The sequence below is a fragment of the Streptomyces sp. NPDC019443 genome (genome assembly GCF_044389785.1).
GTDB lineage: Bacteria > Actinomycetota > Actinomycetes > Streptomycetales > Streptomycetaceae > Streptomyces.
This window is the reverse complement of the sequence record NZ_JBIRYJ010000005.1, coordinates 508,781-610,145: the sequence shown is the minus strand read 5'-3', so window position 1 is coordinate 610,145 and position 101,365 is coordinate 508,781. Positions and strand designations below refer to the sequence as shown.

Here is a 101,365-nt window from a genome sequence, read left to right as displayed (position 1 = left end):
CTTTTGGCACGCTGTTGAGTTCTCAAGGAACGGACGCTTCCTTCAGACCCTTTTCACGGGGCCCTCCGGGCGCTTCCCTTCGGTCTTGCGTTTCCAACCTTACCAGAATCTCTTTCCGTTCCGTTTCCGGTGAGGAATTCGAATCCAGTGACCGTTGGAGAGGCCTTCGCCTTGCGGCGTGTTCACCACTTTAGCCGATTCCCTGGGCGACTCATAATCGAGTCATTAAGGCCTGAATTTCGGCATGCCGAAATCGCACCCGGTTGGGTTCGTCGTAAGTAGTGGATGGCCACTTCGGGTTGCCGAACGGCAGTGCCCGTTTCAAGCGGCTCGGGCTACGTTAGGCGTCTGGTCAACCCGAGTCAAGTTGCCCTACGGCGCGGGACATGGGCCCGGTACCGACTGACTGTGGGGTCGCCGTCGATCCAGAATCGCCAGGGGTGGTGGGCCCCCGCGCCTCCCACTCCCGTACGAGGGCCATTGCGCACCTGGTCAGGAGCGGGCGGGGTACCGGGGAGTAGGGACAGTGGGGCGTCGCCGCCGGCGCAGAGGTCGGCGCCGTTCAGGGCGCGGCCTACGTTGAGGGCCGTGGCCAGGCGGGCGGGGCCTTTGGCCAGTTCCTTGTCATGACGGGCCGAGAACCGACGTTTGCGAGCCAGATCGGCGCCTACCCGGATCTCGCCGGCACGCAGCAGGATCCCGCTCGCCCTGCCCTCCGGGCCGCACACCACGTTCAGGCAGTGCCACATGCCGTAGGTGAAGTAGACGTACGCGTAACCGGGCGGGCCGAACATCACGTCGTTGCGTGCGGTGCGGCCGCGGTAGGCGTGGGAGCCCGGGTCGAGTTCTCCCGCGTACGCCTCTACTTCGGTAAGGCGCAACTCGATGGGTCCGTCGTCGGTCAGGCGTGCCAGGGTGCAGCCAAGGAGTTCGGGGGCGACCTCCAGTACAGGGCGGTCGAAGAACTCCCGGGGCAGCGGCGTACGGTCGGGGCTCTCGATCATGGCGTACGAGGGTACCGGGGAACCGACTACGGTCGTCGCGCGTATGTAGAGGTCAGGATCTAGGAGGAGTGGACATGGGCTTCAAGAGGCTGCTTGCGAGCATGGGTGCCGGCGGTGCTTCCGTGGAGACGGAGCTGACCGAGGCGAACGTCGTGCCGGGTGGTGTCGTCCAGGGCGAGGTGCGCATCCAGGGCGGCTCGGTGGATCAGCAGATCGAGGGGCTCTCCGTCGGCCTGCAGGCGCGGGTCGAGGTCGAGGGCGGTGACCAGGAGGTCAAGCAGGACATCGAGTTCACCAAGCAGCGGCTCGGCGGCGCGTTCACGGTGACGGCCGGGGCGGTGCACGTGGTGCCGTTCGGGCTGGACATTCCGTGGGAGACCCCGGTCACGAGCATTGCCGGGCAGCAGCTGCGCGGGATGAACATCGGGGTGACGACGGAGCTGGAGATCGCGCGGGCCGTGGACTCGGGCGACCTGGACGCGATCAGTGTGCACCCGCTGCCGGCGCAGCAGGCGATCCTGGACGCCTTCATCCAGCTGGGCTTCCGCTTCAAGAGCGCGGACATGGAGCGCGGGCACATCCGTGGGACGCGGCAGCGGCTGCCGTTCTACCAGGAGATCGAGTTCTTCCCGCCGCAGCAGTACCGCGGGCTGAATCAGATCGAGTTGACGTTCGTCGCGGACGACCGTGAGATGGACGTCATCCTCGAGATGGACAAGAAGCCGGGGCTGTTCAGCGAGGGCAGCGACTCGTACAAGGCCTTCAAGGTGGGGCACCACGACTTCCAGTCGACCGACTGGGCGGCGTACCTCAACCAGTGGCTCGCGGACGTCGGTGGGCGTCGTAACTGGCTCTAGGCTCGGATCCGGCAGGCAGACGGACAGACAGAACAGCCGAATCGGAGGTTCAGACGTGACCGAGCTCAAGAGGGCGCCGCTTCCGCACGACTTTCATCCGGCGGTGCCGTCGTTCACGGTGGTGAGTGATGACATCGCGCCGGGGTCGGTGCTGAAGGACGCCCAGGTCTACGCGGCGGGCAACACCTCGCCGCACCTGCGGTGGGAGGGTTTCCCGGCCGAGACCAGGAGCTTCGCCGTGACGTGCTTCGATCCGGACGCCCCCACGGGCAGCGGGTTCTGGCACTGGGTGCTCTTCGACATCCCGGCGTCGGTCACGGAGCTGCCTGCGGGTGCGGGCAGCGGGAAGTTCGAGGGGCTGCCCGAGGGCGCGGTTCAGGTCCGCAACGACTACGGGTCGAAGGACTTCGGCGGCGCCGCTCCGCCGGCCGGTGAGAACCACCGCTATGTGTTCACGGTGTACGCGGTGGACAGCGAGAAGCTCGGCCCGGACGCGGATGTCTCGCCCGCGGCCGTGGGATTCAATCTGCGGTTCCACACGCTTGCCCGTGCGCAGCTGATCGCCGAGTACGAGGGTCCCTCATAGAGCTCAGCGTTCGTTTCTTGTTTGCCCTGCCCTGGTCTTGGAGAGATCAGGGCAGGGCATCTTTTATTGCGTTGTCCATCTCGGCGCGCCCGGCCAGAGTTGATCCAAGCCCAAGGCCCGCAACGGGCTGGGCCGGCGAACGGGAGGTGGGCGAGATGCGTGACACGCTGGTGCTGAATGCGAGCTTCGAGCCGCTGTCGACGGTGACACTCAACCGTGCTGTGGTTCTGGTGCTGCAGGACAAGGCCGTGGTCGAGCAGGCCCACCCCGGACTCCGTGTGCGCGCCGCCGCCGTCGATCTTCCGGTGCCCCGGGTGATCAGGCTGTGCCGCTATGTCCGGGTGCCGTTCCGAAGACAGGCGCCATGGTCGAGGCGGGGTGTGCTGGTACGGGACCAGCACCGGTGCGCGTACTGCGGTAGACGCGCCACGACCGTGGACCACGTGGTGCCGCGGTCGCGCGGTGGTGCGGACAGCTGGCTGAACACGGTGGCGTCCTGCGCCGAGGACAATCACCGCAAAGCGGACCGTACGCCGGAGCAGGCGGGGATGCCGCTGCTGCGCCAGCCCTTCGTACCGTCTCCGGCGGACGCGATGCTGCTCGGGATGCGGGCCGGTGAGCGGTCGGAGCTGCCGGGGTGGCTTGCGGCCCAGCCCGCCGCGTAACGCGAAGACGAGTCGTTGAAGGCCTGCTCTCGGACGAGGGCGGGCCTTCGTGCGTCAGCGGGCCTTCGTGCGTCATGCGTCAGCGGAGAAGTAGCTGGACGATGGCGACGGTGCCGACCGCCACGATCAGCGCGCGCAGCGCGGTGGGCGGGAGGCGGCGGCCGATCTTCGCGCCGAGCTGGCCGCCGATGGCGGAGCCGACCGCGATCAGCAGGACGGCTGTCCAGTCGAAGTCCGCGACGAAGAGGAAGAAGAGCGCGGCGATGCTGTTGACGACGGCGGCGAGGACGTTCTTGGCGGCGTTGAGGCGCTGCATGGTGTCGTCGAGCAGCATGCCCATGAGGGAGATGTAGATGATCCCCTGGGCCGCGGTGAAGTAGCCGCCGTAGACGCTGGCTAGCAGCAGTCCGGTGAACAGGAGCGGGCCGCCGTCGGGGTGGGTGTGGGTGCCGTTGCGGTCGCGGCGGCGCTGGACGGCTTTGGCGATGCGCGGCTGGAGGATCACCAGGATGAGGGCGAGCGCGACCAGTACCGGCACGATCGTCTCGAAGGCCGTGGGGGGAAGCATCAGCAGGAGTACGGCTCCGCTGATGCCGCCGATCGCGGCGGCGATGCTCAGGCGCAGGAGGCGGCTGCGCTGGCCGGTGAGTTCGGCGCGGTAGCCGATGGCTCCGCTGACCGAGCCGGGGATCAGGCCGAGGGCGTTGGAGACGGTGGCGGTGACCGGGGGGAGGCCGGTGGCAAGGAGCACCGGGAAGGTGATCAGCGTTCCCGAGCCGACGATGGTGTTGATCGTGCCGGCGCTGATACCCGCGGCGAAGACGGCGAGCATCTCCCAGATGGTCATGTGCCCCTCGATGATCGGTGCCGGATGCACCGATCATGCCTGAGGGTCTGCCTGGTCAGTCGATGGGGGGCTGTTCGCGGCGCTCCGTGCCGTTGCCGCCGCCGGACTTGCCGGATCCGGATCCTGAGCCGCCGCCCATGCCTGCCATCGGGTTGAAGTTGCCCATGGCGCCGCTGAGGCCCTTGAGCGCGTCGCCGATCTCGCTGGGCACGATCCAGAGCTTGTTGGCGTCGCCCTCGGCGATCTTCGGGAGCATCTGGAGGTACTGGTAGGCGAGGAGCTTCTGGTCGGCGTCTCCGGCGTGGATGGACTCGAAGACCGTACGGATGGCCTGGGCCTCGCCCTCGGCGCGCAGCGCGGCCGCCTTTGCCTCACCTTCGGCGCGCAGGATCGCGGACTGCTTCTCACCTTCGGCGGTGAGGATCTGTGACTGGCGGATGCCCTCGGCGGTGAGGATCGCGGCGCGCTTGTCACGGTCGGCGCGCATCTGCTTCTCCATCGAGTCCTGGATGGAGGTGGGCGGCTCGATCGCCTTGAGCTCGACACGGTTGACGCGGATGCCCCACTTGCCGGTGGCTTCGTCGAGGACGCCGCGCAGGGCCGCGTTGATCTCCTCGCGGGAGGTGAGGGTCCGCTCCAGGTCCATGCCGCCGATGATGTTGCGGAGGGTGGTGACGGTGAGTTGCTCGATCGCCTGGATGTAGCTGGCGACCTCGTACGTCGCGGCCCGGGCGTCGGTCACCTGGTAATAGATGACCGTGTCGATGTTGACCACCAGGTTGTCCTGGGTGATCACCGGCTGGGGCGGGAAGGGGACGACCTGTTCACGCAGGTCGATGCGGTTGCGGATCGAGTCGATGAACGGGACGACGATGTTCAGGCCCGCATTGAGGGTGCGGGTGTAGCGCCCGAAGCGCTCGACGATGGCGGCACTGGCCTGCGGGATGACCTGGATCGTCTTGATGAGGGCGATGAAGACCAGCACCACCAGAATGATCAGGACGATGATGATCGGTTGCATCGTGTTCCCTGTGCCCTTCGCTGCCGGATGATTCTGATGATCGAGTTTCCCAGAACACGGGCTGGTGTGGGGGGCGTTCGGCTTCTCTCGGTCACATGACCACGGCGGTGGCTCCGTCGATCTCCACGACGTCGACCTGCTGGCCCGCCTCGTAGGACATGTCCGCGTCGAGTGCGCGTGCGGACCATACCTCACCGGCGAGTTTGATCCGGCCGCCGCTGCCGTCGACCCGCTCCAGGACGACGGCCTGACGGCCCTTCAGCGCGTCGATGCCGCTGGCGAACTGGGGGCTCTGGGATCTGTGACGGGTCGCGATGGGGCGTACGACCGCGATGAGTGCGACGGACACCGCGGCGAAGACGAGCACCTGGGCCACCGTGCCGCCGCCGAGCGCCGCGACCACGGCCGCGGCCACTGCTCCGGCGGAGAACATTCCGAATTCGGGCATCGCCGTCAGGACGAGCGGAATGCCCAGTCCGACCGCACCGATCAGCCACCACACCCATGCGTCGATTTCCACATGGTCATGGTAGGTCCGCCGGTCGTGGCAGGGACAGTGGGCGACGGCAGGGTCCGGATCAGGTCAGTCGCTCCGGCCCGGGACCGTTGGTCAGCCGAGCGGGAGGCCCTGGGCGGTCCAGCGCTCGCCGTTGCTCTCTACGAGGAGCGGGAGGCCGAAGCAGAGCGAGAGATTGCGCGAGGTCAGCTCGGTCTCCATGGGGCCGGCGGCCAGCACCTTGCCCTGACGGATCATCAAGACGTGGGTGAATCCCGGAGCGATCTCCTCGACATGGTGCGTGACCATCACCATGGAGGGGGCGTACGGGTCGCGGGCGAGGCGGCCGAGGCGGCGGACCAGGTCCTCGCGGCCGCCGAGGTCGAGACCGGCGGCCGGCTCGTCGAGGAGCAGCAGCTCGGGGTCGGTCATCATCGCGCGGGCGATCATGGTGCGCTTGCGCTCGCCCTCGGAGAGCGTGCCGAACTTGCGGTCCAGGAAGTCGGTCATGCCGAGCCGGTCGAGGAAGGCGCGGGCGCGCTCCTCGTCGACGGCGTCGTAGTCCTCGTGCCAGGTGGCGGTCATGCCGTACGCGGCGGTGAGGACTGTCTGCAGCACCGTCTGGCGCTTGGGCAGCTTCTCGGCCATGGCGATGCCGGCCATGCCGATGCGGGGGCGGAGCTCGAATACATCGACGCCGCCGAGGCGCTCGCCCAGGATCTTCGCCGTGCCGGTGGTCGGGAAGAGGTAGCTTGACGCGATGTTGAGGAGGGTGGTCTTGCCGGCGCCATTGGGGCCGAGGATGACCCAGCGCTCACCCTCCTTGACCGACCAGGAGACGTCGTCCACCAGAGCGCGTCCGTCGCGGACCACGGATACGTCCACCAGCTCCAGTACATCGCTCATGAGCGCGTTGTCTCCCCATGCAATCGTCTTGAGGTAGTTGGGGGGCATTTGTGCACCTGTGGGCGCGGCTCCCAGGGGAAAACCTACGCCACCGGTCGGGTGCCCCGGCCCCCCGGTCCGGTCCCTAGGCTGGGTCCATGCTTTCCGAACCACGCTCAGGACGGCTGGCCGCATGGGGAAATGCCCTGTTGGCCGGATTTGTATCACCGGATGACGCGGCGCTCGCGATCGTCGGCGACGACGCGGTGCACCGGGTGGAGGGTCTGCCGGGCGAGGCGGACCCGGTCGGGCTCACGCTGGCGCTGGGGCGGCTGCGGGCGCTCGGGGTGACCGGGTACCGGGTCGCGCTGCCTGCGCCGGGGCATCCGCTGGGGCTCAGCGGGCCACCCGAATTCAACGCGCGGGCGCTCGACGCGGAGGAGGCGGTGGTCGCCTCGGGCGCGGCGTACGGGCTGGTGCCCGAGGTGTACGAGGCAGGGCCCGCGGGTGATCAGCATGTGGAGGTCGTCTGGCACTGCCTGCCGGTACGGGAGGCGCCGCCCGCGGACGTGCCCTCGCTCGGGGAGGCGGAGCGGGAGCTCGCCGAGGCGCTGCGGGACGCGACGGAGGTGCTGTCGCGGCTCGATGTGGCGGCGTCGGGTCCGGTGGCGGAGGCGGCGATCGACGCGTACCGGGCGCGGGCCGAGCGGGGCCGCGAGGCGCTGGCGCCCGGGTATCCGCCGCGGGCGGTACGAGTGTTGGAGCTGGCTCAGCGGGTCGGGCTGCTGATCTCGGTGGCGTACGAGAACGGCCACGGCGGGGCGGTGAGCGCGTCGGAGATGTCGGCGCGGGTGGAGGCGCTGCGCCCGGTGGAACGGGTGGCGAGACGGGCACAGGTGGCGGCGTACAACGCGTACGTGGAGGAGCGCGAACGCGGCACCCACTGACGCGGGCGTCCGGAGCGCGGGCGTCCGGTCCGCTGCTCCGGGGCGCCCGGGGTGCCGGATGCCGTGGAGTGCGGATTCCGGGGGCCCTTCGAGCCCTCCGCGGTGTCTGGGTGGGCCCGCGAAACCACCCACCGGGCAGCAACCACCAGCGCCCCCTGGCCCACGGCAACCACGACCCCTGGAAACCGCGAAACCACCCACCGGGCAGCAACCACCAGCGCCCCCTGGCCCAGGTCAACCACGCCCCCTGAAAACTCCACCAACGTCCCCTGGCCCACGGCGACCCCGAACCCCGGAGACCGCGAAACCACCCACCGACAGCAACACCAACGCCCCCGGCCCACGGCAACCACGACCCCTGGAAACAGAGCCGGTGGTTGCCGTGGGGTGTGAACCGTCAGCCGTTGTAGCCGTAGTTCCCGAACGCCGGGTTGAGGGCGCCGATCACGTTCACGGTGTTGCCGACGACGTTCACCGGGACGTGGACCGGGACCTGAACCACATTGCCGGAGGCAACGCCCGGGGAGCCCACGGCCGTGCCGTCCGCGTGCGCACCGGTGGTGGCGGACGCGACACCCGCGCCGGCGGCGACGAGGCTCCCGGCGACCATGGTGAGGGCAGCGGCCTTCTTCAGGTTCTTCACTTCGAAATCCTCCTGAGCGTTCGCTGCGGCCGGCCGCCGCAGCACGCCATGGACAACGGCGCCGAGTCGATCAGGATGCGCCGGACAGGTGACATACACCCGACGGTATGAATCTCAGACCGGAGCGAGTCAGTCCGATTAGCCCGTCAGGCCATGCCGGACGGCCCACAGTGCCGCTTGGGTGCGATCCGCCAGGTCCAGCTTCATCAGAATGTTCGAGACATGCGTCTTGACGGTTTTCTCGGACAGGACGAGCGCCCGGGCGATCTCACGGTTGGAGCGGCCGTCCGCGATCAGGCCCAGGACCTCCTTCTCGCGTTCGGTAAGGGTGCTGCCGCGCCCCGTGCCGTTGCCCGGGGCGTCCTGCGCCAGGAGCGCGTCCGCGACCTCCGGCTGGAGCAGCACATGGCCCGCGTGTACGGAGCGAATCGCCCCGGCCAGCGCCTCCGGGTCCACGTCCTTGTAGACGTACCCCGACGCGCCCGCGCGCAGGGCGGGCACGACCGTACGCTGTTCGGTGAAGCTGGTGACGATCAACACCTTGGCGGGGTTGGCGAGTTCGCGGAGTTTGCGGAGCGCCTCGATGCCGTCGGTGCCGGGCATCTTGACGTCCATCAGGACCACGTCCGGCTTCAACTCCTCGGCGCGGGCGACCCCTTCGGCCCCGTCCGCGGCCTCGCCGACGACCTCGATGTCGTCCTGGATCTCGAGGAAGGTACGCAGGCCCCGGCGGACCACCTGGTGATCGTCGACCAGCAGCACACGGATCATCCCGGTCTTCGGAATCCCGGTCTTCGAATTGGGCAGAGCGTCAGCCACCGGGGACCTCCATCTCGATCGTGGTGCCCATTCCGGGCGCCGATTCCACGGTGAGGCTTCCGCCGACGCCGCTCGCCCGGTCGCGCATCGAGACCAGTCCCAGATGGCGGCCGGCCCGGCGGACCGTCCTCGGCTCGAAGCCCTTGCCGTTGTCCGTGACGCTGAGGACCGCGCCCTGGCCGCGGCGGAACAGGACCACGTCGACCTCGCCGGCGCCCGAGTGCCGCAGTGCGTTGTGCAGGGCCTCCTGGGCGACCCGGAGCAGGGCCTCCTCCTGCGCGGCGGGCAGCGCACGGATGCCGCGGGTGTCGAAGGTGACTCGCGCGGTGTGCGCCCGGTCCAGGACCTGGATCTGCGTACGGAGGGTGTTGACCAGGCCGTCCTCGTCGAGGGCGGCGGGGCGCAACTCGACGACAGCGGCGCGCAGTTCGTCCGCGGCCTCGGCGGCGAGCTCCGCGATCTGCTGCAACTCGCCCTTGGCGCGGGCAGGGTCGCGGTCCACGAGCGCGGCCGCGGCCTGCGCGGTCAGCCTGAGCGAGAACAGCTTCTGGCTGACCGCGTCATGCAACTCGTGGGCCAGGCGGGATCGTTCCTCCGCGATCGTGAGCTCGCGGCTGCGCTCGTACAGCCGGGCGTTGGTGAGCGCTATCGCGGCGTGCTGGGCGAGGATCGAGAGAAGCTCCTCGTCCTCGGCGGTGAAGCCGCAACCGCCGTCCGGCTTCGGGCACCTCTTGTTGGCGAGGAAGAGGGCGCCGATCGTCTCGTCGCCGTCCTTGACGGGCAGGCCCAGGAAGTCGGACATGTCCGGGTGGGCGGACGGCCAGCCCTCGAAGCGGGGGTCCTTGCGCACATCCGCGAGGCGCTCCGTCTTCGCGTCCCGGAGCATCGCGGCGAGGATGCCGTGCTGCCGCGGGAGCGGGCCGATCGCCTTCCACTGCGCGTCGCTCACGCCGTCGACCACGAACTGGGCGAAGCCGCCGTGGTCGTCGGGGACGCCCAGCGCCGCGTACTCGGCGTCGAGGAGCTCGCGCGCCGAGGCGACGATCGTCTTCAGCACGTCACGCACCTCGAGATGCCTGCTCATCGCGAGAAGCGCGGTGCTCACGGCGGCAAGGCCGGAGCCGGGTCGGTGACTCATGACCTCACCGTACCGGCGGGCTGTGACAGTCCGTATCGGGCGGGGGACGGCAGCCGCATGGGGCTGTGGACGTAGGTCGAAGTTCCTTGGCGGGTGGGGTCCAGGGCATGAGGCGGCGGGCGTGGCCGCGTTCCAAGGTTGGGGCCAAAGACGCGGACAGACGGGGACAAGGGGATGGACATCATGCGGGTAGCAGTGATCACCGGGGCTTCGAAGGGGCTGGGGCGCGCTCTCGCTACGGCTCTCGCCCGGCGCGGCTGGGACCTGGTGCTGGGCGCCAGGACCGCGGACGTACTTCAGGAGAGCGCGCGAGGCATCGGCGCGCACAGGACGCGGGTCGTGGCGGTGGCGGGCGACGTCACCGACGCCGGGCATCGCGGGGAGCTGCTGGCCGCGGCCCGCGGGCTCGGCGGGCTCGACCTGCTGGTGAGCAATGCGAGCGCGCTCGGCGCCGAGCCGCTGGTGCGGCTGGAGGCGTTGCCGCTGGAGGGGCTGCGGGCGGCGCTGGAGACCAATGTGGTCGCGGCGCTCGGTCTCGTACAGGAGGCACTGCCGCTGCTGCGGGCGGCGGACGCGGGCACGGTGATCGCGGTCAGCTCGGACGCGGGGGCCGAGGCGTACGAGACATGGGGTGGCTACGGAGCCTCGAAGGCCGCGCTCGACCACCTCGCCGCGGTCCTCGCGGTCGAGGAGCCGGAACTGCGGGTGTGGACGGTCGACCCGGGCGACATGCAGACGGATCTGTACGCGGCCGCCGTCCCGGACGACGAGGACCCGCGCCCGGCGCCGGAGTCGGTGGTGCCGGGCTTCCTGCGGCTGCTCGACGAGCGGCCGGTGAGCGGGCGGTATGCGGCCCCCGCGCTCGCGGAGCCGGCCCGATGACAACAGTGTCAGGAGGAACAGCCGTGCTGGATGCGCTGCGGGTGCCCGAGGAGCTCTCGGCCCGGGTGCCGGCGGAGGTGCGCGGCTCCGGGCGGGACGACGTACGGCTCATGGTCTCGCGCGGGACCGAGGTCTCCCACCACGCCTTCCGGGACCTTCCCGGGCAACTGCGCGCCGGTGACGTCCTGGTGGTCAACACGTCCACCACACTGCCCGCCGCCGTGGGTGGGCGGGTCGGCGGCGTGGTCGTCGTCGTGCACTTCTCGACGTGCGGGGACGACGGGCGCTGGGCGGTGGAGCTGCGCCGCCCCGACGGATCGGGCAGCACCCTGCCGCGCGCCGGCGGTCCGACAGGGGCCGTCGTACGGCTTCCGGGGGGCGAGCACCTCGTACTGGATGAGCCCCTTTCCCCCGGCGCGGACCGGCTGTGGTGGGCGTCGGCCTCGGTGGACGTACCGGGGCTGCTGCGCCGGTACGGACGGCCGATCCGGTACGGGTACACGGCCCAGGACCAGCCTCTGTCCGCGTATCAGACGGTCTTCGCGCTCCCCTCCCCCGGCGGCGCGGGCTCCGCGGAGATGCCGAGTGCCGCGCGGCCCTTCACGACGCGGCTGGTGGCACAACTGGTGAGCCGGGGCGTGCAGTTCGCACCGATCACTCTGCATACCGGGGTGGCTTCGGCCGAGGCGCACGAGCCGCCGTACCCGGAGCGCTTCTCGGTGCCCCGGACGACGGCGTGGCTGGTGAATACCGCTCGGGTGGGCGGAGGCCGCATTGTCGCGGTCGGCACGACGGCGGTACGCGCTCTGGAGTCGGCGGCGGGCCCCGACGGCGTGGTGCATACGGCATCGGGCTTGACGGACCTGGTCATCACGCCGAGGCGCGGGGTGCGCGCCGTGGACGGGCTGCTGACCGGGCTGCACGAGCCGGAGGCATCGCATCTGCTGATGCTGGAGGCCATCGCCGGGCGGGAGGCGCTGGGCCGCTCGTACGGGGAGGCGCTGCGGCATCTCTACCTATGGCACGAGTTTGGCGACAGCCACCTCATACTTCCGAACGAAAGCCCTCACACTTTGCATTGCTGACGCAACGCACGGTGAGATTGACACTCGCCCAATGTGAGCCCGCACATAGGACGCACGTCACTTACGAACCACTCTAGTGGACACAAAAAGGACGTGTGAGCGGGGACTGAATGGGCAAATGGGGCCTTCGCGACACCCATATCCACTACCGCGGGTCGTACGTCACACCTTTGCCACAGCTTTTTGCTGCCGCTAAGAATTGCAGCCGTCGCCGCCGAGGAGCGCAGCGCCTCCCCCGGCCTGATGCGACATCCGCTATTCGAACGAGGTATCTGTATGTCCGCGTCCAGCACCCGTATGACCAAGACCCACAAGGTCTCGATCGCCGGTATCGCCGCCGCCGGCGTCGCAGCCCTCACGTTCTCCCTCGTCCCCGGCAACGCTTCCGCCGAGACCGAGACTGTCAACGCCGCGCAGGCGGCCGCTGCACAGGCGGACATCGCCGAGCAGAAGGCGGCTGCTGCCAAGCAGAAGGCCGCCGCCGCGAAGAAGCAGGCCGCCGCGAAGAGGCAGGCCGCTGCCGCGGCGAAGGCCCACGCCCAGACCGTGGCTCACGCCAAGGCTGTGGCCCACGCCCAGACCGTGACCCACGCCAAGGCCAAGGCGAACGCCGAGGCCAAGAAGAAGGCTGCCGCCGCTGCCGCCAAGGCCGCCGCGAAGAAGCGCGCCGCCGAGCAGGCCGCCAGCCGGGCCGCCGCCCGCAAGCCGATCTACGCCAACAACCTTGACGGCTGGATCAAGGAGTCGCTGGCCATCATGAAGAAGCACGGCATCCCCGGCACGTACGACGGGCTGCACCGCAACATCATGCGCGAGTCCAGCGGCAACCCGAACGCCATCAACAACTGGGACATCAACGCCATCAACGGCGTCCCGTCGATCGGCCTGCTGCAGGTCATCAAGCCGACGTTCGACGCGTACCACGTCGCCGGTACGCCCAACAGCCAGTACGACCCGGTCGCCAACATCACGGCCGCGGCCAACTACGCCGCCGACCGCTACGGCTCGATCGACAACGTGAACAGCGCCTACTGAGTCTCAGCAGAGCAGCCGCAGGACATACGCCGAAGAGCGGCACCCCACACGGGGGTGCCGCTCTTCGGCGCACTGCGGACGGCCCTTACTTGCGCATGACCTCGGGCTCGTGGCGGCGCAGCAGTCGTGCGACCGCGACGCCGCAGATGACGCCGATCACAAGCAGGATCGTGATGTTCAGGCCCCACTGGCCCGCCGAGTGCCCCCACAGCGGGTCCAGGTCCCCGGGCTTGTTCGGGTCCCACGGCGGCATCAGATGCGACAGGTCGAGCGTCGCACCCGCGCCGGCGATGGCCCAGCGGGACGGCATCAGCCAGGCGAACTGCTCCAGGCCGGGCGAACCGTAGACCTGGAAGAGAATGCCGGTGAAGACGACCTGGACGATCGCGAACATGACCAGCAGCGGCATGGTCTTCTCGGCGGTCTTCACCAGCGAGGAGATGACCAGGCCGAACATCATCGAGGTGAAGCCCAGAGCGATGACGACCAGGCAGATCTCGACGGCCGGCGGCATGATCAGGCCCTCTTCGGGCAGGTCGCGGGTGGCGAAGCCGATGCCGCAGATGATGACGCCCTGGATGGCCGTGATGACTCCGAGGACGATCACCTTGGACATCAGATACGCCGAGCGGGCCAGGCCGGTGGCCCGTTCCCGTTCGTAGATGACCCGTTCCTTGATCAGTTCTCGTACGGAGTTGGCCGCGCCCGAGAAGCACATGCCGACCGCGAGGATCAGCATGATCGTACCGGCGTCGCCGTTGAACTTGTTCGGCGGCGTGGGCGGCCCGAGGCCGAACTTCGCCGGGATGACCACGCTGACCAGACCGAGGACCGCGGGCAGGATCACCATCAGGCCCAGGAAGCCCTTGTCGGACGCGATGACCGAGGAGTACCTGCGGATCAGCGTCCACAGCTGGGAGCCCCAGCTCTGCGGCTTCGGCGGGCGCATCTGCTGCGCGGGCGGCATGTGTACCTGCTGCGCGGCAACGGCGTCGATGTCCGCGGCGTACATCTGGTAGTGCTGCGAGCCGCGCCAGCGGCCCGCCCAGTCGTAGTCGCGGTAGTTCTCGAACGCCGAGAAGACGTCGGCCCAGGTGCTGTAGCCGAAGAAGTTGAGCGCTTCCTCCGGCGGGCCGAAGTACGCGACCGAGCCGCCCGGGGCCATGACGAGGAGCTTGTCGCAGAGCGCCAGCTCGGCCACGGAGTGGGTGACCACCAGGACGGTGCGGCCGTCGTCGGCAAGGCCGCGCAGCAGCTGCATGACGTCGCGGTCCATACCCGGGTCGAGGCCGGATGTCGGCTCGTCAAGGAATATCAGCGACGGCTTGGTCAGCAGCTCGAGCGCGACGGAGACGCGCTTGCGCTGGCCGCCGGAGAGCGAGGTGACCTTCTTTTCCTTGTGGATGTCGAGCTTGAGCTCGCGCAGCACCTCGTCGATACGGGCCTCGCGCTCGGCCTCGGCGGTGTCGCCGGGGAAGCGGAGCTTGGCGGCGTATTTGAGTGCCTTACGGACGGTCAGCTCCTTGTGCAGGATGTCGTCCTGCGGGACCAGTCCGATGCGCTGGCGCAGCTCGGCGAACTGCTTGTAGAGGCTGCGGTTGTCGTAGAGCACGTCGCCCTGGTTGGCGGGCCGGTAGCCGGTGAGCGCCTTGAGCAGGGTGGACTTGCCGGAACCCGAAGGGCCGATGACGCCGATGAGCGACTTCTCCGGTACGCCGAAGGAGACGTCCCGCAGGATCTGCTTGCCGCCGTCGACCGTCACCGTGAGGTGGCGGGCGGAGAAGGAGACCTCACCGGTGTCGACGAACTCCTCGAGCCGGTCGCCGACGAGGCGGAAGGTCGAGTGGCCGACGCCGACGATGTCGTTCGGGCCGATGAGCGCCGTGCCGGACTTGGCGATCGGCTGGCCGTTGACGTACGTGCCGTTGTGGGATCCGAGGTCGCGGATCTCGAAGCGGCCGTCGGGCGTGGCCACGAACTCGGCGTGGTTGCGCGAGACCTGGAGGTCGGAGACGACCAGTTCGTTCTCGAGCGCACGACCGATGCGCATCACCCGGCCGAGGGCCAGCTGATGGAAGGTGGTCGGGCTGCGGTCCCCGTACACCGGCGGAGCCCCCGCGACACCGCCGGCGCCACCCGCGCCACCCGGTCCCTGCTGGTGCGGGACCTGTGCCTGCGGCGGCTGTTGCTGCCAGGCCTGCTGGGGCTGTTGAGCCGGCGCCTGCTGAGCCGCCGCCCAGCCGGGAGCGCCCTGCTGCTGCGGCTGCTGGGCCGGGGCCTGCTGCTTGACCGCCTGCTGCTGAGGGGCCGCGCCCTGCGCGCTGTAGGCGCCGGCTGCCGCACCCGAGAGGTTCAGCCGCGGACCGTCGGTGGCGTTGCCCAAGTGCACTGCCGAGCCGGGGCCGATCTCCATCTGATGGATCCGCTGGCCCTGCACGTATGTGCCGTTGGTGCTGCCGTGGTCCTCGATCACCCAACTGCGGCCGCCCCAGCTGATGCTGGCATGCCGCCACGAGACCCTGGCGTCGTCGACCACCAGGTCGCCCTGCGGATCACGTCCCAGGGTGTACGACCTGGACGGATCGAGAGTCCAGGTCCTTCCGTTCAATTCCAGTACGAGTTCCGGCACTCCATGCCCCACTACTTGTCCCCCGAGTTACCCCCATCACAGGGAGTCTAGGGATGGCGAACATCGTGAGGAACTATTTCAGGCCCGGTCCCGCATCCGAAAGTCGGGCCTTGCGAATACCGCGTTCGGGCTGCCCGTTGACGGAGGAGAAACACGCCCGGAGAGTGGTAAGCGCCCACCAGTGCGTACGGATCATGCGTGAGTGGGGGTAACTGGGTCAAACCCAGCAGGGATCGGGGGGTCCGATGGACGCGAGCGGCAGTGGCGACAAGGTGCCGTGGGGCGATGTGGTGCTGGCGTCCATAGCGGCGGTGAGCTGGGCGCTGGTCGGGATGGCGGGTGCGGCGGCGCTCGGTCTGCATCTGCTGGGCGCGGATTCGGCGGGGTCGCTGGGGCCGATGACAGCGGCGGCTGTGGTGCTCGCGGTGGGCGGATCGGTCACTCCGGCAGGTGATGTGTCCGCGTTCGGGCTGGAAGGTGCACAGGCTCGGACGGCCGTCGACATCACGCCACTTGGGGTGGGTCTGGTCGGGGCACTGTTTCTTGCGTACTTCTTTCTACGTTCGCTGCGCCGCGCGGGACCGTACATCTCGGGGACCGAACTCGCCGCTCGGGCGGGCGGGGTGGCGACTCTGTTCGTCGCGATGGTCGGCGGGTTGGCGTGGGCAGGTCACGACGTCATCACGATCGACGGGGCGAAGCTCGGGCTGGACCTCGACAAGGTGCCGGGGCTCGGCGGGGACGGGGGCGGCATCGAGGTGCCGGGCCTCGGCGACATCGGTGGCCTGCTGCCGGACCGGCTCGGTGACCTGGTGGACGCGCAGGCGTCGGTGGGGTTCAGCGTGAACACCGCGGATTCGCTGGCGGGCGCGCTGTTCTGGGTGCTCGGGGTGCTGGTGATCTCGCTTCTCGCCTCGCGGCGTGCGCCACTGCCGCGCGGGGCGGTGTGGCAGGCGCTGCGACGGGTCGTACGGCCTGCGGCGTCCGCGGTCGTGACGGTGCTGCTGGTCGCGGTCCTCGCGGGGTACGCGGCGGCGGCGTACGCGGCGATCGGTGACGACCACCCGAAGAGGATCGCGGGTGCGGCGCTGCTCGGGGCGCCGAACGGAGTGTGGCTGGGCGTGCCGTTGGGCCTGTTCGTGCCGTGGGACGGCGAGGCGAACGGCGAGCTGGCGAAGCTGCTGCCGGATCCGCTGGACGAACTGCTGCGGGTCTCGGCGGACGAGCCGGTGACGGTGGGCAGGCTGGCCGAACTGGACGGTCGCGTATGGCTGCTGGCCGTCGCGACCGCGGTGATGATGCTGTACGCCGGGGTACTGGCGGCGGCGCGTACGCCCGCGGGCGGGCTGACAGCGGCCGGGTTCGCGGGGCGGTGCGCGGTGCGGCTGGGTGTGGTGACGGCACTGGCGCTGCCGCTGCTGGTGTGGCTGACGGACGTCTCGGCGGACGCGTCGCTGTCGGTACTGGGCTTCGACGCGTTCGGCGCGGGCATCGAGCTGCACGGTCAGGTGGGCATGGCCCTGCTGCTGGGGGCGGCGTGGGGTGCGGCTGCGGGCGGGGTGGGGGCGCTGCTGGTGTACGGGACGCGGGGTGGCGGCCGGGGCGCGGCGGCGGGGCCCACGGCGGAGTGGGCGGCGGAGGCGGCGGCGCCCACGGCGGCGGAGCTGCCGGGTCCGTACCGCCCGGTGCCGCCGTACCGCCCGTCGAACGACGCCACGAACCCGTATCTGCGCCCGCCCCCGGAGATCCACGGTGCCCCCACGGTCGCGGGCCCGATGCCGCCGATGCCCCCGCCGCCACCATCGCCGTACCGCGCGTCGCCTCCGCCGCCTGAGGAGGGCACGCCCCCGCCGCCGGGGACGCCCGGGGGCCGCCGGTGAGGGGCGCGCGGGCACGCGGCCGGGGGCGGAGGCCGAGGGGCGGGCGCCAGTGCGGGGGCGGGGGCCCCGGGGGGCCGGAACGTCCGGCAGGCGGGACGCCCCGTCTCATCCCGCGCGCGCCCGATACGGTGGATACACCATGAGCGCATCGCAGACCTCCGACGTACCCACCCTTCTCGTCAAGATCTTCGGGAAGGACCGTCCCGGGATCACCGCCGGGCTCTTCGACACCCTCGCCGCCTACTCCCTCGACGTCGTCGACATCGAGCAGGTCGTCACACGGGGCCGCATCGTGCTGTGCGTCCTCGTCACCGCTCCGGCCCCCGGCGGCACCGCCGAGGGCGAGCTCCGGGCCACCGTCCACAAGTGGGCCGAGTCGCTGAAGCTGCAGGCCGAGATCATCTCGGGCACCGGCGACAACCGGCCACGCGGAAGTGGCCGTTCGCATGTCACCGTGCTCGGGCACCCGCTCACCGCCGAGTCGACCGCCGCCATAGCGGCCAGGATCACCGCAACCGGCGGGAACATCGACCGTATCTTCCGGCTCGCCAAGTACCCCGTCACCGCCGTGGAATTCGCCGTGTCCGGTACGGAGACCGAGGCGCTGCGCACCGTACTGGCCACCGAGGCCGCCGAGATCGGCGTCGATGTGGCGGTCGTGTCGGCCGGGCTGCACCGCCGCGCCCAGCGCCTGGTCGTCATGGATGTGGACTCGACGCTCATCCAGGACGAGGTCATCGAGCTGTTCGCGGCACACGCGGGCTGTGAGGACAAGGTCGCCGAGGTCACGGCCGCGGCGATGCGCGGTGATCTGGACTTCGAGCAGTCCCTCCACGCGCGCGTGGCGCTGCTCGAAGGGCTCGACGCCTCGGTCGTGGACAAGGTGCGCACGGAGGTCCGGCTGACCCCCGGCGCCCGCACCCTGATCCGTACGCTCAAGCGGCTCGGCTACCAAGTGGGCGTCGTGTCGGGCGGATTCACGCAGGTCACCGATGACCTCAAGACGCGGCTCGGGCTCGACTTCGCCTCGGCGAACACGCTGGAGATCGTGGACGGGAAGCTCACCGGCCGCGTCGTCGGCGAGATCGTGGACCGTGCGGGCAAGGCCCGGCTGCTGCGCCGGTTCGCGGCCGAGGCGGGCGTGCCGCTGGCGCAGACCGTCGCGATCGGCGACGGCGCGAATGATCTGGACATGCTCAACGCGGCCGGTCTGGGCGTCGCCTTCAACGCCAAGCCCGTCGTCCGCCGGGCCGCCCACACCGCGGTCAATGTCCCCTTCCTGGACACTGTCCTCTATCTGCTGGGCATCACCCGCGAAGAGGTCGAGTCCGCGGACGGCGAAGGCGAGGAGCACTAGTCCCCAGGCAGAGACCCCAGGCAGAGACCCCATGCAAAGGCCCCGGCGCGCGGTGACCGCGCGCCGGGGCCGATTCATGTACCGGACAGGGGGGTTACGTGTGTGGCGCCCAGAATTCGAGCAGCGTGCCCACGCCGTGCTCGACCGACTTCCAGGAGCCGGTGAAGCCGACGACCGCGAGCGCCGCGGTCGGGAAACCGCTCTGCGTCATCCGGGCCAGCGCTTCACCCTCGGCCTTGCCCGCGAGGGCGTCGGCGAGCGCGTGCACCCCGGGGTTGTGGCCGATGACGAGCAGGTCGTTCACCTCGTCCGGGATCTCGTTGAGCAGCGCGATAAGTTCGCCGAGGGAGGCGTCGTACAGCCGCTCCTCGTACACCGTCTTGGGGCGGTGCGGCAGCTCGTGCACCGCCAGCTTCCAGGTCTCGCGGGTTCTGCTCGCGGTGGAGCACAGAGCCAGGTCGAGGGCGATACCGGTGTCGGCCAGCCTGCGGCCGGCTGTCGACGCGTCCAAACGGCCGCGCTCGGCGAGCGGCCGCTCATGGTCGGACACCTGCGGCCAGTCGGCCTTCGCATGCCGGAGGAGGACGATCCTGCGGGACTCGGGGGATCCGGGGGCTGTCCCCCCGGAAGACACGGCGTCGCTCATGCACCCCAGCTTCGCATGAAATGAGCCAGCGGGCGCAGGGTGTTGACGGGCTCCCCCGCGAAGGGTGAATCCGACAGTGGGACAGTCACCGGGACAGGCTGTGCTGAATGCGCTCGAGGAACTGGCCGACCGCCGGCTCGCCGCCTGTGGTCTGCGCATGGGCGGGGTCCGCGATCAGCAGGAGCAGGACGAAGGCGAGCATGGGCAGGGCGAGTGCCCACCACGGCAGCCGGATGTCGACGCCGCCCGTGGCCTTGGGGTGGGACCGCGTGTGCGTGTGGGCCGACATGGCCGCCTCCGTAGGTCTGCGGTTTGTTGCTTCAAACCTACGGATCATGGGCGCGGGGGCCCATCCGGTGACCCACCCACTTCCCCCTGAGCCTGACCCCCTAGGGGATGGTGGTGCTAGCCCCCCATTCTTTCGGCGGGGCAACTTTTTCGGCGAGGCAACGACCGTGTCAGGGTGAGGCGATGGACGCGATCACCGCGATCACGACCGTGATGGCGATCATCGCGCCGAAGACGAGCAGGAGCTTCTTCTGGCCGTTCGAGGGGTTCGGGTCGAGCACAGGCATGGAGTCAGTCTCGCATCTCAGCATTCGTCCTCGATCGTCCGGTCCCGGCCGGCCAGGATGCCGACAGCGATCTGCGGCACGATCAGGCCTGCCATCAGCGTGATCGGCAGCCCCCAGCCGCCGCTGTGCTGGTAGAGCACGCCCACCAGCAGCGGGCCGGGGATGGAGATCAGATACCCGGTGGACTGGGCGAAGGCCGAGAGGCGTACGACCCCCGCCCCGGTCCTCGACCGCATGCCGATCATGGTGAGGGCGAGCGGGAAGGCGCAGTTGGAGACGCCCAGCAGCAGCGCCCAGGCCCAGGCTCCGGCGGACGGCGCGAAGAACAGGCCCGCATAGCCGGTCAGCCCGCACAGCCCGAGGGCGACGACGATCGGGCCCTGGGTCTTCAACCGGGTGGCGAGCCGCGGGATGACGAAGGCGAGCGGCACGCCCATCACCATGGTCACGGCGAGCAGCACCCCGGCCGTGCCCGCGGAGACTCCCGCGTCGCGGAAGATCTGCGGCATCCAGCCCATGGTGATGTACGCGCCGGTGGCCTGGAGGCCGAAGAAGCAGCCGAGCGACCAGGCGGTGGGGCTGCGGGTGATCCTTGGGGCCGGGGAATCCTGGGCCTGTGCGGCCACGGTGCTCCACGCGGCCGCGCCGCGGTCGATGTGGCCGCCGCGGAGGCGGCGAGCTATCCGTTCATGTGCCTGCGGAGTCCCTCAGGGGCTGGTGACTGACCCACACCGCGCGTATCTCCTTCCAGCAGCGGTCGGTGAGCTCGGCATAGCCGGCCGGGCCTATCTCGACGGGTGCGCTGTCCACGTCGATGTCCCACCAGCGCTCGCACTCGATGTGCAGCCGGACGCGGTCGGTCTCGGGGTAGGGGTTGTGGCAGAAGCCGGTGGCCCAGGAGCCTTCGACGACGGTGCGGCAGTCAGCCTCGTACGTACGGGACCGGGGCTGGGAAAGGGCCGTCGACGACGTCCACAGCAGGAGCGCCACTGAGGCCAGTACGGAGGCGGAGCGGCGGTTCGTACGCACAGGCAGGACCTCCTCGGCCGTACTGCGGCCCGCTCGCCGCGGCTGCACCTCAAGGGGGATTTGCCTCTCCAGCCTCGCTGTCCACACGACGTGCCGCGCGCTCCGGGGGGCCGAATGGGCGACGCCCCGTTCCCCGCACTGAGCGGGGAACGGGGCGTCGTTCTCGTACGAGAGGGGTCAGGCGCCCATCATGTGCACGCCGCCGTCCACGTGGACGATCTCGCCGGTCGTCCGCGGGAAGAAGTCCGAGAGCAGACCGACGACACCGCGGCCGGCCGGGTCGGGGTCGGCCAGGTCCCAGCCGATCGGGGCGCGGTGGTTCCAGACGTCCGCGAGCTCCTCGAAGCCCGGGATGGACTTCGCGGCCATCGACTTGATCGGCCCGGCCGCGACCAGGTTGCAGCGGATGCCCTTGGGACCCAGGTCACGGGCCAGGTAGCGGTTGGTGGACTCCAGGGCCGCCTTGGCCACGCCCATCCAGTCGTACTTCGGCCACGCGATCGTCGCGTCGAAGGTGAGACCGACGACCGAGCCGCCCCGCTCCATCAGCGGCAGGCAGGCCATGGTCAGCGACTTGTAGGAGTACGCCGAGACCTGCACCGCGGTGGAGACGTCCTCCCAGCCGGCCTCGAGGAAGTTGAACGCGGCCTGCGGGCCGAAGGCGATCGAGTGCACGATGCCGTCGAGGCCCGAGTCGTCGCTGGAGTGCTCACGGAGCTTGTCCGCGAGGCCGTCCAGGTGCTCCTGGTTGGTGACGTCCAGCTCGATGACCGGGACGGGCTTGGGCAGACGCTTGGCGATGCGCTCGACGAGGGTGAGCCGGCCGAAGCCGGTCAGGATGACCTCCGCACCCTCCTCCTGCGCCACCTTGGCGGCATGGAAGGCGATGGACCCCTCGGTGAGGACGCCCGTGACGAGAATGCGCTTGCCGGCGAGGATTCCACTCATGTGATCAGTGACCCATGCCCAATCCGCCGTCAACGGGGATGACGGCTCCAGTGATGTACGAGGCGTCGTCGGAGGCGAGGAAGCGCACCGTGGCGGCGATCTCCTCCGGCTGCGCATAGCGGCCGAGCGGCACCTGCGAGACGATGCCCGCGCGCTGCTCGTCCGTGAGCGCCTGAGTCATGTCGGTGTCGACAAAGCCGGGTGCGACGACGTTGAACGTGATGTTCCGCGAGCCCAGCTCGCGGGCGAGGGAGCGGGCGAAGCCCACGAGACCGGCCTTGGAGGCGGCGTAGTTGGCCTGCCCCGCCGAGCCCAGCAGCCCGACCACGGAGGAGATCAGCACGACACGGCCCTTCTTGGCGCGAAGCATGCCGCGGTTGGCGCGCTTGACGACCCGGAAGGTGCCGGTGAGGTTGGTGTCGAGTACGGACGTGAAGTCCTCCTCGGACATCCGCATCAGCAACTGGTCCTTGGTGACACCGGCGTTGGCCACCAGCACCTCCACCGGACCGTGCTTCTCCTCGATCTCCTTGTAGGCCTGCTCCACCTGCTCGGCGTCGGTGATGTCGCACTTGACGGCCAGGAAGCCGGCCGGCGGCTCGCCGGACCGGTAGGTGATCGCGACCTTGTCGCCGGCTTCGGCGAACGCGCGGGCGATGGCGAGGCCGATGCCCCGGTTTCCTCCGGTGACGAGAACCGAGCGGCTCAACGGATCACCCTTTCGATAGCGGTCTGGTACTCACGCAAACTATCGGTCCTGCCCCTCTCACGGAGAATCGGGCCCTGACAGCGCCTTCATCCAGTCACTGTCGGGTCCCTACAGAATGGCGCTGGGCAACGCCCCCTCCGGCGCGACATGATCGGGCGACCGGTCTCAACGACACAGGAGACATCCGTGCCTCATTCCATCGACGAAGCCTTCACAGCGCTGCCGCTGCGGGCCCTCGCCGACGCGGCACTCGCCCGGGCGCGTGCGCTCGGCGCCGAGCACGCCGACTTCCGCTTCGAGCGCGTACGCAGCGCCGCCTGGCGGCTGCGCGACGCCAAGCTCGCCGGCTCATCGGACACCACGGACCTGGGGTACGCGGTACGGGTGGTGCACGGCGGCGCCTGGGGGTTCGCCTCCGGGGTCGACATGACCATGGACGCGGCCGCCAGGGTCGCAGGCCAGGCGATCGCGATGGCCAAGCTGTCGGCGAAGGTGATTGCGGCGGCGGGCTCCGACGAGAGGGTGGAGCTGGCGGACGAGCCGGTGCACACGGAGCGGACATGGGTCTCCTCGTACGAGATCAACCCGTTCGAGGTACCCGACGAGGAGAAGACGGCGCTGCTGGCGCAGTGGAGCGAGCGGCTGCTGGGCGCGGAGGGCGTTGCGCATGTGGACGCCTCGCTGATCACCGTCCACGAGAACAAGTTCTACGCCGACACCGCGGGCACCGTCACCACGCAGCAGCGAGTGCGGTTGCATCCGCAGCTGACCGCGGTCGCAGTCGATGCGAGCAGCGGCGAGTTCGACTCGATGCGCACGGTCGCGCCGCCGGTCGGCCGTGGCTGGGAGTTTCTGACCGGCACGGGCTGGGACTGGGATTCCGAGCTGGAGCAGATCCCCGAGCTGCTCGCGGAGAAGATGCGCGCGCCGAGCGTCGAGGCCGGGCGGTACGACCTGGTGGTCGACCCGTCGAATCTCTGGCTGACCATCCATGAGTCGATCGGCCACGCCACGGAGCTGGACCGGGCGCTGGGGTACGAGGCGGCGTACGCCGGTACGTCCTTCGCCACTTTCGACAAGCTGGGGAAGCTTGCGTACGGCTCCTCGGTGATGAATGTGAGGGGCGACCGGACCGCGGAGCACGGGCTGGCCACGATCGGGTACGACGACGAGGGCGTCGAGGCGCAGTCGTGGGACCTGGTGAAGGACGGCACGCTGGTGGGCTACCAGCTGGACCGGCGGATCGCGAAGCTGACGGGGCTCGGCCGGTCCAACGGCTGCGCGTACGCGGACTCGCCCAGCCATGTGCCGGTGCAGCGGATGGCGAACGTCTCGCTTCAGCCGGATCCGGGCGGTCTGTCGACGGAGGATCTGATCGGCGGGGTGGAGCGGGGCATCTATGTGGTCGGCGACCGGTCGTGGTCGATCGACATGCAGCGCTACAACTTCCAGTTCACCGGGCAGCGCTTCTTCCGCATCGAGAACGGCAAGCTGGCGGGTCAGCTGCGGGATGTCGCGTACCAGGCGACGACGACGGACTTCTGGGGCTCGATGGAGAAGGTGGGCGGCCCGCAGACGTATGTGCTGGGCGGCGCGTTCAACTGCGGAAAGGCCCAGCCGGGCCAGGTCGCGGCGGTCTCGCACGGCTGCCCGTCCGCCTTGTTCAGGGGCGTGAACATCCTCAACACCACGCAGGAGGCCGGTCGATGAGCGGTCACCACGGAATTTGCCGGGGGTCCGGCCCGCGGCGATGCCGCAATCGGATGCAGTGTCCCCCGGGCAAGCACAGTCTCAACACCACGCAGGAGGCCGGTCGATGAGCCGTATCAGCAAGCCGTACGAGATCGTCGAGCGTGCCCTTGAGCTGTCCACTGCTGACGGTTGTGTCGTCATCGCCGACGAGGAATCGTCGGCCAATCTGCGCTGGGCCGGAAACGCCCTGACGACGAACGGCGTCACCCGCGGCCGCACCCTCACCGTCATCGCGACCGTCGACGGCTCCCAGGGCACCGCGTCCGGTGTCGTGTCGCGGACCGCCGTCACCGCCGACGACCTCGAGCCGCTCGTACGGGCCGCGGAGGCCGCCGCGCGTGGGGCCGGGCCCGCCGAGGACGCCCAGCCGCTCGTCGACTCGGTCCCCTCCTCCCCCGACTTCACCGACCCGCCCGCCGAGACCTCCTCCGCCGTCTTCGCGGACTTCGCGCCCGCGCTGGGCGAGGCATTCGCCCGCGCCCGAGCCGGTGAGCGGGAGCTGTACGGCTTCGCCAACCACGAGCTGACCTCCACCTACCTCGGTACGTCGACGGGGCTGCGGCTCCGCCATGACCAGCCCAACGGGACGCTGGAGCTCAACGCCAAGTCCCCGGACCGCTCGCGGTCCGCCTGGGCCGGCCGCTCCACGCGGGACTTCAAGGACGTGGATCCGGCGCTGCTCGACGCGGAGCTCGCGCAGCGGCTCGGCTGGGCCGAGCGCCGTATCGACCTGCCCGCGGGCCGGTACGAGACGCTGCTGCCGCCCACCGCGGTGGCCGATCTGCTGATCTACCAGATGTGGTCGTCGACGGCCCGGGACGCGGCGGAGGGCCGTACGGTCTTCTCCAAGCCCGGCGGCGGCACCCGCGTCGGCGAGACGCTGTCGCCGCTGCCGCTGAGCCTGCGCAGCGACCCGAACGAGCCGGGGCTCGAGTCCGCGCCGTTCGTGATCGCGCACGCGTCCGGCGACGACGCCTCGGTCTTCGACAACGGCCTGCCGCTGTCGGCGACGGACTGGGTACGCGGCGGAAAGCTGGAGCACCTGATCACCACCCGGCACAGCGCCGGTCTGACCGGGCTGCCGGTCGCCCCCGGGATCGACAATCTGATCCTGGACGGCGGCGGTGAGCGCTCGCTGGACGAGATGGTGGCGGCGACAGACCATCGCGGGCCCAGCCTGCTGCTGACCTGCCTCTGGTACATCCGCGAGGTCGATCCGGCGACGCTGCTGCTGACCGGCCTGACCCGGGACGGCGTCTACCTCGTGGAGAACGGCGAGGTGGTCGGCGAGGTGAACAACTTCCGGTTCAACGAGTCGCCCGTCGACCTGCTGTCCAGGGCCACCGAGGCCGGCCGCACCGAGAAGACGCTGCCGCGCGAATGGGGCGACTGGTTCACCCGGGCCGCGATGCCCGCGCTCCGCATCCCGGACTTCAATATGAGTTCGGTCAGCCAGGGCGTATAACCTCGGAGACGTCTGCAAGCACATCGAAGGAGACGCGAGAGAAGTGACGGACATCGTCGACGAACTGCAGTGGCGCGGGCTGATCGCCCTCTCCACTGACGAGGACGCATTGCGCAAGGCGTTCGCGGACGGTCCCGTCACGTTCTATTGCGGCTTCGACCCGACCGCGCCGAGCCTGCACCTCGGCAATCTGGTCCAGATCCTCACCATGCGCCGGATCCAGCAGGCGGGCAACCGCCCGCTGGGTCTGGTCGGCGGGGCGACCGGTCTGATCGGCGACCCGAAGCCGAACTCCGAGCGCACACTGAACGCGCCGGAGGTCGTCGCGGGCTGGGTGGAGCGGCTACGAGGGCAGATCGAGCGGTTCCTCGACTTCGAAGGACCGCACGCCGCGACCATGGTCAACAACCTGGACTGGACGTCGGGTCTGTCGGCGATCGACTTCCTGCGCGACGTCGGCAAGTACTTCCGGGTCAACAAGATGATCGCGAAGGAGGCGGTCGCGCGGCGGCTGAACTCCGACGCGGGGATCAGCTACACCGAGTTCAGTTACCAGATCCTGCAGGGCATGGACTACCTGGAGCTGTACCGGCGGTACGGCTGCGTCCTGCAGACCGGCGGCAGCGACCAGTGGGGCAACCTCACCGCGGGCACCGACCTGATCCACCGGGTCGAGCCGGAGGCCGACGTGCACGCGCTGGCCACCCCGCTGATCACGAAGGCCGACGGCACGAAGTTCGGCAAGACGGAGTCCGGCACGGTCTGGCTGGACCCGGAGCGGACCACGCCGTACGCCTTCTACCAGTTCTGGCTGAACGCGGACGACCGGGACGTCTCGAAGTTCCTGCGGATCTTCAGCTTCAAGTCCCGCGAGGAGATCGAGGAGCTGGAGAAGCTGACCGAGGAGCGCCCGCAGGCGCGTGCGGCCCAGCGGGCGCTGGCGGAGGAGCTGACGACGCTGGTCCACGGCGCCGGCCAGTGCGCGGCGGTTGTGGACGCGTCGAAGGCGCTGTTCGGTCAGGGCGAGCTGGCCGAGCTCGACGAGGCGACGCTGCGTGCGGCGCTCTCCGAGCTGCCGCACGCCCAGGTGGCCGAGCTGGCTCCGGTGGTGGACCTGCTCGCGGAGGTCGGCCTGGTCCCCAGCAAGTCGGCCGCCCGCCGCACGGTCAAGGAGGGCGGCGCCTACGTGAACAACGTCAAGGTCGCCGCGGAGGACGCCGTACCGGCGCGGGACGATCTGCTCCACGGTCGCTGGCTCGTACTGCGCCGCGGCAAGAAGAACCTCGCTGCGGTCGAGGTCACGGCGGTCTGATCCGGCGCACAACTCCTCACGGCGGCGGCCGGACGGGCATCGCGCCCGGCCGGCCGTCGCCGTTCCTGGATCAGGCTCTCTGCCTGCTGCCCCGTCCGGCGTTGTATGCCATCTCGCCCAGGAAGACGAGCACAACGGCAGCCGCGATCTGAAGCAAATGGCGGCCCCAGTCGATGCCACTGGTCTCGGCGATCCCGAGCCCCATCGCAATCCAGTTGCCGAGCGCAGCGCCGCCGATGCCCAGGATGGTGGTCAGCCAGAGGGGCATGTGCTGCTTGCCCGGCAGGATCGCCTTGGCGATCAAGCCCAGCACGAATCCCACGATGATCGCCCACAACCAGCCCATGGCTGCCTCCTCGTACGGCTCTACGTGAGCAGTGATGCCGCCAGTGTCGGCCGATCGGCCATACAGCGCATGTCGGGCGACGCCATACGCGCTATGGCGCAGCTGGGGACAGGCAGCCGGGCCAAGACCCACTCTCGTAGGTGTCGAGGCTGCGGCGTACGGTGGAACACGTCAGGACCGGGGAGCGTCCGACGCGGAATCCAGGTGGTGGAACGTGATGCGGAAGCATGGCGATACGGAGGTCTTCCGGATCACGGGAGCCCGGCAGGGGCTCGCCGACGATGTGCGCGGCCGGCAGCGTCGCTATGTGATCTCCATGTCGGTGCGGACGGTGGCGGTGATCCTCGCCGCAGTCCTGTGGAATGTGGAACGCCACGTGGCTGTCGTGGCGCTGGTGCTCGGTGGGGTGCTCCCGTACATCGCCGTGGTGATCGCCAACGCGGGCCGCGAGAACCCCCCTTCGCTGCCCTCGACGTTCGTCCCCACCCCGTCGCGGCCAATGATCGCGCCCGTCCCCACGCCTGCCGACGCGGAACCCACCGCGGAAGCCGAGGCGGAAGGCGACGGCTACGAACGGGACCGTCAGAGACCGGAACAGAGCTGATTCCACGGGGCTGCAAAGCTCAATAAAAGCTCAGATCAATCGTGAAGTTCCAGTGCACTTCCCCCCGTTCCCCGTGACATACTTCGAAGCGCGCTCCGCATCCCCCGTCGGAGCGACGGACCGACGCCGGGCAGCTCCCCCCGTGGCTGCTCGGCGTCGCCTTGTTTGGGATGAATATCAATGAGTGACGAAACACCCATCTGCTCCGCCAAGGGCTGCCGCGCCGAGGCGGTCTGGGTGCTCGCGTGGAACAACCCGAAGCTGCACACTCCGGAGCGCCGCAAGACCTGGCTCGCCTGTGAGGAGCACCGTGAGCATCTCTCCCAATTCCTGGGTGTGCGTGGCTTCTTGAAGGATGTCGTGACGCTCCCGGAGTGGGAGTCCTCAGCCGCCGATCGCTGACATCGGACGGTCGGGCTGCAGGAACGCCGGGTCGTCGAGGCCCGAGCCCGCCTTCTTGCCCCACATCGCCAGCTTCCATATACGGGCGATCTCCTCGTCGGGAGCCTCCGAGCGCAGCGCCGCGCGCAGATCCGTCTCCTCGCGGGCGAACAGGCAGTTGCGCACCTGGCCGTCGGCGGTGAGCCTGGTCCGGTCGCAGGCCTGGCAGAAGGGGCGGGTCACGGAGGCGATGACTCCGACCCGGTGTGGTCCGCCGTCCACGACCCAGCGCTCGGCGGGCGCGGAGCCGCGCTCCTCCTCGCCCTCGGCGGTGAGCGTGAAGCGCGTACGCAGCGACTCGAGGATGTCACCCGCGGTGATCATGCCGTCGCGCTTCCAGCCGTGCTGTGCGTCGAGCGGCATCTGCTCGATGAAACGCAGCTCGTAGTCGTTCTCCACGGCCCAGGCGAGCAGCTCGGGGGCCTCGTCGTCATTGAGGCCCGGCATCAGGACCGTATTGACCTTGACCGGTGCGAGGCCGGCGGCGCGGGCGGCCTCCAGGCCGTCCATCACGTCGTGGTGGCGGTCGCGGCGGGTGAGGGTCTTGAAGACGTCGGGCCGCAGGGTGTCCAGCGAGACATTGACCCGGTCCAGACCGGCGGCCTTGAGGGCGGTGGCCGTGCGCTTGAGCCCGATGCCGTTGGTGGTCAGCGACATCTCGGGGCGGGGCTGCAGAGCGGCGCAGCGCTCGACGATCCCGACCAGCCCGGGCCGCAGCAGCGGCTCCCCGCCGGTGAAGCGGACCTCGGTGATGCCGAGGTCGGTGACGGCGATGCGAATCAGCCGGACGATCTCGTCGTCACTGAGCAGATTCGGCTTGGCGAGCCACTGCAGACCTTCCTCCGGCATACAGTACGCACACCGCAGATTGCACCGGTCCGTGAGCGAAACGCGCAGGTCAGTGGCCACACGGCCATAGGTGTCGATGAGCACTGTGGGCCCCCTCCCCCATTCGCGGATCTGATGGATTCGAGCCTACGCCAGAGCTCTGACAATGGTGGGGCCCGATTGTCACGAGGTACGGCGCGGCCGCGTCGTAGGACTCTACGACACGGCCGCGACCCGTGACTCGTACAACGGTCCTGCTCAGTGGGCTCCGGTGCCGGTGAGGGACTTGACCTCGAGCTCCGCGTACTTGCCCTTGTCGGGCTCCTCCTTGGACAGGAGAGAGCCGAGCCAGCCGAGTAGGAAGCCCAGCGGGATCGAGACGATGCCCGGGTTCTCCAGCGGGAACCAGTAGAAGTCCGCCTCCTTGAACATGGAGGTGGGCTTGCCGGAGACGACCGGCGAGAACAGCACCAGCACCACGGCCGAGGTCAGACCGCCGTAGATGGACCACAGCGCACCCTGCGTGGTGAACCTCTTCCAGAACAGGCTGTAGAGGATCGTCGGCAGGTTCGCGGACGCGGCGACCGCGAAGGCGAGAGCGACGAGGCCGGCGACGTTCAGATCGCGGGCCATTGCGCCGAGCCCGATGGAGACGACGCCGATGGCGACCGTCGCCCAGCGGGCCGCGCGGACCTCTTCCTTCTCGGTGGCCTTGCCCTTGCGGATGACGTTCGCGTAGATGTCGTGCGCGAAGGAGGACGAGGACGCCAGGGTCAGGCCCGCGACCACCGCGAGGATGGTGGCGAAGGCGACCGCGGAGATCACCGCGAGCAGTATGGCGCCACCGGTGGATCCCGAGCCGCCGCCGATCTCCAGGGCCGCCAGCGGCGCCGCCGTGTTGCCCGCCTTGTTGGAGGCGATGATGTCGGCGGGCTTGAGCAGCGCCGCGGCGCCGAAGCCGAGCACGATCGTCATCAGATAGAACGCGCCGATGATGCCGATCGCCCAGTTGACGGACTTACGGGCAGCCTTGGCGGTGGGCACGGTGTAGAAGCGGATCAGGATGTGCGGCAGACCCGCGGTGCCGAGCACCAGGGCGATACCGAGCGAGATGAAGTCCAGCTTCGAGGTGCTGGTGGCGCCGTACTTGAGGCCCGGCTCCAGGAAGGCCGACCCCTTGCCACTGTTCGAGGCCGCCGTGCCGAGCAGGTCGGAGAGGTTGAAGTTGAACTTCAGCAGGATCAGGAAGGTGATGAGCAAGGTGCCCGCGATGAGCAGGACGGCCTTGACCATCTGCACCCAGGTGGTGCCCTTCATGCCGCCGATGGTGACGTACACGATCATCAGTACGCCGACCAGGGCGACGATCGCGATTTTGCCGGCGTCGCTGGTGATGCCGAGCAGCAGCGAGACCAGCACGCCCGCGCCCGCCATCTGCGCCAGCAGATAGAAGATCGAGACGACGATGGTGGAGGTTCCGGCGGCAGTTCGGACCGGGCGCTGGCGCATGCGGTAGGCGAGGACGTCGCCCATCGTGTAGCGGCCGGAATTACGCAGCGGTTCGGCCACGAGCAGCAGCGCGACCAGCCAGGCGACCAGGAAGCCGATCGAGTAGAGGAAGCCGTCGTAACCGAACAGGGCGATGGCGCCCGCGATGCCGAGGAAGGACGCGGCGGACATGTAGTCGCCGGAGACCGCAAGGCCGTTCTGGAAGCCGGTGAACTGGCGGCCGCCCGCATAGAAGTCGGCGGCGTTCTTCGTCTGGCGTCCTGCCCACACGGTGATGAACAGGGTCGCGACGACGAAGCACGCGAAGAGCGTGATGATCAGCGGCCGGTGTTCGCTCGCGCCCTCGGCGGCCAGCTGGACGGTGGGATACACGGCGTACGCGGAGCTCATGCGTCGGCCTCCATGCGGGACTTGATCGCTTCGGCCTTCGGGTCGAGCTTCGCGGCGGCATGACGCGAATAGAGCCAGGCGATGAGGAAGGTGGTGGCGAACTGGGCGAGACCGAAGACGAGGGCGACGTTGATGTTGCCGAAGAGCTTGGTGCCCATAAAGCCGCCGGCGTAGTTGGACAGCAGCACGTAGAGCAGGTACCAGGCGATGAATGCGACGGTCAGGGGGAAGGCGAAGGAGCGGTATGTGCGGCGCAGTTCGCCGAATTCAGCACTCTCCTGCACCTCGACGAACGACTCTGTCGTGGGCTGAGCGGGGCTGGTGTCCGTACCGCCGGGGGGCGGGAGTGCATCGGTAGCCACGGAATCTCCTCGCGACGCGGGTGCGGTGGGGATGGACAAGGGGACCTCACAGTCGGGGGCGGTTTGATGTTGCTCCACCCCCTGACAACGGCACGGAGAGCGCACCGAACCGGTTCAACATCGGCCTTTTTCTTCCGGACACTCGCCGGACTTTCTCCGGCCTATCTGCCGATTTCTTCCCCAACTCATTGATGGCGGCCCATGATCGGCGATAGCTTCGCTCGTCATGTACCCGACCAGTCGCACTGTGCGTCTGGCCGGTTTGTCACGGATGATGTGGAGAACCCATGGCTCATCTGGGATCCAGACGGCGGCGCGTGCTTGCCCTGCCCGCCGGTCTGGCGCTCACGGCCTCGCTCGGCTTCCTCCCCGCGGGAGCCGCCTCGGCAGCTCCGGCGGACGAAGTACCCGCCGCGGTGGTTACCGACGGCCCGAAGCTGTCGTACGTCGTGAACGTCAAGGGCGGGCACGGCACCGCCAAATCGGTCAAGAAGGCAATAGCCAAGGCCGGCGGCTCGGTGGTGATCGCCTACGACCAGATAGGCGTCATCGTCGTCCACTCGCAGAACCCGGACTTCGCCAAGACGATCCGTACGGTCAAGGGCGTCCAGTCGGCCGGTGTCACTCGCACGGCCCCGCTGACCGCCGCGGCCGACACGGCGATCGATTCGGAGCGTCCGCTCACCGCCGCCGAGGCCAAGACCGCGGCCGCCCAGGCGGACGCGGACCAGGACCCGCTCGAGCCCCTGCAGTGGGACCTGCCCGCCATCAAGGCGGACAAGGCCCACGAGAAGACGCTGGGCAGCAAGAAGGTCACGGTCGCGGTCATCGACACGGGTGTCGACGACACGCACCCGGACCTCGCGCCGAACTTCGACCGCGCAGCGTCGGTCAGCTGCGTGGGCGGCGCGCCCAACACCGCGGACGGCGCCTGGCGTCCCGGCCCGGGCGAGAGCGACCACGGCACACATGTCGCGGGCACGATAGCCGCGGCGAAGAACGGCATCGGCGTCACCGGCGTCGCGCCGGGCGTGAAGGTCTCCGGCATCAAGGTGTCGCAGCCGGACGGCTTCTTCTACACCGAGGCGGTCGTCTGCGGCTTCGTCTGGGCGGCCGAGCACGGCGTCGATGTGACCAACAACAGCTACTACACCGACCCGTGGCTGTTCAACTGCAAGAACGACGCCGACCAGGCGGCTCTGGTCGAGGCACACGCCCGGGCCATCCGGTACGCGGAGCGCAAGGGCGCGGTGAACGTCGCCGCGGCCGGCAACTCCCGGATGGACCTCGCCGCCGACGAGCTCACCGACACGACGAGCCCGAACGACACCACTCCGGTCGAGCGGGTCATCAACCCGCGGGAGTGCCTGGACATTCCGACCCAGATCCCCGGTGTCGTCACCGTCTCCGCTCTGGGCGCGAAGAACCTGAAGTCCTCGTACTCCAACTACGGCCTCGGCGTGATCGACATCTCCGCCCCGGGCGGCGATTCGACCCTCTTCCAGAAGCCGGACGCGCCGGCCGTCGACGGCCGGATCCTGTCCACGCTGCCTGGCGGCGGGTACGGCTACAAGGCCGGTACGTCCATGGCCTCGCCGCATGTCGCGGGCGTCGTCGCGCTGATCAAGTCGACGCACCCGCACGCTTCGGCGCCGGGCGTGAAGGCGCTGCTGTACGCGCAGGCCGACGACACCGAGTGCACCAACCCATATGACATCAACGGCGACGGCACGGTCGACGCGGTGTGCGAGGGCGGCAAGCGTGAAAACGGCTTCTACGGGACGGGCGTCGCGGACGCGCTGGACGCGGTTCGCCGGTAGAAGTGCTTGACCCGGGGGCCGGGCGCGGGGTTCCGCGTCCGGCCCCTCTCTGTGGCACCGAGTGCCATAGTGGCTGCATGGTCCACGCAACGCTCAGTGGTACGGCCCAGGCCTGGGCGGCGCTCGGCGGCGATCCCGCCCTCCTCGACCGCGTCCGGTACGAAGGCACGGGCGGACTGCCCGCCGAACTGCCCGTCATGGAGCTGGCACGCTCCACCGTGGCGGTCTGCGCACTGGCCGCGGCCGAACTCGCCGCACGCCGCACCGGCGGCCCCGTCCCGTCCGTCCGCGTCGACGACGGAGCGGTGACCGCGGCGTTCCTCAGCGACCGGCTGGTACGGGTCGACGGCGAGACGCCGACGACCTTCGCTCCCCTGTCCCGCTTCTGGCAGGCGGCCGACGGGTGGGTCCGTACGCACGCCAACTACCCGCACCACCGTGCCAGGCTGCTGGCCTGTCTCGGGCTGCCGGCCGACGCCGGCGTGGAGGCCGTCGCGGACGTGATCGGCCGGCGCGGAGCCGCGGAGGTCGAGGAGACGGTGTACGCGGCGGGCGGTCTTGCGGTCGCCGCCCGTACGCCCGAGGAGTGGGCGGCACACGAGCAGGGAGCGCTGGCTGCCGCCGCGCCGCTGCTGACACGCACGCCGCTCTACGACTTGGGAGAGCAACCACCGCGTCGGCTCCCCGAGTTGACCGGAGAGGTGACTCTGCCGGCCGCCGGGCTGCGGGTCCTCGACCTCACCCGCGTGCTCGCCGGGCCGGTCGCCACCCGCACGCTCGCGCTGCTCGGCGCGGATGTGCTGCGCATCGATGCTCCCCAACTGCCGGAGAGCCAGGAGGCGCACAACGACACCGGCATGGGGAAGTGCTCGACGCGGCTCGATCTCGGCGACCGGGGCGACCGGGGCGACCGGGGCGACCGGGGCGACCGGGGCGACCGGGGCGACCGGCGGATCTTCGAGGAGCTGCTGGAGAGCGCCGATGTGGTGGTGCTGGGCTACCGGCCGGGCGCCCTGGACCGCTTCCCGGGGCTGACGCCCGAGGCGCTGGCCGTCCGCCGGCCCGGGCTGGTCGTCGCCCAGCTCTCCGCCTGGGGGCGGTACGGGCCCTGGCGCGAGCGGCGCGGCTTCGACAGCCTGGTGCAAGTGGCCACGGGCATCGCCGCGATCGAGGGCGATCAGGGACAGCCCGGCGCACTGCCCGCCCAGGCCCTGGACCACGGCACCGGATATCTGCTGGCGGCAGGCGTCCTGCGCGCCCTCACCGACCAGCACGACGAGGGCGGAGCCAGGCTGGTGCGGCTCGCCCTCTCCCAGACGGCGGCCTGGCTGGTGAACGGCCTCGAGAGAGGTAAGCCCGAGGAAGCGGCGTACGACCCCGAGCCCTGGCTCACCGAGACGGACAGCCCCATGGGGCGGCTACGGCACGCCCTGCCGCCGGTCTCCTTCGCGGGCGGTCCGGCCAACTGGGCGCGTCCGCCCGGCATTTGGGGCACGGACGCGCCCGAGTGGCGCTGAGTACGGTCGCGTGAGGGCTGCACCGCGTCGGCCTCGTTACGACGTGATCGCGTTACGGCGTGATCGCGTTACGGCGTGATCGCGTTACGGCGTGATGATGCGAGCACGCCAGTGGCCAGCAGCAACTGCGCCGCGCAGTAGGTGAGCATGATCCAGAAGTCGGGTACGGGCAGCTGCGGCCATTCGGCGACACCGGTGGCGATGAGCATGTCGGAGAGCAGGAACAGCGCCCCGCCCGCGCCCGCGACGAGGCCGAGCCCGCTCGCCCGGCAGGCCATGGCGGTGAGCAGCACGGAGTACCCGGCGACCGGGATGCGCAGATCGGCGGGGAGGTCGGGCCACAGGAGCGCGACGGCGCCGACGAGAGCGATGCCGTAGACGCCCGCGAGGAGCGGTGAGGTGCGCGTATGCCGGAACAGCAGCAGATAGCAGACGTGTCCGGCGGCGAAGGACCCCATCCCGACGAGGAAGGCCCAGTCCGCGCCGGAGAGCAGGAAGACATCGCCGCCCCAGCCGAAGAGGAGCGCGGCGAGGAGCATGCGGGGTGCGCCGCGGGTGGCGGCGTACGCCGTGAGCAGCGGCATGAGCAGGGGCTTGGCGGCGGTGTGCCCGGCGTCGATACCGAGGGCGAGCGAGGCGAGGTCGCAGCCGACGGCGAGGAAGAACGCGCCGAGGAGTATTCGGCCGAGCCGCTCGCGCGAGACGGAGCTGCCCCAGATCACGCGACCCGCTCCGGCTCGGCAGCGGCCATCTGGACGGCCGGCTGCCAGCCGGGCCCGCGGAAGACCCGCCCGGCCCGCTCGCGCCAGGTGCGGGCGGCCCGTACGTCCCGGGCGATCGCCGCGTACTCGTGCGTGGCCACCCGCAGCGGGTTGTACGTCTCGATGTTCTTGGTGAGCCCGAAGACGGGCCGCTCGGTCTCCGGCGCGAAGGACCCGAAGAGCCGGTCCCACACGATCAGGATCCCGCCGAAGTTCCGGTCCAGATAGCCGCCTTGGGACGCGTGGTGCACCCGGTGGTGGGAGGGCGTGTTCAGTACGTACTCGAAGGGCCGCGGCAGCTTGTCGATCCGCTCGGTGTGCACCCAGAACTGGTACACGAGGTTTGCGGACGAACAGAAGGCGAGCGCGGCCGGATGCACGCCGCAGGCGATGAGCGGCAGATAGAACGGCCAGACGGTCAGACTCGTCCAGGGCTGACGCAGCGCGGTGGAGAGATTGAACTTCCGGCTGGAGTGATGGACGACATGGCAGGCCCACAGGATCCGGATGACGTGGTGGCCGCGGTGGGACCAGTAGTAGAAGAAGTCCTGCGCGAGCAGCATCAGCAGGATGGTCCACCACAGGACGGGGACGCGGGCGGGGGTGAGTTCGTAGACCGCGGTGTAGATCGCGACGATGGGGATCTTCCACAGGACGTCGAAGACGAGACTGCCGAGCCCCATCCCGATGCTGGTGGCGGCGTCTTTCGTCTCGTAGCCGGCGGCGTCCTCGTCCGGATGGAACCGGTAGCTCACTATCTCCAGGACGGTGAGCAGCACAAAGGCGGGTATCGACCACAGCACGACATCGGGCAGGTTCGGCATGCGAGCACCGTAGAGGCGGGGGCCGGACCACGGCTAGACGTTGTTACCCACAAGTATGCGAGACGTCTTGTCAGCTACTTTTGGTGACTTCTGCCAACTCGGGCGTCGGACTGTCCGGCCCTCAGACCCCCACCGCGCCGAGCAGTGACCCCGCGCCGTACGTCACGGCCATCGCCAGCGCTCCCCCGCCGACGTTGCGAAGCACCGCCGGACCCACCGCCGCCGCGCCCAGGCGGGCGCTCCACCAGCCCGTCAGACACAGGGCCGCGAGCACCGAGAGGACCGTGACCGGCAGGCGCAGGGACGAGTGCGGCAGGACGATCGCCAGCAGCGGGAGCAGCGCGCCCACCGTGAACGCAAGGAAGCTCGCGCCCGCCGCGTGCCACGGGTTGGCCAGCTCGTCCGGGTTGATGCCGAGCTCCATGCGCGCGTGGGCGCGCAGGGCGTCGCGTTCGGTGAGCTGGACGGCGGCCTCGCGGGCCACCTCCGGCGAGAGGCCGCGGTCCGCCAACATGCCGGTCAGCTCCTCCAGTTCCTCCTCCGGCTGTTCGCGCAGCTCGCGCCGCTCCACTGCCAGTGCCGCCTTCTCGGAGTCGCGCTGGGTGGATACGGAGACGTACTCACCGGCCGCCATGGACATCGAGCCGGCCAGCAGTCCGGCGAGACCCGCCGTGAGCAGAGTGGCGCGCGAGCCGGTGGCGCCCGCGACGCCGACGACGAGGCCCGCGGTGGAGACGATGCCGTCGTTGGCGCCGAGGACCGCGGCGCGGAGCCAGTTGAGGCGCACGCCGAGGGCCTCGCCGTGAGCTTCGTCGTGGGGTGCGCCCCGGGATGCGTCAGTCACCCGGGGAGGGTCTCACCCCGGGGTTCACCACACGCGCAACGACCCGCCCCGGGCTCACCACACCCGCACCGACCCGCCCCGGGCGAAAGCGGGGCTCGTCGCGTCCGCCGGGATCTCGGCCAGCGGCTCGGCGATCTCCTCGACCGTGGGGCCCACCTCCGCCGCGATCGGGGCGAGGAGGCCGAGGTCGAAGCCGTAGACGCGGGCGGCGTTGCCGCCGGCCATCGCCGCGACCTCGTCCCTCGGCAGACCCGCGTAGGCGATGCGGAGGCCTTCGCGGGAGTACGGGGTGGTGCCTTCGTCGTGCGGATAGTCGCTGCCCCACATGATCTTGTCCAGGCCGATCCGGTGGCGCAGCGGCACCTCGTGCGGGCGCATGAAGCTCGCGCCGACGAAGCAGTTGTCGCGCCATACCTCGCTCGGGCCCTTGCCCATCGAAGCGGCAAGCCCGGCACCGAACTTGGACTCCGCCGTGGAGGCTCGCGAAGCCGCCGCGACCAGCCGCCCGTGGTAGTAGTCCAACATGTCGAGCACGCCCGGGATCCAGCCCGAGCCCTGCTCGGTGAGGACCAGCTTCAGGTCCGGGTGGCGGCGGAAGGCACCGCCGAAGATCAGATGCCACAGGGCCCGGTGCGAGAACCAGGTGGTCTCCACCATGAACACCGCGCGGGCGGCCGGTTCTTCGCCGAGCGGCGGCGACGCCGAACCGCCGTGGTGGTTGACCGGTACGCCGAGCTCGTCGCAGACGGCCCAGATCGGGTCGTACGTCTGCGAGTACAACTCCGGCAGGCCCGAGCCCGGTGGCGTACCTGGCAGCAGGATCCCGCCGGTGAGACCCGCCTCCTTGGAGCGGCGGACCTCGCGGACCGCCTCGTCGACGTCGCCCAGCAGGATCTGCGCGACGCCCGCCCGCCGTCCGGGGGCCGCCGCGCAGAAGTCGGCGAGCCAGCGGTTGTGGGCACGCAGACCCGCCCAGCGCTGCTCGTGCTCCTCCCGCGACGGTGCCGGGGCCATCAGTGAGGCGCTGGGGAAGAAGGGCGGGATGGTGTTGGGGAAGACGACCTCGGCGACGATGCCGTCGGCCTCCAGCTCGGCCACCCTGCGGTCCGAGTTCCAGTTGCGGTCGGCGGTGTCGGCGAGGAGGTCCTCGTACGGGTTGACGTACGCATCCGCCCAGGCGTCGAAGTCGTCGTGGTGGCTCTTCTCCAAGTACGGCTTGTAGTCGAGGAGATCGGCCCCCGCGTGACAGTCTGCGGAGATGACTGTGTAGCGGTCCATCAGCCGGCTCCCATCACCGGGAAGTCGTGGTCGGTCAGCCAGTGCCGGCCGACCTCCCGCGACCTCGCCCAGGACGCCTCGACCGCCGACTGGTCCTCGGGCTGGCCCAGTTCGGCCGGGGTGGGGCCGATGCGGCGGGCGATCGGGGCCAGCCTGCCGGTGTCGAAGCCGAAGACCTCCGCCGCGGCCAGGCCCAGCATCCGGCGGGTCTCGGCGACCGGGACGTCGTGGAAGGTGTTCCTCAGCCACTCCCTCGTCTTCGGCCAGGTGCCCTCGGGGTGCGGGAAGTCGCTTCCCCAGAGGATGTTGTCGACGCCGATCTCGTACCGCTGCGCGAGCTCGCGCCGCTTGGTGTTGGTGGCGCAGATGAAGATCTGCCGGTCGAGATACTCGCTCGGTGGTCGCTTCAGCTCGGCGAACGGCGACAGCTTCTTGCCGCCGTGCGCGCCGAGGTAGAGCCGGTCCATGAACCAGAGGAGGTTCGGCAGCCACCAGCAGCCCGACTCGGCGACGCCGAACTTCAGGCCCGGATGGCGCTCGAAGACGCCGGACCAGAGAAGGAACCACAGCGGGCGGGCCGGCCACCAGGTGACCTCGGAGACATAGATGCCGAGGTGGTCACCGTACTCATGGCGCGGGGCGGCGCCGGAGTGGGTGACCATGGGCATGCCGGTCTCGGCCGCGGCCGCCCAGATCGGGTCGTAACGCCGGTCGTGGTACGGCTCCTTGTCCACCCACATCGAGGGGATCATCAGCGCCCCGAGGCCGGACTCCCTGGCCAGGTGGATCTCGGCGACGACCCGCTCCACCTCGCCGGTGACGGGCAGCAGGGCGACCCCGCAGTGCCGTTCGGGACTGGCGGAGACGAATTCGGCGAGCCAGCGATTGTGCGCCTGCGCGCCCGCCATGCCGAGGTCGGGGTCCTGGTCGCCGGAGAGCCCGAGGCCCACCCCGAAGGGCGCGGCGGTCCGGCTGTCGACGGCGTCCGCGTCCGGGAAGACGACCTCGGCCGCCACCCCGTCGCCGTCGAGCTCCTTGAGCCGCTGGGCGTTGTCCCAACCGCCCTTCAGTCCTTCCTCGTTGTCGCTGAACCATTTGCTCGCGAAGGCCTCGTTGCGTACGCCGAGGCGGGTCATCTCCTCGCGGCGGCGGTCGCGGCCCGCGAGAAATGCGTCGAAGTCCCGGTGGAACCGGGAGTCCAGATAGGGCCGGTACCGCTCGGTCGGCAGCCCGGCGTGGCAGTCGGAGGAGACGATCAGGTACGGGTCGTTCGTATCGGTCATCGCACGCCCCTCAGTCCAGGATGAAGCTCTCGAGATACGACGGGTCGGCCCGGTCGAGCATCGACTGCGACCTGGCGCGGATCTGCCGGTCGCTGTGCTCACTCGCCGGGAGCATCCAGAAGCGGTCCGCGCGGATCCCGTCCACGACGAACGCGGCGACCTCCTCGACCTGTGTGAACGTCACCTCGTGCCCGGCGTCCTTCATCGCCGACTCCCACTGGCCGAGGCTGCGGTACGGAGTTCTGCGCGGCCGCTCCTTGGCGTACCGCTGCGGCCTGTTGCGGTGCGACTCCCACAGTCCGGTGCGCAGCATGTGCGGTCCGGGGAAGAGCACGGAGGCGCCCACGCGCGCGTGCTCCGCCCTGAGGTGCGCGTACAGCGACTCGGTCATCGTCACGACGGCCGCCTTGGTGACGGCGTACACGGAGGCGGTGGGCAGCGGCGCGATCCCGCCGTCGCCCGACGAGGTGTTGACGACATGGCCGGGCTCTGCGCTCGCGATCATGCGCGGTACGAAGGCCTGGATGCCGTGGAAGACGCCCCAGACATTGACGGCGAAGGCCCACTTCCAGTCGTTCGGCTCGTGCTCCCACATCCGGCCCTCGGCGCCGGAGCCGACACCCGCGTTGTTGCACAGCACATGGACGGCGCCGAAGGTCTCGAACGCGGCGTCCGCCAGGGCGTGTACGGATTCCCGCTCGCCGACGTCGACGGTGCGGGCGAGCACCTGCGCACCGTCCTCCGCGAGCTCGTCCGCGGCCTTGTGCAGCGCCGCCTCCTCGACGTCCGCGAGGACGACCTTCAGCCCTTCGGCGGCGAAGCGGCGGGCCATGGCGAGCCCGATGCCGCTCGCGGCGCCGGTGACGACGGCGACCTGCCCTGCTGTCAGCTCCATCAGACACTTCCCGCCGCGGGGCCGTCGAGGATCTGCTGCGGGTCGTCGTAGCGCTGGTGGATGTAGGGCAGCAGCGCCTGCGCGCTCACGCGTTCCGCGACCCGGCCCTTCTGGTCGGTGGTCTTCTCGCCGATGGTGAGCTCGACGACGCGGCGTACGGGGAGGTCCGCGACGGGGTCGTACATCGACTCGCGCAGCACCACATCGCCGGTGAGCTTCTCCAGCTTGCGGAACTTCTCGTTGCGGGTGCAGTGGACGAGTACGGGGTCGGCGTCGAAGCCCTGGCCGTCGACCGCGGGCAGGAACTTGAAGTAGAAGTCGAGCTTCTCGGCCGGCTCGGGCAGCGGAAGCGGTCCGTCCACCGCGCCCCGCACCTCGACGAAGGCGATGCCGTGCCGGGCGAGCACGGCCCGTACGACCAGGCCGTCGCGCTCGACCGTGACTTCGCCCAGCTTCTTCGGCTCGCCGAACACCTCACGTCCGCCGATCAGCGCGCGCTCGTGGGTCATCGGCATGACGAGCGGATACCAGCCCTCGCGCCCGTCGTGCAGCGCGGCAACCGCCACCGAGCCGGCACCTGGGGGTACCTCCCGCGCCGAAGGCTGCGGGGGAGGACAGCCGGGCAGGTCGACCTTGCTGATGTTGGCCCGTACGAGGGGCCGTTCGGTGGGCTTGAGCGGCGGCGGCAGCACAGCCGCCACCGCGTCCGGGTCGCTCTCCCACACCGCCACCACGCCGGTGGACCAGATGTCGGGGAGCTTGGAACTGGATGCGCGGGCCGCGGCGATCTCCGCCTCCGTGCGCGCGCCGTACCGTACGCGTGCCATGTCTGCCGCCCTTCGTGGGGTGTTCCTTTCCGGGGGTCTGTAACACAGTTACACCGCTGCCGATGAAGGGTAAAGAGCCCCGCACGCCCGAGAATTGGGGGCACCATGCGCACCGCCCTGACCCGCGACGAGGTCCTCGACGCGGCGGCCGCCCTCGTCAAGCAGCACGGCCCACAGGCCCTGACGATGCGGGGGCTCGCCGCCGACCTCGGCACGGCGGTCACCTCGATCTACTGGCATGTCGGCAACCGCGAGTCGCTGCTGGACGCACTGGTCGAGCGCACGGTCCAGGAGATGGGCGCGATCCGGCCCGTCGGCCGCACGCCCGCCCAGCGTGTCGTCTCGGTCGCCCGCAGGCTCCGCCGCGAGCTGCGCGAGCGGCCCCATCTGATCGCGATGGTCCACGAACGGGGGCTCACAGAACGGATGTTCCTGCCCGCGCAACAGGCGCTCGTCCACGAGGTGCACGCCGCGGGGCTGCGCGGGGCGCGCGCCGCGGAGGCGGTGCGCGCGGTGCAGTTCCAGGTCGTCGGCTTCGTACTCGTCGAGCGCAACCGCGAACGCTCACCGGTCCAGTCGCCCGGCGAGGGCGAGCTGTGGGACGCGAGGACGGCGGAACACGACCCGGCCCTGGCGCGGGCGCTGGCCCGGCCGGCGGATCCTGAGAGGCTTTTCACCTCGTCCGTACGGGCGTTGGTGAGCGCGTTGCTCGAGCCGTGACACCCGGCTCGGGCGGGCCGCGCGGCGACCGGGCCGATCCGGAGTTGTCAGTGCGGGCCCGTATTCTCTGTGACCATGCTCGACGACCGTACAACCGCAGCAACGGCGTGGCCGGCCGCGTATCCCCAGGGGTACGCGGTCGTCGACGTGGAGACCACCGGACTCGCTCGCGAGGACCGGATAATCTCCGCTGCCGTGTACCGCCTCGACGCCCAGGGCAATGTCGAGGACCACTGGTACACCCTCGTCAACCCGGAGCGGGATCCGGGTCCGGTGTGGATCCACGGTCTGACGAGCGATGTGCTGGAGGGCGCGCCGCTGTTCGACGAGATCGCCGTTGAGTTCTCCGAGCGGCTGGACGGCAGGGTCCTTGTCGCGCACAACGCCATGTTCGACTGGTCGATGATCGCCCGGGAGTACGCGCGGGCGCAGCGCACCGCGCCCACCCGGCAGCGGCTGTGCACCATCGCCCTCTCCAAGGAGCTGCGGCTGCCGCTGCCCAACCACAAGCTGGAGTCGCTCGCCGCGCACTTCGGGGTCGTGCAGCAGCGGGCGCACCACGCGCTGGACGATGCGCGGGTGCTCGCCGAGGCGTTCCGGCCGAGTCTGCACAGCGCGGCACGCGACGGGGTGCGGCTGCCGCTGCTCGAGTGCCGTCCGCTCACCGAGTGGTCGGACTCCCCCGCGGCCCCGCGGATCGGCTACCAGGCTTCGTACGGACAGAGCAGCTGGCGGCCCTCGCGCAAGCGCCCGGCCTGTCCCTACCCCAACCCCGGGCGGTACGAAGTGGGCGGGCTGCTGATGCAGGGGATGCGGGTGGCGTTCTCCGGCGACACCTCCGTCGACCGGGAGCTGCTGGAGGACCGGGCGATCGAGGCGGGGCTGCATGTCGCGACCAGCGTGTCCCGGCTGACCAGTCTGCTGGTGACCAACGATCCGGAGGCGTCGACCTCGAAGACGCTCAAGGCGAAGTCGTACGGCACGCCGGTCGTCGACGAGGCTGCCTTCACACAGCTGTTGCGTGACGTGGCACCAGCATCATCCGCACCGGTGCCGACACCGACACCGGCGCCCGCACCCGCACCCGCACCCGCGCCCGCATCGGAGTGAACCCGGCGCGACTCGCCCGCCGCCCGCTCGCCGAGCGGCGGTCTCGCGTCCCACCCTGTGGCGCATGGCACGTTGCGAGGTATGCGGAAACGACTACGGGATGTCCTTCGAGGTGCACGCGCAGGGCGCGGTGCACGTCTTCGACTGCTTCTCCTGCGCCATTCACCGCATGGCGCCCATCTGTGAGCACTGCCGGGTCCAGATCATCGGCCAGGGCGTCGAGGTCGATGGCCACTGGTACTGCGGCGGGCACTGCGCCCGCGCGGAGGGGAGGGCGGGCATCGTCGACAAGGTGTGACCGGGCACCCGGACGTGGACCCCACGTCCGGGCCGCAGGCCGCGGCAGGTACGGTCGAAGCCGTGTACCGCTTCCTGTTGTCCCGCCAGTGGGTGATCCTCACCCTCATCGGTCTCGTGCTCATCCCCACGATGATCGAGCTGGGCTTCTGGCAGTTCCACCGGCATCAGCACCGGGTCGCGCAGAACACCCTGATCGCCAAGAACCTCGAGGCGAAGCCCCTCCCCGTGACCGGGCTCACCTCCCCCGGACACACCGTCCCGCGCGCCGACTACTGGCGGCAGGCCACCGCCACCGGCACCTACGACACCTCGCACGAAGTCGTCGTACGCCGCCGCACCTCCGCCGACGACCGGGTCGGCTTCCATGTACTGACCCCGCTGATCCTGGCTGACGGCCGGGCGGTCCTGATCAACCGCGGCTGGATCCCGGCCGCCGCCGACCAGCGAGCCTTCCCCTCCGTGCCGCCCGCGCCCAAGGGCACCGTGACCGTCACCGGCCGGCTCAAGGCCGACGAGACGACGAAGGCCAGCGGCATCAAGGACCTGGCCGGTCTGCCGTCCCGCCAGGTCATGCTGATCAGCAGCGCGCAACAGGCCAAGGCCCTGGGCCGGACCGTGCTCGGCGGCTATCTGGAGCAGACCGCGCCCGAGCCCGCCGGCAGCAGCCCCGAACTGATCCCGGACCCCGACCACGACTCCATCGGCGCGCACATGGCGTACGCCGTCCAGTGGTGGCTCTTCACGGCGGCGGTACCCGTCGGCTGGGTGATTCTCGTACGGCGTGAGAAGCGCGACCGCGCGGCCGCGGCGGCGCAGGACGCCCCGGAGCCCGCCCCCGCGACGGTCTGACAGCCGCCCGTGGCACGGGACACGGCTGCTTAACCCCCGCGCCCAGCGGGAACACGCGACAGCGTGACGTTACGCATTGAGGACTACGCCCTCATCGGCGATCTGCAGTCCGCCGCGCTGGTCGGCAAGGACGGCTCCATCGACTGGCTGTGCCTGCCCCGCTTCGACTCGGCGGCCTGCTTCGCCGCGCTGGTCGGCGACGAGGACAACGGCCACTGGCGGATCGCCCCGAAGGACGCGGGCCTTTGCACCAGCCGCCGTTACATCGGCGACTCGCTCGTCCTGGAGTCGGTGTGGGAGACGCGCACCGGCACGGTCAAGGTCATCGACTTCATGCCACAGCGCGACACGACCCCCGATGTCATGCGGATCGTGGAGGGCGTCAGCGGCACGGTCGATATGAGCGCCGTCCTGCGGATTCGCTTCGACCACGGCTCCATCGTGCCGTGGATGCGGCGCGCGGACGGCCACCGGGTGGCGGTCGCCGGCCCCGACTCCGTATGGCTGCGCAGCGAGCCGAACGTCAAGACGTGGGGTCAGCAGTTCAGCACCCGCTCGTCGTTCACGGTCGGCCCGGGCGAGAAGGTCGCGTTCGTCCTGACCTGGTATCCCTCGCACATGCCGCGGCCGGAGCTCATCGACCCCCACGAAGCGCTGGAGAACAGCCTGGCGGACTGGGCCGCGTGGTCCTCGGGCTGCGCGAGCGAGGGCCCGTACCGCGAGGCGATCATCCGCTCGCTGATCACCCTCAAGGCGCTCACCTACGCCCCGACCGGCGGGATCGTCGCCGCGCCCACCACCTCTCTGCCGGAAGAGCTCGGCGGCGTACGCAACTGGGACTACCGCTACTGCTGGCTGCGCGACTCCACTCTCACGCTCGGCGCACTGCTGACAGCCGGCTATCTGGACGAGGCGAAGGCCTGGCGTGACTGGCTGCTGCGCGCGGTCGCCGGCGACCCGGCGGACCTGCAGATCATGTACGGGGTGGCGGGCGAGCGCCGACTCCCCGAGACCGAGCTGCCGTGGCTGAGAGGCTACGCGGGCTCCGCGCCGGTCCGCGTCGGCAATCGTGCCGTGGAGCAGCTGCAGCTCGATGTGTACGGAGAGGTCATCGACTCCCTCTTTGTGGCCCGGGAGGCGGGTCTGGCTGCGGAGAAGCACGCCTGGAATCTGCAGCTCAGCCTGCTCGGCTTCCTGGAGTCCAAGTGGCGCGAGCCGGACGAGGGGCTGTGGGAAGTGCGGAGCCCCCGCCGTCACTTCGTGCACTCCAAAGTGATGGCGTGGGTGGCGGCGGACCGCGCCGTGCGCACCCTGGAGGCCAATCCCTCGATACGCGGCGAAGCGGACCGGTGGCGGGCGATGCGGGACGAGGTACACCAGGAGGTGTGCAAGAAGGGGTACGACCCGCAGCGGAACGCCTTCATGCAGTCCTACGGCTCCGACGAACTCGACGCGGCGGCGCTGCTCATTCCGCGGGTCGGATTTCTGCCGCCGGACGATCCGCGGGTGATCGGGACGGTGGACGCGGTACGGGACGAGCTGGGGGCCAACGGCGCTCTCGTACGCCGCTACAGCACCGAGGGCAAGGCGGTCGACGGGCTGCCCGGAGGTGAAGGAGCCTTTCTGGCCTGCTCGTTCTGGCTGGTGGACGCGCTGCGGATGACGGGGCGGGTGAAGGAGGCGCGGGAGCTCTTCGAGCGGCTGCTCCTCCTGCGCAACGATGTCGGGCTGCTCGCCGAGGAGTACGACCCGGTGGCCCGTTGCCAGCTCGGCAACTTCCCGCAGGCGTTCAGCCATATCGCGCTGGCGAACTCGGCCCTCGCGCTGTCCCGGGAGGAGGCGGCAGGATAGGGCCATGGATCTTGGACTGAAGGACCGCGTCTACGTCGTCACGGGTGCGTCGCGGGGGCTGGGAAATGCCGGTGCGCGGGCGCTGGTCGCGGACGGCGCGAAGGTCGTCATCACCGGGCGCGACGCGAAGTCCGTCGCGGACGCCGCCGCCGAGCTCGGCCCGAACGCGATGGGCATCGCCTCGGACAATGGCGACCCGGCGGGGGCGGAGCGCCTTGTCGCCGCGGCGCGGGCGCACTTCGGCCGCTTCGACGGCATTCTGATCAGCGTGGGTGGCCCGCCGCCGGGGTTTGCCGCGGACAACACGGACGAGCAGTGGCGCTCCGCGTTCGAGACGGTGTTCCTCGGCGCCGTACGGCTGGCCCGCACGGCGGCCGCGGCGCTCGGCGAGGGCGGTGTCATCGGCTTCGTCCTGTCCGGCTCGGTCCATGAGCCGATCCCGGGCCTGACGATCTCCAACGGCCTGCGCCCGGGCCTGGCCGGCTTCGCGAAGTCCCTCTCGGACGAGCTGGGCCCGCAGGGCATCCGGGTCGTGGGCCTGCTCCCCTCCCGCATCGACACGGACCGCGTGCGCGAACTCGACGCGCTCTCGGGCGACGCGGACGCGGCCCGCACGGCGAACGAGTCCCGCATCCCGCTGCGGCGCTACGGAACGCCGGAGGAGTTCGGCAACGCGGCGGCGTTCCTGCTGTCGCCGGCGGCGTCGTACTTGACCGGCGTGATGGTCCCGGTGGACGGCGGCGCGCGACACGGCTTCTGAGGCGGCGCGGGGGGCGGGTTCGCCGCCGGGTCCGGGGGGCCGGGGTGGTGCGCCGACCTCTCACCGCCGAGTGCGGGGTGCGGTGGGCGAAGCCCCCGCGCTGCGCGCGGGGCGTGCGGTAGGCCGATCTCTCACCGCCGGGCGCGGCACGGTGGACGGAGCCCCCGCGCTGCGCGCAGGGCGTGCGTACCACCCACCCACCCGCCCGATCACTCCGGTCCGCGAGTGCGGGCAGGGGCGCTGACCTCCCACATCCCGGGCGCGGCCCGGTGGGCGAAGCCCCTCGCTCCCCGAATACTCCCGCCCGCGAATGCGGGCAGGGCCGGTAGGCCGACCACTCACCGCCGTGGCGCGGCCCGGCGCCCCCCGCCCCCCGCGCGGGGGTGCGTCCCACTCCGCGCGTCCCCTCTGCGCGAAGCTGCCGCTCGGCCCGAGGGGTGTGGGGGTGTCACGCAACCCCCACCCCTCACCCCAGGGGTCCGGGGCGGAGCCCCGCGCCCCCTCAACTCACCCGCTGCGCCCGGTGCTTCGCCGCCCGCAGGCGGACCTCCGCCGGCAGCACCGCCAGGCCCGCCGAGTCTCGCGCGTGCCCCACCGCCTCCTCGGTGAGACGCGTCAGCGTCTCACCGGGCGACGCGTACGGCTCAAGGAGCAGACTCACCCGTGCCTCGGGCGCGCTGCGGCGGCCCGTCAGCGTCACATGCACGCGGGACACACCGTCCAGGGATTCCGCCTCGCTCTCCAGCACGCCCTCCAGCGCTCGGCCCCGCAGCAGCGCGCCCTCGCCGTCACCGCTGTCGACGAGGATCTCCGCCAGCCGGGGGCGCCGGAGTTGGGCGATCAGCCACCACAGCGCCAGGAGCACCACCACCGCGAGCCCCGCGATGACCGCGGGCCACCACCAGCCCTCGTCGCGCCAGCGGTCGCGGTCCGCCTCGCTCAGCAGCACATCGCTCTGCCCTTCCCACGGCCACCAGGACGGCACCGGCCACCCCGCACCCGCGGCGAGCACCGCGCCGCCCACGCACAGCAGCACCAGCCCGGCGAGGCCGAGCAGTACGCGATTGATCACCCGAAGCATCCGGCCTCACCCCTTCTTCGCCGGCGGCCGGCTGACGTGCACGGTCAGGGCGGGCGGCCTGGCGAGGCCGAGTTCCTTAATGCCTGCGCCCAGCGCTGCGTCCAGGTCCGCGCGTACGTCGTCGAGTTCGCGGAAGTGGGACAGCGCCCGCGCCGAGACCTTCGTACGCCCCATCCGTACGCGCGCGGACTGCACCCCGGCCACCTCCATCGCCCGGTCCCGCAGCACCAGCGCCGCGGCCTCCCGGTCGAGTCCCGCTCGTACGGACGCGATGTCGCGGCGCATCGGCAGCAGCGCACGCAGTCCGGGCGTAACGGCGATGACGATCAGGCAGACGCCGACCACCATCGCGGCCACCGCGGCCCCCAGCACCCCCAGCTCGTCCACCTGCCACGTCGCGAGGTCGCTCGCGAGAGCCTTGCGCCACTGCATGGCGGGGCGGTCGGCCCGTACCGCCGCGATGTCGTACAGCAGCAGCCCCGCGCCGCCGAGTACCACCAGGGCCAGCAGCCCGGCAGGCACCCGGCGCGCGGACCAGAAGCGTCCGGCCTTGCCGCCGTCGCCGTCACCCGACGCCGCAGGCGGCTCGTACGCCGCGGCCGACGCCGACTGGTCCAGATCGAGTACGGGCCGTACGGGCTCGCTCATCGGATCCTCCCCTGTGCCGCCCTGCGCGAGTGCACCGAGTGCAGCCGTTCGACCTGCACGGCCACCTCGGGCACATCCATCCCCGCCAACGCCTTTACCCGCTCGGCGACTCGGTGACGCACGGCACCGCACTGACCGCCGATGTCGGAGGGGTAGTCCAGCTCCAGGCTGACCCGCACCCGGGCGGCGTCATGGTGCACCGTGACCGTGGCACGGGGCGGCACGCCGCCCTCCGGCACGTGGTCGAGCGCCTCCCGCGCCGCCTGCGCGGCGATCTTCGCCACCACCCGGTCGGCGATCGCGGTGGCCCCACGCTCGGCGGCTGCGACGCTCCCCCTGTCTCTGGTGGGGGTACCCCCCGCGGCCACGGCGTGTCACCGCCGCCGGTCGCCGCGATCGCGACCGTGGAAGAAGTCGCCGAGTTCGATGTCGCCGTCGAGGATCCGGCCCGCCACAAAGCCGACCGCCCCCAATGCGGCGACCAGCAGAAAGGCACCGAATCCGCCGAAGTATCCGGCGAAGGCGAGCGCCATGCCGGCCAACATGCCGACCACCGCCATGCTCATCGTGGGCTCCTCTACTGGAGACGCGGCTCCGCCTCGTCCTCTTCCTCATCGGGCAGCTTCACATCGCTGACCGCGATATTGACCTCGACGACCTCGAGTCCTGTCATACGTTCCACCGCGGAGATGACGTTCTCGCGGACGGCGCGGGCGACATCGGCGATGGAGACGCCGTAGTCGATGACGATCTCCAGGTCGAGGGCCGTCTGCACCTCGCCGACCTCGGCCTTCACCCCGCGGGTGGCAGTGGACTTGCTGCTGCCGGGAACCCGGTCGCGGACCGCGCCGAAGGTGCGGGAGAGGCCGCTGCCCATCGCGTGGACGCCGAGCACATCGCGGGCGGCGAGCCCGGCGATCTTCTCGACCACCCCGTCGGCGATGGTGGTACGCCCACGCGACGCGGGATCGCCGCCCCCGCGCTTGGTCACTGAGGTCCTCCGGGGCGCCTCGCCCGAGCCGGACGGCTCGCCGCCAGGGTTCTCGGGACGGTTTCGCTGAGCGGTGTCGGTCATGGCCGTGCGTCCTTTCCGGGCGGTGGGGGACTCCCTTTCCGGGCGGTGGGGCCCCCTTTGTGGGGGTGGGGGACTCCGCTGCCCACATTAAGTGCCCTTGCCCGGTCTTGCGCCGTAGATGCGGCAGGCTGGAGCAATGACCACTGCTGATGCGGTAAGGCGACGGCTGGGGCTCGGCAGGCTGCTTCCGCTGGGCGGAGCGGCGGACGGGGCCTGGCTGGCCGAGCGGGCGGCCGAGGCGGTGCTGAGGCGTGCGGCGGCCGAGGTGCCGGGGGTCGCTCCCGGCCGGCTCAGGCTGGCGCTGGTGGATCCCGGCGCGGCGACTGCTCCCGCCGTGCCTGCCCCGCCGAGCGCGCTGCCGCCGGGGCCGCTGCGGATTGAGGCGGATTTCGCGGCCGTGGCGCGGGACCCACTGCCCGTCACCGCGTCCGCGCTGCGCACCGCGCTGTTCACGGCCGCGGCGCAGCTGCTGGACCTGGAGGTCGTGGAGGTGGATCTACGGGCGACGGAGCTGCTGGACGCCGCCCCGGAAACCCTCGCCCCCACTCCCCCAACCGAGGTACGGGCCGCCGCCCCCACGGAACCGGCGGGCACGGCGGCGTCCCGGGTCCCGGGAGTCGCGCATCTGACGGCCACCCTGGGCACGGCGGTGCATCTCGCGCCCGACCATGTGCGCGTCGAGGTGGCGACGGCGAGCGGCCACCGCCCGCTGGAGGTGGTCCGGGCGGTCCGCGAGGCGGTGACTACGGCGCTCGCGGACGGCCGCCCGGTGGCTGTACTGGTCAGCTCGGTCTCGGTATCGGTCTGAAGGGCGAAACGGAGGGAGCCGGCCAGACGGCAGGGATCAGTCTCCGATGCCCGCGAGGTCGCGCAGCCGACGCGCCTGCGCCGCCCGCTCCGCGGTGCGCTGCTCCTCGTACGAACGCCGGCTCACACCCTGCAGCAGCGCCTTCGTCTCGATGACCGCGTCCCGCGGCGCCGCGAGCAGGGCGCCCGCCAAGTCCCGGACCGCACTGTCGAGTTCGTCTGCGGGCACGACGAGGTTGGCGAGGCCGGTGCGTTCGGCCTCCTCGGCGTGCACGAAGCGGCCCGTCGCGCAGATCTCCAGCGCGCGGGCGTAGCCGACGAGCGACACCAGCGGGTGCGTGCCGGTGAGGTCGGGGACGAGCCCGAGGCTGGTCTCGCGCATGGCGAACTGCACGTCCTGCGCAACGACCCGGAGGTCGCAGGCGAGGGCGAGCTGGAATCCGGCACCGATCGCATGACCCTGGACGGCCGCGATCGTGACGATGTCACTGCGGCGCCAACAGGTGAAGGCTTCCTGGTACTCGGCGATGACCGCATCGAGCTCCTCGTTGGAGCCGCGTGCGAGGTCGAGGAAGGACGGCTCGCCGTCGAAGCCCTCGGGCGTGAACGCCTGCCGGTCGAGACCGGCGGAGAAGGACTTGCCCTCACCGCGCAGCACCACGACCCGCACATTGCCCGGCAGCGACCGACCCGCCTGCGCCAACGCCCGCCACAGAGCGGGAGATTGGGCGTTGCGCTTGTCCGGGTTGGTCAGGGTTACCGTGGCAACCGCGTCCTCGACGGTGAGCCGTACGCCGTCCTTGTCGAGCACAGAGTCGAGCGAAGTCATGGGGCGCCTCCGGTTCGGGTGCAGTCAGTACAGACCAAAATAAGTGACTGCACAGTAACCACCCGGCCGACCGAGCGACCGGCCGGGTGGCCACCGTGAAAACCGGTGGACCGAAGGAGCCCGGCCGTCAGGCCGTAGCGGCCTTCTTGCCTCGCGTCGCTCCGCCGCGTCCCCGCAGCGTGACTCCGGACTCGCTGAGCATCCGGTGGACGAATCCGTAGGAGCGGCCGGTCTCTTCGGCCAACGCCCGGATGCTCGCACCGGAGTCGTACTTCTTCTTCAGGTCTGCCGCGAGCTTGTCGCGCGCGGCGCCGGTAACCCGGCTGCCCTTCTTCAGAGTCTCGGCCACCCGTGCCTCCTCATGGGAAGTGCGCTCTGGACTCTCATGATCACCCCTTGAGGGCTTCCTGGCCACCCATTCGGCAAGGTCCGTGCGACAAGCTTTGCCATGAACCAGTCGGCCGCCACGACCGGAATTTCCCATTCCGGGCGCCCGTGCGCGCACGTCCGAGCGGGTTCCCGCCAGAAGTAGCAGGTCAGCGACGCGCCGGGGAGACAGGCACGGCATGACACCGGACGGAGAGGATCCGCTCGCCGCCACGCCGTGGTACGAGACGCACTCACTCAGATGATGGATCACCCGTAGGCCGAATGATCCATACGGAGTGGATCAGCGCAGAACCGGACCGGAAAGTCCGGAACGAGCCGGGTCAGGCGAGCGCCACCAGGTCCGCGTAGTCCGCGCCCCACAGGTCCTCGACCCCGTCCGGCAGCAGGATGATGCGCTCCGGCTCGAGCGCCTCGACCGCTCCCTCGTCGTGCGTGACGAGGATGACCGCGCCCTTGTAGGTGCGCAGCGCGCCGAGGATCTCCTCGCGGCTGGCAGGGTCGAGGTTGTTGGTCGGCTCGTCGAGAAGCAGGACATTCGCGGACGAGACGACCAGCGTGGCCAGGGCGAGGCGGGTCTTCTCACCGCCGGAGAGGACCCCGGCCGGCTTGTCGACGTCGTCGCCGGAGAACAGGAACGAGCCGAGCGTCTTGCGCACCTGAACGAGATCGAGGTCGGGCGCGGAGGAGCGCATGTTCTCCAGGACCGTGCGGTCCGGGTCGAGGGTCTCGTGCTCCTGGGCGTAGTAGCCGAGCTTGAGGCCGTGGCCCGGGGTGACCGCCCCGGTGTCCGGTGTCTCCACTCCGGCCAGCAGCCGCAGCAGGGTCGTCTTGCCCGCTCCGTTCAGGCCGAGGATGACGACTCGGGAGCCCTTGTCGATGGCGAGGTCCACGTCGGTGAAAATCTCGAGTGAGCCGTACGACTTGGACAGGCCCTCCGCGGTCAGCGGGGTCTTCCCGCAGGGCGCGGGCTCCGGGAAGCGCAGCTTGGCGACCTTGTCGGAGGCCCGGACCTCTTCGAGACCGGCGAGCAGCCGCTCGGCCCGCTTGGCCATGTTCTGCGCGGCCACGGTCTTGGTGGCCTTGGCCCGCATCTTGTCGGCCTGCGAGTTGAGGGCGGCGGCCTTCTTCTCGGCGTTCTGCCGCTCGCGCTTGCGTCGCTTCTCGTCGGCCTCGCGCTGCTGCTGGTAGAGCTTCCAGCCCATGTTGTAGATGTCGATCGTGGAGCGGTTGGCGTCGAGGTAGAAGACCTTGTTGACGACCGTCTCGACGAGGTCGACGTCGTGGGAGATGACGATGAAGCCGCCGCGGTAGGTCCTGAGGTAGTCGCGCAGCCAGACGATCGAGTCGGCGTCGAGGTGGTTGGTCGGCTCGTCGAGGAGCAGGGTGTCGGCGTCCGAGAAGAGGATGCGGGCGAGCTCGACGCGGCGGCGCTGACCGCCGGAGAGCGTATGCAGCGGCTGGCCGAGTACCCGGTCGGGCAGGCCGAGCGCGGCGGCGATGGTGGCGGCCTCGGCCTCGGCGGCGTAACCGCCCTTGGTGAGGAACTCCGTCTCCAGGCGCTCGTACTTCTTCATCGCCTTCTCGCGGGTGGCGCCCTTGCCGTTCGCCATCCGGTCCTCGTTCTCGCGCATCTTCTTCAGTACGGAGTCGAGGTCGCGGGCGGAAAGGATCCGGTCGCTGGCGAGTATGTCGAGGTCGCCGGTGCGCGGGTCCTGCGGGAGGTAGCCGACCTCGCCGGATCGGGTGATGGTGCCGGCGGCGGGGATGCCTTCGCCCGCAAGGCATTTGGTGAGGGTGGTCTTGCCCGCTCCATTGCGGCCTACCAGCCCGATGCGGTCGCCTTTGGCGATACGGAAGGAAGCGGACTCGATGAGGACGCGGGCGCCGGCGCGCAGCTCGACGCCGGAAGTGGTGATCACGGAAAGACTCCAGAGCGGTATGGACGGCGGAAGGGACGGGCGTAGGAGCTTCGACGCCGTCTAATGCGCAAGGAGAATTGCCATACCGGCCAGTCTAGCCGGGCCGTGCAAGTTGTTTTGCGCCGCCTTCCCGGCTGCATTCGGGCTCGGCCCCGGCGTGGCCCGGCGCAACGCCTTCCGCTGAGTGTCAGTGGCGGCTGCGAGACTGAGACGCAGATCACATACCACCGTCGAGCATGAAGGAGTGATCGAGATGTCGGAGTCCCCAAGCATCTGTCCGACGCTGCTGTACGCGGACGCGAAGGCTGCGATCAAACAACTCGCCGAGGCCTTCGGCTTCGCCGAGCACGCGGTGTACGAGGACGAGGTGGGCGCGGTCGTCCACGCCGAGCTGACTTTCGGCAACGGCATGGTGATGCTGGGCAGCAAGGGCACCGGCAGCGAGTTCGACAAGCTGATGAAGGGCGCCGGTCCGGTGGGGGTGTTCGTTCATGTCGACGATGTGGACGCACACCACGGCAGGGCGGTGGAGCGCGGGGCGGACATCGTGATGCCGCCGACCGACCAGGACTACGGTGCGCGCGAATACATGGCGCGTGACATCGAGGGCAATGTGTGGAGCTTCGGCACGTACACACCAGGGGCGCAGGGGTCTTAGCCTCCCTCGCGCCCGGCGCGTTGTCCTCAATCCCCGGACGGGCTTGATTTCAAGCCCGTCCGGGGATTGAGGAAAAGCCGGCTCACCGTCCGCGGGACCAGTCGCCGGACTAGGCGTCTCCGGTGTGCACCTGGAACGCCGCCCTGCGTACGGCCTTGGCCAGAGCCGGGTCCGGGTGCGCGGCCGCCAGGGCGACCAGGACCTGGACGGTGCGGGGGTGGCCCCCGGCACGGACCTCTTCGAGCAGCGCCGGGACCGTGCCCTGCACCGCGGAGTCGAGATGACGCAGCAGCAGCTGGGGCTCCCCGTGGTCGGCGACGGCCGCCGCCGTGTCCACCCAGAGCCAGGTCGCCTCCTCGCGGGTGAGGACGTCCGCGGCGTCCTCGGGGTCCGCGCCTTCGTACTCGGCGAGCCACAGCAGGACGTAGGGGCGCAGCGAGGACTCGTCGGCGGCGGCGCGGACCTCGGCCTCCGCGGGGGCGCCGACGACGCGCAGCGCCTCGAAGGCGAGCCCGCGCAGCAGGGCGTCCTCGCCGCGGGCGACGGCGAGGAGTTCGGTGACGGCGCTGGAGACGGTGCGGGCGGCGAGCCAGGCGCGGTACTCGGCGCGGGCCGGGCCCGGGGTGAGGCGGGCGCAGCCGCGCAGCATGTCCTCGGCGGACTGCTCGATGTTGCCCGCGGGGCTCTGGGCGGCGACGCAGATCTGCTCGAGCTTGACCCAGACCGCCCAGTTGCCGAGGGGGGTGAGGGTGGCGGACCGGCCCTTGTCGAGAGTCAGCGCGCCGACGGCGGACAGTCCCTGAAGGGCCCAGTCGAGAAGCGCGGAGACAGGGATGTCCTGCCCGGCCTCCGGCAGGTCGGACTGCGGACCGTACGGCACTTCGCAGCGCTCCTCGCGCAGTTCCGCGACGCGCTGCTGCAACAGGTCCAGCAGGAGCGGTACGAGCACGGGCCCGGCCGAGAGCTGAAGGAGGGAGAGCACCTGGGGCACGGCCTCGACTACCTCGGCGACCGCGGTGGGGGCGACGTCGTCGGGGGCGGGGTGGACCAGCGACCAGGCGTCGAAGAGGGCGACCCAGCCGCGCAGTACGGCCATGTCGTCGCGGTCCCAGGCGCGCAGCCGCCAGCCGGGGCGTGCGGTGTCGCCGTGCAGCTCGACCAGGCCGGCGAGGCGGGCCCGGTCCCAGCCTGCCCGCACCTGGAGCGGGGTCAACTCCAGTGCGGTGGCTGCCCGTTGCTGTGCCCGCTCGGTGAGCTGGGTGGTGCTGGGGTCCCGCTCGACGGCCGCCCAGCGGGCGATCCGTACGGCGTCGGCGAGGACCGCCCTCGCCTGGCGGGCCAGTTCCGAGGGAGCGGGAGTGCCCTCGGGAGGCCGGGGGGCCGGCCGGGTACGCCGGGTCGTCACCGCCCGCCGTGCGGTGGCCAGCGATTGCGGGCGGACAAGACGGAGTCTGGAGTTGCGCGCCAATTGCTCATCAGGCTTTCGGGACGTCACGAGGAGCAGTCTTCCCGCTGACGGCCCGAAAGCCCAAACGGAACCTGGTCGGCCGAGCTGTGCGGCCGTCTCGCCGGGGCTGCGCCGGACGGCGTCAGGACCTCGTCAGGACCTCGTCAGGGCTACATCAAGGGAGTGAGGAAGCGGCGGAGGGCTTCTTCGTAGCGTGCCGGGTCGGCGTTCCACATGGCGGCGTGCGGGGCGTGCTGGACCGTGTGCAGGCTGATCAGTTCGGGGCGGCGGGTGGCCAGTTCACGCGACCGCTGCCAGGGGGCGAGCGTGTCGTCCGGGCCGTGGAAGATCAGCGTCGGCACGCGCAGGGACTTCGGGTCCGAGACGTTGAGCAGCCGGTCGCCGTGCAGTCCGGTCCTGCCCTGCGCCGCCCTGACGGCCAGCGGCAACAGGGCCGCGGGGGTCCGGCGGGCGGCCAGATTGCGCAGGGTGGCCTCCCAGTCGAGTACCGGGGAGTCCAGGACGAGCCCGCTGATCCGGTCGCGCAGCGCGGAGTTGGCGGCGGCGTGCAGGGCCATCGACGCGCCGGTGGACCAGCCGTGCAGGACGATGTGCTCGGCGCCGTGGCGCACCGCGAAGCGGATGGCCGCGTCCAGGTCGCGCCACTCGGAGTCGCCGAGGTGGCCGAGCCCGTCGGGGGGTCTGGGGGCGCCCTGGTCCCCTCGGTAGGCGATGTCGAGGACGGGGAACCGCTGGGCATGCAGGAACGGCAGGAGATTCAGCGGGTGCTCCCGGGTCGCGCCCAGGCCGTGCACGGTGATCACCCACGTCTCCCGCGGGCCCGGCACGAACCAGGCGGGCAGCGTGCCGAGTTCGCCGGGGATGCCGACATCGCGGTGGGCGAGGCCGAGCGCGCTCGACGGGTCGCCACTGTGCACCTGCGGGGTGAGCCGCACCCGGCTGCCGGGCTGCAGGCTGCCGCGGCTGACCCGCTCCAGGCGGCGTACGACGGTGTCGACGGGGTGCGACACCCCGTCGAGCACGGGGCCGACGACCGCGTGGACGTCCTCGCTGTGGAGTGCGTACGTGCCGGGGCGCTGTGTGGCGAGGCTGCGGGTCAGGGTCACCTGGCCGTCGGCCGTGGCGTGCACGGTGGGCCGGGGCTCGCCGGGCAGCGGCCGCCCTGGCTGCGCTTTGAGCGCGGCATCGCTTGCGTAGCGGCCGACCGCGATCGCGGCCGCGCCGAGACCTATCAGGGTGGTGACGGCCGCTGCCGTCGCTGTAGCCGGGCGCACCGTTCCAGTGTCGGCATCAGCACGCCTCGCTGCCAGTGGGCGGCGATCGCAGATGGTGTCAGCGGGGCTGGCCGTACCTCTGGAGCTTCTCCGCGGCCTCGCGCAGCTGGGAGCCGGAGAGCAGGCTGGGCGTGTGCCCGGGCAGCGATGCCGCGGCCAGCCAGAGGCGGCACATCCACTCCAGCTGGGCGGTGCGGTCGTATGCCTGGTCGAGGGAGTCGCCGTAGGCGACGGTGCCGTGGTTCTGCAGGAGGCAGGCGGTGCGCTCGCGCAGGGCGTGGAGCATGTTCGCGGCCAGTTCGTCGGTTCCGTACAGGGCGTACCGCGCGACACGGACGGTGCCGCCGAGGGCCGCGGCCATGTAGTGGATGGGCGGGAGCTCGGGGACGAGAGTGGAGACGGCGGTGGCGTGGACGGCGTGGGTGTGGACCACGGCGCCGGCGTTCGTGTTGCGGTAGACCTCCAGGTGGAGCGGGAGCTCGCTGGTGGGGGCGAGCTCTCCGAGGAGCTGGTTGCCGTCGAGATCGACGGCGAGGGCGTCCTCGGGGGTGAGCCGGTCGTAGGGGACTCCGCTCGGGGTGACCAGGACGAGCTCGCCGACCCGTGCCGAGACATTGCCCGATGTGCCCACCACCAGGCCTTCCGCCGCCGTCCTGCGGGCCGTGGCCACGAGGTCTTCCCATGCCCGCTCGATCGCGTCCTGCCGCACCTCATCGGTCATGCGGCGATCCTGTCAGGCGGTGCCGCGGCGGCGCAGGGGCAGGCGGGTGACGGAGATCACACAAAGCGCCGCAAAGGGCCGTTTTTCGCTTCGGCGCGGCGTCGATGCCGCACCCTCCCCGCGCCGTCACCGGGCCGACCCGGAGCCGTCCGACAGGTGGAGTCACGAATCCTCACTTCAGGACACCGCAACGCCCGTCTCAGTTCATCTCCCGTTCATCCAGGTTAACTACGTTCACCGGGCCACTGACGTCAAACGATTGCCTGGGTAAATGGAACACATCACCTTGCTGCTCGCGATTGTGATCGTGACAGCGCTCGTGTTCGATTTCACGAACGGTTTCCACGACACCGCCAACGCGATGGCGACGACCATCTCGACCGGCGCTCTGAAACCCAAGACGGCGGTGGCCATGTCCGCCGTGCTCAACCTCGTCGGCGCGTTCCTGTCCGTGGAGGTCGCCAAGACGATCTCCAGCGGCATCGTCACCGAGGACGGCATCACACCAGAGGTCATATTCGCGGCGCTCGTCGGCGCCATCCTGTGGAACCTGATGACCTGGCTGATCGGCCTGCCCTCCAGCTCATCGCACGCCCTCATGGGCGGACTGATCGGCGCCACCATCGCCTCGGTCGGCGTCGGCGGAGTCAACGGCGGCACCGTCGTCACCAAGGTGCTGATCCCCGCGATCGCCGCCCCGCTGGTCGCCGGCATCGCGGCGTTCCTGGCCTCCCGGCTGACGTACAGGATCGGCAGGAACGCCGACGCGAAGGCCACCGCGAAGGGCTACCGCGCCGGCCAGATCACCTCGGCGGGCCTCGTCTCCCTGGCCCACGGCACCAACGACGCGCAGAAGACCATGGGCATCATCACGCTGGCGCTCGTTGCCGGCGGCGTGCTCTCCCCCGGCTCCAACCCTCCGATGTGGGTCATCCTCTCCGCCGGTCTCGCGATCGCGCTGGGCACGTACCTCGGCGGCTGGCGCATCATCCGCACCATGGGCAAGGGCCTGACCGACCTCCAGCCGCAGCAGGGCTTCGCCGCCCAGACCAGCGCGGCCAGCGTCATCCTCGCCTCCTCGAACCTCGGCTTCTCGCTGTCGACCACGCACTCCTGCTCCGGCGCCGTGATGGGCGCGGGTCTCGGCCGCAAGGGCGGCGTGGTCCGCTGGTCCACCGCCACCCGGATGTTCGTCGCCTGGGGCCTGACCCTGCCGGCCGCCGGTCTGGTCGCCGCGGGCTCGGAGTTCGTGACCAAGCAGGGCGACTGGGGTGTCGCGGCCGTCGCGGCCTTCCTGATCGGCGCCTGCGTCGCCATCTGGTTCGTCTCCCGCCGCCAGGTGATCGACCACACCAATGTCAACGACGTGGCCGGCGACGCCGAGCCCGCCGGTGTTGTGACCGCCGCCATCGCGGCCGTCAGCCCGCCGCCGGCCGGAACGCCCGCGCAGGACCTCAAGACGACCATCCCGGCTCAGCCCCACGCGGCCGACTCCGAGCCGACGACGCAGCCGGCCACGGTGTAAGGACAGATCAGCATGAAAATCGACTGGGCAGCACTCGGTTCCGTCTTCGGCGTGAGCCTCGTCGCCACCGTCGCCCTGGTGGGTCTGTTCACCCTGGGCGTCGTGGGCCTGACCAAGCAGGAGTCTGCGGCCGCAGGGGGCGGGGGCTCCGCGGTCCTGGCGCGCACGGGCGCGTACGCCTGCTTCGCGCTCTGCGCGGCGGCCGTGACGTACGGGATCTATCTGATCGTCGTCTGACGGCGGCTCACTCAGCACAAGGCCGGGCCGGGCACCCCTTCGGGTGACCGGCCCGGCCTTTTTCCGTGCCGTCGATGTGGGGCTCGGCACACTGTCCCACTGCAGGTCAAGGGCGAGTTGACGGGCGTTCTCGCACGTGGTGGACTGCCGAGGCCATCTACGGCGGCAGAAGAGGAAGCCGGTGCAAATCCGGCGCGGTCCCGCCACTGTTACCGGGGGGAGCACTCCCCCGGAAGCCAGGAACTCTCACCGCCGATCACGTCGAACCAGGGCGCGGACACCCTGAGTGAGGACATATCGCCATGCGCGGCTGCGGTTCAGTTCCTGCTGTGGGTACGAAGGCCATTCCAGGCGAGACGTCGGCCTGAACCCATGCGTGCCGACCGCACTTTCGCCTACGGCGCCACTGCCGGCCTGGTCGGCGACCTGCTGCTCGGCGACCCTCGCCGGGGGCATCCGGTCGCCGCGTTCGGACGGGCGGCGGGCGCCGTCGAGCGCGTTCTGTGGCGCGACCACCGTGGCTGGGGCGCGCTGCACACCGCCGTGTGCGCCGGGGGCGCCGCGGCTGCCGCCGCGCTCCTCGCCCGCGGGGTCCAGGGCCGCTCCGCCTCCTCCGTCGCGCTGACCGCCGCCGCCACCTGGGCCGTCGTCGGCGGCACATCGCTGGGCCGTGAGGCGCGGGCAGTCGGAGGCGCGCTGGCCGCCGGGGACGTGGAGGTGGCCCGGGAGCGGCTGCCGCATCTGTGCGGGCGAGACCCGCAGAGCCTGGACGAGCAGCAGATCGCCCGCGCCGTCGTGGAATCCGTTGCCGAGAACACCTCTGACGCGGTGGTGGGCGCGCTGGTCTGGGGAGCTCTCGCGGGTGTGCCGGGTCTGGTGGGTTTCCGGGCGGTCAACACGCTGGACGCGATGGTCGGCCACAAGTCGCCCAGATACGGGCGGTTCGGCTGGGCCTCGGCGCGCCTCGACGACGTGGCCGGATGGCCGGGCGCCCGGCTCACCGCGGGTCTGGCGGTGCTCGCCGGCCAGGACCCGCGCGGAGCCGTACGGGCATGGCGGGACGACGCGAAGAAGCATCCGAGTCCGAACGCGGGCCCGGTGGAGGCGGCGTTCGCGGGGGCGCTCGGCGTACGGCTGGGCGGAACCCTCTCGTACGGCGGACGCGTCGAGCACCGTCCCGTACTCAACGGCACCGGCCGCCCGGTGCAGTTCGGCGACATCGAACGTGCCGTGCGGCTCTCGCGCCGCGTCGGCTGGCTGACACTGGCGGCGTGCGCTGCGGGCCGCGTGGCGGGGCACGCGCTGCGCGTGCGGCGCGCCGGAAAGGGGCGGGGATGAGCAGACGGAAGGCCGGGGGGCTGCTGGTCGCCGGGACCACCTCCGATGCGGGCAAGAGCGTCGTCACGGCCGGGATCTGCCGGTGGCTCGTCCGGCAGGGAGTGAAGGTCGCGCCCTTCAAGGGGCAGAACATGTCGCTCAATTCGTTCGTGACGCGCGAGGGCGCGGAGATCGGGCGGGCGCAGGCCATGCAGGCGCAGGCCGCGCGCGTGGAGCCGAGCGCCCTGATGAACCCGGTGCTGCTCAAGCCGGGCAGCGACCGCTCCAGCCAGGTCGTGCTGATGGGCAAACCGGTGGGCGAGCTGAGTGCCCGCGGCTACCACGGCGGGCGGCAGGAAGCCCTGCTGAGTACGGTCGTGGAGTGCCTGGAAGAGCTGCGGGGCACGTATGAAGCCGTGATCTGCGAGGGCGCGGGCAGTCCGGCCGAGATCAATCTGCGGCGTACGGACATCGTGAACATGGGCATCGCACGGGCCGCACGGCTCCCGGTGCTGGTCGTCGGAGACATCGACCGCGGTGGCGTCTTCGCCTCCTTCTTCGGTACGACGGCGCTGCTCAGCGGGGAGGACCAGGCGCTGGTCGCGGGGTACTTGGTCAATAAGTTCCGGGGCGATGTGTCGCTGCTCGAGCCGGGCCTGGAGATGCTGCACGGGCTGACCGGACGGCACACCTACGGAGTGCTGCCCTTCGCGCACGGCCTCGGCATCGACGAGGAGGACGGGCTGCGCGTTTCCCTGCGCGGCGCGGTACGGGAGTCGGTGGTCGCGCCGCCCGTCGGCGAGGACGTGCTACGCGTCGCCGTGTGCGCCGTACCGCTGATGTCGAACTTCACGGACGTGGACGCGCTGGCCGCCGAACCTGGCGTCGTCGTGCGGTTCGTGGACCGGGCCGAGGAGCTCGTCGACGCCGACCTGGTGGTCGTGCCGGGCACGCGTGGGACTGTGCGCGCCCTGGAGTGGCTGCGCGAGCGGGGGCTCGCGGACGTCCTGAAGCGGCGGGCCGCCGAGGGCAGGCCCGTACTGGGCATCTGCGGCGGGTTCCAGCTGCTCGGTGAGCACATCGACGACGAGGTCGAGTCACGTGCGGGCCGTGTCCCAGGCCTCGGCCTGCTGCCCGTACGCGTCCGGTTCGCCGTCGAAAAGACGCTGGCCAGGCCCGTCGGTCAGGCGCTCGGCGAAGCCGTAGAGGGTTACGAGATCCACCACGGCGTCGCGGAAGTACTCGGGGGCAAAGCCTTCTTGGACGGCTGCCGGGTCGGCTCCGTGTGGGGCACGCACTGGCACGGGTCGCTGGAGGGCGACGGCTTCCGGCGCGCCTTCCTGCGCGAGGTGGCCGCAGCCGCGGGACGGCGCTTCGTGCCCGCGCCCGACACCAGTTTCGGCGCGCTGCGCGAGGAGCAGCTGGACCGACTCGGCGATCTGATCGAGGAACACGCGGACACGGATGCGCTGCTGCGGCTCATCGAGTCGGGCGCACCGTCAGGACTTCCCTTCATTCCACCCGGAGCACCCGGAACACTTGGAGCGCCCGTATGAGCACCGTGCTGTTGCTGTCCACCGCCGACACGGATCTGCTGGCGGCCCGGGCCTCCGGCGCGCCGTACCGGATCGGCAACCCGACCCGTATCGATGTGGAGGAGGAGCTGCCCGCACTCGTCGCGGGCGCGTCCGTCGCGGTCGTACGGCTGCTCGGCGGCAAGCGGGCCTGGGAGGACGGGCTCGCCGCGCTGCGCGCGTCCGGCGTCCCGACCGTGCTGCTGGGCGGAGAGGCGGTCCCCGACGCGGAGTTGATGGCCGAATCGTCCGTGCCCGCCGGTGTGGTCGCCGAGGCGCTGCGCTATCTCGTCGAGGGCGGCCCCGGCAACCTGGTGGAGCTGGCCCGGTTCCTCTCCGACACCGTGCTGCTGACCGGCCAGGGCTTCGCGGAGCCGCAGAAGATGCCCGAGTGGGGCGTGCACGGCACGCGCGCGTACATCGAGGGGCGGCCGAGTGTCGGCGTGCTCTTCTACCGGGCCCACCAGCTCTCCGGGAACACCGCCTTCGTCGACACCCTCTGCGACCGGATCGAGGCGCGGGGGGCCAACGCCCTGCCCGTGTACTGCGGTTCACTGCGCGGCGCCGACCCCCAGCTGTACGAGCTGCTCGGCAAGACCGACGCTCTGGTCGCCACCGTGCTGGCCGCCGGCGGCACGCGCGCCAGTGACGCGAGCGCCGGCGGGGACGAAGAGGCCTGGGACATCGGGGCGCTCGCCGAGCTGAACGTGCCCGTCCTCCAAGGGCTTTGCCTGACCTCGTCGCGGGCCGTCTGGGAGGCGTCGGACGCGGCGCTGTCCCCGATGGACGCGGCGATGCAGGTGGCGATCCCCGAGTTCGACGGGCGGCTGATCACGGTCCCGTTCTCGTTCAAGGAGCAGGGTCCCGACGATGTGCCGGTGTACGTCGCCGACCCCGAGCGGGCCGGGCGCGTCGCCGGAATCGCCGTACGCCACGCGAAGTTGAAGCACAAGCCGAACGCGGAGAAAAAGCTCGCGCTCGTCTTCACCGCCTATCCGACGAAGCACTCGCGGGTGGGCAATGCGGTCGGCCTCGACACGCCCGCCTCCGCGGTGCGGGTCCTGGACGCCCTGCGCGACGCCGGATACGCCGTCGAAGGGCATCCGGACAACGGCGACGAGCTCATTCACCGGCTCATCAACGCCGGCGGCCACGATGTGGAGTGGCTGACCGAGGAACAGCTGGCAGCCGCCCCCGCGCGCGTGCCGCTCGCCGACTACCGCGCCTGGTTCGACAAGCTCGACCCGGAGCTGCGCGACAGCATGCTGGAGCACTGGGGCGAGCCGCCGGGCTCGCTCTACGTCGACGGCGACGAGATCGTCCTCGCCTCCCTCCAGTTCGGGAATGTCGTCGTGATGATCCAGCCGCCGCGCGGCTTCGGCGAGAACCCGATCGCGATCTACCACGACCCCGACATGCCGCCCTCGCACCACTACCTGGCGGCGTACCGGTGGCTCGACCATTCCTTCGGCGCCGATGCGGTCGTCCACATGGGCAAGCACGGCACGATGGAGTGGCTGCCCGGCAAGGGCCTCGGCCTGTCGGCGGGCTGCGGTCCGGACGCGGTGCTCGGCGAACTGCCGCTCGTCTACCCGTTCATCGTCAACGACCCCGGCGAGGGCACCCAGGCCAAGCGCCGCGGCCACGCCACGGTCGTGGACCATCTGGTGCCGCCGATGGCGCGCGCGGACACCTACGGCGACCTGGCAAAGCTGGAGCAGCTGCTCGACGAGTACGCGCTCGTCAGCGATCTCGATCCGACCAAGGGCCCGGCCGTACGGGCGCAGATCTGGACGCTCGTGAAGGCAGCCGAGCTCCACCACGACCTGCATGTCGACGAGCAGCCGGACGACGGCGACTTCGACGAGTTCGTCATGCACATCGACGGCTACCTCTGCGAGATCAAGGATGTCCAGATCAGGGACGGCCTGCACGTCCTGGGCGGCGGGCCGGAGGCGGAGGCCCGGGTCAATCTCGTACTGGCGGTGCTGCGCGCGTCCCAGGTGTGGGGCGGCCAGGCGAACGCCCTGCCGGGGCTGCGGGCGGCTCTCGCCGAGCACTTCGGCCTCGAGGAGAAGGCGCTGCTCGCCGAGCCTGGCGCGGCGGTGAAGGTGCCGGTGGAGCTGACCTCGCTGGTCGAGGGGCCCGCGCGGACGGGTGCCGACGCGATCGATCTGCTGGAGCAGCTGTGCCGCCGCCTCGCGGAGGGGATGGAGCAGCGGGGCTGGGACGTCTCGGCCGCGGCCGCGCTGGTACGGGATGTGCTCGGCGTCGAACTCCCGGACGCGGTGGCCGTGTTGGGGTTCGCCTGCGAGGAGGTCGTGCCACGGCTCGCCCGTACGACCGACGAGATCGACAACATCCTGCGGGCGCTGGACGGCGGCTATGTGCCCGCCGGTCCTTCCGGGTCGCCGACCCGCGGGCTGGTCAACGTCCTGCCGACCGGCCGCAACTTCTACTCCGTCGATCCGAAGGCGATCCCGTCCCGGCTGTCGTGGGAGGTCGGCCAGGCGCTCGCCGACTCGCTGGTGGAGCGGTATCTGGCGGACACGGGCGCGTACCCGAAGTCGGTGGGACTGACGGTGTGGGGCACGTCGGCGATGCGCACACAGGGCGACGACATCGCCGAGATCCTGGCGCTGCTGGGCTGCCGGCCGGTCTGGGACGACGCGTCGCGGCGGGTGACGGGCTTCGAGATCGTGCCCGCGCAGGAGCTGGGACGGCCGCGCATCGATGTGACGGTGCGGATCTCGGGCTTCTTCCGGGACGCCTTCCCGCATGTGGTGGGGCTCATCGACGACGCCGTACGGGCGGTGGCGGAGCTGGACGAACCGGCCGAGGCCAACTACGTACGGGCGCACGCGGACGAGGACACGGCCGCGCACGGCGACCGGCGGCGGGCCACGGCGCGGATCTTCGGCTCGAAGCCGGGAGCGTACGGAGCCGGGCTGCTGCCGTTGATCGACGCCCGCAACTGGCGCTCGGACGCCGACCTCGCCGAGGTGTACGCGGTGTGGGGCGGCTATGCGTACGGGCGGGGGCTCGAAGGGCGGGCGGCGCGCGGGGACATGGAGACGGCGTTCCGGCGGATCGCGGTCGCCGCGAAGAACGTCGACACGCGGGAGCACGATCTGGTCGACGCGGACGACTACTTCCAGTACCACGGCGGGATGGTCGCCATGGTGCGGCATCTGACGGGTGAGTCGCCCGAGGCGTATGTGGGTGACTCCGCGGTGCCGGACCAGGTGAAGACGCGCACGCTGGGCGAGGAGACGCACCGGGTGTTCCGGGCGCGGGTGGTCAATCCGCGGTGGATGGCGGCGATGCGGCGGCACGGGTACAAGGGCGCGTTCGAGATGGCCGCGACGGTGGACTACCTGTTCGGGTACGACGCGACGGCGGGTGTCGTCGACGACTGGATGTACGAGAAGTTGTCGGCGGAGTACGTCTTCGACCCGGAGAACCGGGAGTTCATGCAGAAGTCCAACCCCTGGGCACTGCGGGGGATTACGGAGCGGCTGCTGGAGGCGGCGGAGCGGGGGCTGTGGGCGGAGCCGGACGGGGAGACGCTGGAGCGGCTTCGGCAGACGTACCTGGAGCTCGAGGGCGACTTGGAGGGGGACGCGTGAGGGTTGCGCCCGCGGCGGGCTTCAAGAACTGGGGCTCCGCCCCGGGCCCCACGCCTCAAACGCCGGCGAGGCTTGACTCGGGGCTCCGCCCCGGGCCCCGCGCCTCAGACGCCGGCGGGGTTCCAACGGGGCCCGTTGGGGGTCCCCCCGGACGAAGTCTGGGGGAGATTGAGGACTGGGGGTCCAGGGGGCGAAGCCCCCTGGTTACGGGAAGGGGCGGGGTGGGGGAATCACACCGCCGCAACACGATCGAGGAGCCCGCATGAGCACCCCATACCCCTTCACCGCGATCGTCGGCATGGACGACCTGCGGCTCGGGCTGCTGCTGAATGCGGTATCGCCCGCCGTGGGCGGTGTGCTCGTACGCGGCGAGAAGGGCACCGCCAAGTCCACCGCCGTACGGGCCCTTTCCGCCCTCCTGCCCGAGGTGTCCGTCGTCGCCGGGTGCCGGTTCTCCTGCGATCCCTCGACGCCCGACCCCGCATGCCCCGACGGTCCGCACGAGGCCGGTGGCGGTGTGGCGCGGGCCGCGCGGATGGTCGAGTTGCCCGTCGGGGCGTCCGAGGACCGGCTCGTCGGGGCCCTCGACATCGAGCGGGCGCTGGCCGAGGGCGTGAAGGCCTTCGAGCCGGGGCTGCTCGCGGACGCGCACCGCGGGATTCTCTACGTCGACGAGGTCAATCTGCTGCATGACCATCTGGTCGACCTGCTGCTGGACGCGGCCGCCATGGGCGCGTCGTATGTCGAGCGTGAGGGCGTCTCGGTGCGGCACGCCGCACGTTTTCTGCTCGTGGGGACGATGAACCCCGAAGAGGGCGAGCTGCGGCCGCAGTTGCTGGACCGCTTCGGGCTCACCGTCGAGGTGGCGGCCTCGCGCGAGCCCGACCAGCGGGTCGAGGTGGTGCGACGGCGGCTCGCCTACGACGACGATCCGGCCGGATTCGCCGCTCGCTGGGCCGACGAAGAGGCGGCCCTGCGCGCGAGGATCGTGGCCGCGCGGGCGCTGCTGCCCGACGTCCGGCTGGGGGACGGCGCGTTGCGGCAGATCGCCGCGACCTGCGCGGCCTTCGAGGTGGACGGCATGCGCGCGGACATCGTGATGGCACGGACCGCGACGGCGCTGGCCGCGTGGGCGGGGCGCGGCGACGTACTCGCCGAGGATGTGCGGCAGGCCGCTCTGCTGGCGCTCCCGCACCGGCGGCGGCGCAATCCCTTCGACGCGCCCGGTCTGGACGAGGACAAGCTCGACGACACGCTGGAGGAGTTCGGCGGCGAGGAAGACGATCCGGATCCCGACGGTCCGGGCGGCGGTGGCCGCCCGCCGCAGGACGGACCCGGCACACCGCCGCAGGGCGATACGGGGCAGGGCGACGCTGAGCAGGCTGGCACACCCGCACAGCCGCAGGAGGCCGACGGCGGGGAGCCGCAGAGCGCGGGCGGCGGCGAGCAGCAGGCCGTACGGGCCGCTGAGCCATTCCGTACGAAGGTGCTGAGCGTGCCCGGACTGGGTGAGGGCGCGACGGGGCGCAGGTCCCGTGCGCGGACCGAGCACGGCCGGACGACGGGGGCGCGAAGGCCCCGAGGGGCGCTCACCAAGCTGCACTTGGCGGCGACCGTGCAGGCCGCAGCTCCGCACCAGCGGGCGCGCGGGCGCAGCGGCCGCGGCCTGGTGGTGCGGCGTGACGATCTGCGGCAGGCGACCCGGGAGGGGCGCGAGGGAAACCTCGTGCTGTTCGTCGTCGACGCGTCGGGGTCGATGGCGGCCAGGCAGCGGATGAGCGCGGTCAAGGGCGCGGTGCTGTCACTGCTGCTCGACGCCTACCAGCGGCGCGACAAGGTCGGCCTGATCACCTTCCGCGGGAAGGACGCGGAGGTGGCGCTGCCGCCGACGTCGTCGGTGGACGCGGCCGCCACGCGTCTCGAGACGCTGCCGACGGGTGGCCGTACGCCGCTGGCGGCCGGGCTGCTGCGGGCGCACGACGTACTGCGCGTGGAACGCCTGCGCGATCCGTCCCGCCGGCCACTGCTGGTCGTGGTGACGGACGGCCGCGCGACGGGCGGGGTCGATCCGGTCGCGCTGGCGGCGCGGGCCGGGCGGCTGCACGCCTCGGAGGGCACGGCCGCGATCGTCGTGGACTGCGAGTCCGGGCCGGTACGCCTCGGTCTTGCCGGCACGCTCGCGGGCGATCTCGGCGGCACGGCCGTCACACTCGACGAGCTGCGGGCCGACTCCATCGCCGGGCTCGTCCGCGAGGTACAAGGATCAAGGAGGGCAGCCTGATGCCACAGGGACAGCCGGCCGTCGTGCCGGACGACGGACTCACGACGCGTCAGCGCCGTAACCGCCCACTCGTCGTCGTGCATACGGGCATCGGCAAAGGGAAGTCGACGGCCGCGTTCGGGCTCGCGCTGCGCGCCTGGAACCAGGGGTGGCCGATCGGGGTTTTCCAGTTCGTGAAGTCCGCCAAGTGGAAGGTCGGCGAGGAGAACGCGCTGAAGGTCCTCGGCGCCTCCGGCGAGGGCGGCCCGGTCGCCTGGCACAAGATGGGCGAGGGCTGGTCGTGGGTCCAGCGCGACAGGCAGCTCAACAACGAGGAGGCGGCACGCGAGGGCTGGGAGCAGGTCAAGCGCGACCTGGCGGCCCAGACGTACCAGCTGTACGTGCTGGACGAGTTCGCGTATCCCATGCACTGGGGATGGGTGGACACGGCCGAGGTGATCGACGTACTGCGGAACCGGCCCGGCAGCCAGCATGTGGTCATCACCGGCCGCAACGCTCCGGCGGAGCTCGTCGACTTCGCCGATCTGGTGACCGACATGTCGAAGGTGAAGCACCCGATGGACGCCGGTCAGAAGGGGCAGCGGGGCATCGAGTGGTAGCACGACTCGTCATCGCCGCGCCGTCGTCCGGCAGCGGCAAGACCACCGTCGCGACGGGCCTGATGGCGGCCTTCGTCGCGGCGGGGCTTTCCGTGTCCCCGCACAAGGTCGGTCCGGACTACATCGACCCGGGCTACCACTCGCTCGCGACGGGCCGCCCGGGGCGGAACCTGGACCCGTATATGTGCGGTACGGAGCTGATGGCACCGCTGTTCGCGCACGGCGCGGCGGGGTGCGACCTGGCGGTCGTCGAGGGCGTGATGGGACTGTACGACGGTGCGGCGGGGGCGGGTGAACTGGCGTCCACGGCACAGGTGGCGAAGCTGCTGCGGGCACCGGTGGTGCTGGTGGTGGACGCGTCGTCGCAGTCGCGGTCGGTGGCGGCGCTGGTGCACGGGTTCGCGTCGTGGGATCCGCAGGTGCGGATCGGGGGCGTGATCCTGAACAAGGTCGGGTCGGACCGGCATGAGGAGTTGCTGCGGGAGGCGCTGGAGGAGTCGGGGGTGCCGGTGCTGGGGGTGCTGCGGCGGGCTCCGGCTGTGTCGACACCGTCGCGCCATCTGGGCCTGGTGCCGGTCGCCGAGCGGCGGGGAGACGCGGTGGACGCGGTGGCGGCCATGGCCGAACAGGTTCGGCGGGGCTGTGACTTGGAGGGGTTGCTGGGGTTGGCGCGGTCGGCTCCGCGGCTGGATGGGGCGGCGTGGGACCCCGAGGCCGCCTGCGGCGAGCCATTCCCCACGGGAACAAGCCCCGCGCAGCGCCCCCTCGTCGCTGTCGCTGGCGGCCCCGCGTTCACCTTCTCCTACGCCGAGCACACCGAACTCCTCACCGCCGTCGGCGCCGATGTCGTCACCTTCGACCCCCTCCGGGACGAGCAACTGCCCGACGGGACAAGCGGACTGGTCATCGGCGGCGGATTCCCCGAGGTGTACGCCCCCGAGCTGTCCGCCAATGAACCGCTCCGCAAGGACGTCGCCGAGCTCGCGCACTCCGGCGCGCCCGTCGCCGCCGAGTGCGCCGGGCTGCTGTATCTCGCGCGGTCGCTGGACGGGCAGCCGATGTGCGGGGTGCTGGACGCCGAGGCGCGGATGGCGGACCGGCTGACGCTCGGCTACCGCGAGGCCGTCGCGGTGGGCGACAGCGTGCTCGCCTCTGCCGGGACGCGGATGCGCGGGCACGAGTTCCACCGGACCGTCGTCGAGCCTGCCGCAGGAGCCGCCCCCGCCTGGGGGATGCACCGGCCCGAGCGCCGCGTCGAGGGGTTCGTACAACAGGGCGTGCATGCGAGCTATCTGCATACGCACTGGGCTTCCGGGCCCGGCATTGCCCGCCGATTCGTTGAAAGGTGTACGCGATGAGCAGGTTGATCGGGGTCGGAGTGGGGCCCGGTGACCCGGAGTTGGTGACCGTGAAGGGCGTACGCGCCCTTCAGGAGGCCGATGTCGTCGTCGTGCCCGTGATGGCCGCATCCGACGGGAAGGACGGCGGCGAGCCGGGCCGCGCCGAGGCGACCGTCCTGCACTACGTCGACGCCGACAAGGTCGTACGGGTCGTCTTCGCGCTCAACGAGCGCAGCGACCGCGCGCGGCGCGAGGCCGCCTGGGACGCCGCCGGCGAGTCCGTCGCCGCGCTGCTGCGCGACCGCGGCGCCGTGGCCTTCGCAACCATCGGCGACCCCAACGTGTACTCCACGTTCACCTACCTCGCCGAGACCATCGGTGGACTCGTGCCGGACGTCGTCGTCGAGACCGTGCCCGGCATCACCGCGATGCAGGATCTCGCGGCCCGCAGCGGCGCGGTCCTCACCGAGGGCACCGAGCCGCTGACCCTGGTGCCGGTGACCGCGGGGGCCGCTGTGCTCAAGGATGCTCTGGAGGGGCCCGGGACGGTCGTCGCCTACAAGTTCGGGCGGCTCGCGACGGAGGTGGCGACCGCGCTGCGGGAGACGGGGCGTACCGAGGGCGCGGTGTGGGGGTCGGCGCTCGGGCTGCCCGAGGAGTCGATCCGGCCGGCGGCGGAGCTGGCCGAGGGCTCGTTGCCGTATCTGTCGACGCTGATCGCGCCCGCGCCGCGCGGCGGCGGCCGCGGGGGCAAGCTGTGAGCTCCTCATTCGGCGAGGCCCACCACCAGCCAGATGAAGCCCACTCCCCCGGCCGTGCAGAGCAGGGTGGAGCGGGCGGGGTGGGAGTGGTGCGCCTCGGGGAGGATCTCGGCCGCGGCGAGATAGAGCAGGGCGCCACCGAAGAACCCGAGATAGCTGCCGAGGAATTCGACCGGCAGCGTGAACAGCAGAGTGGACGCGGCGCCGACGACGGGGGCGAGCGCGTCGGCGACGAGCATCGCGATCGCCTTGCCGCGGGAGTTCCCGTACAGGCTGGTGATCGTGTACGTGTTGAAGCCGTCGGCGAAGTCGTGGGTGATGACGGCGAGCGCCACAGTCGCGCCCATGTCCTCGCCCACCTGGAAGGCCGCGCCGATCGCGATGCCGTCCGTCAGGCTGTGGCCGACCATCGCCGCGGCCGCCGTCAGACCCACCTGCGGGACGCGCTCATCCGCGCCGTGCGCTGCCTGACGGACGGCCAGCAGCCGTTCCACCAGGTGCGCGGCGAGGAAGCCGCCGACGAACAGCAGCAGTGCCTGCGGCACTCCGAACACCTCGTTGCCCGCCGCCCGAAGTGCCTCGGGCAACAGGTCCAGGCCGACCACACCGAGCATCAGCCCGCCGGTCAGGCCCAGCACGAGGTGGCGGCGGTCGGTGACGCGCCCAGCCGTCCAGCCGCCGAACAGCGTCATCAGGAACGCGCCGAGCGCGACGAACACCGCCATGCGCCTTTGCTAGCGGATTGACCAGCCTCGCGGCACAGCGAAGATCGAGATCCACCCGAATGACACGAGCGACACGTAAGACACGAACCATCCGAGAGGACCACTGCTGATGGCCGATGCCGCCACCCACGGCAAGGTGACTTTCGTCGGCGCCGGCCCGGGCGCCGCCGATCTGCTGACGTTCCGGGCCGCGCGGGCCATCGCTGACGCCGACATCGTCATCTGGGCGGCGAGCCTGGTGCAGGCGGACGTTCTCGACCACGCTCGCGAGGGCGCCGAGATCCTCGACTCGGCGGCAATGTCGCTCGAGGACGTCGTCGCGGTGTACGAACGGGCCCGCGACGAGGAACTGAAAGTGGCCCGCATCCACTCCGGCGACCCCGCCCTGTGGGGCGGCACACAGGAACAGCTCGACCGGTGCGTGGAGCTGGGACTCGCCGTCGAGATCGTGCCGGGCGTCTCGTCGTTCTCGGCGGTCGCTGCGATCACCCAGCGCGAACTGACGATCCCGGAGGTCGCGCAGTCCGTGATCCTGACCCGGCTCGGCGGCGGCAAGACGCCGATGCCGCCGGGCGAGGAGGTACGGGAGTTCGCGCGGCACGGCACGACGATGGCGCTGTTCCTGTCGGCGGCCCGCTCGGGCCAGTTGACGCAGGAGCTGCTTGAGGGCGGCTATCCGACGAGTACGCCGGTGATCGTGGCGTACCAGGCGACCTGGCCGGAGGAGCTGATCCTGCGCTGCACGATCGGCACGCTGGAGGAGACCGTCAAGGAGCACAAGCTCTGGAAGCACACGCTGTTCCTGGTGGGGCCGGCGCTGGCGGCTTCCGGGACGCGTTCGCACCTCTACCACCCGGGGCACTTCCACGGCTTCCGGAAGGCCGACCCGGCCGCCCGTAAGGCGCTGCGCGCACAGGGCGCGAACGAAGGAGCAATCGAGGGAGCAACCGAAGGAGCGACGCAGAAGTGATCGGCCTGATCTCAGCGACGGCGGCGGGCGCGGCCGCCCGTGACCGGCTTGCGGCGGCGTGGCCCGGCCGCACAAAGGTGTACGAAGGGCCGGTGCGCGAGAGCGTCGAGCGGGCCTTCGCGGAGTGCGAGCAGTTGGTGTGCTTCCTGGCGACGGGCGCGGTCGTACGGATCGTCGCCCCGCTGTTGGCGGGCAAGTCTGCCGACCCGGGCGTGGTGTGTGTGGACGAGGGGCAGCGGTACGCGGTGTCCCTGCTGGGCGGCCACGACGGCGGCGCGAATGCCTTGGCAGCGGCGGTGGGTGACGTTCTCGGTGCGGAGCCGGTCGTCACGACGGCGACGGACGCGGCCGGGATCCCGGGCCTGGACACGCTGGGCTGGCCGGTCGAGGGCGCGGTCGCGTCCGTGACGCGGGCGGTGCTTGACGGCGATCCGGTGGCGCTGCGGGCGGACGCGGTGTGGCCGCTGCCGCCGCTGCCCGGGAACGTGGCCCCGGGGGGCGAGGGCGCTGCCGCCGCTCTCCATGTCACGGACCGGGTCGTCGAAACCGGTCCGCACGACGCGGTGTTGCGGCCGCCGTCACTGGTCGTCGGGGTCGGTGCGTCCAAGGGCGCTCCCGTCGAGGAGATCCTCTCGCTGGTCGGGACTGCGCTGAGCGAGGCGGGACTGTCGGTGCGATGCGTCGCGGAGCTGGCGACCGTCGACGCGAAGGCGGACGAGCCCGGCATCGTCGGGGCCGCTCAGCGGCTCGGGGTGCCCTTGGTGACGCATGCCGCCGAGCGGCTCGCCGGGATCGCCGTGCCGAACCCGTCCGGTGCGCCGCTCGCCGCGGTGGGCACGCCGTCCGTCGCCGAGGCCGCGGCGCTCGCGGGCGGGGGTGAACTCCTCGTCCCCAAGCGGAAGTCGAGCCCCGAGGGCCGGGCCGCGATGGCGACCTGCGCGGTCGTACGCAAGACGCCGCGCGGCCGGCTGGCCGTGGTCGGCCTCGGCCCCGGGGCCCGCGATCTGGTCACCCCTCGCGCCACGGAGGAACTGCGGCGCGCGTCGGTACTGGTCGGGCTCGATCAGTACGTCGACCAGATCCGCGACCTGCTCAGGCCCGGCACCCGGGTCATCGAGTCCGGCCTCGGTGCGGAGGAGGAGCGGGCCCGTACGGCTGTCGCCGAGGCCCGCGCCGGGCATGCGGTCGCGCTGATCGGCAGCGGTGACGCGGGCGTGTACGCGATGGCCTCCCCCGCGCTCGCCGAGGCGTCCGACGACATCGACGTGGTGGGCGTGCCGGGCGTGACCGCGGCGCTGGCCGCAGCCGCGATCCTGGGCGCGCCGCTCGGGCACGACCATGTCTCGATCAGCCTGTCCGATCTGCACACGCCGTGGGAGGTCATCGAGCGCCGGGTGCGGGCCGCCGCGGAGGCGGACATCATCGTGACCTTCTACAACCCGCGCAGCCGCGGCCGCGACTGGCAGCTCCCGAAGGCGCTGTCGATCCTCGCCGAACACCGGGAGCCGCAGACGCCGGTGGGTGTCGTACGCAACGCGTCCCGGCCGGACGAATCCAGCCGCCTCACGACACTCGCCGGACTGGATCCGGCGACGGTGGACATGATGACCGTCGTGACGGTCGGCAACACGGCCACGCGCGAGATCGCGGGCCGCATGGTGACCCCGCGCGGCTACCGGTGGCAGTCATGACGCCCCGCCGGCCACGCGGGCCCACGTCGCCGCGCCGCGCACCGACGCCGTACCCCCTGGGCGTGTTCTAGAAGTCCCGCCGCACCCCCGCCGCAAGCTCAGCCGCACCACCCCCACCTCAAGGAGAACGCGTGACCACCCCGCCCGCACTGCTCATCGCCGGCCACGGCACCCGTGACGAAGCCGGGGCCGAGGCCTTCCGGGACTTCGTACGGGAGCTGGGGCGGCGCCATCCCGAACTCCCCGTCGGGGGCGGCTTCATCGAACTGTCCCCGCCGCCCCTCGGCGAAGCCGTCGCCGAGCTGGTGGAGCGCGGTGTGCAGCGCTTCGCCGCGGTGCCGCTGATGCTGGTGTCCGCCGGGCACGCCAAGGGCGACATCCCGGCCGCGCTGGCCCGCGAGCGGGAGCGGCACCCCGGGATCTCGTACACCTATGGCCGTCCCCTCGGCCCGCATCCGGCGCTGCTGCGTGTCCTGGAGCGGCGGCTCGACGAAGCGCTGGGCTCCGTCTCCCGTACGCCCGCGGACCGGGCCGATGTGACCGTGCTGCTGGTGGGCCGCGGTTCGACCGACCCGGACGCCAACGCCGAGGTGCACAAGGCGGCCCGGCTGCTGTGGGAGGGGCGCGGATACGCGGGCGTGGAGACGGCGTTCGTGTCGCTCGCCGCGCCCGATGTGCCGAGCGGCCTGGACCGGTGCGTAAAGCTGGGGGCGCGCCGGATCGTGGTGCTGCCGTACTTCCTGTTCACCGGGATCCTGCCGGACCGGGTGCTCCAGCAGACGCAGGGCTGGGCGGAGGCGCACCCCGAGGTGGAGGTCGTGTCGGCCGATGTGATCGGTCCGACCGAGGAGTTGCTCGACCTGGTGATGGAGCGCTACCGGGAGGCCGTCGCGGGCGACATCCGGATGAACTGCGACACCTGCGTGTACCGGATCGCGATGCCGGGCTTCGCGGACAAGGTGGGCCTTCCGCAGCAGCCGCACTTCCACCCGGACGACGACGGGCACCACCACGGTCACGGGCACGGAAGCGCCCATCACCACCACGGCAGCCATGCGCACTCACACTGACGCACACGACCTGCGGCACCACGGTGACGCGGAGGTGCGCGACGCGGATCTGACGGACCTCGCGGTCAATGTCCGCACCGGGACTCCCCCGGCCTGGCTCCGTGAGCGCATCGCCGGCTCGCTGACCGGCCTTGCCGCCTATCCGGACGGGCGGGCGGCGCGGGCGGCGGTCGCGCGGCGGCACGGTCTGCCGGTGGAGCGGGTGCTGCTGACGGCGGGGGCGGCGGAGGCGTTCGTCCTGCTCGCGCGTGCGCTGACGATACGTCACCCACTCGTGGTACACCCGCAGTTCACGGAGCCGGAGGCGGCGCTTCGGGACGCGGGGCACGAGGTGGCGCGGCTGCTGCTGCGGGAGCAGAACGGCTTCCGGCTCGATCCGGCTGCCGTGCCCGACGCGGCGGACCTGGTGATGATCGGCAATCCGACCAACCCCACGTCCGTACTGCATCCGGCAGCAGACATCGCCGAACTGGCCCGCCCCGGGCGGCTGCTGGTGGTGGACGAGGCCTTCATGGACGCGGTGCCCGACGAGCCCGAGGCGCTGGCGGGCCGGACCGATGTGCCGGGCCTTGTGGTGCTGCGCAGTCTGACCAAGACCTGGGGTCTGGCGGGCCTGCGTATCGGCTATGTGCTGGCCGAGCCTGAGACCGTCGAGGCACTGGAGCGGGCCCAGCCGCTGTGGCCGGTGTCGACGCCCGCGCTGGCGGCGGCCGAGGCGTGCATGGAGCCCGCCGCGCTCAAGGAGGCCGAGCAGGCGGCCCATCTGGTAGCGACGGAGCGGGCCCATCTGCTGGCGGGGCTGGCGGAGTTCGAGGAGGTGCGGGTGGTGGCGGCGGCCGAGGCCTCGTTCGTGCTCGTACACGTCCGGCGCGGCGCCGAGGTGCACAAGCGGCTGCGCGGTCTGGGCTTCGCGGCCCGCCGCGGCGACACATTCCCGGGCCTCGGCCCCGGCTGGCTGCGGCTGGCGGTACGCGACCGGGCGACGACCAACCGCTTTCTGCAGGCGCTCGACCAGGCGCTGACGATGGTGGGCGACTAGGGCGTGCTTTAGAAGTAGCGCCGTCCGCCCGCAGGGCGGGCCCTGCGGCGTCTGGTGCGTGCAGTCGCAAGGCGGTGGGGGCACCCCCGGACGAAGTCTGGGAGAGATCGCCCTCGTACTCGTCGTACTTGGGCGACTGAGACAACATCGCGTGGGTGCACCTCCCAGCGGTAGCTGGCGGAGTGCGTGCCAGGCGTCGCGGGGCTGGGGGCACCTCCCAGGCGAAGCTCTGGGGGAGGGACTTCTAAAACACGCCCAAGGTCTCGGGACGCCGGACGGGCTGACATGTCAGTCCGTCCGGCGTTCGAGGACCGGGGTTCGGGACGGAGCCCCGGGTCAGCGACGGGCGCGGGCGCGGACCAGCAGCAGCGCGCCTCCCCCGAGCGCGAGCATCATGGCCGCCCCGCCCGCGATGTACGTCGTCGTGGCGCTGCCGCCGGTCTCCGCGAGGTTCTCCCCGGCGGGGGTCTCACCGGACTGGGCCTGCACGCCTTCGCTTTCGCCCGACTTGTCGGACGGCTCCTGCGAGTTGCCCGACGGCTCCTGCGAGTTGTCGGACGGCGCCTGCGCGGCGGGGGCGGCGGCGTTGGCGTTGGCGGCGGCCTTGGGCGACTCGCACTTCGCCTCGGCGAGGGTGACCACGCCGGTCACCTCGGCGACGTTCAGCTTGGCAGGGCTGACCGAGACCTTGAGCTCCAGAGCGGTGGCGGCGGCCGTACGGGACGTGGTGTGCGTCTTCGACAGATCGAGCGTCACCTCGCCGACGCCGGGCACATCGACCCGGGTGGTGCCCTTGGCGGAAAGCGTGACCTTCTTGCCGAGCACGGTCACATGGCCGAGCACATTCGACTCTGCGACCGGCTGCTTGCCCGCCTCGCAGACGGCCTTCGACGTGACCTTCTCGACCTCGATCAGGGAGAGCAGCGGCAGCCCGGGCACATGCACCCGGGCGCGCACGAGGTTGGTGTACCCCTCGGCCCTGTGCTTGTCGACGGTCGCCTTCGCGGTGGCCACGTCCGCGCGCAGCACCTGGATGGGCCTGCCCTGGTCGACCCCGTCCAACTGCACGGTCAGCGCGGTCTTCTCTGCACTCGCCGGGGCCTGCACCTCGTTGAGCGTGGCCTTGAGCGGGACGTCGACGGTCTTGCTGCGCAGGGAAACATCGAGACCGGTACGGAGCACGACCGCACTCGCCCGGCCCTCGCCGCCCCCGGTGGCGTGCGCCGGGGCGGCGAGGGCCACGGGGCCGGTGACCAGCGCGGCGGCGGCCGTGACGGCGGCGCAGCGGCGTGCGGCGGGCATGCGGAAGGTGTTGCTGTTCAAGGTGGTGGAACCCCCACAAGAGACATGGCGTCGCCGTCCGCCCCACGGGGACGCGTGGGCGGCGGCGACCAAGACACCGGAATCCTGTACGCACTGGCAGTGAACTGACAGACACCTGGCGTGGGTTCACCCCAAAGTGGGGTTTCCGTGCCGTTATTCGATTCTTGGGGTACGGATGTTCCCCTGAGCCACGCGTGTCACGGCGACAGGGTGGTGCGCCGGTCGACCCGCGGGATCGCGCGTGGAGTGCTTCAACCAGCGTTTCCGGCTCCGGGTCACGCTCGGTCAGCACGGCGGCGGTGTCCGTCAGCCGATCACCCGGCCGTTCAGGATCACCCGCCGCGGCCCCGCCAGCGCTCTGACGTCGGCCCGCGGATCCTCGTCGTACACCACGAGATCCGCCGGTGCGCCTTCCTCGAGCACCGGGCGGCCCAGCCACTGGCGCGCCCCCCAGGCCGTCGCCGACAGGGCCTGCAGCGGCGGGATGCCGGCCTTCACCAGCTCGGCCACCTCGGCCGCCACCAGGCCGTGCGCCAGCGAGCCGCCCGCGTCCGTGCCGACGAAAATGGGCACCCCCGCGTCGTACGCCGCGCGCACCGTGTCGTAGCGGCGCTGGTACAGCCGCCGCATATGGGCGGACCAGACAGGGAACTTGGCCTCGCCGCCCGCCGCAAGGTCCGCGAACGTGGCGATGTTGACCAGCGTCGGCACGATCGCGACACCCCGCTCCGCGAACAGCGGGATGGTGTCCTCGGTGAGCCCGGTGGCGTGCTCGATGCAGTCGATGCCCGCCTCGACCAGGTCCCTCAGCGCTGCCTCGGCGAAGCAGTGGGCGGTCACCCGCACGCCCAGCCGGTGCGCCTCGGCGATCGCCGCCTCGACCGCGCCGCGCGGCCAGCAGGCGGTCAGATCCCCGGCGTCCCGGTCGATCCAGTCGCCGACGAGCTTGACCCATCCGTCGCCGCGCCGGGCCTCCTGGGCGACGTACGCGACGAGGTCGTCGGGCTCGATCTCATGGGCGAAGTTGCGGATGTAGCGGCGGGTGCGCGCGATGTGACGGCCCGCCCTGATGATCTTCGGCAGGTCTTCCCGGTCGTCGATCCAGCGGGTGTCGGACGGTGATCCCGCGTCCCGGATGAGCAGCGTGCCCGCGTCCCGGTCGGTGAGGGCCTGCTTCTCACTGGTCGCCTCGTCGACCGCGCCGTGGTGGTCGAGCCCGACATGGCAGTGCGCGTCGACCAGGCCGGGGAGCGCCCAGCCCTGGACGGTGACGGCCTCGGCGCGGGGCCGGTCGTAGGAGATCCGGCCGTCCACCACCCACAGTTCGTCCCGCGCCTCCTCGGGCCCGACGAGCACCCGCCCCTTCACATGCAGCACTGTGTGATCGCTCATATCGAGCACTGTACGAGGCGTCGTGGGGGCAGCCCGCCGGGCGGTCACCGGGGCCTGCCGGCGACGGTGAACAGCATTTCTCCTGGTATCAAAGTCGGCGTTAATTTAAAATGCGTGAAGATGCTTTATTCCAGCCAGCTTCCCGTATTCTTCTGCCCCCGTTCCGCGATCCTAAACGCCAAGATTTCGATAGGATCGAACGGCGTAATTCGGACGGGTCTCGTTGCCGTTACGGATATGTGACCGACTCCACAGGGCGCCCGATTAGCCCCTTATTTACGGCACAAATCGCCCGAAATCATCGGTCGGCAGCACTAGCGCCCGCGCCCGCGCGATAACACAAAGAGGCGCTCCACCCAACCCCTTCCCTCAGTGCATTTTCAGAATTAGCTCGGTAAATTGCCTCGGCATGACCGCCGCACAAGAAGACCTTGTACGAGCCAACCCCCCGAACGAATTCCCGGAGATCGACACCCCCCGAGTGGAGGACGGAGCCGCGATCTGGCGCATCGCCCGCGACTCCGAGGTCCTGGACCTCAACTCCTCGTACAGCTATCTGCTGTGGTGTCGCGACTTCGCAGCCACCTCGCTGGTGGCGCGCGGCCGTGACGGTGAGCCCATCGCCTTCGTCACCGGCTATGTGCGCCCCGACCGCCCGGAGGCCCTGGTCGTCTGGCAGGTCGCGGTCGACCACGCGCACCGCGGCCGGAGGCTCGCCGGTGTGCTGCTCGACGCGCTGACCGCCAAGGTCACGGACGAGCGCGGGGTGCGCGAGGTCGAGACGACCATCACCCCCGACAACACCGCGTCCGACCGGCTGTTCACCTCCTACGCCAAGCGCCACGGGGCGCCACTCGCGCGTGAAGTCCTGTTCGACGGCGGACTGTTCCCCGAGGGAACGCACCAGCCAGAAGTGCTGTACCGCATCGGACCCATCTCCGCCTGACCCCCCACACCTGGAGACTTGCTGTGACCATCACCCCGCCCGCCCTGAGTGTCTTCGAGACCCTGGAGTCGGAGGTGCGCAGCTACTGCCGCGGTTGGCCCGCTGTGTTCGACCGTGCGCAGGGCAGCTACCTCCACGACGAGGACGGACACGCCTACCTCGACTTCTTCGCCGGCGCCGGATCGCTCAACTACGGGCACAACAACCCGGTGCTGAAACGCGCGCTGATCGACTACATAGAGCGCGACGGCATCACGCACGGCCTGGACATGGCGACCACCGCCAAGCGCGCGTTCCTGGAGTCGTTCCAGAACGTGATCCTGCGGCCGCGCGACCTTCCGTACAAGGTCATGTTCCCTGGCCCGACCGGCACCAACGCGGTCGAGTCGGCGCTCAAACTGGCCCGCAAGGTGAAGGGGCGCGAATCCGTCGTCTCGTTCACCAACGCCTTCCACGGCATGTCGCTCGGCTCGCTCGCCGTCACCGGCAACGCCTTCAAGCGGGCCGGCGCCGGCATCCCGCTGGTGCACGGCACACCGATGCCGTTCGACAACTACTTCGACGGCCAGGTCCCCGACTTCCTCTGGTTCGAGCGCCTCCTCGAGGACCAGGGCTCCGGCCTCAACAAGCCGGCCGCCGTGATCGTCGAGACCGTGCAGGGCGAGGGCGGCATCAATGTGGCCCGCGCCGAGTGGCTGCGCGCGCTCCAGGACCTGTGCCACCGCCAGGACATGCTGCTGATCGTCGACGACATCCAGATGGGCTGCGGCCGCACCGGTGGCTTCTTCTCCTTCGAGGAAGCGGGCATCACGCCGGACATCGTCACTCTGTCGAAGTCGATCAGCGGCTACGGACTGCCCATGTCGCTCTGCCTGTTCAAGCCGGAGCTGGACATCTGGGAGCCGGGCGAGCACAACGGCACGTTCCGCGGCAACAACCCCGCCTTCGTCACCGCCACCGCCGCGCTCGACACCTACTGGGCCGACGGCCAGATGGAGAAGCAGACCCTCGCGCGCGGCGAGCAGGTCGAGCAGGCGCTGCTGGCCATCGTCGGCGAGAGCGGCGAGCCGGGCGTGAGCTTCCGTGGCCGCGGTCTGGTGTGGGGCCTGGAGTTCGAGGACAAGGCGCGCGCCTCGGCGGTCTGCGCCCGCGCTTTCGAGCTGGGGCTGCTCCTTGAGACCTCCGGCCCGGAGAGCGAGGTGGTCAAGCTGCTGCCCGCGCTCACCGTCTCCTCCGAGGAGCTCGACGAGGGTCTGCGCATCCTGGCCCGCTCCGTCCGCGAGACGGCCTGACACCCCGTACCAACCCCCGCAGAAATCCGGCGGGGAAGAGGAAAGGCAACAACTCACCGTGATTGTCCGATCGTTCAAGGACATCGAGAACACCGACCGCCATGTGAAGGCGGCGTCCGGGACCTGGGAGAGCAAGCGCATCGTGCTCGCCAAGGAGAAGGTCGGCTTCTCGCTCCACGAGACCGTGCTGTACGCGGGTACGGAGACGTCGATGTGGTACGCGAACCACATCGAGGCCGTGCTCTGCGTGGAGGGCGAGGCCGAACTCACCAACGACGAGACCGGCGAGACGCACTGGATCGAGCCCGGCACGATGTATCTGCTCGACGGCCATGAGCGCCACACCATGCGTCCCAAGACCGATTTCCGCTGTGTCTGCGTCTTCAACCCGCCCGTCACCGGACGGGAGGACCACGACGAGAACGGCATCTATCCGCTGCTCACCGAGGAGGGCTGATCCATGACCACCGCCGCTGTACGCACCGACCTGTACCCGACTCGTGGCGTGAACGAGGTGACGACCCCGCGCCAGGACCCCGTGGTCTGGTCGGCGCCCGGCGCGCCGGGGCCGATCGCCCCCTCCGGGCTGATGGAGTTCGAGCGTGACGGCTTCCTCACCGTCGACGAGCTGATCTCGCAGGACGAAGTCGCGCTCTACCGCACCGAGCTGGACCGGCTGATCGCCGATCCCGCCGTACGGGCCGACGAGCGCTCGATCATCGAGCCGAAGTCTCAGGACGTGCGCTCGGTCTTCGAGGTGCACAGGGTCAGCGAGATCTTCGCCTCTCTGGTGCGCGACGAGCGGGTGGTGGGCAGGGCCCGGCAGATCCTCGGCTCGGACGTGTACGTCCACCAGTCCCGTATCAATGTGAAGCCGGGCTTCGGCGCCTCGGGCTTCTACTGGCACTCGGACTTCGAGACCTGGCACGCCGAGGACGGTCTGCCGAACATGCGCACCGTCTCGGTCTCGATCGCGCTGACCGAGAACCTCGACACCAACGGCGGGCTGATGATCATGCCCGGGTCGCACAAGACGTTCCTGGGGTGCGCGGGCGAGACACCGCAGGACAACTACAAGAAGTCCCTGCAGATGCAGGACGCGGGCACGCCCTCCGACGCGGCGCTGACGCGGTTCGCCGACCGGCACGGCATCCGGCTGTTCACCGGCAGGGCCGGGTCCGCGACCTGGTTCGACTGCAACTGCATGCACGGCTCCGGGGACAACATCACCCCGTACCCGCGCAGCAATGTCTTCATCGTCTTCAACAGCGTGGAGAACGCGGCGGTCAAGCCTTTCGCGGCGCCGGTGCCCAGGCCGTCGTTCATCGGGGCGCGGGACTTCACGCCGGTACGCTAGCCCGTCCTGTTACGAATGGGCCGGGCGCCCCTCGCGGAGAGGGGCGCCCGGCCCTTTCGTACAACCGCCTTACAGGGCCGGGTAGTCGGTGTAGCCCTTGTCGTCACCGCCGAAGAACGTGGCCGTGTCCGGGGTGTTGTACGGGCCTTCGGCCTTGAGCCTGACGGGCAGGTCCGGGTTGGCCAGGAACAGCGAGCCGAAGGCGAGGATGTCGGCGATACCGTCCTCGATCAGCTCCAGCGCCCTGTGGTCGGTCGGCCCCTCGGTCGCCGGGTTGAGGATGAACGTGCCGCTGAACTGCTTGCGCAGCGCGAGCGTGACGTCCCTGAGCCCCGGGACCATCTCGACGATGTGCAGATAGCCGAGGCCCAGCGGCTCCAGCTCCCTGACCAGCGCGGGGTAGACCGTCTCCGGGTCGGTCTCGGCGATGTCGTTGTACGGGTTGCCGGGAGAGATCCGCAGTCCGGTCCGCTCGGCACCGATCGCCGCGGCCACGGCCTGCGTCACCTCGACGGCGAAGCGGATGCGGTTCTCGACGGAGCCGCCCCACTCGTCGGTGCGCAGGTTGGTGTTGGGGGCGAGGAACTGGTGGATGAGGTAGCCGTTGGCGCCGTGCAGCTCGACGCCGTCGAATCCGGCCTCGATGGCGTTGCGGGACGCCTCGACGAACTCGCCGACGACGGCGCGTACTTCGTCGCCGGACAGCTCGCGCGGGGCGATGAAGTCCTTGGGACCCTCGTGTGTGAAGAGCTGACCCGCGGCGGCGACAGCGGACGGGGCCACGCTCACCTGGCCGTCCGGGAAGAGCACCGGGTGGCCGATGCGTCCGGCGTGCATGATCTGGGCGAAGATCTTCCCGCCCTTGGCGTGGACGGCGTCGGTGACCTTGCGCCAGGCGGCCACCTGCTCGGCGCTGTGCAGGCCCGGGGTGTCCGGGTAGCCCCGGCCGACGACCGAGGGCTGGATGCCCTCGGTGATGATCAGGCCTGCCGAGGCGCGCTGGACGTAGTACTCCACGGTGGAGTCGGTGACCGTGAGGCCCTCGCCGTGCGCCCGGCTACGGGTCATCGGCGCCATGGCGATGCGGTTGCCGAGCTGTGTGCCGGACAGGTCGATCGGGTCGAATGCGGTGGTCATGAAGAGCTCCCCAGAATTTATGTGGTCGGCCAAGTAATCGCGTCGAGAGCCACTGTAGACCATTAATTGGCCGACCAAGGTAAAGTTTTTGGGGACACTGTCCATCAGACAGTCGCCACCCCTCCCGAGGAGGCCCGATGAAACCCGAGACCGCGGCCGACCCGGTCTGTACCGAGCCGCTGCCGAGCTCCGCGCTGGCCGGGCCCGTCAGCCATGCCGTCTCCCGGGTCGCCCGGCTGCACCGTATGGCGGCGGGCAAGCTGCTCAGGGGAGCCGGCCTCTACCCGGGGCAGGAGTTCGTGATGATGCACCTGTGGGACGCGGGCCCGGTGCGCCAGTCTGAGCTGATCAAGGCCGTCGAGCTCGACCCCTCCACGGTGACGAAGATGCTCCAGCGTCTGGAGCAGGCCGGCCACGTCCGCCGCTGCCCCGACCCGGGCGACCGGCGCGCGGTGCTCGTCGAGGCCACGGAGGAGAGCTGCGCACTGCACTCCGCGGTGGAGGCGGCCTGGGCGGATCTGGAGGAGCACACGCTCGCGGGGCTCGACCCGGACGAGCGCAGGGAGCTGACCCGGCTGCTCGGGAAGGTCGAGGAGAACCTCTGCGTCCAGACGGCGGACTGCCCCGGCCTTCGGGCGTAGGTCGTAGATGATCGCCGGGGACTGTGCGGCGAGGCTTTGGAGGGCGGCGCCCCCGGCATCCGGTCCGGTGCTCTCAGACCCCGGTCAGGTCCAGCACGCCGACGACCTGCTCACCGCTCTTCTCCCCGGTCAGCCGGAACCCGAGCCCCAGATAGAACTGCTCGGGTCCGTGCTCCCCCAGCCCCCAGGTCGTCGTCACACGCGTCTGCCCACGCCTCCGGACTTCCTCGCACACAGACTCCACAGCGAAGCGGCCGTACCCACGGCCCTGTTGACCGGCAGCGATGTTCAGCCGCCAGAGGCCACTGCGGGGCGTGTCATCCGGGTTGTCCGGGTCGAAGCGGACCATGAAGAAGGCCATCACGAAACCGACGAGCAGCTCGCCGTCGAAGATCAATCGGGGCCAGGCGATCTCGGGTTGCACATACGCCTCGGCGAGTGACCGCGCGACCGGGGCCACGAACTCCTCCTGCTCAGGCCGCACTTTCAACCGGCACGCGTCGAGAACGTTGTCCGGTGTGACCTCTTCCAGGCGAAGTGACGAAGACATGCCGACACCCTATCGACCGCCTCCGTGACGGGCTGTTCCGCTCCAGTCGGCAAGGCGGTCCAGTACCCGTTCAACATCGGCTGCGGAGTTGTACAGATGGAACGCGGCGCGCAAGTTGCCCGCGCGATCGGACACGACGATCCCCACGCGGGCCAGTTCCGGCACGCGGTCCCCGAGGCCGGGTACGGCGACGATCGCCGAGTCGCCCGGGAGCGGCTCGTACCCCAGATCCGTAAGCCCCGCCCTGAACTGCCGGGCGAGCGCGGTGTCATGGGCGTGCACCGCCTCGATCCCGATCTCCTCCAACAGCGCCAGCGACTGTTCGGCCGCGTGGTACGCGAGGAAGGACGGGGGCTCGTCGTAGCGGCGGGCCGAGCGTGCGAGCTCCTCGATCGGGCCGTACATCTTCTCGGTCTCGGCGGCGAAGGGGCCGGCGTGCAGGGGCGGCACCGACTCCTGCGCCTCCTCCGTCACCGTGAGGAAGGAGACACCGCGGGGGCAGAGCAGGAACTTGAATCCGCCGGTGACCGTGAAGTCCCAGGCGCCCGCGTCCAGCGGCAGCCAGCCCGCGGACTGGCTGGTGTCGAGAAGAGTACGGGCCCCGTGCGTGGCCGCCGCGGCCCGCACCGCCGCCAGATCCGCGACCCGGCCGTCGGCGGACTGCACCGCGGAGAAGGCCACCAGCGCGGTGCCCGGCCGTACCGCGTCGGCGAGCGCGTCCAGCGGCGCGTAGCGCAGCTTGAGGTCGCCGCGCACGGTGAAGGGCGTGACGACGGAGGAGAACTCACCCTCCGGGAACAGGACCTCCGCGCCGGGCGGCAGCGAGGCCGCGATCAGCCCCGCATGCACCGAGACCGAGCCTCCGGCGGCGACCCGGTCTTCGTTCAGGCCGCTGAGCCGGGCGAAGGACCGGCGGGCGGCGTTCATCGCGGAGTAGTCCCCGGCGCCACCGGGTCGTCCGGCGGCCAGCTCGTCGGCGAGCGTCTTCACCGCCTGGACTGCCCGCCGCGGCAGCCGCCCGCAGCTCGCAGTGTTCAGATACGTCGTCCCGGGCGCGAACTCGGCGCCGGCCAGCGTGCGAAGGGTCTCCATGGGATCACCCTCCGATGCCCCGCAGCTGTGGTCAATCACGAATTGCTGCGGGGCACCGTTCAGCTGTGCTCGACAGTCGGTGTGCCGTCAGGACGCGGTCTGCGGGACCTCGCAGGAACCGTCGGCGTCACAGGCGGCGGCGTCGGTGCCGATCGGGGTGATCGCCCGGCCCTGCCAGGCCTGCTCCAGCGCCTGCGTGAAGACTTCGGCGGGCTGGCCGCCGGAGACCCCGTAGCGGCGGTCGAGTACGAAGAAGGGCACCCCGGTCGCGCCGAGCTCGGCGGCCTCGCGCTCGTCGGCCCGCACGTCGTCGGCGTACGCCGTCTCGTCGGCGAGGACCGCCCGGGCCTCGTCCGCGTCCAGACCGGCCTCGACCGCGAGATCCAGGAGGAACTCGGCATCGAAGACGGACCGCTCGTCGGCGAAGTTCGCCCGGTAGGCGAGGTCCAGCAGCTGGTCCTGGCGGCCACGGGCCTTGGCCAGGTGCAGCAGCCGGTGGATGTCGAAGGTGTTCCCGTGATCACGGCCCTCGGTCCGGTACTCGAGCCCCTCGGAGCGGGCATTGGAGGCGACGTGCTCCTCCATGGCCCGGGCCTCGTCGAGGGTGCGGCCGTACTTCTTCGCCAGCAACTCGACCACGGGAGCGGTGCCGTGCTTGGCCCGGCTCGGGTCCAGCTCGAAGGAGCGGTGGACCACCTCGATCTCGTCGCGGTGGGCGAAGGCCGCGAGTCCCTTCTCGAAGCGTGCCTTGCCGATGTAGCACCAGGGGCAGGCGATGTCGCTCCAGATCTCGACGCGCATCTTCTTCATCACTCCAGGCTCGTCCGGTGCGGAGGCCACCTCCGCCAAGAGGTGAACGCGCACCGGGACCGGCGCATTCCGGCCCTGGCCAATGTGCGCCTCGCCGGGGCGGGACTATTGCTCTGCGAAGATCTCCTCTGCGCAGGATGCGGTGATCGCCCGGGCGAGCCACTGCCGCAGGATCTCGGGATCGCCGCAGCTGGTGATGCGTTCGCGGGCGTCCACGGGAACGGCGATGTCGCGCTGCTCGAGCAGGAGCAGGATGCTCTGCGCGATGCCCTGGGCGCGGCCTTCCGCGCGGCCTTCGTCTCGGATCTCTTCCGAGAGGGGTGAGGTGTAGAAGGAGAGGTCCACGGCCACCAGGTTCCTCCAGTGTTGTGCGGCCGGGAGTCCACCCAGGCCTTGTGCTGTGAGTTCCACGATGGGGTCTGCGACGGTCTCCGGCGTGTCCCGCAGTGCGGTGGACAGTGCCTTGAGTATGGCACCGATGTCCGGATCCGCGGCGTGTGTGACGGCGGACAGGGTGGCGAGTGCCAGGTCCTTCCCGGGCCTCGGCCGTGTTGGTGATCCGCGGCATGTTGTGAGGGCCTGCGACGAGTGGGCGCAGGGTGAGGGCGGGCCACTGGGGCGGGCCGATGTGGGTGGTGCGGGAGGCCCATTCGGCGGTGGTGCGGTCCTGGCAGACGACCAGCAGGAGGGGCTGGAGTTGGTACTTCGTGTACAGGTAGGACAGGTAGTAGGCCCAGCTGGCGGGTTTGGCCGGGTCCTTCTTGCCCTGGGCTTCGACAGCGAGGAGGAGCGAGTCGCCGTCCTCGGTGTCGAGTCGTAACAGGGTGTCGACGCGGCGTTCGACCGGCCGTGCCTCGGTGAGATCGGTGGGCAGGACGGTGACCGAGGTGGGTGGGGCGAAGGCGACGCCCAGCACTTCGGAGACCCGGCAGAAGAGTCCGGGGTACTCCTGGAAGATGCGGTGCATCGCCTCGTGAGGTGAGCTGACCATGCGGGTCCTTGTCGGTACGGGTTGGTGCGAGTCGTGCGGCAGAGGTGCCAATGGCACATGCCGATGGCAACTCTCGTGGCGAGCCTAAGAAGGCAAGGCGGTCTTGGCGCGGGGAGGTTGAGGCAACTCACTCGCAGGAGTGTGCGTGTTCGATGTGCCTGGCCTCGGCTCCGTCGGGACGAGGTCCGTACAGGTAGGGCGCCCGGACCCAGCGGTCGTGTGGGCGGGCCGCACGCGCACACGGGGGTGTTCCGCCCTGCTCTAGGATCAGGTCCTTGTCGATTCGGGGGAGTTATGCGAAGGCGTCGGGACCGAAGGGCTCGGCTGCATGCCGTGACGATGGTCGGGGCGAGCGCGGCGGGTCTGGCCCTGCTGGCGGTGGTGGTGTTGCTCCTGCCGGGCCTCGTGGTTGATCACGACCTGGCAGGCGCGAGCATTGCGCCGAAGGATCGGCTGGGCGCGGTGAACAACGTCCGGACCACGCTGCTGCAAGCCGTAGGCGGCATAGCGATCCTCGTCGGAGCGTACGTGACCTGGCGTCAATTGCGGGTCAGCCAAGAGGGGTTGAACGCGACGCGGGAAGGTCAGATCACCGACCGCTTCGGGCAGGCGGTGGAGCAGACCGGGAGCGACAAGCTCGACGTGCGCATCGGCGGCCTGTACGCGCTGTGGCGGGTGGCGGACCACTCCGACCGGGACCGTGAAGCGGTCATCGCCATCATGGCTGCGTTCATCCGGACCCATCTGCCCTGGCCGGGAGCGGAAACGGTATCGCACGCGCCTGCGGCGGATGCGCCGATCAATTCCGTCCTGCCGTTGGAGACACGGACTCCGGATGCTCAGGTGGCGCTGACCTGCCTGGGAGTCCTGTGTGAGGGTCGTCGGCCCGAATGGCTCAGCCTCATTGCCACCGACCTTCGGCGGGCCGACTGCGACGGGCTGCATCTGCAGGGAGTCATCCTCGACCGGGCCTGCCTGGAGGCGGCAAGCATCTTCCGCGTGGATCTGACCCGGGCGTCACTGGCCGGAGCCGTCCTCAGACACGCCGAGCTGGCGACATCAATTCTCCGGTTCTCCCGGTGTGTTGCCGCCGATCTGCGAGGAGCGCGGCTGGTCGAAACAGACCTGGAGGGTGCCGATTTCACCGGTGCGGACCTGCGGGAAGCCGATCTGGGCAACGCCCGAGCAGCCAACGCCTCGTTCCGTCAGGCGGATCTCTCGATGGCTGATCTGCGCGGAGCCGACCTGAGCACCGCGGATCTGCGGGAGGCGCGGCTGGAGGGAGCCCGAGCAAGTGCTCGTACTCTCTGGCCGGCCGGCATCGACGCCTCACAGGCCGGCGTCACCATGGCCGAGGATCGGGACGACGAGGATCTGTCCTTCGCCCTGTCCGGCTTTACGCTGCGAACAGATCTTCCGCCGTTGCGCTCGTATCCGTAACTGCTTACAGGAATTAGGCGCGCGGCACCGCGAAGCGCAGCACCAGGTGGTCCCCCGCGCGCGGCTCGTCCGGGTCCGGGAGCCAGCCCTGGCGGGCGTAGAAGGACTGGGCGCGCGTGTTGTGTTCGAAGACCTCCAGACGGGCCGAGTCCACGCCCGCGCGCTGCCAGGCCTCGACGCAGGCGGCGTGCAGGGCGGTGCCGATGCCGTCGCGCCAGCGCTTGGGGTCGACGTGGAGCTGGGTGAGGGTCATGGCGCCGTCCACCTCGCGGGAGACGGCGACCCCCGCGACCGCCCCGTCCCGTACGGCGCACAGCACCGCTCCCCGCTCGATCGCCGTGGTCCAGCCTGCGCGGGTGCGGGCGTGCTCGGCGGGGCTGTCGAAGGCCTCGTCGGGGATGTGGCCGCGGTAGTAGGTCGCGCGCGCTTCGGCGTGCAGGGTGGCGATGGCGTCCAGGTCGTCAGGGGTGGCGATTCTGATCATGCTGGTGGGGACGCGGCGGAGCCTGGCCGAGGTTCCAGCCGGTCCACGGCCGGGTCGTCGTGGATGGCCTGCAGCGCGGCGGTGATGCCCCGGTCGCGCAGACCCGCCGCCCAGCCGTCCGGGGCGTCCGTGTCTGAGATCAGGAGCCGTCGCGCAGGCCCGCCGGCCAGTTCGGGCGGTACTCGATCCGGTCGAAGGTGACCACGCATCCCTCTCCCACCGGTGACTGGGCCATGAACCCGACCAGTGCCGCGCCCGCCTTCTCCTCGTCGCCCAGGGCGAAGATCCGTACGAAGGTCCAGTGTTCGCCGTCCGTCGACGCATGGAAGGCGAATGCCTTACCGGTGCGGCTGATCCGCAGCCAGGCGCTGTCGCCGTCCACCACGAAGGAGTTGGCGTCGTCGGAGTGGCCGCGGGTGACGACCGTGCAGATGGTGGGCTTGTCCGGGGAGAGTTCCAGACAGAGCTTGGCCCACTCCCGCTCGCCGACGTGCAGATAGAGCACGCCGGCGTCGAAGGCCGCGGTGAAGCCGACGGTGACCCGCGCGATGAGCTGGAAGTCGCCCTCCGGCGCGCCGAGCAGGCGCGGCGCGTCGGAGACGGGGTCCAGGGCTTCACCCGCGGGCGGCACGAAGAGGTCCTGCCGGGCTCCCGCCCAGCCGGTGAGCACGCCCTTGTCGTACGACCAGTTGGCCTCGGGACCGTACGGGCGCAGTGGGAAGGGCAGTTCGGTCAGGTCGATCGGGTCGGTCACGACGCTCAGCTTCCCGGAGTTTCCCGGCGGCCGTCCACCCGACGCGGCAGACCGAGCGGGTTGTCGTCGCGCAGCTCGGGCGGCAGCAGCGCCTCGGGCGTCGTCTGATACGTGACCGGGCGCAGCCAGCGCTCGATCGCGGTGGCGCCGACCGAGGTGAAGGTGGAGGTGGTGGCCGGGTAGGGGCCGCCGTGGTGCTGGGCGGGGGCGACAGCGACGCCGGTCGGCCAGCCGCCGACGAGCACGCGGCCCGCGAGCGGGGTGAGTTCGGCGAGCAGTTCGGCGCCCCTGCCATCGCCTTCGGCCTCGCCGGAGGAGAGGTGCAGGGTGGCGGTGAGGTTGCCGGGGAGTCGGCCGAGCACCGCGGTGATCTCGGCCTCCGACTCGTAGCGGGCGACGACGGTGACCGGGCCGAAGCACTCTTCGAGCAGCAGGTCGTGCGGCCCTTCGGCGGCCAGCAGCCGTGCCGGTACGGACAGGAAGCCGGCGCTCACGGTGTGCTCGCCGCCGGCGCCGGGGGTGATCGGGGCCTCCACGTCGGACAGTTCGGCCCGTTCCCGTACGCCCTCGACAAAGGCCGAGCGCATCCGGTGGTCGAGCATCACGCCGGGCTCGGTCTCGCTGACCGCGGCCGTCAGGGACTTGAGCAGCCGGTCGCCCGCGTCGCCCGCGGGGGCCAGAACGAAGCCGGGCTTGGTGCAGAACTGCCCCTCCCCCAGGGTCATCGAGCCCGCGAGCCCGGCCCCGAGCTGCTCGGCCCGCTCCCCGGCGGCCGCCTCGGTGACGACGACGGGGTTGAGCGAGCCGAGTTCGCCGTGGAAGGGGATGGGTGCGGGCCGGGCGGCCGCGGCGTCGAAGAGGGCGCGCCCGCCGCGTACCGAACCGGTGAAGCCCGCGGCCGCCACCAGCGGGTGCCTGACCAGTTCGATGCCCGCCTCGAAGCCGTGCACGAGGATCACGACGTCCTCGGGCAGACCGACGCGCTGGGCGGCCCTGCGCAGGACGGACGCGCAGAGTTCCGAGGTGCCGGGGTGGTCGGGGTGCGCCTTGACGACGACGGGGCAGCCGGCCGCGAGGGCGCTGGCGGTGTCGCCGCCGGGCACGGAGAAGGCGAGCGGGAAGTTGCTCGCGGCGTATACGGCGACGACGCCGAGGGGGATCCTGTAGCGGCGCAGATCCGGCCAGGGCGGGGTCCTGGAGCCGTCCTCGTGGTCGATGCGGATGTCGAGGAAGGCACCCTCGTCGACGATCTCGGCGAAGGCGCGCAACTGGGCGGTGGTGCGGGCGAGTTCACCGGTGAGACGGGTGGGGCCGAGCGCGGTCTCGGCGTCGGCGGCCTCGATGACGTACTCGCTCGCCTCGTCGAGCAGGTCGGCGGCGGTACGGAGCAGGAGCGCGCGTACACTCCGGTCGGCGAGAGCGGGGCGGGCGGCGTGTGCGGCGCGGACCGCGTTGTCGATCTCCTCGACCGTGGACTCGACCGCAACCTGCTCACGCGGGTTCCCGGTTCGGGGGTCGACACTCCAGACTGGTGCTGCTGCCACCGCGGCTTCCTTCCCGGTCTACTGCCACCCATCAGGGGTTTTGTTCGGTATTCTGAACAGCATTCCTGATGGTGAATGTGTGGGGACTCTATTTCCGGGCGTTCTGCGCGGTCAAGAAGGGGCGAAGAGCAATGTCAACTGCGGATTCCGGTGGAGCTCAGGTCAAGTCCGCGGTGCGGACGGTGGAATTGCTCGAATACTTCGCCGGGCGCCCCGGCATGCACTCTCTCGCCGCGGTCCAGGAGGCCGTCGGCTACCCCAAGTCCAGCCTCTACATGCTGCTGCGCACCCTGGTCGAGCTCGGCTGGGTGGAGACGGACGCGACGGGCACGCGGTACGGCATCGGCGTACGGGCTCTGCTGGTGGGCACCTCGTACATCGACGGCGACGAGGTCGTGGCGGCCGCCCGGCCCACCCTGGACCGGCTCTCCGACGACACCACGGAAACCATCCACCTCGCGCGCCTCGACGGCACCAATGTCGTCTATCTCGCCACCCGCCAGTCGCAGCACTATCTGCGCCCCTTCACCCGCGTCGGCCGCCGGCTGCCCGCGCACTCCACCTCGCTGGGCAAGGCGCTGCTCGCCACCCACAGCGACGAGCAGGTGCGCAAGATGCTGCCGGAGACCCTGGCGTCGCTGACCGAGCACACCATCACCGACCGCGAGAAGCTCATCGAGGAACTGCATCTGATCCGCGAGCAGGGCTACGCCGTGGACCGCGAGGAGAACACTCTCGGGCTGCGCTGCTTCGGCATCGCGATTCCGTACCGCACGCCGGCGCGGGACGCGATCAGCTGCTCGGTGCCGGTGGCTCGGCTCACCCCGGGCCATGAGCAGATGATCAAGGACGCGCTCTTCGACGCACGTGACCGGCTGACGCTGGCGACCCGGAGGCTGTGAACCGTTCCTAGAGACTGAGCGGGAGTGAGTCCTTGAAGACCCCCGCAAGGCCCCTTCTCCGCCGTGCGGCGGAGGAGGATCGTCGCCAGGCGTGATTTGCTCAGGGCGCTCGCCCGGGAGCGTAGGGGTCATGACACAGACACCGCTCGCTCCCGTCTCGGGGCCCTCCGTTCCGCTTCGCGCCCCGCGTGTGCGTGGGGTGCTGCGCACCGTCACCGTCGCCTCCTGCGTCCCGTATCTCTCGCTCAAGATCGCCTGGATCGCGGGCAGCCGGATCGGCATCCCCGACGACAGCGTGCTGCTGGAGCACCGCGGTCTGATCGCCGTCGCCAACAGCGTCACCGTCCTGATGGACGGCGCCGTCATCGTCCTGGCGCTCCTGCTCACCCAGGACTGGGGACGGCGGGTGCCCGGCTGGCTGCTTGCCACGCCCATGTGGATCGCGGGCGGTCTGCTCGCCCCGATCATGGTCGGCTTCCCGGTCCAGCTGCTGACCCACGCCGTCACCGGAGCCCGGACCCGGCCGGCCGGGGACGAACCCTTCCTCGACGAGTGGGTCTTCGGGGTCGTCTACACGGGCTTCATCGTCCAGGGCCTTGCCCTTGGAACTCTTTTCGTGCTGTACGCCCGGGAGCGCTGGGGCCATGTGTGGCGCGGCCGGATCTGGGACCTGCCCACGGCCGCCACTGGGTGGACGCTGAAGGTGACCGCCGTGGCCGCCGCCGTGCTCGCGCTCTTCCCCGCAACGATGCGCCTGCTGTGGGCCTGCGGCGCGACGACCGGTCTGAGCGGCGCGCGGATCGAGCAGCGTACGGCCGACTTTTATGTACTCGAAGGGATCAGCGCCCTTTTCGTGGTCGTCGCCGTGGCCGGAGCGCTGCTGCTCGCCTTCCGCCCGGCCCCCGCACTGCCGCTGAAGACTCCGCTGGCCATGGCCTGGCTGGGCTCGGGCGCGGTGGGCTGCTGGGGCATCTGGCTGCTGATCGCCGCGGTGCTGCCGGGCGCCGAAGAAGGCGAGCGGGCAACGGGGTTGATGGCCCTGACCTACGCTGGGGGCATGATCGTCGGTCTGCTCGTCATCACCGGGACGGCCTCGTTCCTACGGCGGCGCGGCGCGTGAAGAGAGCGCTCAAGGCGTCCGCCAGGGCGCTGTTCGGGACACGGGCCTGGCTTCGCTGGCTCCATCTGATCCTGGGCGGCGCCCTGTTGATGCCGTACTGGCTGGTGGGCACGGTGATCGTCGGCCCGCTCGTCGGTGCCAAGGACATGTTCTCCGACTCCCTCGCCCTCCAGTTCGGCGCGTACGGCATCGCGCTGCCGATAGCCGCGGTGACCGCGCTGTTGTTCCCGCTCACCAGACCGCTGGCGGTCGCCCTGGCGAAGGCCCTGTGTGGGGTGCCCGCGGAGCGGTTCGCGGAGGGGCCGACGCGCTCGCGGGCCGCGCGGCTGCGGGCCTCGGGCTGGTTCACGCTGCATGCGGGAATCGGCGCGCTGATCGGCGGCGCCTCGCTCGCGCTGCCGCCGTTCGCGGTGACGTTGATCCTGCTGCCGCTCTCGGGCGGGCTCAGGGACTGGGCCATGGTCCCCGACTACCTCGACCACCCCTGGGGACTGGCCCTGTGCCCGTTCGCCGGGCTCGCCATGCTGATCGCACTCGCGTCCTGTGCGGCGGCGGCCGGGGCACTGCTGGCCCGCCAGGCGCCGGTCCTTCTCGGCCCCACCCCCGCGGACCGGCTGGCCGCCGCGGAGCGCCGGGCCACCGAACTGGCCGAGCGCAACCGGCTCGCCCGCGAGCTGCACGACTCGGTGGGCCACGCCCTGAGCGCCGTCACCCTGCAGGCGGGCGCGGCCCGCAGGGTCCTGGACAGCGATCCGGGTTTCGTACGGGAGGCACTGGCCGCGATCGAGGAGACCACCCGGCGCACGGTGGGCGAACTCGACTCCGTACTGGGCCTGTTGCGCCAGGGCGACGACCACACCACCCAGCTCGACGGACCGACCCTGGACACCCTGGACGGACTGCTCGCGCGCAGTGGCGTCCCGGTGTCGCTCACCGCCGACGGCGAACTGGCCGCCGTCCCCGCGCCCGTCTCGCGCGAGGCGTACCGCATCGTCCAGGAGGGGCTGAGCAACGCCCTGCGTCACGCCGGGGCGTCCCCCGTGTCCCTATGGATCGCCCTGCGCGGCGAGGAGTTGGAGATCACGATGAAGAATCCGCTGCCCGAGAGGGCCCCGGCAGTCCGCCCGGGAGGCGGCCGCGGAGTGCGGGGCATCGCCGAGCGGGCCGCGCTGCTCGGCGGGCACGCGCAGGCCGGTCCTGAAGGCGCGGTGTGGCGGCTGTCCGCCCGGCTCCCGCTGGCGGGCCGCCGATGAGCGCGATCCGGGTCGTCCTCGCCGACGACGAGCGGATGGTGCGTACGGCGCTGCGCGTCATCCTGGACGCCGAGCCCGACCTGGAGGTCGTGGGCGAGGCGGCGACCGGCGCGGAGGCGGTGTCGGTGGTGCGCGAGCTGCGCCCCGACGTGGTTCTGATGGATGTACGGATGCCGGAGATCGACGGCATCAGGGCCACCGAGCAGATCCTGGGCACGCTCGCGGAGCCACCGCGCATCGTGGTGGTGACGACGTTCGAGAACGACTCCTATGTGTACGACGCGCTGCGCGCCGGAGCCGCCGGCTTTCTGCTCAAGCGGGCCGCGGCGGAGGATCTCGTCCAGGCGGTCCGGCTGGTGGCCCGCAGCGACTCGCTGCTGTTCCCGTCGGCCGTGCGTTCGCTGGCCGCCGGGTACGGCCGCCGGGAGCCGGCCGCTCCCCCGCCGTGGGCGGCGCGGCTGACCGGGCGCGAGAGAGAGGTGCTGCGGTTGATGGCGACGGGGCTGACGAACGCGGAGATCGCCGGGCGGATGGGCGTGGGTCCCGCGACGGCGAAGACGCATGTGGCGTCGGTCCTCGCGAAGACGGGCGCCCGGGACCGTACCCAGGCGGTGATCGCGGCGTACGAGTCGGGGTTCATCTCGCCGCGCTGAGACCCCGCCCGCCGGGGCGGCCCACAATGCCAAGATCGACGGCGCGGAGGTGGGCGGCAAGACGGGCACCGCCCAGCACGGCGAGAACAACAGCAAGACGCCGTACGCCTGGTTCACCTCCTACGCCAAGGACTCGTCCACCGGCAAGGAGGTGGCGGTCGCCGTGCTGATCGAGGACTCGGGCGCGGCCCGCTCCGAGGTCAGCGGCAACGGCCTGGCCGCGCCCATCGCGAAGAAGATGATGGCCGCGGCCCTGAAGTCCTCACGCCTGATGGCTACTTGACGCCGAGGAGCTGCTCGACCGGGTCGATCGCGAAGTAGACCACGAACAGCGCGGCCGTGCCCCACAGCAGCCAGTGCACGTCGCGCGCCTTGCCCAGCACCGTCTTGATGACGACATAGGCGATGAAACCGGCGCCGATGCCGTTGGTGATGGAGTACGTGAACGGCATGACCGCGATCGTCAGGAAGGCCGGGATGGCGATCTCGTACCGCTCCCAGTCGATGTGCCGCACCTGCGCCATCAGCAGGAAGCCGACGGCGACGAGCGCGGGGGCAGCGGCCTGCGCGGGCACGACGGTGGCCAGCGGGGTGAGGAAGAGGGCGAGGCCGAAGAGCGCACCGGTGACCACGGAGGCGAGTCCGGTGCGAGCGCCCTCGCCGACGCCGGCCGCCGATTCGATGTACGAGGTGTTGGAGGAGGCGGATGCCGCGCCGCCCGCCACGGCGGCGGCGCCGTCGATCAGCAGCACCCGGCCGAGGTTGGGGACCTTGCCGTTCTCGTCGAGCAGACCGGCCTCGCTGGAGATGCCGACGACCGTGCCCATGGTGTCGAAGAAGTCGCTCAGGATGAGGGTGAAGACCAGCAGGACGAGCGTGATGACGCCGATCTGCTCGAAGGCGCCGAAGAGGCTGAAGGAGCCGACGAGCCCGAAGTCGGGGGCGGCCACGATGTCGTCGGGCACGGACGGGACGGTCAGGCCCCAGGCGAGCGGGTCGATGTCGGCGATCTCGTTGATGACGATCGCGACGACGGTCATCGTGACGATGGAGATGAGGATCGCGCCCTTCACGTTGCGGGCCATCAGCGCGACGGTGAGCAGCACGCCGAGACAGAAGACCAGGACGGGCCAGCCGGAGAGCTGACCGCTCGCGCCGAGCTGGACGGGCACGGTGCCGGTGTCCCCGGGTATGCGGGTGGCGAAGCCCGCGTCGATGAAGCCGATGAACGCGATGAACAGGCCGATGCCGACGCTGATGGCTACCTTGAGCGAGCCCGGGATGGCGTGCATGACGGCCTCGCGCAGTCCGGTGACGACCAGGACGCAGATGAGGATCCCCTCGATCACCACCAGGCCCATCGCGTCGGGCCAGCTCATCAGGGGCGCGATCTGGAAGGCGACGACGGCGTTGAGGCCGAGTCCGGCGGCGATCGCGAGCGGGAGATTGCCGCCGAGCCCCATGATGGCGGTCATCACGGCGGCCACCAGGGCGGTCACGGTGACCAGTTGGGGCCCGGAAAGGTGGGCGCCGAACTTGTCCTCGGCGCTGCCGAGGATGATCGGGTTGAGCACGAGAATGTAGGCCATCGTGAAGAACGTGGCGAAGCCGCCACGGATCTCCCGCGCGACGGTCGAGCCTCGTGCGCTGATGTGGAAGTACCGGTCGACCTGTGCGGACATGGCTCTCCTCGGGGGGCGATCCTGCTGGCGGGTAGCTGGATTGTTCCCCCGGGACGAGCGTTTCAGGTTATGGGGGTGTTACGTCACGTCCGCCCAGCGCTTGATCGTCAGGGCCGCCTGGGACTGACGGTCCAGGCCGCCTGGGACTGACGGTCCGGACCGGCTGGGACTGACGGTCCGGACCGGCCCGCTCAACCCGCGTACGGATCGGGGCTGTTGCCCCGGCGGGCGAGAAAGGCGAAGTCGCAACCGGTGTCGGCTTGGGAGATCTGCTCGCTGTACAGGGCGCCGTAGCCCCGTTCGTACCGCTCGGGCGGCGGCGTCCAGGCCGCCCTGCGCCGCGCCAGTTCCTCGTCGGAGATCTCCAGCCGCAGTGTGCGCGCCGCGACGTCCAGCGTGATCAGGTCTCCGCTGCGGACCAGGGCCAGCGGCCCGCCGACGTACGACTCGGGGGCGATGTGCAGCACACAGGTGCCGTAACTCGTACCGCTCATCCGGGCGTCCGAGATCCGCACCATGTCCCGTACGCCCTGCTTGAGGAGGTGGTCGGGCAGCGGCAGCATCCCGTACTCGGGCATGCCGGGCCCGCCCTTGGGGCCCGCGCCCTGGAGCACCAGCACATGGTCGGCGGTGATGGCGAGCTCCGGGTCGTTGATGGTCCGCTGCATCGTCCGGTAGTCGGGGAAGACCACGGCGGGCCCGGTGTGCTTCAGGAGGCGCGGCTCGGCGGCGATGTGCTTGATGACCGCGCCGTCGGGGCAGAGATTGCCGCGCAGCACCGCCACGCCGCCCTCCTCGGCGAGGGGGTTGTCGCGCGGGCGGATGACGTCGGGGTTGTGGACGCGCGCCTCCGCGAGCTGTTCGCGCAGGGTGGGGTGCGCGACGGTGGGCCGGTCCAGATGCAGTACGTCGGTCAACCGGGCCAGAAACGCGGGGAGTCCGCCCGCGAAGTGGAAGTCCTCCATCAGGTAGCGGCCGCCGGGGCGGAGGTTGGCCAGCACCGGGACCCTGCGGGCGATGCGGTCGAAGTCGTCGAGCGTGAGTGGCACGCCAGAGCGGCCCGCCATCGCGATCAGATGGATCACGGCATTGGTCGAGCCGCCGAGCGCGAGAACGGTGGCGACGGCGTCCTCATACGCCTCCCGGGTGAGGATCTTCGACAGCCTGAGATCCTGGTGCACCAGGCCGACGATCAGCCTGCCGGATGCCGCCGCCATCCGCTCGTGCCCGGAGTCGACGGCCGGGATGGACGACGCCCCGGGGACCGTGACGCCGAGCGCCTCGGCCGCGGCGGTCAGGGTCGATGCGGTGCCCATGGTCATACAGGTGCCGGGCGAACGGGCCAGGCCGTTCTCCAGCTCGGCCAGCTCCGCGTCGCCGATCAGGCCGGCGCGTTTGTCGTCCCAGTACTTCCACATGTCGGTACCTGAGCCGAGCACTTCGGTGCGCCAGTGGCCCGGCAGCATCGGGCCCGCCGGTAGGAAGACGGCAGGCAGGTCGGCGCTGGCCGCGCCCATCAGCAGCGCGGGTGTGGACTTGTCGCAGCCGCCCATCAGCACCGCGCCGTCCACCGGATAGGAGCGCAGCAGCTCCTCCGTCTCCATCGCGAGCATGTTGCGGTAGAGCATGGGGGTCGGCTTCTGGAAGGTCTCGGAGAGTGTGGAGACCGGGAATTCGAGGGGGAAGCCGCCGGCCTGCCAGACCCCGCGCTTGACGGCCTGGGCGCGGTCGCGCAGATGGACATGGCAGGGGTTGATGTCGGACCAGGTGTTGAGGATCGCGACGACCGGCTTGCCGAGGTGTTCCTCGGGAAGGTAGCCGAGCTGGCGGGTGCGGGCGCGGTGGCTGAACGAGCGCAGCCCGTCCGTGCCGTACCACTGGTGGCTGCGGAGTTCCTCGGGGCGCTTGGCGGTCATGCGTCCCATCCCGCGACCAGGCGGGCGACCTCGGCGCGCTGGTCGGCGGGCAGGGTTCGGCTGGGCGGTCGCACATCGCGGCGGCACAGGCCGAGCGAGGCCAGCGCTTCCTTGACGACGGTCACGTTGTTGGCGGACTGGTGGGCCGCGCGCAGTTCCTCGAAGGGCCTGATCTGCTCCCAGGTGCGCATGGCGTCGGCGTACCGTCCCGCGCGCAGCGCGTCCCTCATGGCGAGGGAGACGGCCGGGGCAACATTGACGAGGCCGGAGGTGAAGCCGGTGGCGCCGCCCGCCCAGTAGGAGGGCGCGTACAGCTCGGCGAGGCCCGCGACCCAGACGAAGCGGTCCAGACCCGCGTCGCGCGCGAAGGCTGCGAACCCGGCCGCGTCGGGGACGGCGTACTTCACGCCGATGACATTGGGGCAGAGCGCGCCCAGTTGGGCCAGCGAGCCGCCGCTGAGCAGCGGGTTGCGGATGTACGGGACGACACCGAGCCCGGGGACCGCGTCGGCGATCGCCCGGTGGTAGTCGATCCAGCCGTCCTGCGAGACGTACGGATGCACGGGCTGGTGGACCATCACCAGATGCGCGCCCGCGTCGCGCGCGTGCTGTGCGGCGGCGACGGCGGTGGGCACTTCGTGACCGACCCCGGCGACGATCGTCGCGGCGCCCGCCGCCTCCTCGACGCTCAGCTCGATCGCGCGGCGGCGCTCCTCGGGCGTGAGGGCGTAGAACTCGCCGGTGTTGCCGTTGGGCGTGAGAGTGACGACGCCGCCGTCGACGAGGCGGCGCAGCAGGGCGCGCTGGGCCTTCTCGTCGACCGTGCCGTCGGCGGCGAACGGCGTCACCGGGATCGCCACGACGTCGGCGAGCGCGGCACGCAGGGCGGGGAGTTGGGGCTCGGTCATGCTTCGTCCTCCTCGGGGAAGGCCCGCCGTACGAATCCTGCGATGTGCTCGTGCAGGGCGCGGGCGGCACCCTGCGCGTCGCCGGTCAGCGCGAGCCGCAGGATCTCCCGGTGCTCGGCCGCCTCGCGCTCCCAGGACGGGTCGGCGGCCCAGGCGACGGTCGAGACGAGGGCGGCCTGGTCGCGTACGTCGTCGAGCATCCGGGTCAGCAGCGGATTG

98 protein-coding genes, 3 pseudogenes and 1 riboswitch (1 of these 102 only partly in view) are annotated in these 101,365 nt (G+C 70.7%); of the genes and pseudogenes, 48 read left to right on the top strand and 53 right to left on the bottom strand.

Features of this window, described 5'->3' with window-relative positions; all coding sequences use genetic code 11:
• Positions 1-362: 362 nt before the first annotated feature.
• Positions 363-1,004 carry a DNA-3-methyladenine glycosylase gene (locus tag ACH492_RS20170; RefSeq protein WP_356227583.1) on the bottom strand — a complete coding sequence of 214 codons (642 nt, stop codon included), beginning with the start codon at positions 1,002-1,004 and terminating at the stop codon, positions 363-365.
• A 74-nt stretch (positions 1,005-1,078) separates the two neighbouring features.
• Between ACH492_RS20170 and ACH492_RS20165 the strand changes: the two genes are divergently transcribed.
• The 3 genes from ACH492_RS20165 to ACH492_RS20155 all read left to right on the top strand — a co-directional run bounded on the left by ACH492_RS20165 (position 1,079) and on the right by ACH492_RS20155 (position 3,112).
• Complete coding sequence (locus ACH492_RS20165; protein WP_398988334.1) at positions 1,079-1,861, top strand: sporulation protein; 783 nt, start codon at positions 1,079-1,081, stop codon at positions 1,859-1,861.
• 55 nt (positions 1,862-1,916) lie between these two features.
• Positions 1,917-2,447: a YbhB/YbcL family Raf kinase inhibitor-like protein gene (locus tag ACH492_RS20160; RefSeq protein ID WP_398988332.1), complete on the top strand. Its 531-nt coding sequence runs from the start codon at positions 1,917-1,919 to the stop codon at positions 2,445-2,447.
• A gap of 155 nt (positions 2,448-2,602) precedes the next feature.
• Positions 2,603-3,112, top strand: a complete 510-nt coding sequence (locus ACH492_RS20155) for an HNH endonuclease (RefSeq protein WP_398988330.1) — start codon at positions 2,603-2,605, stop codon at positions 3,110-3,112.
• Between the two features lie 79 nt (positions 3,113-3,191).
• Here the strand turns inward: ACH492_RS20155 and ACH492_RS20150 are convergent, their stop codons facing one another.
• From ACH492_RS20150 to ACH492_RS20135, 4 genes are all read right to left on the bottom strand, one after another.
• Entirely contained in the window at positions 3,192-3,959 is a 768-nt protein-coding gene (locus ACH492_RS20150) for a sulfite exporter TauE/SafE family protein (protein WP_398988328.1), read from the bottom strand.
• 55 nt (positions 3,960-4,014) lie between these two features.
• Positions 4,015-4,980 (bottom strand): SPFH domain-containing protein, encoded by a 966-nt coding sequence (locus tag ACH492_RS20145; protein ID WP_389195461.1) that lies wholly within the window; start codon positions 4,978-4,980, stop codon positions 4,015-4,017.
• A 91-nt stretch (positions 4,981-5,071) separates the two neighbouring features.
• Positions 5,072-5,500 carry an NfeD family protein gene (locus ACH492_RS20140; RefSeq protein WP_398988326.1) on the bottom strand — a complete coding sequence of 143 codons (429 nt, stop codon included), beginning with the start codon at positions 5,498-5,500 and terminating at the stop codon, positions 5,072-5,074.
• 90 nt (positions 5,501-5,590) lie between these two features.
• On the bottom strand, positions 5,591-6,382 hold the full coding sequence (locus tag ACH492_RS20135; protein WP_356227573.1) for an ABC transporter ATP-binding protein: 792 nt from the start codon (positions 6,380-6,382) through the stop codon (positions 5,591-5,593).
• 137 nt (positions 6,383-6,519) lie between these two features.
• Here ACH492_RS20135 and ACH492_RS20130 point away from each other — a divergent pair, with 137 nt between their 5' ends.
• Positions 6,520-7,308, top strand: a complete 789-nt coding sequence (locus tag ACH492_RS20130) for a hypothetical protein (RefSeq protein WP_398988324.1) — start codon at positions 6,520-6,522, stop codon at positions 7,306-7,308.
• 397 nt (positions 7,309-7,705) lie between these two features.
• Here ACH492_RS20130 and ACH492_RS20125 read toward each other — a convergent pair whose 3' ends face one another.
• The 3 genes from ACH492_RS20125 to ACH492_RS20115 all read right to left on the bottom strand — a co-directional run bounded on the left by ACH492_RS20125 (position 7,706) and on the right by ACH492_RS20115 (position 9,908).
• Entirely contained in the window at positions 7,706-7,951 is a 246-nt protein-coding gene (locus tag ACH492_RS20125; RefSeq protein WP_398988322.1) for a chaplin family protein, read from the bottom strand.
• A gap of 138 nt (positions 7,952-8,089) precedes the next feature.
• Entirely contained in the window at positions 8,090-8,722 is a 633-nt protein-coding gene (locus tag ACH492_RS20120) for a response regulator (RefSeq protein ID WP_398988396.1), read from the bottom strand.
• Positions 8,723-8,762: 40 nt separating this feature from the next.
• Positions 8,763-9,908 carry a GAF domain-containing sensor histidine kinase gene (locus ACH492_RS20115; protein WP_398988320.1) on the bottom strand — a complete coding sequence of 382 codons (1,146 nt, stop codon included), beginning with the start codon at positions 9,906-9,908 and terminating at the stop codon, positions 8,763-8,765.
• Between the two features lie 183 nt (positions 9,909-10,091).
• Here ACH492_RS20115 and ACH492_RS20110 point away from each other — a divergent pair, with 183 nt between their 5' ends.
• The 3 genes from ACH492_RS20110 to ACH492_RS20100 all read left to right on the top strand — a co-directional run bounded on the left by ACH492_RS20110 (position 10,092) and on the right by ACH492_RS20100 (position 12,910).
• A complete protein-coding gene (locus tag ACH492_RS20110; RefSeq protein ID WP_398988318.1) occupies positions 10,092-10,790 on the top strand; it encodes an SDR family NAD(P)-dependent oxidoreductase in 699 nt (232 codons plus the stop codon).
• Entirely contained in the window at positions 10,787-11,875 is a 1,089-nt protein-coding gene (locus tag ACH492_RS20105; protein ID WP_398988316.1) for an S-adenosylmethionine:tRNA ribosyltransferase-isomerase, read from the top strand. Before ACH492_RS20110 ends, ACH492_RS20105 begins: the two co-directional genes overlap by 4 nt.
• Positions 11,876-12,151: 276 nt before the next feature.
• The gene (locus ACH492_RS20100) at positions 12,152-12,910 is read left to right on the top strand and encodes a transglycosylase SLT domain-containing protein (RefSeq protein ID WP_398988314.1); all 759 of its coding nucleotides are present in this window, start codon (positions 12,152-12,154) and stop codon (positions 12,908-12,910) included.
• Positions 12,911-12,995: 85 nt separating this feature from the next.
• On the opposite strand, the gene ACH492_RS20095 is transcribed toward ACH492_RS20100, so the two are convergent.
• Positions 12,996-15,551, bottom strand: a complete 2,556-nt coding sequence (locus ACH492_RS20095) for an FHA domain-containing protein (protein ID WP_398988312.1) — start codon at positions 15,549-15,551, stop codon at positions 12,996-12,998.
• A 233-nt stretch (positions 15,552-15,784) separates the two neighbouring features.
• Here ACH492_RS20095 and ACH492_RS20090 point away from each other — a divergent pair, with 233 nt between their 5' ends.
• Together ACH492_RS20090 and serB are read left to right on the top strand one after the other, a co-directional pair.
• On the top strand, positions 15,785-17,419 hold the full coding sequence (locus tag ACH492_RS20090) for a streptophobe family protein (protein WP_398988310.1): 1,635 nt from the start codon (positions 15,785-15,787) through the stop codon (positions 17,417-17,419).
• 139 nt (positions 17,420-17,558) lie between these two features.
• Entirely contained in the window at positions 17,559-18,776 is a 1,218-nt protein-coding gene (gene serB, locus ACH492_RS20085; protein ID WP_398988308.1) for a phosphoserine phosphatase SerB, read from the top strand.
• A gap of 94 nt (positions 18,777-18,870) precedes the next feature.
• On the opposite strand, the gene ACH492_RS20080 is transcribed toward serB, so the two are convergent.
• The 7 genes and pseudogenes from ACH492_RS20080 to fabG all read right to left on the bottom strand — a co-directional run bounded on the left by ACH492_RS20080 (position 18,871) and on the right by fabG (position 22,683).
• Positions 18,871-19,422, bottom strand: coding sequence for a SixA phosphatase family protein (locus ACH492_RS20080; protein WP_398988306.1), 552 nt, complete (start codon positions 19,420-19,422; stop codon positions 18,871-18,873).
• A gap of 85 nt (positions 19,423-19,507) precedes the next feature.
• The gene (locus tag ACH492_RS20075; RefSeq protein ID WP_398988304.1) at positions 19,508-19,711 is read right to left on the bottom strand and encodes a hypothetical protein; all 204 of its coding nucleotides are present in this window, start codon (positions 19,709-19,711) and stop codon (positions 19,508-19,510) included.
• Between the two features lie 169 nt (positions 19,712-19,880).
• Entirely contained in the window at positions 19,881-19,997 is a 117-nt protein-coding gene (locus ACH492_RS20070; RefSeq protein WP_307664310.1) for an SGM_5486 family transporter-associated protein, read from the bottom strand.
• A gap of 17 nt (positions 19,998-20,014) precedes the next feature.
• Positions 20,015-20,620, bottom strand: a pseudogene (locus tag ACH492_RS20065) (MFS transporter); the annotation flags it as partial.
• Positions 20,621-20,684: 64 nt separating this feature from the next.
• Complete coding sequence (locus ACH492_RS20060; protein WP_398988302.1) at positions 20,685-21,026, bottom strand: hypothetical protein; 342 nt, start codon at positions 21,024-21,026, stop codon at positions 20,685-20,687.
• A gap of 177 nt (positions 21,027-21,203) precedes the next feature.
• On the bottom strand, positions 21,204-21,974 hold the full coding sequence (fabI, locus tag ACH492_RS20055; protein ID WP_398988300.1) for an enoyl-ACP reductase FabI: 771 nt from the start codon (positions 21,972-21,974) through the stop codon (positions 21,204-21,206).
• A gap of 4 nt (positions 21,975-21,978) precedes the next feature.
• The gene (fabG, locus tag ACH492_RS20050) at positions 21,979-22,683 is read right to left on the bottom strand and encodes a 3-oxoacyl-[acyl-carrier-protein] reductase (protein ID WP_307664306.1); all 705 of its coding nucleotides are present in this window, start codon (positions 22,681-22,683) and stop codon (positions 21,979-21,981) included.
• Positions 22,684-22,869: 186 nt separating this feature from the next.
• Between fabG and ACH492_RS20045 the strand changes: the two genes are divergently transcribed.
• From ACH492_RS20045 to tyrS, 3 genes are all read left to right on the top strand, one after another.
• Positions 22,870-24,393 (top strand): TldD/PmbA family protein, encoded by a 1,524-nt coding sequence (locus tag ACH492_RS20045; protein WP_398988298.1) that lies wholly within the window; start codon positions 22,870-22,872, stop codon positions 24,391-24,393.
• 106 nt (positions 24,394-24,499) lie between these two features.
• Positions 24,500-25,900 (top strand): metallopeptidase TldD-related protein, encoded by a 1,401-nt coding sequence (locus ACH492_RS20040; RefSeq protein ID WP_398988296.1) that lies wholly within the window; start codon positions 24,500-24,502, stop codon positions 25,898-25,900.
• Positions 25,901-25,943: 43 nt separating this feature from the next.
• The gene (gene tyrS, locus ACH492_RS20035; RefSeq protein ID WP_398988294.1) at positions 25,944-27,212 is read left to right on the top strand and encodes a tyrosine--tRNA ligase; all 1,269 of its coding nucleotides are present in this window, start codon (positions 25,944-25,946) and stop codon (positions 27,210-27,212) included.
• 70 nt (positions 27,213-27,282) lie between these two features.
• Here tyrS and ACH492_RS20030 read toward each other — a convergent pair whose 3' ends face one another.
• On the bottom strand, positions 27,283-27,558 hold the full coding sequence (locus ACH492_RS20030; RefSeq protein WP_398988293.1) for a GlsB/YeaQ/YmgE family stress response membrane protein: 276 nt from the start codon (positions 27,556-27,558) through the stop codon (positions 27,283-27,285).
• Positions 27,559-27,775: 217 nt separating this feature from the next.
• Between ACH492_RS20030 and ACH492_RS20025 the strand changes: the two genes are divergently transcribed.
• Together ACH492_RS20025 and ACH492_RS20020 are read left to right on the top strand one after the other, a co-directional pair.
• On the top strand, positions 27,776-28,162 hold the full coding sequence (locus tag ACH492_RS20025; protein WP_398988394.1) for a DUF3099 domain-containing protein: 387 nt from the start codon (positions 27,776-27,778) through the stop codon (positions 28,160-28,162).
• Between the two features lie 180 nt (positions 28,163-28,342).
• A complete protein-coding gene (locus tag ACH492_RS20020) occupies positions 28,343-28,564 on the top strand; it encodes a hypothetical protein (RefSeq protein ID WP_356227541.1) in 222 nt (73 codons plus the stop codon).
• Here the strand turns inward: ACH492_RS20020 and moaA are convergent.
• From moaA to ACH492_RS20005, 3 genes are all read right to left on the bottom strand, one after another.
• Positions 28,547-29,536, bottom strand: a complete 990-nt coding sequence (gene moaA / locus ACH492_RS20015) for a GTP 3',8-cyclase MoaA (protein ID WP_398988291.1) — start codon at positions 29,534-29,536, stop codon at positions 28,547-28,549. The two genes, ACH492_RS20020 and moaA, sit on opposite strands and share 18 nt — an antisense overlap.
• A 153-nt stretch (positions 29,537-29,689) precedes the next feature.
• The gene (locus ACH492_RS20010) at positions 29,690-31,330 is read right to left on the bottom strand and encodes a cation acetate symporter (RefSeq protein ID WP_398988289.1); all 1,641 of its coding nucleotides are present in this window, start codon (positions 31,328-31,330) and stop codon (positions 29,690-29,692) included.
• Positions 31,327-31,692, bottom strand: a complete 366-nt coding sequence (locus tag ACH492_RS20005; protein WP_307664298.1) for a DUF485 domain-containing protein — start codon at positions 31,690-31,692, stop codon at positions 31,327-31,329. The genes ACH492_RS20010 and ACH492_RS20005 overlap by 4 nt, the downstream gene beginning before the upstream one ends.
• 287 nt (positions 31,693-31,979) lie before the next feature.
• On the opposite strand from ACH492_RS20005, the gene ACH492_RS20000 reads away from it, so the two are divergent.
• Positions 31,980-33,512 carry a S8 family peptidase gene (locus tag ACH492_RS20000; protein ID WP_398988287.1) on the top strand — a complete coding sequence of 511 codons (1,533 nt, stop codon included), beginning with the start codon at positions 31,980-31,982 and terminating at the stop codon, positions 33,510-33,512.
• A 77-nt stretch (positions 33,513-33,589) separates the two neighbouring features.
• Positions 33,590-35,029 carry a CoA transferase gene (locus ACH492_RS19995; RefSeq protein ID WP_398988285.1) on the top strand — a complete coding sequence of 480 codons (1,440 nt, stop codon included), beginning with the start codon at positions 33,590-33,592 and terminating at the stop codon, positions 35,027-35,029.
• A gap of 68 nt (positions 35,030-35,097) precedes the next feature.
• Here the strand turns inward: ACH492_RS19995 and ACH492_RS19990 are convergent, their stop codons facing one another.
• The 7 genes from ACH492_RS19990 to ACH492_RS19960 form a co-directional block, all read right to left on the bottom strand.
• Complete coding sequence (locus ACH492_RS19990; protein ID WP_398988283.1) at positions 35,098-35,751, bottom strand: lysoplasmalogenase; 654 nt, start codon at positions 35,749-35,751, stop codon at positions 35,098-35,100.
• The gene (locus tag ACH492_RS19985; RefSeq protein WP_398988281.1) at positions 35,748-36,614 is read right to left on the bottom strand and encodes a sterol desaturase family protein; all 867 of its coding nucleotides are present in this window, start codon (positions 36,612-36,614) and stop codon (positions 35,748-35,750) included. The genes ACH492_RS19990 and ACH492_RS19985 overlap by 4 nt, the downstream gene beginning before the upstream one ends.
• 121 nt (positions 36,615-36,735) lie before the next feature.
• On the bottom strand, positions 36,736-37,458 hold the full coding sequence (locus ACH492_RS19980; protein WP_398988279.1) for a VIT family protein: 723 nt from the start codon (positions 37,456-37,458) through the stop codon (positions 36,736-36,738).
• Between the two features lie 54 nt (positions 37,459-37,512).
• Positions 37,513-38,736: an amidohydrolase family protein gene (locus ACH492_RS19975; RefSeq protein WP_398988277.1), complete on the bottom strand. Its 1,224-nt coding sequence runs from the start codon at positions 38,734-38,736 to the stop codon at positions 37,513-37,515.
• Positions 38,736-40,019 (bottom strand): amidohydrolase family protein, encoded by a 1,284-nt coding sequence (locus tag ACH492_RS19970; protein WP_398988275.1) that lies wholly within the window; start codon positions 40,017-40,019, stop codon positions 38,736-38,738. The genes ACH492_RS19975 and ACH492_RS19970 overlap by 1 nt, the downstream gene beginning before the upstream one ends.
• A gap of 10 nt (positions 40,020-40,029) precedes the next feature.
• Positions 40,030-40,914, bottom strand: a complete 885-nt coding sequence (locus ACH492_RS19965; RefSeq protein WP_398988273.1) for an SDR family NAD(P)-dependent oxidoreductase — start codon at positions 40,912-40,914, stop codon at positions 40,030-40,032.
• Positions 40,914-41,741: an acetoacetate decarboxylase family protein gene (locus tag ACH492_RS19960; protein WP_398988271.1), complete on the bottom strand. Its 828-nt coding sequence runs from the start codon at positions 41,739-41,741 to the stop codon at positions 40,914-40,916. Before ACH492_RS19960 ends, ACH492_RS19965 begins: the two co-directional genes overlap by 1 nt.
• Positions 41,742-41,846: 105 nt before the next feature.
• On the opposite strand from ACH492_RS19960, the gene ACH492_RS19955 reads away from it, so the two are divergent.
• From ACH492_RS19955 to ACH492_RS19930, 6 genes are all read left to right on the top strand, one after another.
• Positions 41,847-42,461 (top strand): TetR/AcrR family transcriptional regulator, encoded by a 615-nt coding sequence (locus ACH492_RS19955; RefSeq protein ID WP_398988269.1) that lies wholly within the window; start codon positions 41,847-41,849, stop codon positions 42,459-42,461.
• 69 nt (positions 42,462-42,530) lie between these two features.
• The gene (locus ACH492_RS19950; protein WP_398988267.1) at positions 42,531-43,571 is read left to right on the top strand and encodes a DEDDh family exonuclease; all 1,041 of its coding nucleotides are present in this window, start codon (positions 42,531-42,533) and stop codon (positions 43,569-43,571) included.
• A 64-nt stretch (positions 43,572-43,635) separates the two neighbouring features.
• Positions 43,636-43,869, top strand: coding sequence for a hypothetical protein (locus tag ACH492_RS19945; protein WP_307664289.1), 234 nt, complete (start codon positions 43,636-43,638; stop codon positions 43,867-43,869).
• A 62-nt stretch (positions 43,870-43,931) separates the two neighbouring features.
• A complete protein-coding gene (locus ACH492_RS19940) occupies positions 43,932-44,720 on the top strand; it encodes an SURF1 family protein (RefSeq protein ID WP_398988392.1) in 789 nt (262 codons plus the stop codon).
• Positions 44,721-44,783: 63 nt separating this feature from the next.
• Positions 44,784-46,571, top strand: a complete 1,788-nt coding sequence (locus ACH492_RS19935) for a glycoside hydrolase family 15 protein (protein ID WP_398988264.1) — start codon at positions 44,784-44,786, stop codon at positions 46,569-46,571.
• Between the two features lie 4 nt (positions 46,572-46,575).
• Positions 46,576-47,331 (top strand): SDR family oxidoreductase, encoded by a 756-nt coding sequence (locus tag ACH492_RS19930; RefSeq protein WP_398988262.1) that lies wholly within the window; start codon positions 46,576-46,578, stop codon positions 47,329-47,331.
• Positions 47,332-47,833: 502 nt separating this feature from the next.
• Here ACH492_RS19930 and amaP read toward each other — a convergent pair.
• From amaP to ACH492_RS19905, 5 genes are read right to left on the bottom strand one after another with little or no spacing between them, the layout of a single operon-like run.
• Positions 47,834-48,412, bottom strand: a complete 579-nt coding sequence (gene amaP, locus ACH492_RS19925; protein ID WP_398988260.1) for an alkaline shock response membrane anchor protein AmaP — start codon at positions 48,410-48,412, stop codon at positions 47,834-47,836.
• A gap of 6 nt (positions 48,413-48,418) precedes the next feature.
• A complete protein-coding gene (locus ACH492_RS19920) occupies positions 48,419-49,060 on the bottom strand; it encodes a DUF6286 domain-containing protein (RefSeq protein WP_398988258.1) in 642 nt (213 codons plus the stop codon).
• Positions 49,057-49,428: a hypothetical protein gene (locus tag ACH492_RS19915; RefSeq protein ID WP_398988256.1), complete on the bottom strand. Its 372-nt coding sequence runs from the start codon at positions 49,426-49,428 to the stop codon at positions 49,057-49,059. Before ACH492_RS19915 ends, ACH492_RS19920 begins: the two co-directional genes overlap by 4 nt.
• A 6-nt stretch (positions 49,429-49,434) precedes the next feature.
• Positions 49,435-49,626 carry a hypothetical protein gene (locus ACH492_RS19910; protein ID WP_307664283.1) on the bottom strand — a complete coding sequence of 64 codons (192 nt, stop codon included), beginning with the start codon at positions 49,624-49,626 and terminating at the stop codon, positions 49,435-49,437.
• A gap of 11 nt (positions 49,627-49,637) precedes the next feature.
• On the bottom strand, positions 49,638-50,135 hold the full coding sequence (locus ACH492_RS19905; protein ID WP_398988254.1) for an Asp23/Gls24 family envelope stress response protein: 498 nt from the start codon (positions 50,133-50,135) through the stop codon (positions 49,638-49,640).
• A 136-nt stretch (positions 50,136-50,271) separates the two neighbouring features.
• Here ACH492_RS19905 and ACH492_RS19900 point away from each other — a divergent pair, with 136 nt between their 5' ends.
• The gene (locus tag ACH492_RS19900; protein ID WP_398988252.1) at positions 50,272-50,943 is read left to right on the top strand and encodes a hypothetical protein; all 672 of its coding nucleotides are present in this window, start codon (positions 50,272-50,274) and stop codon (positions 50,941-50,943) included.
• A 36-nt stretch (positions 50,944-50,979) separates the two neighbouring features.
• Here the strand turns inward: ACH492_RS19900 and ACH492_RS19895 are convergent, their stop codons facing one another.
• The 3 genes from ACH492_RS19895 to ACH492_RS19885 all read right to left on the bottom strand — a co-directional run bounded on the left by ACH492_RS19895 (position 50,980) and on the right by ACH492_RS19885 (position 54,080).
• The gene (locus ACH492_RS19895) at positions 50,980-51,771 is read right to left on the bottom strand and encodes an enoyl-CoA hydratase/isomerase family protein (RefSeq protein WP_398988250.1); all 792 of its coding nucleotides are present in this window, start codon (positions 51,769-51,771) and stop codon (positions 50,980-50,982) included.
• A 127-nt stretch (positions 51,772-51,898) separates the two neighbouring features.
• Positions 51,899-52,120 carry a helix-turn-helix domain-containing protein gene (locus tag ACH492_RS19890; protein WP_018518904.1) on the bottom strand — a complete coding sequence of 74 codons (222 nt, stop codon included), beginning with the start codon at positions 52,118-52,120 and terminating at the stop codon, positions 51,899-51,901.
• 361 nt (positions 52,121-52,481) lie between these two features.
• Positions 52,482-54,080, bottom strand: coding sequence for an ABC-F family ATP-binding cassette domain-containing protein (locus ACH492_RS19885; RefSeq protein ID WP_398988248.1), 1,599 nt, complete (start codon positions 54,078-54,080; stop codon positions 52,482-52,484).
• 253 nt (positions 54,081-54,333) lie between these two features.
• On the opposite strand from ACH492_RS19885, the gene ACH492_RS19880 reads away from it, so the two are divergent.
• Complete coding sequence (locus ACH492_RS19880) at positions 54,334-54,738, top strand: VOC family protein (protein ID WP_398988246.1); 405 nt, start codon at positions 54,334-54,336, stop codon at positions 54,736-54,738.
• A gap of 109 nt (positions 54,739-54,847) precedes the next feature.
• On the opposite strand, the gene ACH492_RS19875 is transcribed toward ACH492_RS19880, so the two are convergent.
• The 3 genes from ACH492_RS19875 to ACH492_RS19865 all read right to left on the bottom strand — a co-directional run bounded on the left by ACH492_RS19875 (position 54,848) and on the right by ACH492_RS19865 (position 58,201).
• Positions 54,848-56,233, bottom strand: coding sequence for a hypothetical protein (locus tag ACH492_RS19875; RefSeq protein ID WP_398988244.1), 1,386 nt, complete (start codon positions 56,231-56,233; stop codon positions 54,848-54,850).
• A 122-nt stretch (positions 56,234-56,355) separates the two neighbouring features.
• A complete protein-coding gene (locus tag ACH492_RS19870) occupies positions 56,356-57,480 on the bottom strand; it encodes an alpha/beta hydrolase (protein ID WP_398988242.1) in 1,125 nt (374 codons plus the stop codon).
• 58 nt (positions 57,481-57,538) lie between these two features.
• Positions 57,539-58,201: a class II aldolase/adducin family protein gene (locus ACH492_RS19865; RefSeq protein WP_398988240.1), complete on the bottom strand. Its 663-nt coding sequence runs from the start codon at positions 58,199-58,201 to the stop codon at positions 57,539-57,541.
• 271 nt (positions 58,202-58,472) lie between these two features.
• Here ACH492_RS19865 and ACH492_RS19860 point away from each other — a divergent pair, with 271 nt between their 5' ends.
• The 9 genes from ACH492_RS19860 (at position 58,473) to cobI (ending at position 71,464) form a co-directional block, all read left to right on the top strand.
• Positions 58,473-59,726, top strand: coding sequence for an anion permease (locus tag ACH492_RS19860; protein WP_398988238.1), 1,254 nt, complete (start codon positions 58,473-58,475; stop codon positions 59,724-59,726).
• Positions 59,727-59,738: 12 nt separating this feature from the next.
• Complete coding sequence (locus tag ACH492_RS19855; RefSeq protein ID WP_398988236.1) at positions 59,739-59,963, top strand: hypothetical protein; 225 nt, start codon at positions 59,739-59,741, stop codon at positions 59,961-59,963.
• A gap of 122 nt (positions 59,964-60,085) precedes the next feature.
• A riboswitch (cobalamin riboswitch) is annotated at positions 60,086-60,230 on the top strand.
• A gap of 105 nt (positions 60,231-60,335) precedes the next feature.
• Complete coding sequence (locus tag ACH492_RS19850; protein ID WP_398988234.1) at positions 60,336-61,301, top strand: cobalamin biosynthesis protein; 966 nt, start codon at positions 60,336-60,338, stop codon at positions 61,299-61,301.
• A complete protein-coding gene (locus ACH492_RS19845) occupies positions 61,298-62,836 on the top strand; it encodes a cobyric acid synthase (protein ID WP_398988232.1) in 1,539 nt (512 codons plus the stop codon). Before ACH492_RS19850 ends, ACH492_RS19845 begins: the two co-directional genes overlap by 4 nt.
• The gene (cobN, locus tag ACH492_RS19840) at positions 62,833-66,483 is read left to right on the top strand and encodes a cobaltochelatase subunit CobN (protein WP_398988230.1); all 3,651 of its coding nucleotides are present in this window, start codon (positions 62,833-62,835) and stop codon (positions 66,481-66,483) included. The genes ACH492_RS19845 and cobN overlap by 4 nt, the downstream gene beginning before the upstream one ends.
• Before the next feature lie 262 nt (positions 66,484-66,745).
• The gene (locus ACH492_RS19835; protein WP_398988228.1) at positions 66,746-68,764 is read left to right on the top strand and encodes a putative cobaltochelatase; all 2,019 of its coding nucleotides are present in this window, start codon (positions 66,746-66,748) and stop codon (positions 68,762-68,764) included.
• Positions 68,764-69,363 carry a cob(I)yrinic acid a,c-diamide adenosyltransferase gene (cobO, locus tag ACH492_RS19830; protein WP_307664269.1) on the top strand — a complete coding sequence of 200 codons (600 nt, stop codon included), beginning with the start codon at positions 68,764-68,766 and terminating at the stop codon, positions 69,361-69,363. Before ACH492_RS19835 ends, cobO begins: the two co-directional genes overlap by 1 nt.
• Positions 69,357-70,721, top strand: a complete 1,365-nt coding sequence (locus ACH492_RS19825; protein WP_398988226.1) for a cobyrinate a,c-diamide synthase — start codon at positions 69,357-69,359, stop codon at positions 70,719-70,721. Before cobO ends, ACH492_RS19825 begins: the two co-directional genes overlap by 7 nt.
• Entirely contained in the window at positions 70,718-71,464 is a 747-nt protein-coding gene (gene cobI, locus ACH492_RS19820; RefSeq protein ID WP_398988224.1) for a precorrin-2 C(20)-methyltransferase, read from the top strand. Before ACH492_RS19825 ends, cobI begins: the two co-directional genes overlap by 4 nt.
• Before the next feature lie 5 nt (positions 71,465-71,469).
• Here cobI and ACH492_RS19815 read toward each other — a convergent pair whose 3' ends face one another.
• Positions 71,470-72,189, bottom strand: a complete 720-nt coding sequence (locus tag ACH492_RS19815) for a ZIP family metal transporter (RefSeq protein WP_398988222.1) — start codon at positions 72,187-72,189, stop codon at positions 71,470-71,472.
• Positions 72,190-72,298: 109 nt separating this feature from the next.
• Here ACH492_RS19815 and cobM point away from each other — a divergent pair, with 109 nt between their 5' ends.
• From cobM to cobC, 4 genes are all read left to right on the top strand, one after another.
• Positions 72,299-73,159: a precorrin-4 C(11)-methyltransferase gene (gene cobM, locus ACH492_RS19810; protein WP_398988220.1), complete on the top strand. Its 861-nt coding sequence runs from the start codon at positions 72,299-72,301 to the stop codon at positions 73,157-73,159.
• Positions 73,156-74,850, top strand: coding sequence for a precorrin-3B C(17)-methyltransferase (cobJ, locus tag ACH492_RS19805; protein WP_398988218.1), 1,695 nt, complete (start codon positions 73,156-73,158; stop codon positions 74,848-74,850). The genes cobM and cobJ overlap by 4 nt, the downstream gene beginning before the upstream one ends.
• Before the next feature lie 131 nt (positions 74,851-74,981).
• A complete protein-coding gene (locus tag ACH492_RS19800) occupies positions 74,982-75,920 on the top strand; it encodes a sirohydrochlorin chelatase (RefSeq protein WP_398988216.1) in 939 nt (312 codons plus the stop codon).
• Positions 75,904-76,959 carry an Rv2231c family pyridoxal phosphate-dependent protein CobC gene (gene cobC / locus ACH492_RS19795; RefSeq protein WP_398988214.1) on the top strand — a complete coding sequence of 352 codons (1,056 nt, stop codon included), beginning with the start codon at positions 75,904-75,906 and terminating at the stop codon, positions 76,957-76,959. Before ACH492_RS19800 ends, cobC begins: the two co-directional genes overlap by 17 nt.
• Positions 76,960-77,295: 336 nt before the next feature.
• Here the strand turns inward: cobC and ACH492_RS19790 are convergent, their stop codons facing one another.
• On the bottom strand, positions 77,296-78,282 hold the full coding sequence (locus ACH492_RS19790; RefSeq protein WP_398988212.1) for an SCO1860 family LAETG-anchored protein: 987 nt from the start codon (positions 78,280-78,282) through the stop codon (positions 77,296-77,298).
• A gap of 306 nt (positions 78,283-78,588) precedes the next feature.
• Complete coding sequence (locus ACH492_RS19785; RefSeq protein ID WP_398988210.1) at positions 78,589-79,674, bottom strand: amidohydrolase family protein; 1,086 nt, start codon at positions 79,672-79,674, stop codon at positions 78,589-78,591.
• Positions 79,675-80,083: 409 nt separating this feature from the next.
• Between ACH492_RS19785 and ectA the strand changes: the two genes are divergently transcribed.
• Genes ectA through thpD form a run of 4 tightly spaced genes read left to right on the top strand, consistent with a single transcriptional unit; the run spans position 80,084 to position 83,269 of the window.
• Positions 80,084-80,620, top strand: a complete 537-nt coding sequence (ectA, locus tag ACH492_RS19780; protein WP_398988208.1) for a diaminobutyrate acetyltransferase — start codon at positions 80,084-80,086, stop codon at positions 80,618-80,620.
• A gap of 23 nt (positions 80,621-80,643) precedes the next feature.
• Complete coding sequence (gene ectB / locus ACH492_RS19775; protein WP_398988206.1) at positions 80,644-81,912, top strand: diaminobutyrate--2-oxoglutarate transaminase; 1,269 nt, start codon at positions 80,644-80,646, stop codon at positions 81,910-81,912.
• Between the two features lie 58 nt (positions 81,913-81,970).
• A complete protein-coding gene (locus tag ACH492_RS19770) occupies positions 81,971-82,369 on the top strand; it encodes an ectoine synthase (RefSeq protein WP_307664257.1) in 399 nt (132 codons plus the stop codon).
• Between the two features lie 3 nt (positions 82,370-82,372).
• Complete coding sequence (thpD, locus tag ACH492_RS19765; protein WP_398988204.1) at positions 82,373-83,269, top strand: ectoine hydroxylase; 897 nt, start codon at positions 82,373-82,375, stop codon at positions 83,267-83,269.
• Positions 83,270-83,338: 69 nt separating this feature from the next.
• Here thpD and ACH492_RS19760 read toward each other — a convergent pair whose 3' ends face one another.
• On the bottom strand, positions 83,339-84,406 hold the full coding sequence (locus tag ACH492_RS19760; RefSeq protein WP_398988202.1) for an alkene reductase: 1,068 nt from the start codon (positions 84,404-84,406) through the stop codon (positions 83,339-83,341).
• Positions 84,407-84,543: 137 nt separating this feature from the next.
• On the opposite strand from ACH492_RS19760, the gene ACH492_RS19755 reads away from it, so the two are divergent.
• Positions 84,544-85,047 (top strand): MarR family winged helix-turn-helix transcriptional regulator, encoded by a 504-nt coding sequence (locus ACH492_RS19755; RefSeq protein WP_398988200.1) that lies wholly within the window; start codon positions 84,544-84,546, stop codon positions 85,045-85,047.
• Between the two features lie 73 nt (positions 85,048-85,120).
• On the opposite strand, the gene ACH492_RS19750 is transcribed toward ACH492_RS19755, so the two are convergent.
• From ACH492_RS19750 to ACH492_RS19735, 4 genes and pseudogenes are all read right to left on the bottom strand, one after another.
• Positions 85,121-85,597 (bottom strand): GNAT family N-acetyltransferase, encoded by a 477-nt coding sequence (locus ACH492_RS19750; RefSeq protein ID WP_398988198.1) that lies wholly within the window; start codon positions 85,595-85,597, stop codon positions 85,121-85,123.
• 9 nt (positions 85,598-85,606) lie between these two features.
• On the bottom strand, positions 85,607-86,689 hold the full coding sequence (locus ACH492_RS19745) for an aminotransferase class V-fold PLP-dependent enzyme (RefSeq protein ID WP_398988196.1): 1,083 nt from the start codon (positions 86,687-86,689) through the stop codon (positions 85,607-85,609).
• 87 nt (positions 86,690-86,776) lie between these two features.
• Positions 86,777-87,490 carry a DsbA family oxidoreductase gene (locus tag ACH492_RS19740; protein WP_398988390.1) on the bottom strand — a complete coding sequence of 238 codons (714 nt, stop codon included), beginning with the start codon at positions 87,488-87,490 and terminating at the stop codon, positions 86,777-86,779.
• Positions 87,491-87,604: 114 nt separating this feature from the next.
• Positions 87,605-88,490: pseudogene (locus ACH492_RS19735) on the bottom strand (hypothetical protein).
• A gap of 339 nt (positions 88,491-88,829) precedes the next feature.
• Here ACH492_RS19735 and ACH492_RS19730 point away from each other — a divergent pair.
• Complete coding sequence (locus ACH492_RS19730; protein WP_398988388.1) at positions 88,830-89,930, top strand: pentapeptide repeat-containing protein; 1,101 nt, start codon at positions 88,830-88,832, stop codon at positions 89,928-89,930.
• 13 nt (positions 89,931-89,943) lie between these two features.
• Here ACH492_RS19730 and ACH492_RS19725 read toward each other — a convergent pair whose 3' ends face one another.
• The 3 genes from ACH492_RS19725 to ACH492_RS19715 form a co-directional block, all read right to left on the bottom strand.
• A complete protein-coding gene (locus ACH492_RS19725; protein ID WP_398988194.1) occupies positions 89,944-90,414 on the bottom strand; it encodes a GNAT family N-acetyltransferase in 471 nt (156 codons plus the stop codon).
• Positions 90,415-90,553: 139 nt separating this feature from the next.
• Positions 90,554-91,168 (bottom strand): DUF1349 domain-containing protein, encoded by a 615-nt coding sequence (locus tag ACH492_RS19720; RefSeq protein ID WP_398988192.1) that lies wholly within the window; start codon positions 91,166-91,168, stop codon positions 90,554-90,556.
• A gap of 5 nt (positions 91,169-91,173) precedes the next feature.
• The gene (locus tag ACH492_RS19715; RefSeq protein WP_398988190.1) at positions 91,174-92,712 is read right to left on the bottom strand and encodes an aldehyde dehydrogenase (NADP(+)); all 1,539 of its coding nucleotides are present in this window, start codon (positions 92,710-92,712) and stop codon (positions 91,174-91,176) included.
• Between the two features lie 131 nt (positions 92,713-92,843).
• Here ACH492_RS19715 and ACH492_RS19710 point away from each other — a divergent pair, with 131 nt between their 5' ends.
• From ACH492_RS19710 to ACH492_RS19690, 5 genes and pseudogenes are all read left to right on the top strand, one after another.
• Entirely contained in the window at positions 92,844-93,614 is a 771-nt protein-coding gene (locus tag ACH492_RS19710) for an IclR family transcriptional regulator (RefSeq protein WP_398988188.1), read from the top strand.
• A 130-nt stretch (positions 93,615-93,744) separates the two neighbouring features.
• Positions 93,745-94,734 (top strand): hypothetical protein, encoded by a 990-nt coding sequence (locus ACH492_RS19705; RefSeq protein ID WP_398988186.1) that lies wholly within the window; start codon positions 93,745-93,747, stop codon positions 94,732-94,734.
• The gene (locus ACH492_RS19700; RefSeq protein WP_398988184.1) at positions 94,731-95,987 is read left to right on the top strand and encodes a sensor histidine kinase; all 1,257 of its coding nucleotides are present in this window, start codon (positions 94,731-94,733) and stop codon (positions 95,985-95,987) included. Before ACH492_RS19705 ends, ACH492_RS19700 begins: the two co-directional genes overlap by 4 nt.
• A complete protein-coding gene (locus ACH492_RS19695) occupies positions 95,984-96,640 on the top strand; it encodes a response regulator (protein ID WP_398988182.1) in 657 nt (218 codons plus the stop codon). The genes ACH492_RS19700 and ACH492_RS19695 overlap by 4 nt, the downstream gene beginning before the upstream one ends.
• A gap of 13 nt (positions 96,641-96,653) precedes the next feature.
• A pseudogene (locus ACH492_RS19690) lies at positions 96,654-96,923 on the top strand (penicillin-binding transpeptidase domain-containing protein); the annotation flags it as partial.
• On the opposite strand, the gene ACH492_RS19685 reads toward ACH492_RS19690, so the two are convergent.
• The 4 genes from ACH492_RS19685 to ACH492_RS19670 all read right to left on the bottom strand — a co-directional run.
• A complete protein-coding gene (locus ACH492_RS19685; RefSeq protein WP_398988180.1) occupies positions 96,916-98,322 on the bottom strand; it encodes an NCS2 family permease in 1,407 nt (468 codons plus the stop codon). The pseudogene ACH492_RS19690 and the gene ACH492_RS19685 sit on opposite strands and share 8 nt — an antisense overlap.
• A gap of 191 nt (positions 98,323-98,513) precedes the next feature.
• Positions 98,514-100,238, bottom strand: coding sequence for an L-arabinonate dehydratase (gene araD, locus ACH492_RS19680; protein ID WP_398988178.1), 1,725 nt, complete (start codon positions 100,236-100,238; stop codon positions 98,514-98,516).
• Positions 100,235-101,146, bottom strand: coding sequence for a dihydrodipicolinate synthase family protein (locus ACH492_RS19675; RefSeq protein WP_398988176.1), 912 nt, complete (start codon positions 101,144-101,146; stop codon positions 100,235-100,237). The genes araD and ACH492_RS19675 overlap by 4 nt, the downstream gene beginning before the upstream one ends.
• A protein-coding gene (locus tag ACH492_RS19670; RefSeq protein ID WP_356227976.1) for a GntR family transcriptional regulator crosses the window boundary here: on the bottom strand, positions 101,143-101,365 show its 3' portion. 422 nt of this gene lie beyond the right edge of the window; only the last 223 of its 645 coding nucleotides appear in the window; its start codon lies off the right edge, out of view — the gene reads right to left on this strand; it ends in the stop codon at positions 101,143-101,145. The genes ACH492_RS19675 and ACH492_RS19670 overlap by 4 nt, the downstream gene beginning before the upstream one ends.

Coding starts and splice junctions, on each gene's coding strand:
- ACH492_RS20170 (WP_356227583.1), bottom strand. CDS start 1,004: ATGATCGAGAGCCCCGACCGTACGCCGCTGCCCCGGGAGTTCTTCGAC.
- ACH492_RS20165 (WP_398988334.1), top strand. CDS start 1,079: ATGGGCTTCAAGAGGCTGCTTGCGAGCATGGGTGCCGGCGGTGCTTCC.
- ACH492_RS20155 (WP_398988330.1), top strand. CDS start 2,603: ATGCGTGACACGCTGGTGCTGAATGCGAGCTTCGAGCCGCTGTCGACG.
- ACH492_RS20150 (WP_398988328.1), bottom strand. CDS start 3,959: ATGACCATCTGGGAGATGCTCGCCGTCTTCGCCGCGGGTATCAGCGCC.
- ACH492_RS20145 (WP_389195461.1), bottom strand. CDS start 4,980: ATGCAACCGATCATCATCGTCCTGATCATTCTGGTGGTGCTGGTCTTC.
- ACH492_RS20135 (WP_356227573.1), bottom strand. CDS start 6,382: ATGAGCGATGTACTGGAGCTGGTGGACGTATCCGTGGTCCGCGACGGA.
- ACH492_RS20130 (WP_398988324.1), top strand. CDS start 6,520: ATGCTTTCCGAACCACGCTCAGGACGGCTGGCCGCATGGGGAAATGCC.
- ACH492_RS20120 (WP_398988396.1), bottom strand. CDS start 8,722: ATGATCCGTGTGCTGCTGGTCGACGATCACCAGGTGGTCCGCCGGGGC.
- ACH492_RS20115 (WP_398988320.1), bottom strand. CDS start 9,908: ATGAGTCACCGACCCGGCTCCGGCCTTGCCGCCGTGAGCACCGCGCTT.
- ACH492_RS20110 (WP_398988318.1), top strand. CDS start 10,092: ATGCGGGTAGCAGTGATCACCGGGGCTTCGAAGGGGCTGGGGCGCGCT.
- ACH492_RS20105 (WP_398988316.1), top strand. CDS start 10,787: ATGACAACAGTGTCAGGAGGAACAGCCGTGCTGGATGCGCTGCGGGTG.
- ACH492_RS20100 (WP_398988314.1), top strand. CDS start 12,152: ATGTCCGCGTCCAGCACCCGTATGACCAAGACCCACAAGGTCTCGATC.
- ACH492_RS20090 (WP_398988310.1), top strand. CDS start 15,785: ATGGACGCGAGCGGCAGTGGCGACAAGGTGCCGTGGGGCGATGTGGTG.
- serB (WP_398988308.1), top strand. CDS start 17,559: ATGAGCGCATCGCAGACCTCCGACGTACCCACCCTTCTCGTCAAGATC.
- ACH492_RS20080 (WP_398988306.1), bottom strand. CDS start 19,422: ATGAGCGACGCCGTGTCTTCCGGGGGGACAGCCCCCGGATCCCCCGAG.
- ACH492_RS20075 (WP_398988304.1), bottom strand. CDS start 19,711: ATGTCGGCCCACACGCACACGCGGTCCCACCCCAAGGCCACGGGCGGC.
- ACH492_RS20070 (WP_307664310.1), bottom strand. CDS start 19,997: ATGCCTGTGCTCGACCCGAACCCCTCGAACGGCCAGAAGAAGCTCCTG.
- fabI (WP_398988300.1), bottom strand. CDS start 21,974: ATGAGTGGAATCCTCGCCGGCAAGCGCATTCTCGTCACGGGCGTCCTC.
- ACH492_RS20040 (WP_398988296.1), top strand. CDS start 24,500: ATGAGCCGTATCAGCAAGCCGTACGAGATCGTCGAGCGTGCCCTTGAG.
- ACH492_RS20030 (WP_398988293.1), bottom strand. CDS start 27,558: ATGGGCTGGTTGTGGGCGATCATCGTGGGATTCGTGCTGGGCTTGATC.
- ACH492_RS20025 (WP_398988394.1), top strand. CDS start 27,776: ATGCGGAAGCATGGCGATACGGAGGTCTTCCGGATCACGGGAGCCCGG.
- ACH492_RS20020 (WP_356227541.1), top strand. CDS start 28,343: ATGAGTGACGAAACACCCATCTGCTCCGCCAAGGGCTGCCGCGCCGAG.
- ACH492_RS20010 (WP_398988289.1), bottom strand. CDS start 31,330: ATGAGCTCCGCGTACGCCGTGTATCCCACCGTCCAGCTGGCCGCCGAG.
- ACH492_RS20000 (WP_398988287.1), top strand. CDS start 31,980: ATGGCTCATCTGGGATCCAGACGGCGGCGCGTGCTTGCCCTGCCCGCC.
- ACH492_RS19995 (WP_398988285.1), top strand. CDS start 33,590: ATGGTCCACGCAACGCTCAGTGGTACGGCCCAGGCCTGGGCGGCGCTC.
- ACH492_RS19985 (WP_398988281.1), bottom strand. CDS start 36,614: ATGCCGAACCTGCCCGATGTCGTGCTGTGGTCGATACCCGCCTTTGTG.
- ACH492_RS19975 (WP_398988277.1), bottom strand. CDS start 38,736: ATGGACCGCTACACAGTCATCTCCGCAGACTGTCACGCGGGGGCCGAT.
- ACH492_RS19970 (WP_398988275.1), bottom strand. CDS start 40,019: ATGACCGATACGAACGACCCGTACCTGATCGTCTCCTCCGACTGCCAC.
- ACH492_RS19965 (WP_398988273.1), bottom strand. CDS start 40,914: ATGGAGCTGACAGCAGGGCAGGTCGCCGTCGTCACCGGCGCCGCGAGC.
- ACH492_RS19960 (WP_398988271.1), bottom strand. CDS start 41,741: ATGGCACGCGTACGGTACGGCGCGCGCACGGAGGCGGAGATCGCCGCG.
- ACH492_RS19955 (WP_398988269.1), top strand. CDS start 41,847: ATGCGCACCGCCCTGACCCGCGACGAGGTCCTCGACGCGGCGGCCGCC.
- ACH492_RS19945 (WP_307664289.1), top strand. CDS start 43,636: ATGGCACGTTGCGAGGTATGCGGAAACGACTACGGGATGTCCTTCGAG.
- ACH492_RS19930 (WP_398988262.1), top strand. CDS start 46,576: ATGGATCTTGGACTGAAGGACCGCGTCTACGTCGTCACGGGTGCGTCG.
- amaP (WP_398988260.1), bottom strand. CDS start 48,412: ATGCTTCGGGTGATCAATCGCGTACTGCTCGGCCTCGCCGGGCTGGTG.
- ACH492_RS19920 (WP_398988258.1), bottom strand. CDS start 49,060: ATGAGCGAGCCCGTACGGCCCGTACTCGATCTGGACCAGTCGGCGTCG.
- ACH492_RS19910 (WP_307664283.1), bottom strand. CDS start 49,626: ATGAGCATGGCGGTGGTCGGCATGTTGGCCGGCATGGCGCTCGCCTTC.
- ACH492_RS19905 (WP_398988254.1), bottom strand. CDS start 50,135: ATGACCGACACCGCTCAGCGAAACCGTCCCGAGAACCCTGGCGGCGAG.
- ACH492_RS19900 (WP_398988252.1), top strand. CDS start 50,272: ATGACCACTGCTGATGCGGTAAGGCGACGGCTGGGGCTCGGCAGGCTG.
- ACH492_RS19895 (WP_398988250.1), bottom strand. CDS start 51,771: ATGACTTCGCTCGACTCTGTGCTCGACAAGGACGGCGTACGGCTCACC.
- ACH492_RS19880 (WP_398988246.1), top strand. CDS start 54,334: ATGTCGGAGTCCCCAAGCATCTGTCCGACGCTGCTGTACGCGGACGCG.
- ACH492_RS19865 (WP_398988240.1), bottom strand. CDS start 58,201: ATGACCGATGAGGTGCGGCAGGACGCGATCGAGCGGGCATGGGAAGAC.
- ACH492_RS19860 (WP_398988238.1), top strand. CDS start 58,473: ATGGAACACATCACCTTGCTGCTCGCGATTGTGATCGTGACAGCGCTC.
- ACH492_RS19855 (WP_398988236.1), top strand. CDS start 59,739: ATGAAAATCGACTGGGCAGCACTCGGTTCCGTCTTCGGCGTGAGCCTC.
- ACH492_RS19850 (WP_398988234.1), top strand. CDS start 60,336: ATGCGTGCCGACCGCACTTTCGCCTACGGCGCCACTGCCGGCCTGGTC.
- ACH492_RS19845 (WP_398988232.1), top strand. CDS start 61,298: ATGAGCAGACGGAAGGCCGGGGGGCTGCTGGTCGCCGGGACCACCTCC.
- cobN (WP_398988230.1), top strand. CDS start 62,833: ATGAGCACCGTGCTGTTGCTGTCCACCGCCGACACGGATCTGCTGGCG.
- ACH492_RS19835 (WP_398988228.1), top strand. CDS start 66,746: ATGAGCACCCCATACCCCTTCACCGCGATCGTCGGCATGGACGACCTG.
- cobO (WP_307664269.1), top strand. CDS start 68,764: ATGCCACAGGGACAGCCGGCCGTCGTGCCGGACGACGGACTCACGACG.
- cobI (WP_398988224.1), top strand. CDS start 70,718: ATGAGCAGGTTGATCGGGGTCGGAGTGGGGCCCGGTGACCCGGAGTTG.
- ACH492_RS19815 (WP_398988222.1), bottom strand. CDS start 72,189: ATGGCGGTGTTCGTCGCGCTCGGCGCGTTCCTGATGACGCTGTTCGGC.
- cobM (WP_398988220.1), top strand. CDS start 72,299: ATGGCCGATGCCGCCACCCACGGCAAGGTGACTTTCGTCGGCGCCGGC.
- cobC (WP_398988214.1), top strand. CDS start 75,904: ATGCGCACTCACACTGACGCACACGACCTGCGGCACCACGGTGACGCG.
- ACH492_RS19785 (WP_398988210.1), bottom strand. CDS start 79,674: ATGAGCGATCACACAGTGCTGCATGTGAAGGGGCGGGTGCTCGTCGGG.
- ectA (WP_398988208.1), top strand. CDS start 80,084: ATGACCGCCGCACAAGAAGACCTTGTACGAGCCAACCCCCCGAACGAA.
- thpD (WP_398988204.1), top strand. CDS start 82,373: ATGACCACCGCCGCTGTACGCACCGACCTGTACCCGACTCGTGGCGTG.
- ACH492_RS19760 (WP_398988202.1), bottom strand. CDS start 84,406: ATGACCACCGCATTCGACCCGATCGACCTGTCCGGCACACAGCTCGGC.
- ACH492_RS19755 (WP_398988200.1), top strand. CDS start 84,544: ATGAAACCCGAGACCGCGGCCGACCCGGTCTGTACCGAGCCGCTGCCG.
- ACH492_RS19750 (WP_398988198.1), bottom strand. CDS start 85,597: ATGTCTTCGTCACTTCGCCTGGAAGAGGTCACACCGGACAACGTTCTC.
- ACH492_RS19745 (WP_398988196.1), bottom strand. CDS start 86,689: ATGGAGACCCTTCGCACGCTGGCCGGCGCCGAGTTCGCGCCCGGGACG.
- ACH492_RS19740 (WP_398988390.1), bottom strand. CDS start 87,490: ATGCGCGTCGAGATCTGGAGCGACATCGCCTGCCCCTGGTGCTACATC.
- ACH492_RS19730 (WP_398988388.1), top strand. CDS start 88,830: ATGGTCGGGGCGAGCGCGGCGGGTCTGGCCCTGCTGGCGGTGGTGGTG.
- ACH492_RS19725 (WP_398988194.1), bottom strand. CDS start 90,414: ATGATCAGAATCGCCACCCCTGACGACCTGGACGCCATCGCCACCCTG.
- ACH492_RS19710 (WP_398988188.1), top strand. CDS start 92,844: ATGTCAACTGCGGATTCCGGTGGAGCTCAGGTCAAGTCCGCGGTGCGG.
- ACH492_RS19705 (WP_398988186.1), top strand. CDS start 93,745: ATGACACAGACACCGCTCGCTCCCGTCTCGGGGCCCTCCGTTCCGCTT.
- ACH492_RS19695 (WP_398988182.1), top strand. CDS start 95,984: ATGAGCGCGATCCGGGTCGTCCTCGCCGACGACGAGCGGATGGTGCGT.
- ACH492_RS19685 (WP_398988180.1), bottom strand. CDS start 98,322: ATGTCCGCACAGGTCGACCGGTACTTCCACATCAGCGCACGAGGCTCG.
- araD (WP_398988178.1), bottom strand. CDS start 100,238: ATGACCGCCAAGCGCCCCGAGGAACTCCGCAGCCACCAGTGGTACGGC.
- ACH492_RS19675 (WP_398988176.1), bottom strand. CDS start 101,146: ATGACCGAGCCCCAACTCCCCGCCCTGCGTGCCGCGCTCGCCGACGTC.